Here is a 113,738-nt window from a genome sequence, read left to right as displayed (position 1 = left end):
ACCGAGTACCGAGGCGGCGCCCACCCAAAGCGCCGTCATGATCCGTCACCCGTTTGCCGGCCCCGGGTCGCCGCTCCGGCCCGTCCGCCCAGCCAGAGACCGATGGCCGCCGCGCCGAAGCCGCCCGCCAGCGTCAGCACGAGGTAGCCGATCCATAAATCGTGCCGGCCGGCCGCGAGCGGAACTTCGAGGGAGAGCGCAACGGCCGAAAAAGTGCTGAAGGACCCCAGGAACCCGGGGCCCATTCCCGCCTTCAGCCAGAACGGGACCATCGGACGGGTCACCCACCAGGAGGTGAGGAAACCCAGAGTCAGGCTGGCGCCTGCGTTGATCCCCAGTGTGGTCCAGTCCAGGGCGGCCGGGTCCGGCGGGAAGCGCTGCAACAGCCCGTACCGGGCAAGGCCGCCGGCGAAGGCGCCGGCCGCAACGGCAGCCCACACCGGCCAATCGAGCCGGGGCAGAGGGGCAGGCAGCGTCCCCGGTCGCTCAGCCATGGTCCAGGGGCGGGACGGCGGCGGAGGGCACCACCCGCCACGACAGGGTCAGGTACGGCAGATCCAGCGGCTGCCCGGGCTGGTAGCCCAGATGATCGAAGAGGTACCAGGTGAGGTTCGCCAGGACCTTGGCACGCGTCACCTCGTTGGCGGAAAGATAGTAGGAGCGGGACTTGGCCAGCTCCATCAGGTCTTCCGGGGTCATCTGTTGCGTCCATGAACTTGTGTGGGAGGCCTGGGGGAGGAATTCAGGGCCGACCACGGGCCGGAATCCCGGACGCAGCACGTCGCCGGCATGGATGATGCGGGAATAGCGGTGCACCCAGGGGACGCTGACGTCGAGCTGGTTCCAGACAAGCCCCAGGATGCCTCCGGGCCGCAGGACGCGCGCCAGTTCGGTGCTGGCGGCGATCGGATCGCACCAGTGCCAGGCCTGCGCTACGGTCACGGCGTCCATGGAGGCCGTGGGCAGTCCGGTCGCCTCCGCGGTGCCCACCATGACCGGAACGTCCGGCAGGCCCTGCCGGAGTTGGCCGAGCATGTCGGCGGAGGGGTCGACGGCGGTGGTCCGGTAGCCGGCCGCGACCAGGAGGCGGGTGTACTTTCCGGTGCCAGCGCCGACGTCGGCCACCTGCGCGCCGGCCACCGCAGCCGGTCCGGTTATGCCCTCGAACAACCAGTGCACGGCATCGGCGGGATAGCCGGGCCGGATGCGGTCGTAGTGCTCTCCGCCGTCCTCGTAGCTGCGTGCCAGTTCCTTCCGGCGCAGCGCTTGGAGCCGCGGACCGGCCGATGTAGCTGTCATGCTCAGAGCAGGTCGTCCAGGCCCGGATTCAGCCGGTGGAGCACTTCGCTGTGCAAGGCACCGTTGGTCACCAGGGCGTTGCCGCCGAACGGACCGTCCTCGCCTTCCAGCGAGGTGAACCGGCCGCCGGCTTCGGTGATGATCGGCACGAGGGCAGCCATGTCGTAGAGGTTCAGCTCCGGCTCGCAGGCGATGTCCACGGCCCCTTCGGCGACCATGCAGTAGGACCAGAAATCGCCGAAGGCGCGGGTGCGCCACACCGACTCGGTCAGGCCGATGAACTCGTCAAAGTTTCCGCGTTCCTTCCAGCCGCCCAGACTGGAGTAGGACAGCGAGGCGTCCGCAAGGTTGGAGACGTTGGAGACCCGCAGCCGGGTGGCGGAGGCCAGGGAGCGGCCCATGTAGGCGCCGGTGCCGGTGGCGGCCCACCAGCGCTTGCCCAGGGCCGGTGCGCTGACCACGCCCAGGACGGGGACGCCGTCGTCGACCAGGGAGATCAGGGTGGCCCAGACGGGGACGCCGCGGATGAAGTTCTTGGTGCCGTCAATGGGGTCGATGACCCAGCGGCGCGGGCCGGAGCCGGTGGAGCCGAACTCCTCGCCGAGGACGGCGTCGCGTGGCCGGGCACGGGAAAGCTGCCCGCGGATCGCGTCCTCCGCTGCCTTGTCCGCGTCAGTGACGGGAGTCAGGTCCGGCTTCGTTTCCACCTTGAGGTCCAGGGCCTTGAAGCGGGACATGGTCTGGTCGTCGACGGAATCGGCCATCACGTGGGCGAGGCGCAGGTCATCGTTGTAGTTCTGAGCGAACGGCATACTGTTCAACTTATCCTTATTCGGCGGTCGTTGCCCGGGATGACACCGCGCCGGGCTGGCTGTGGCGCGGTTCCGCCGAAGCGTTGGGATGCCGGAGCCTGTGCAGCGGGCCTCATTGGAGACCCAGTTCCTTGGCTGAGGCACGGTTTTCGGTCCTGGTGCCGGAGCTGAGCAGCCGGCGCAGCGAGGCCAGCCGCGCCGGACCGGCGGCGCCTGCCTGGCCCGAGGCCACCCACGGATCCAGTCCGCAGTCCCGCGCCTGGTCGTCATGGCGGCAGCCGCGTTCACAGGTGTCGGTTCCCGGGGCAAGATCAGGGAACGCCTGCAGGATGCGGTCGGGGTCCACATGGGCGAGGCCGAAGGACCTGATACCGGGGGTATCGATGATCCAGCTGCCGGCGGGTGCGTCCAGGACCTTCAGCGCCAGGGCCGAGGACGAGGTGTGCCGGCCGCGGCCGGTGACGGCGTTGACGCCGCCGGTGGCGCGGTCGGAACCGGTCAGCGCGTTGACCAGGGTGGATTTGCCCACGCCGGAGTGGCCCACCAGGACCGATACCTTGCCCTCCAGATGGCTGTGCAGCTGCTCGACTGCGGAGCCCTGCAGCCTCGCGGACAGCCCGTCGTCCGAGCGCGCATCAATGCCGGAGGCGTCGTCGGACGCGGTGCGGGAAATGATGACGTCCAGATCCAGATGCTCATAGTTCGCCAGCAGGTCGGCCGGATCCTTGATATCTGCCTTGGTGATACAGAGCAGGGGAGAGATCCCGGCGTCGTACGCTGCGACCAGGGCGCGGTCAATGAAACCGGTGCGGGGCTCGGGATTCGCGGCCGCCACCACGATCACAAGCTGGTCGGCGTTGGCGACGACGGCGCGTTCCACCGGATCCGTGTCATCGGCGCTGCGCCGCAGCAGGGTGCGGCGGTTCTGGATCCGGACCAGGCGGGCGAGGGTGTCGGGTCCGCCGGACACATCGCCGACCAGCGAGACGAGGTCGCCTGCGACCACCGGGTTCCGCCGCAGTTCACGGGCCCGGGCTGCGGTGACGATGCGCTCGGTGGGGGTGTCTTCGTCGACGACGGCGGTATACCGGCCGCGGTCAACGGTAATGATGCGTCCGGTGACGGCCTCGTCGTAGGCGGGACGGTCCTTGGTGCGGGGTCGGGAGCCTTTTTTGTTGGGGCGGATCCGGACGTCGGATTCATCCCAGCTTCCGGTGGAGCGGGGCATCAGCGGGTTCCTTCGGTGACCGTAGCGGTGAGTTGCTGCCACAGCTGCGGGAATTCGGGCAGTGTCTTGGCGGTGGTGTCGATGTCCTGGACGAGGACACCGGGGACGGCCAGTCCGATCAGGGCGCCGGCGGTGGCCATGCGGTGGTCCGCGTAGGTTTCAAAGAGGCCGCCGTGCAGCGCTGCCGGGCGGATGGACAGGCCGTCTTCGGTTTCCTGCACGTCGCCGCCCAACCGGTTGATTTCCGTCGCCAGGGCTGCGAGCCGGTCTGTTTCGTGGCCGCGCAGGTGCGCGATGCCGGTCAGCCGCGAGGGAGAGTCTGCCAGGGCGCACAGGGCGGCGACAGTCGGGGCGAGTTCGCTGGTGTCTGCCAGCTCTGCGCCGGTGATGTGTCCGGTACCGGTGACGGTCAGGGTGCCGCCGGAAAGGGCGGCGGTGCCGCCGAGCTGCGGCAGGATCTGCCGCCACCGGTCTCCCACCTGGGAGGTGTGTTCCGGCCAGCCGGCCATGCGGACGGTGCCGCCGGCCACCAGGGCGGCGGCCAGGAACGGCCCGGCGTTGGAGAGGTCCGGTTCGATGGTGATGTCGAAGGCGCGGATGGGCCCGGGGGACACCTTCCACTCGTTGGGAACGGAATCATCGACGACGACGCCGACCCCGCGCAGGGCCTGAACAGTCATGGCGATGTGGTCCCGGCTCGGAACGGCAACCCCGGAATGGACCAGGTGCAGTCCGTCCCGGAACCGCGCGCCCGCCAGCAGCAGCGCTGATACGAATTGGGAGGAGGCACCGGCGTCGATTTCCAACCGCCCGCCGGCCACCTCCCCGGTGCCGCTCACGGTGAACGGCAGGGAACCCGCACCGTCGTCGTGCACGTCCACGCCGAGTCCGCGCAGGGCATCGATCGCCGCTGACATCGGACGGATGCGTGCGTGCGGGTCGCCGTCAAAGGCGGTGCTGCCCTTTTTCAAAGCCGCCAGCGGCGGCACGAAGCGCATCACCGTCCCCGCTAAACCGCAGTCAATCTCAGCCTCGGCCGCGGCTCCCGGCTCCATCGGGCGGACCTCAAGGTCCGGCCCGAAGGCACCGTCGCCGTCGACTTCCGTCACGGTGGCCCCCAACGCCCGCAGGGACCGGACCATCAGCTCGGTGTCGCGTGAGTGCAGGGGCGCCCGCAGGCGGCTGGGGCCATCAGCCAAAGCGGCCAGGACCAGGTACCTGTTGGTCAGTGACTTGGAACCGGGGATCCGGATGTCGGCGTCCAGCGGGGCAGTAACCCGCGGGGCGGGCCAGGGTGAGATGCTCTGGGGTTCAGCGGGGAAGGACATACGGCTAGGAACCCACGATGCCGGATGCGGTGGAACGTACGGTCTTGTTGGCCTTCTTCAGCTGCCTGGCCGCGTCCTTCTTTACGGAACGTGACTTGCGGCCGGCATCCTTGCCCAAGGAGGCAACGCTGCGGCGGGTGTCGTCGGCCAGGTGGCCGGCGCGCCAGGCCAGGCCCGGACGTCCGTTGGTGTCAACGGCTACCAGCAGGACGGCGCCAATGAGGGAGAGGTTCTTCAGCAGGCCCGCGCGGCGCGCCTTGCGCTCATCGGGGGTGTCGATCTCCGCATTCTTGTATTCCACGACCGCGTTCAAGACGGCAGTGCCGGTCAGCAGCAGCCCGGACAGCCGGGGCAGCTTGCCCAGGGCCAGCAGTGCGCCGGCGCCCACCTGGGTTGCACCCAGGACTTTGGCGACGAGCTGGGGGTTTCCGGTGACGGCCGCGGCGGAGGGCACCATGTCGCCCACCCGCTTCAGCGTGGGGCGCAGCTGCTCGGCGGTGTTGTCGGCATCCCGGAGCCGGTCGGCTCCGGCGGCAATGAAGCCGGTGGCAAGCAGGGGACGGGCGAGCAAACGGACAATCGACATATTGACCTCCTGGTGGCTGTCCGGTCTCGGAATAACCGGGCAGAATACTCCTAGTTTTGCACTTTTACGGAGCAGGCACACCTTATGCATCAGGGCGGGCCGCGGGCCCGGAGCGGAATAAGCACTACGGGAGAGGCGTTGTGGGGGTATAAGGCGTTTGTCCCGGATAAGGGAAGCGCAACTTCGGCGCCGAGGCGTCCTTTGAATGCAGGGTAAGGAGAGTGAACGTGCCAGGTGCCTTGGCAACGGCCGCCGGCCCGGCGGCAGCAGGTTCCCCGATCCAGCTACGAGTGGGGGCAGGTCCCCGCACCGTAGACTGGGAGGTAATGAGAACTGATGTGCCGGAAGGCAGCCCCCAGGTGGAAGACTCCGAGTTGGATGTCGCTTCCGAATCGGAAGCGGCCCGTAAGCTGCGCTTTGAGCGCGACGCAATGCAGTATGTGGACCAACTGTATTCCGCAGCAATGCGCATGGCCCGCAACCCCTCCGATGCCGAGGACCTGGTCCAGGAGGCCTATACCAAGGCGTTCTCCGCGTTCCACCAGTACCGTCCGGGAACGAACCTGAAGGCGTGGCTGTACCGGATCCTGACGAACACCTACATCAACCTGTACCGCAAGCGCCAACGCGAGCCGCTGCAGGCAAACTCGGACGGCGTGGAGGACTGGCAGTTGGCCCGGGCCGCGGAGCACAGCTCCACCGGCTTGCGGTCCGCCGAAGCTGTGGCCCTGGACCACCTTCCCGATTCCGATGTCAAGGACGCGCTCCAGGCCATTCCGGAGGAATTCCGGCTGGCCGTGTATTTCTCCGATGTGGAGGGATTTGCATACAAAGAGATTTCCGAAATCATGAACACGCCCATCGGCACCGTAATGTCCCGCCTGCACCGGGGCCGCAAAATGCTCCGTGAACTGCTGGCGGAATATGCACACGAACGCGGAATCCGCGGCAAGGCTGCACCTGCTGCTGCCGGGGCAAGCCAGAACAAGAAACAGGGGAACACGCTATGAGCGATTGCCAAAGCCTGGGCGATTGCGAGGACGCCCGCATCGAACGGCTCTACGAGTACCTCGACGGTGCCCTTTCCCACGATGACATCGTGGAGATCAAGGAACATCTGGACGGGTGTCCCGAATGCGCCGAGGAACACGACCTCGAGTGTGTCATCCGGTCGGTGGTGAAGCGCTCCTGCACGGAGGCTGCCCCGGAGACCCTCAAGGCCAGCATCCTCGCCCGAATCAGCCAGATCCAGACGGCAGACCATTAGCTGCGAGGCGCTTGCACAAAAAAGAACCCCCGGTGGCCGTGAGGCTCCGGGGGTTCTTCCTTTAGTGGCGATGGGCCACACGGGGAGTCCAAGACTTACGTGTTGGGACGCTTACCGTGATTGGCGCCGCCGCGCTTACGGTCACGACGCTTGCGTGCACGCTTGCTCATAGCTGCCTCCTTCGTTTTGCTGAAAGTTCTGCCCTCCAGTCTCCCACACCGTGTGGCCCAGCACCTAAACAGGGCGGGCCACCTGGTGGCGCGGGAGACGGGGGATTACTGGGGGATTACTCCGTCGTGCTGCCGGCCGCCATGAGGGCGTTGCGCTGTTCGCGGCGCAGTGCCTGTTCAGCCGGGTCGGGCACCGGCGCGGCCGCGAGCAGGCGGCGGGTGTACGGATCCTGGGGATACCGCAGCACCTGCTCGGTGGACCCCTGCTCCACCATGCGGCCCTTGTTCAGGACGGCAATGTGGTTTGCCAGGATCTCCACGACGGCCAGGTCATGGCTGACGAACAGGCAGGCGAACCCATACTGCTGCTGCAGGTCCTGGAGCAGGCCCAGGACCCGGGCCTGGACCGAGACATCCAACGCCGACGTCGGCTCGTCCGCCACCAGCAGCGACGGGCGCAGCGACAGGGCGCGGGCGATCCCCACTCGCTGCCGCTGTCCGCCGGAAAGCTCATGCGGATACCGGTTGCGGAAGCTGGTGGGCAGCTGGACATCCTCCAGCAGCAGCTCCACCCTGCGGTCCAGGTCCTTCCGGGAGAGCTTCTCGTGCAGGAACAACGGCTCGCCGATCGACTCGCCGATCGACATGCGCGGATTCAGCGAGGCTGCGGGATCCTGGAACACGATGGCGAACTTCCGCCGCAGCGGCAGCATCTGCTTGGGCGTGAGTCCGGCGATGTCGGTGCCGTTGATGTTGACGCTTCCGGCGCTGACCGGAAGCAGGCCGGTCACGGCGCGGGCAATGGTCGACTTGCCGGAGCCCGATTCGCCCACCAGGCCCATCACTTCGCCGGGGTTGATGACGAAGGAAACATCCGACACCGCCTTGAAGCCAGGCTGCCGGAAGCGGCCCGGGTACTCGATCGAGACGCCGCTCAGCTGCAGCGCCGGAACCACTCCGGCGTCGACGGTGGCGAGGTCTGCGGACTCCCGCAGAACCGCGCGCGGCGCGTCAGTGATCTGGAGGGTCCCGTCGTCTTCCACTTCCACGGCGGAGAGGACCCCGCCCACCTTGGACCCCAGATGGGGGACCGCCGCCAGCAGCTGCCGGGTGTATTCCTCACGCGGATTTCCGAAGAGCTCGGCCACCGGTGCCGCCTCAACGATCCGGCCCTTCTCCATGACCACTACCTTGTCCGCAAGGTCTGCCACAACGCCCATGTCATGGGTAATGAGCATGATGGCGCTGTTCAGCCGGCGGTTCAGGCTGCGCAGGAGTTCAAGCACCTCCGCCTGGACGGTCACGTCCAGGGCGGTGGTGGGCTCGTCGGCCACCAGCAGGATGGGGTCGTTGGCAATTGCGATCGCGATCATGGCCCGTTGCCGCTGACCGCCCGAGAACTGGTGCGGGTAGGAACCGTAGCGCCGTTCCGGCTCGGGAATCTCCACCATGCGCAGCAGCTCGATGGCCCGCTCCTTGGCCTGGGCCGGGGAAGCATCGGAGTGCTGCTCGATCACTTCCTTGATCTGCTCGCCGATGGTCAGCACCGGGTTGAGGGCAGTCATCGGCTCTTGGAAAATCATGGCTATGTCATTGCCGCGGATTTTCCGCAGGGCCGACTGCGGAGCGCCGATCAGCTCCTTGCCCTGGAGCTTCGCGCTGCCTGAGGAACGGCCATTGCCGGGCAGCAGCCCGAGCAGGGCCATGGAGGACATGCTCTTTCCGGAACCGGATTCCCCGACGATGGCCAGGATTTCTCCGGGCCGGATGGTGAAGGACACATCCTCGGCGGCCATCACCCAGGCGTTGTCGACCATGAAGTCGACTCCCAGGCCGGTGACTTCCAGGATCGGGGCGCCGGCTGCCGGTGAAATCTTGTCGCTGTACAGGGGTGCCGTAGTCATCGCTTATTCCTTGTCTGTCGGGGATCAAACGCATCCCTGAGTCCGTCACCGATGAAGTTCACGGTGAGGGCGATAGCCACAATGAAGATGCCGGGCCAGAAGAAGAGCCAAGGGCGTGTGGTCATGGCCGCCCGGTTCTCGTTGATCAGCTTGCCCAGGGAGGTATCCGGGGCCTGGACGCCCAACCCGAGGAAGCTCAGTGCGGTTTCCAGCAGGATGGCACCGGAAATCGCCAGCGTTGCAGACACAATGATGACCCCAACGGTGTTGGGCAGGATGTGCTTGAAAATAATGCGGGCCGAGCTGGCGCCCACTGACTTGGCAGCCTCGACGAATTCCTTCTCACGGAGCGAGAGGAATTCACCGCGGACAATGCGGGCAAGGTTGGTCCACGTCAGCAGGCCCAGGAACACGGCGAAGACCACAATGCCGGCACTGGAAACGATGCTGGCCAGGACGGCCGCGACCACCAGCAGCGGGATGGTGATGATGACGTCCGTGAAGCGCATGAGTACGGCCTCAATGAAGCCGCGGAAGTAGCCGGCAAGGGCGCCGACGACGGTTCCCACGATGGTTCCGACGATGCCCACGATGAACGCGATGATCAGTGAGATCTGGGCACCGCGCATGGTCATGGCAAAGTAGTCGCGGCCCAGGCTGTCCTGGCCGAAGGGATGGTTCCCCAGCCCGGTCCAGGAAAGGGTGGGGGCTCCGCCGTCTTCCATCGGCATCACCGATGAGAAGGTGTGCGGCCACCAACCGGGGATGCGCAGCGGACCGACGGAGATTCCGATCGAGGTGAACGCGAGCAGAACGATGAAAACCAGCCCTGCCAGGCCGGCAATGGCACCCTTGTGCCGGAAGAAACGCTCCCGGACCAGTGTTCCCTGGCTCTTGGCCGCGGTGATCTGCGGATCCGCGGTTAACGCGGTGGTGGCGGGAGAGTCGGCGATGTCCGTCGGCTGGCTCTCCAGGGTCATGCTTGTCAGCTCGGGGCTGCTGCCGGACGATCCGGACGGTATTTTCTCAGTCATGATGTCCGCCTATCAGTTCAGGCTAATGCGCGGGTCGAGGAACGCGTACGCGATATCGGCCAGCATGTTGAAGGTTACGGCGGCCACACCGGTCACCAGGAAGAAGGCCATAATCACGTTCGGGTCGACGTTGTGGAGCCCGTCGGTGAACATCCTGCCCATGCCGCTCCAGCCAAACACCGCCTCAGTGATCACTGCTCCGCCCAGGACTCCGGCGAAGTCGAACGCCATCAGGGTGGTAATGGGAATCATGGCGTTTCGGAAGGCATGCTTGACGACGACGGTCCGCTCGCTCAGGCCTTTGGCCCGTGCCGTGCGCACGTAGTCCTGGTTCATGACGTCGAGCATGGAAGCGCGGGTATAGCGGGTGTATGTCGCGAAAGAGATCAGCATGATCGCGATAGTCGGCAGCACCAGATACAGGACATAGTCCAGATTGATTTCCCAGAACGTGCCCTGCAGGTTCGGGGTGGAGGACCCGGTGGTGGGGATGGGCCGGCCGCCGTTTTTGCGGGCCAGAGACGGGTACGCGGCGAGCAGGGCGTCGATGAAGACAAAGAAGCCGATGGCCAGCCCGATGACCACAGTGAGGTTTCGCGCCTGTTTGGAGTAGGGGCCGCCGACGAAATGCCCGATGGCCAGTGAGACGCCCGCTGTGATCGCGGCCAGGGCGGCGATGATGCCCCAGTTCGGATCCTGCATGAGCGGCTGCGTGACGAGGTAGCCGATGAAGCCCGTGGCAGCGGTGGCAAGGGCTGCATAGAGGATGCGGCGGCGCCGGAAACCGGCAAGCAGGGCCGTCAGCCCCAGTGCCAGGCCAAAGGCTGTGACGAGGAGGCCGACCGGTCCCAGGCCGGGTGTCTTGAACCAGTTGGTCACGAGCAGCAGATAGAACGTGACGGAGGTGCCGACGGCGACGATGCCGAAGACCTTCAGGCGGCGGCGCCGGTCGCCGCCCAGGGCGACGGCTCCGACCACGCCGGCAATCAGCCCTATGGCGGCTATACCCAGATAGGACATCTGCGGATCGGCCAGCCACGTGTTGAGGTCGATGGCCAGGTACTGCTTGAGCAGGGTGGACAGCCAGAACAGCGGCATGGAGAACAGCAGGAAGGATACAAAGGTGATGGAGTAGTCGAAAACGCTGTACTGGCGCAGCGCGGTGACCAGGCCGACGCCGACACCCAGGACGAGGGCGATCAGCGTGGCGACAACAACGAGCCGGAAAGTGGAACCGATGGCTGTCTGCAGCTGTTCGATGACTGGGCTGCCGGCACGGTTCAGGCCAAGGGTGCACTCCGCGCCGCCGGGAATGATGCAGCGGCCCACTTCCTGTAGCCAGAGCAGGTAACGGGCGGCGACCGGCTGGTCCAGATGAAGGGCGGCCGTGCGCTGGGCAATGCGCGATTCGCGCTCGGCGCTCTGCAGTTCAATGAGGTCAGCGAGGGGATCACCCGAGTTGACGGCAAGAATGAACATCAGCACGGTGGCGGTGAGAAGAATGAAGAACGAGGTCACCGCTCTTTTAAGGATGAAGTAGAACACCGAAGGCTCCTAGGGGGATGGTACGAAAGCCGTGAGCGGGCAAAAGTCAGGGATGGGCAGACCTGTGGTCTGCCCATCCCGCTTTTTAACCGTTATGGCGTGATGCCTTGGTTAGGCCTGCTTGGTCCACTTGTAGGCGTTCCACGTGACGCCGTTCTGGGCCGGGTTGTATTCCACGTTCTCCATGGAGGAGTTGTGGGCAATGATGTCCGAGTTGGCGAAGAGGAGGACGTTGTAGACGTCCTTGGCGAGTTCTTCTTCCAGCTGGATCTTCAGTTCCAGCACCTTGTCGGCGTCAGTGGTTGCAGCGATCTCGTCCCACAGTTCGTCGACCTTTTCGCTCTTGTACTTGCCGTAGTTCTGGACACCCTCGGAGTCGTAGATCGACTGGCCGCTCGCGACCAGGCCGGATCCGGCCCAACCGAAGAGCGCAGCGTCCCAGGATCCGAGCTCATCGAGCTTCTTGGTCCATTCGGCATCCGGAGAAGCGATGATGTTGAAGCCGGCCTGGTCGCAGGAGTCCTTGATCAGGGCAGTGATATCGGCACGCTGCTGGCTGGCAGCGGAGAAGAGCACACGGACGTCCACGGGAGCCGTCTTGCCGGCCTCGGCCAGGAGAGCCTTGGCTCCTTCGACGTCAACCTCGTCGTATTCGCTGGCAGCCGGAGCACCTTCGAGGACCTCATCGTATTCAGGCTGTGAGGGCTGGTATTCGCGGAGGTTGACCACGGTGGCTTCGGGATCGACCGGCTTGACGAACTTGTCCACGATGTCCTGGCGGGGAACACACTTGGAGAAGGCCTGGCGGACCTTCAGGTCCTTGAACACGCCGTTCTCGGACTGGTCAAGGTCAATGTGGGAGAAGGTCATGCCGGAACCGGTGAGCATCGTGACGCTCTCGCCGATCGCGGTGATCTGGTCCTTGGTGTCTCCGGTGGGGCCGGACGGCTCAATGATGTCGACATCACCGTTCTGCAGGGCCTGGACTGCCTCGGTGTCTTCAATGGTCTTGAAGACGATGCTGTCGGTGGCGCCCTGGCGCTTTTCGCCCCAGTAGTTCTCGTTCTTGGTCAGCGTCAGGTTTCCGCCTGCGGCGTTGTCCAGCTTGTACGGGCCGGAGGAGGGGATCAGCGCAGCGTCGGGCAGCGAGGGAAGGCCTTCGGCGTAGCCCCAGCCGGTGTTCCAGAACTCCGCGACGGGCTTCAGATCCGCGATGGCGCTGTCCTGGATCGCGGCAACAAGTGCTTCGCCGTTGTTCTCGACGCTCATTCCGCCCTGCTCTGCGGCGATGTGGGCCGGCATGAGGGAACCGATCATGAGGTTTTCCCAGTCGGCGTAGGGAGTTTCGAAGACGTACGTGAACTCCTTGTCGCCTGCCTTGCCCTCGGGCATGGCCAGGTACTCATAGCCGTTGTTGGAGGAGGGCTCGAAGATTTCCGCTTCGCCTTCGAGGACCTTGCCGGAGAAGGCGGCCCAGTTCAGCAGGATGTCGTCGAAGTCGATGGGGGTTCCATCGGACCACTGTGCGTCTTCGCTGATGGTGTACTTGACGGTCAGGGGCTCGTCACTGACCTTCTCGAAGGTACCGAACTCCTCGTTGTGGATCACGCCTTCGGGGCTGTACTCCACGAAGTTGCTGTGTACCAGGTTGTCCACATAGGTGTTGTACACGCTGTTGGACTTGGAGGTACCGCCGTTGTAGAAGTCCGGAGCCTGGCTGATGGCTACGGAAATAGACGAGGCGAGGTTGGCTTCCTCGGTTTCGGCGGTTTCTCCGCCGCCGGCTGAGCCACAGGCGCCCAAGAAGAGGGCCCCCACGGAAAGTGCGGCAAAAGTTGCCGTGCGCTTCGTACGCATTCGTAGTCCTAACTGGTGATGAGTAGTCAGGAACCACCGCTGGCGGCTCCCCCAAGGCGGCCGTGATGACCGCCACATGTCCAGAAGACTAGCCACTAAATGTTTCAGGTGTGAAAACTGTTAGCGGATGTTAACTGATCGTTACCTCGTTTACTCCTGGGATGGGGAATAGATCCCCGGGTTAACGGCATCAGGCCCGGCGAAAAGCCGGGGCCTGATGCCAGGGTGCCTTGTTGAGGCACAGCGAAAAAAGGGTTGGTTCGGTTAGTTCATGTCCGGCAGGTCCAGCCAGCGGTACCAGCCGCGGTGCAGGACCAGCCAGGCCATCAGCCCATAGCCGGCCTGTCCCGGAGTCCCGCCGTTGGAGGCCAGATCGGTGCGCCACTGCTCGTGATTGAGCAACGGGGTGAGGGTATCGACGTAAACATGCTTGCGCCGGGTCGTCACGTCGCCAAAGGCCGCCGAAAGGTCCGAGAGCCGACGATTTCGTTCAGCGTCGAGTCCGGGGGGCGGCCCGACGACAAACACCTTGATGCTCATCTGCGCGGCGCCGTCCAGGATGTTGGCCAGGTTCAGCCGGCTGCGGGCCGTGGACAGGTCCAGGTCCAGGTCGCGGTCGGACAGGCCGATCACGAGGCGGTTCTCGCAGTGGTCGTCAAACCTGCGTCCCGCCTCCTGCAGCCAGCGGTTGGCCAGCGCTTCAGTACCCTCCTGGGGGGCGGCCAGCGTGTAGGCCTGGACGCTGGCGTTCTCGGGCGTGGTGCGGGCCAGCACGCGGCCCAGCCAGCCCAGGGCGCGGGGATCGCCGTGCCCGGCGAGCAGCTCGTCCCCGACGGCGGCAAGCCTGATTCTGCGTTGTTCCACTAGTCACCTTCTCCGGTCACAAAAAAACGGGGTGGGGCACCATTGGCGCCCCACCCCAAACTTAGCCTACTGACGTTCGAAGGCCTTCTTGACGAGAATGTCCTGCTCTACTGCGTGCCGCTTGGCAGAACCGGTGGCGGTGGATGCCGACGCCGGCCGCGAGACCAGGCGCAGCGGCCGGTCCAGTTCAGCCGGCAGGTTCAGGCCGATAAACGGCCACGGGCCCTGGTTGGCAGGTTCATCCTGCGCCCAGACGACGTCCGCATTCGGGTACGTGGCGACGGCGGCCCGGATTTCAGCGGCGGGCAGCGGGTAGAGCTGCTCAACGCGGACGATCGCGGTCTTTTCGTCGCCGGTCTTCTGGCGGTTGGCCAGCAGATCGTAGTACAGGCGGCCCGACACCAGGAGCACCCGCTCGACGGCGTTTGCGTCGAGTTCGGCATGTTCCGGGATGACCGGCTGGAACGAACCCTGCGTGAAGTCCTCCACCGAGGTGGCTGCCGCCTTCAGGCGCAGCAGCTGCTTCGGTGTGAAGACGATCAGCGGCTTCCGCGGACGGCTGTAGGCCTGGCGGCGCAGCAGGTGGAAGTGCGAGGCACCCGTGGTGGGGTTGGCAACAATCATGTTGTCCTCGGCGCACATCTGCAGGAAGCGTTCGATCCGGGCCGAAGAGTGGTCCGGACCCTGTCCCTCGTAACCGTGCGGCAGCATCAGCACCAGCGAGGACCGCTGGCCCCACTTCTGCTCGGCGGAGGAAATGAACTCGTCAATGATGGTCTGGGCGCCGTTGACGAAGTCGCCGAACTGGGCCTCCCAGAGCACGAGTGCATCGGGGCGCTCCACGGAGTAGCCGTATTCGAAGCCCATGGCGGCGAATTCGGACAGCAGGGAATCATAGATCCACAGCTTGGCCTGGTTCGGGTCCAGCTCGGCCAGCGGGGTCCACTCGGCGCCGGTGGCGCGGTCGTGGAACACGGCGTGGCGCTGGGTGAACGTGCCGCGGCGGGAGTCCTGGCCGGCGAGGCGTACGGGGACGCCTTCCATGACGAGGGATCCGAAGGCCGCAATCTCGGCGAAGCCCCAGTCAATGCCGCCTTCGCGCGACATCTGCTCGCGCTTCTCCAGCAGTGCCTTGAGCTTCGGGTGAACGGTGAAGCCTTCGGGGACGGCGATGTGTGCCTTGCCGATGTGGGCCAGGACCTCGGCGGAGATCGCCGTGGACGCCGGCGACACGATGGTGGTGCCCTCCTGCTGGGACGACGGGCGTTCCAGGTCGGAGACCGCTTCGGTGTCCTTGGTGATGACCGGCAGGGGTGAGGTCTGGGCGGCGTGCGTCTCCGCAAAGACCCGCTCCAGGCGGCCCTGGTAGTCGCGCAGTGCCTGTTCGGCCTCTTCCTGGCTGATGTCACCGCGCCCGATCAGGGATTCGGTGTACAGCTTGCGCACGGAGCGCTTGGCTTCGATCAGGCTGTACATCATCGGCTGCGTCATCGAGGGGTCATCGCCCTCGTTGTGTCCGCGGCGGCGGTAGCAAACCATGTCGATGACGACATCCTTGTTGAAGCGCTGACGGTAGTCGTAGGCCAGCTGCGCAATGCGCACTACCTGCTCCGGATCGTCGCCGTTCACATGGAAGATCGGCGCCTGGACCATCTTGGCGACGTCGGTGGAGTACACCGAAGAGCGCGAGGAGGTGGGGGAGGTGGTGAAGCCCACCTGGTTGTTGACCACAACGTGGATGGTTCCACCGGTGCGGTAACCCCGAAGCTGGGACAGGTTCAGGGTTTCAGCGACCACGCCCTGGCCCGCGAACGCGGCATCGCCGTGGATGAGGATCGGCAGGACGGGGAATTCATCGCCCTTGTCCAGCCGGTCCTGCTTGGCCCGCACGATGCCTTCGAGGACGGAATCCCCGGCTTCAAGGTGCGAGGGGTTGGCTGCCAGATAGACCTTTGTCTGGTTGCCGTTGTCGGAGGTGAAGGTGCCTTCGGTGCCGAGGTGGTACTTCACGTCGCCGGAGCCCTGCACGCTGCGCGGGTCCTGGGTGCCTTCGAATTCGCGGAAGACCTGGGCGTAGGTCTTGCCGGCAATGTTGGTCAGGACGTTCAGGCGGCCGCGGTGGGCCATGCCGATGCCGACCTCGGCCATGCCGTCGTCGGCCGCACCGGAAATAACGGTATCCAGCAGCGGAATCAGGGACTCGCCGCCTTCGAGCGAGAAGCGCTTCTGGCCCACGAACTTTGTCTGCAGGAACGTCTCGAAAGCCTCGGCTGCGTTGAGCTTGCTCAGGATGCGCAGCTGCTCTTCACGGGTGGGCTTGCTGTACTTGGTTTCCAGGCGGTCCTGGAACCATTCGCGCTCCGCCGGATCCTGGATGTGCATGTACTCGATCCCGGCAGTACGGCAGTAGGCATCGCGGAGCACGCCGAGGATCTTGCGCAGCTTCAGCATCGGCTTGCCGCCGAAACCACCGGTGGGCCATTCGCGGTCCAGGTCCCACAGGGTCAGGCCGTGGTTCAGGATGTCCAGGTCCGCATGGCGGCGCTGGACGTATTCCAGCGGGTTGGTGTCGGCCATCAGGTGGCCGCGGACGCGGTAGGAGTGGATCAGCTGCTGGATGCGCGCAACCTTGTTGATCTGCTCATCCGGGTTCACCTGGATGTCCGGGCTCCAGCGGACCGGCTCGTAGGGGATCCGCAGCGATTCGAAGATCTCGTCGTAGAAGCCCTGCTCGCCGAGGAGCAGCTGGTGGATGATGCGCAGGAACTCGCCGCTGCCGGCACCCTGGATGACACGGTGGTCATAGGTGGAGGTGAGCGTGATGATCTTGGAGATGGCGTTCTGCGCCAGGATCTTCTCGTTGGACCCCTGGAACTCCGCTGGGTAGTCAAGGGCGCCGGCGCCGATGATGCAGGCCTGGCCCTTGGACAGCCGGGGGACGGAGTGGACCGTTCCGATGCCGCCCGGGTTCGTCAGCGAGATCGTGGTGCCCTTGTAGTCGTCCGCGGTGAGCTTGCCGTTGCGGGCCTTCTTTACGAGCTCTTCATAGGCGTGCCAGAACTCCGAGAAGTTCAGCGTCTCGGCCTTCTTGATGTTCGGCACCACCAGCAGGCGGCTGCCGTCGGGCTTGGGCATGTCGATGGCCAGGCCGAAGTTCACGTGCGCGGGCTGGACGGCAACGGGCTTGCCGTCCACGACGTCGTAGTACACGTTCTGGGACGGGAACATGGCCGCAGCGCGGATGATCGCGTAGCCGAGCAGGTGGGTGAAGGACACCTTTCCGCCGCGGGCGCGTTCCAGGTGGCTGTTGATGACAATCCGGTTGTCAATCAGCAGCTTGGCCGGAACCGCGCGGACCGTGGTGGCCGTGGGAACGCTCAGGCTGAGGTCCATGTTGGTCGCGATGGCCTTGGCCGGACCGCGCAGGACGTTGACCTTGTCTTCCTCAGCTGCGGCGCTGGAAGGCTGGGTCTTGGGCAGCTGGGCGGGAATCGGCGGCGTCTTGCTTTCCGCGGCGTCGGTCTTCGCCTCAGCAGGCTTGGAGTCCTTGGCTGCCGAGTTGGACGAGGCGCTCTCCTTGGCCACCGGGGGCTTGCCGGATTCCTGCGTGGCGGCAGGGGATTCCCCCGAAGCCTTGGGCTTGGCTGCTTCAGCCGTTACCACCGGCAGCTGGCGGGTGGAGGGGGTGGCACTCTGCCCGTTCGCAGCGGATCCGTTCCCATTGGAAGCGGCGGCGCCGGAGACCTGCGCCTCATCTTCCTTGAAGGAGTCGAAGATGCTCCACCACTTCTTGTCAACCGAGTTTTTGTCCTTCAGATACTGCTCGTAAAGTTCATCGACAAGCCACTCATTGCCGCCGAATTCTTCCGGCAGCCGGTGGTTGGATTGGTCTGGCACTGTTAATACGCCTCTTCCATGAGTTGCCTTTTGCCCTGTTTGGCACCATGTCTGAGGGCTTGTAGCCTCAAAAACCACTGGTGCGGCCCGGCCGGTGCGCAGTGACCGAGACTTCATGCCAGTCTAGTGACAATCGCGGACAACTGGCCAATTCAGATTGACTTCATCATGTCAGGCCCTGAATCCCGCCCGCCGTCGCGCTCCGACGGCAGGGCCCGGCACGGACAGGGACGTGGTGGGGAGTGGGGGTGGACGGGGCCTCCGTCCAGGCGGCTGATCGACGAATGCGACAGAGAATCCTGCTGTGGCGCTGAAAAGCCAAACCTGTAAACTGGAGAATCTAATGGACAGTTTCTCTAGGCGCCGGCCTGCGTCCCCGTCCGCAGTAACTGCGGACCGCACGCACAGAGCCGGCCATGCCCGTACCCAGACTCACCGAACCCCTGTAGACGTATCGGAGCCTTCCAGACCGGCTGCAGCCGATCACCCTCCGTCCGTCCCCGGCCGTAATCCACTGCCGGCAGCCTGTTCCCATACAACGCCCCCCACGGTCCGCCGCGGGTTCGCAGCCCCCGCCACCGCGGCGGTGGGAGCCTAAATGGAATGGCTTTATCTCGCTTTCGGCCTGGTGCTGATTCTCGGTACCGGCTTTTTTGTGGCCGTGGAATTCTCCCTGGTCGCCCTTGACCAGCCGACCGTCCGCCGGGCCGTGGAAAACGGAGACAAAGCAGCCGAACCACTGCTGCGCTGCCTGACGTCCCTGTCCACCCAGCTGTCGAGCTGCCAGCTGGGAATCACCCTGACGACGCTGCTGACCGGCTTTGTCATGGAGCCCTCGGTCGGCAGGCTGCTTCAGCCTCCGCTGGCCGGGCTGGGCCTGCCTCCGGTCGCGGTGGACTCCGTCTCCGTGGTGGCCGCGATGATCCTGGCCACCTTCCTCTCCATGCTCCTGGGTGAACTGATCCCCAAGAACATGTCCATTTCCCTGCCGTTCCGGATGGGCCGCGCCCTGGCCCGGCCGCAGCTGGCCTTTACCGTCCTGTTCAAGCCGGCCATCCTGCTGCTGAACGGCTTCTCCAACAAGGTGCTGCACCTCTTCGGGCTGGAAGCCAAGGAAGAGGTCTCCGGAGCACGCACTCCGGCAGAGCTGTCCTCCATGGTGCGCCGCTCCGCCGAGATGGGCACCCTGGACCAGGGCACGGCGAACTTCCTCTCGCGGACCTTTTCCTTTGCGGAGCGCACGGCAGCTGACGTGATGACTCCGCGCATCCGCCTCGAAACCATCGACTCCGAGCAGTCGGTTGCCGATGTCATCGAAGCTGCCCGGCGCACCGGGTTCTCCCGTTTCCCCGTCCTGGGCGACTCGCCGGACGACATCCGGGGCGTGGTCCACGTCAAGAAGGCAGTGGCAGTGCCCCGCAACCGGCGGGCACACCTTCCGGCAGGGGCGATCATGAGCGAGGTCCTGCGCGTGCCGGAAACCGTCCATCTGGACAGCCTGCTCTCCGAGCTGCGCGGAGCGAACCTGCAGCTCGCCGTCGTCCTCGATGAATGGGGCGGAACCGCCGGCGTCGCGACGCTTGAAGACCTGGTGGAGGAGATCGTGGGGGAGGTCTCCGACGAACACGACAAGATCAAGCCCGGCGTGCTGCAAAGCGCAGCCGGGGCCTGGTATTTCCCGGGCATCATGCGCCCGGATGAAGTTTCGGCACTCGTGCCGGAGCTGGAGATCCCGGATGAATCCGGCTATGAGACGGTGGGCGGCTACATCATGGCTGAACTGGGCCGCATTGCCGAGGTCGGCGACCGGGTCAGGGCCCAGGGCGGCCTGCTGGAAGTGGAACGCATGGACGGGCGCCGGGTGGACCGGGTCAGTTTCATTCCGCGCACGGACGACGACGATCCGGCGGCCCAGGACGAGGGGCAGCCGGTTTCGGACCGCTCCACAGTCTCGGACAGCGCTGCCAAGGGGGAGCAGCGATGAGCGGCGACGTGATGGGCATTTTCTGGCTCGTGGTGCTGTTGATTGGCAATGCCTTCTTTGTCGGCAGCGAATTTGCCGTCATGTCGGCACGCCGCAGCCAGATCGAGCCGCTGGCCGAAGCCGGGTCCAAGCGGGCCAAGACCACGCTCTGGGCCATGGAGCACGTCTCCCTGATGCTGGCCTGTGCCCAGCTGGGGATCACGGTATGTTCCCTGCTGATCCTCTCGGTGGCAGAACCGGCGATCCACCACCTGCTGGCGGCACCGCTGGAGGCCCTGGGCCTGCCGGTGGAAATCGCCGACGGCGCCGGGTTCCTGGTTGCCCTCTTGATCGTCACCTTCCTGCACGTGACGTTCGGGGAGATGGTTCCGAAGAACATCTCGGTATCCGTGGCAGACCGGGCGGCGCTGCTGCTGGCTCCGCCGCTGGTGCTCATTTCGAAGGTGGTGCGTCCGGTGATCTTCAGCCTGAACTGGCTGGCGAACCACGCGCTGCGGGCCATGGGGATCACGCCGAAGGACGAAGTGGCCTCGGCGTTCACGCTGGAGGAAATGCAGTCCATCGTGGAGGAGTCCACTAAACACGGACTCGTTGCCGATGACTCCGGAGTGATTTCCGGGGCGCTGGAGTTCTCCGGGCAGTCGGCCGGCACCGTCATGGTGCCGCTGGACGAGCTGGTCACCCTGAGCACCGACACCACTCCGGCGGAGTTTGAAAAAGCGGTGGGCCGCACCGGATTCTCCCGTTTCGTCCTGATCGACGACCTGGGGAACCTGACCGGCTACATGCACCTGAAGGACATCGTGGCCATCGGGGCAGACGCCTATGACCGGCCGCTGACCGAAAACAAGGTACGCACTTTGGCCAACCTGCGGCTGGACACCGGCATCGAAGACGCCCTCGCCACGATGCAACGCACCGGTTCCCATCTGGCCCGCGTGCTGGGGCCGGATAACCAGACCCGGGGAGTGCTCTTCCTGGAGGACATCATCGAACAGCTGGTGGGCGAGATCCGGGACGCCACCCAGGCCCAGGGGTTCCGCCGGTCCGGGGAGCGCTACTCCGAGTAGCAACCCCCGACACGTAGATGCGAATGATTCGCGTTTAGGTTATGCTGATGGGAGTTCCCCCGGGAGCTCCCGTCAGTCGTTTAAACTCCATGCTGGAACAGGGACACCAAAACCTATGCGCCGATTCTCCTTCCGTCTTGCCGGTGTGCTGCTGGCCGGCGGCGCCCTTTCCCTGGCCGGCTGCAGCGCCGACCCCGCCGGAACCGGACCGGACGCCGGGGAGGGGGCCATCGACGTCGTCACCTCCACCAACGTGTACGGCAACATCATGGCCACCGTGGGCGGAGACAACGTCAGCGTGCAGGCCGTCATCGACCGCCCCAGCCAGGACCCGCACTCCTACGAGGCCACGGCCCGGGACAAGCTGGCCGTCTCGGATGCCGACCTGGTGGTGCTTAACGGCGGCGGCTACGACGTCTTCATGGAGCAGCTGGTCCAGGAATCCGGGATCGATCCTGCCGATGTCCTCAATGCGGTGGAGATCTCCGGGCTGGAGACCGAAGGCGATGCCGAAGCCCACGGCGAGGAAACCCACGACGACGAATCCGGCTCCCACGACCACGGCGGCCACTCACACGGTTCCTTCAACGAACACGTCTGGTACAGCCCCGAGGCGATGGGGCTGCTGGCCGAGGCTGCGGCGCAGCGGCTTGCGGCACTGGACCCGGACAACGCGCCGGCGTACCGGGAGAATGCCGCAGCCTTCAACGGCGGCATCGAGGAGCTCAGCGCCGAACTGGCACAGGACAAGGAAGCCGCCGGCGGCCGCGATGTCGCAGCGACCGAGCCGGTGCCGGAATACCTGTTTGAGGCCGCCGGACTGCACAACGCCACCCCCGCGGCCTTCGCCTCAGCGGTCGAAGCCGGCTCCGATGTACCCCCGGCCGTGCTGAACGAGATGCAGGACCTGCTGCGCTCAGGGACCATCGCCTTCCTGGCCTACAACACGCAGACTTCCACCGCGCAGACCGAAGCCGTCCGCACCACCGCCGAGGAGGCCGGCGTCCCGGTCCTGGACTTCGCCGAAACCCTTCCCGAAGGCCAGGACTACCTGTCCTGGATGGGTTCCAACGTGGCCTCGATTGACGACGTGCTGCGGTGACCGGTCCGGTAGTAAGGCTGCGCGGAGCCGGACTCAGCTTCGGCAGCCGCACCCTGTGGGACGGCCTGGACCTGGATATCAACGCCGGGGAATTTCTCGCCGTGCTCGGGCCGAACGGCTCCGGCAAGACCAGTTTCCTGAAGGTCCTGCTCGGGTTGACCCAGCTGAGCCGGGGAACCGTGGAGATCAACGGAAAACCGGCCCGGCGGGGCAGCGCCGACATTGGCTACATTCCGCAGCAAAAAGCCTTCGGCCCCGGAACCCCGCTGCGGGCCCGGGACCTGGTGGGCCTGGGTGTTGACGGCAACAAGTGGGGACTGCGGCTCAAGCGTGCCCCCGTGCGGACCCGGGTTGATGACCTGCTGGAACAGGTCGGTGCCACCCGGTACGCCAACGAGCCGGTGGGGCTGCTCTCGGGCGGTGAGGTGCAGCGGCTGCGCGCGGCGCAGGCCCTGGCCACCGATCCTGACCTGCTGCTCTGCGACGAGCCGCTGCTGTCCCTGGATTTGAACCACCAGCAGGCCATCAGCGCGCTGATCGACCGGCGCTGCCATGAACAGGGCTCGGCCGTGGTCTTCGTGACCCACGAAATCAACCCCGTCATCGAGTATGTGGACCGCGTCCTGTACCTGGCCGGCGGAACGTTCCGCACCGGGACCCCGGACGAGGTGCTGCGCTCGGACGTGCTGTCGGAAATGTACGGCAGCCGGGTGGAAGTACTGCGCAGCCACGGCCGCATTGTTGTCCTGGGCATCCCCGATGCCACCACCCATGTACACGGAGAGGGCGGCGACGACCTTGGACCTGCGTGATTTGCTCTCCGCTGTCTTCAACTTCAGCGACTACGGGCAGCTGTTGCCCCTAGTGGCCAATTCCATTTGGGCAGCAGCGATTCTGGGCCTCGTGGGCGGCCTGATCGGCACCTTCGTGCTGATGCGGGACCTGGCCTTCGCGGTGCACGGCATCGCCGAGCTGTCCTTCGCGGGCGCGGCGTTCGCCCTGCTGATCGGCGCCAACGTGGTCATCGGTTCCCTCGCGGGCTCCGTGGCCGCGGCCCTCCTGCTGGCCGTCATGGGTTTGAAGGCCCGGGACCGGAACTCGGTCACGGGAGTGATCATGCCGTTCGGCCTCGGCCTGGGAATCCTGTTCCTGGGGCTCTACGAAGGCCGGTCCGCCAATAAGTTCGGGCTGCTCACCGGCCAGATCGTTGCCGTGGACACCGTGCAGCTGAACCTGCTGGCCGGAACCGCCGTCGTTGTCATCGCCGGACTGGTGCTGATCTGGCGGCCGCTGACCTTCGCCAGCGCCGACCCCGAGCTGGCCGAAGCCCGCGGCGTACCGGTGCGCATGCTCTCCATCGTGTTCATGATCCTGCTGGGGCTCTCCGTGGCCCTGTCGATCCAGGTGGTGGGGGCCCTGCTGGTGTTGGCCCTGCTGATCACGCCGTCGGCGGCTGCACTGCTGGTGACGTCGTCGCCCCGGCTCGTGGTGGCCCTGAGCGTGCTGTTTGCCGTGACGTCGGCCGTGGGCGGCATTCTGCTGGCCCTGGGCGGGCGGATCTCGATCAGCCCCTACGTCACCACCATCTCGTTCCTGATCTATCTGGTGTGCCGGCTGGTCAAGCGGCAGCGGACCAGGGTCCGGCGCCGGGCGGCTGAAAGGCCCGCGCAGCCGGCCCGCTAAAACACGCTAAACGCGGTTCGCCGCGCCGGGTTCGGGCGCGCTGCATTCCGGGCAGAGCCCAAAGATCTCCACGGTATGGGCCACATCGGTGAAGCCGTACTGCGGGCCCAGGCCGGCTGCCCATGCCTCGACGGCCGGGGCCTCGACCTCCACCGCTTTTCCGCAGTTGCGGCAGACGAGGTGATGGTGGTGGTGCTCGACGGCGCAGCGCCGGTAGAGCGCCTCGCCTTCACCGTTGCGGAGCACATCCACCTGGTTTTCCTCCGCCATGGACTGCAGGATGCGGTAGGTCGTGGCAAGGGAGACGCTGTCCCCCTTCTCATGCAGCAGCCGGTACAGCTCCTGCGTGCTGACGAAGTCATCAAGCTCGTCCAGGGTGCGGCCCACCGCCAGCCGCTGGCGCGTGACCCGCTGCTCCGGAGCCCGCTTGGCGGGCTGGGACGTCTGGGATGCCATGCTCACTCCTGGGGATGACGGAACGGTGGCGCCGGAACCGGTGTGCCGCCTTCGGACGGCGGTCGGAAACCCAACGGCTGCGCCGGATTCACCGGCGCAGCTTCCAGATTATCGCACCGGGCCCGGGGCAGGACCCGCCGCATGCCGCGGCTACGGATCCGGCAGTGCCTTCCCCGGAGTACCCTGACCGTATGAAACTGACCAAGTACACCCATTCCTGCGTGCGCCTGGAGCGCGATGGCGCGGTCCTGGTCCTGGATCCGGGCACGTATTCCGAAGTGGAAGAGGCGCTCGACGGAGCCCACGCCGTCCTGGTGACCCATGAGCATGCCGACCATCTGGACCGGGACCGGGTGCTGGCACAAATGAAAGCCAACCCGGAGCTGGTCGTTTACGCACCTGCGGCGCTGGCCGCGCAGCTGCGCTCGTCCGGCGACGACGGCGCGGACAGGATCATCGACGTCGAGCCCGACACCGCCTTCACCGCAGCCGGCTTTGATATCCGGTCCTTCGGCGGGCAGCACGCCCTGATCCATCCGCTGGTGCCCCTGGTAGCCAATGTCGGCTATCTCATTGACGGCGCGATCTATCATCCGGGGGATTCCTTCGTGGTTCCCAACGGGGTCAGCATGCAGACCCTGCTGCTGCCCATCCACGCACCCTGGTCCAAGGTGGGGGAGGTGCTGGACTTCGTCATAGCTGCCGGAGCCGAGCGTGCCTACCAGATCCACGACGCACTGCTGAATGACAAGGGGCTGGCCACGGTCGAAAAGCACGTCAACCGCATCGGGAAGCTGTACGGAACCGACTACCGGCACCTGGCCGCGGGCGAAGCGGTGCAGCTGTGAACGGGCCCGTGATCGACGTTCCGGGCCTGCAGGAGCTGCTGGCAGCCGGCGGGCCGGTGGTCCTGCTGGACGTGCGCTGGGCATTGGGCAGCACCGACGGCTTTAAGCAGTACCAGCGCGGGCACATTCCCGGTGCCGTGTACGTGGACCTGGAGAAGGAACTGGCTGCGCCTGCAGGCAACGGCACAGCCGGACGCCATCCATTGCCCGACCCCCGGGAATTCGAGCGGACGGCGCGCAGCTGGGGAATTTCGGCGGGGGACACGGTGGTGGTGTACGACGCCGTGTCGGGCACCTCAGCGGCACGCGCGTGGTGGCTGCTGCGCCATGCAGGAATGGAATCGGTCTACCTGCTCGACGGCGGCGTGGTCGCCTGGCACCGGGCCGGACTTGCCCTGGAGGGCGGATCCGTGGTGCCCCGGCCCGGAGACGTGGAGCTCACCTGGGACCGGATGCCGATTCTCGAGATGTGGGATGTCCCGGCCCAGCTCGCCGCAGGGCGGCTGCTCGACGCGCGGGCCAAGGAGCGCTACCGGGGCGACCGGGAACCGGTGGATCCGATCCCCGGGCATATCCCAGGTGCAGTGAATGCTCCGGCGACGGAGAATCTGAGCGCCGAAGGCACCTTCCGCAGCCCCGGAGAGCTGCGGGCGGCGTTTGGAGCCCTTGGCGTGCGCTCCGGCGCGCCGGTTGCCGTGTACTGCGGTTCGGGCATCACCGCCGCCCATGAAGTGGTGGCGCTGGAACTGGCCGGGTACAAGGCGGCACTCTATCCGGGGTCCTGGTCGCAGTGGTCATCGACCAAGGGATCGCCGGTGGCAACCGGCCAGCAGCCGGGGGAATGGCCGGGAACCGGCCAAAGGCGATAGCGTCTAGGAATGATCACCGGCCGACCCGTCCCTCCGCCCCTGCGCCCGAAGATACCTGCCCCCGCGCAGGGGCCCGGGGCGACGGCCGCTGCCCGTGTATCCCCAGCCGCCGGCACGTCTTCCCAAGGAGCCCCCATGCCCACCCTGTTCACCAAGATCATCAATGGCGAGATTCCCGGCCGGTTTGTCTGGAAGGACCAGGACGTGGCGGCGTTCCTGAGCATCGGACCGCTCGCCGACGGGCACACCCTGGTGGTGCCGCGGCAGGAGATCGACAAGTGGACCGACGCGCCGGCGGAACTGCTGCAGAAGCTGACCACCGTGGCGCAGGCCATTGGCCAGGCGCAGGTCTCCGCGTTCGGCTCGGACCGGGCCGGGCTGACCGTTGCCGGCTTCGAGGTGGATCACCTGCACCTGCATGTGTGGCCGGCCAATTCCATGGCGGACTTCGACTTCAGCCGGGCCGAGTCGAATCCGGATCCGGCCCGCATGGATGAGAATGCCGACAAGCTGCGCCAGGCCCTGCGGGCGGCCGGGTACGGAGAGTTCGTGCCCGAACAGTAGGCCGGGGTACCCGGGCCCGCGGGCCCGGCCCCGGCGCTGAACCCTAGGCCGGGGCGAGCGCGGCGTTCAGCGCGGTCCGGATCCGCTTTTCGGACACCGAACGGACCGTGCCCAGCTCCTGGGCGAAGAAACTGATCCGCAGTTCCTCGATCATCCACCGGACCTCGGTCAGCGCCGGAGGAGTTCCGGAGCCGGGCAGCAGCGCCGCCACGGCGTCGTCGTACTCATCCTCCAGGGCCTGGACCACTGCCATCTGCTGCCCGTCCCGCTGCACGTTGGTGGGGAGCTTCTCGAGCCGCCGCTCAATGCCGGCCAGGTAGCGCGGCAGATGGGTGAGCTGGGCGTAACCGGTGCGGGCCACGAAACCGGGGTAGACCAGGGAATCCAGCTGGGCACGGATGTCGTTCAGCGCGCTGATCAGTGCCAGGGACTGCGTTCCCTTGAGCGCCTTGGTGATCCGGCGGGTGCTGGAGAGGATCTTCTCCACCGTCGCCGTGACGGTGAAGACGGTGTCGATCAGCTCGGCCCGGACCTTTTCATACAGCTCGTCAAACTCGGAGCGGGTCCACGGCAGCGCCTCGGGGGTCAGCTTGTCCACTGCCGCCAGGGTGCAGTCCTCGATCAGGGCAGCCACCGACCCGTGCGGATTCTGGCTGAAGGTCAGCTTCTCGGCGTTGCTCAGGTGTTCCAGGACGTATTTGGCGGGGCTGGGAACGCGCAGTACCAGCAGCCGGATGACGCCTCCGCGCATGGCAACGGCTTGTTCACCGGCGTTCTGGAACATGCGAAGTCCGGCAGTGGATCCCTCGTCCACCAGCGCGGGGTAACCGGTGACCATGTGTCCGGCCACCAGGCGCTGCACCTGCTTCTCGACCGTGCCGACGCTCCACTCGGTCAGTCCGGAGGCCTCGGAGAAGGATGAGTCGGCTCCGGCGGGCTGGCCCTGTACAGTGCCCGGAGCGGTCATCTTGCCCTTGCCCTTCCCTGTCCGCTGGCCGGCGGCCTTGGGCGTGACGGTCTTGGGGGTCGCACCGAGCGACTCGGCGATGGCGCGGCGGGTGGCAGGGGCCAACGACTCCTGCAGCGACGCCAGGTCCTTGCCCTCGTCGAGGACCTTGCCGGAGCTGTCCACCACGCAGAAACTCATCCGCAGGTGTTCGGGGACGGCATCCCAGTTCCAGGAACCGGGCGGAATAATGTGCCCCTTGAGCCGGCGCAGGGCCAGTTCCAGGGAGGGCTCCAGCTTGTCGTGTGCCGGATCGAAGTCAGCCGCCAAAGCCGCGGCAGCGGCGCGGGCCACGTCCGGAGCCGGGATGAAGTTCTTCCTGACTGCCTTGGGCAGCGACTTGATCAGTGCCGTCAACAGCTCCGCGCGCAGCCCGGGGATCTGCCACTTGAACGGTTCCGGGTCCAGCTGGTTCAGGAACAACACCGGAACCTCAACGCTCACGCCGTCGCCGGCTCCGGCAACGCCGGGGGAGAACTCGTAGCTCAGCGGCAGCTCAAAGTCCCCGTAGGTGAAGACTTTGGGGAAGTCGTTTTCGTCCAGGCCCGCGGCGTCGTCGGTGCGCAGGGCATCGGGGTCGAAGTCCAGCAGCGCCGGGTCCTCGTGCCGGGCGCTCTTCCACCACTTGTCGAAGTGGCGTTCGGAGACCACTTCCTTGCCGACGCGCTCGTCGTAGAACTCGAACAGCGTTTCGTCGTCCACCCGCAGCCCGCGGCGGCGGACCCGGTTCTCCAGTTCCTCCACTTCGGCCAGCAGCGCCTGGTTGCGGTGGAAGAACTTGTGGTGGGTGCGCCAGTCGCCCTCAACGAGGGCATGGCGGATGAACATTTCGCGGGACAGCTCCGGATCAACCCGGCCGTAATTGATGCTGCGCTGCGGAATGACCGGAACACCGTAGAGCGTGACCTTCTCATAGGCCATCACCGAGCCCCGGCTCTTGGACCAGTGCGGTTCGCTGTAGCTGCGCTTGATCAGGTGCGGGGCCACTTCCTCGACCCAGAGCGGATCGAACTTCGCGGCCACCCGGGCCCACAGCCGGGAGGTCTCCACCAGCTCGGCGGCCATGACCCAGTCCGGCGTCTTCTTGAACAGTGCAGAGCCGGGGAAGACGGCGAACCGGGTGCCGCGTGCTCCGGCATACTCCCGCTTGCGCTGGTCGTACAGGCCGATGTGGCTGAGCAGCCCGGCGAGCAGGCTCATGTGGATCTCTTTGTCGCGGCCCACCGGATCCACCGGGTCGGCGCTGAGGGTGATGCCCAGCGGCTTGGCGATCTGGCGCAGCTGGGCAAACAGGTCCTGCCACTCGCGGATGCGGACGTAGTTCAGGAACTCGTTTTTGCACATCCGGCGGAACGCGGAGGAGGAGAGTTCCTTCTGCTTGTCCTGCAGGTAGCGCCAGAGGTTCAGGTAGCCGGTGAAGTCGGAGTTCTCATCCACGAACCGCTTGTGCAGCTCGGCGGCCTTCTGGGCCCGGGCGGCGTCGTCCTTGTTTGGGCGTTCGCGCGGATCCTGGATGGTCAGGGCGGCGGTGAGCACCATAACTTCCTTGGCACAGCCGCGGGCTCCGGCCTCCACGATCATGCGGCCGAGCCGGGGATCCACCGGCAGCTGGGAGAGCTTGCGCCCCACCGCGGTGATGCCGCCGGCCGGTTCAAGGGCCCCGAGCTCCTTGAGCAGGGTGGCGCCGTCGTTGATGGCTTTGGAGTCCGGCGGCTGCACGAACGGGAAGTCCGCGACGTCCTTGGGGCCCTTGGCTACGCCCATGGCTGCCATCTGCAGGATGACGGCGGCCAGGTTGGTGCGCAGGATCTCCGGATCGGTGAACTCCGGCCGGGACTCGAAGTCCTCCCGGGAATACAGCCGGATCGCGATGCCGTCTGACACGCGGCCGCAGCGGCCCGAACGCTGGTTGGCCGAGGCCTGGGAGATCCGTTCGATGGGCAGCCGCTGGACCTTGGTCCGGTGCGAGTAGCGCGAGATGCGGGCGGTGCCGGTATCGATCACGTATTTGATGCCCGGCACCGTCAGGGAGGTCTCGGCGACGTTGGTGGCCAGGATGATGCGGCGCGCCTTGCCCGGATGGAATACCTTGTGCTGGTCCGCCATGGACAGCCGGGCGAACAGGGGCAGGATTTCGGTGCCCTGCAGCCGGGGGACCCGCTGCACCGAAGCACGCAGGGCATCGGCGGCGTCACGGATCTCGCGCTCGCCGGAGAAGAAGACCAGGATGTCCCCGGGTGCCTCACGGGAGAGTTCCTCGACGGCGTCGCAGACGGCGTCCACCGGGTCGCGGTCCTCCTCGAGTTCGTCGTCGGAGTCCTCGCCCTCGCCGCCGCCGTCGGCCGGCTGGTTCAGCGGCCGGTACCGGACTTCGACCGGGAAGGTCCGGCCGGAAACCTCGATGATCGGAGCAGGCTTGCCGTCCTGCGCGAAGTGCCCGGCGAAGCGCTCGGGGTCAATCGTGGCCGAGGTGATGATGACCTTCAGATCCGGCCGTTCCGGCAGCAGCCGCCGCAGGTAACCCAGGATGAAGTCGATGTTCAGGCTGCGCTCGTGCGCCTCGTCAATGATGATGGTGCTGTATTTTTTCAGCTTGCGGTCATGCTGGATCTCGGCCAGCAGGATGCCGTCGGTCATCAGCTTGACCTTGGTCTGCCGGCTCGTTTCGCCGGTGAACCGCACCTGGTACCCCACCTCGGCTCCGAGGTCGACGTCGAGCTCCTCGGCAATCCGTTCCGCCACAGTGCGCGCGGCAAGACGGCGCGGCTGGGTATGGCCGATCAGGCCGTGCTCGGCGAGCCCGAGTTCCAGGCACATCTTGGGGATCTGGGTGGTCTTGCCGGAGCCGGTTTCGCCCGCAATGATCGTCACTTGGTTGGCTGCAATGGCGGCCATGATGTCTTCGCGGCGCTCCGAAACGGGCAAGAGCGCGGGATAGGAAATAGTCAGTGCCATGATTGCTCCCAGTCTAATGGCTGGGACGCCCGCCCTTCCCGGATTCCGCCGAGGGCGGGGCATCAGCGGCGCGTGCCAGCAGGGCCGCGGCTGATCTGGCCCTTTCGCGCAGCTCCGCCGGAGCCAGGATCTCGAATTCGAGGCCCAGCCTGGCCAGATGCATCAGCGGCAGGTCCAGGGAGTCCCAGCCGCCGCGAAGGATGGTCGACCCCGGACCGTCGTCCTCCAGGGCGGCAACCTCCGGGGGAATCCGGTCCCGCAGTTCGGCCAGCGGCAGCGCCAGCCGAAGGACGACGTCGTACCGGTAAGGGAAACGGGTAATGGAGTCCTGGACATAGGCGGCCATGTCCTTGGCGGGCAGGGGACGGGGGAAGAACCGCTCACGGACCGCCGGGATGCTCTGGCACCGGTCCATGCGGAAGGTGCGCCAGTCCTGCCGTTCCAGGTCCCAGGCCGCCAGATACCAGCGCCGGCCCGTACTGACCAGCTTGTATGGCTCGACCAGGCGCCGGCCGGCCGAAGCGCCGGCAGCGGTGTAGCGGAAGGCGACAACACGTTGTTCGGCAATGGCACCGGACAGCGCGGTAAGCGTCTGCGGGTCCACGCTCGCAGCGTTACCGCCCAGCACGCTGACGGACTGGCGCAGCGCAGAGAACTTGGGCCGCAGCCGGCCGGGCAGGACCTGCTCCAGCTTCGCGAGGGCCCGCACCGACGCCTCGCCGATGCCGGAAACCGGCCCGGTGGCGACCGCCGCCAGCCCCAGGGCGACGGCCAGGGCTTCGTCGTCGTCCAGCAGCAGCGGCGGAAGCTGGGCGCCGGATCCGAGCTGGTATCCGCCGGCGAGGCCGGGGGACGCCGAGATCGGATACCCCAGGGTGCGCAGCTTGCTGATGTCCCGGCGGACCGTGCGTTCGGTAACGGTCATCCGTTCGGCCAGGGCGGCACCGGTCCACTCGCGCCGCAGCTGCAGCAGCGACAGCAGATGCAGCAGTCGGGCTGAGGTTTCCAACATGGACACCAAGATACTCCGGCCTCAGGACAGGAACTGTCCTCGTCTGTAATTACTCCGGGTCAGGGTCGAGAATTGCCCATTGGCGGGATTACGGGCTCTTCCGAAAGGCGGGAACGTGATGGAACAGCACGAGGGACCTCAGCACGCGGCACCTCAGCACGGGGGAACACAGGCGGGCAGTGACGGCGCTGGCTACGCGGGGACATTGGACCTGGGCGGGGAGCTGGCGGACCAGCTGCGCTGGCACTGGGAGAACCAGGCCCGGCCCCGGCTGGAGGGGCTGACGGACGAGGAGTATTTCTGGGAGCCGGTCGCCGATTGCTGGAGCGTGCGGCCCAGGGGCACGGGCTCGGCTCCGGTGCAGGCCGGTCACGGGGACTTCACCATTGACTTCGGGTTCCCGGAACCGGTGCCGCCGCCCGTGACGACCATTGCCTGGCGGATCGGGCACCTCCTGGTGGGGGTGTTGGGCGTCCGAAACGCCGCGCACTTCGGCGGCCCGCCGGTCAACTACGAGGACTTTGCCTATCCTGGAACCGCCGCAGAAGCACTCGGGCTCCTGGATGAGTACTACGCCATCGGAGCCGTGTCCGCGATGGACGAGGCTGCGCTCGCCGCCCGGTGGGAGCAGCAGAGCGGCACTGGGCCGATGCCCCGATGATGACGCTGATCCTGCATATCAACCGGGAAATGATCCATCACCTGGCGGAGGTGGCGCTGCTGCGCGACCTGTATGCCCATCGGCCGCTGTCCGGCTAGGGATGCAGGCAGGTTGGGAGCACAGGCCCGGTCAGGAGTTCAGGAGGGGCGTGCAGGAAGGAGGCAGGTCACCGGATTGGTGGCAGGTAAGCCATCTTCATGTACCCGTCCCGTGCGTCGCGCAGGGTGCCGAAGGATGTTCCGGGGCCGGTCTCGTTCCATTCATGGTGGGAGGGCACTGACGGCAGGTGGCCGGTGCCGTCCCGTGACACGGCACGAACGGTCGCGGCCACCAGCAGGAGAAGCAGGATGGTGCTGGTCAGGAGAAGGAAAGTAGCCATGTGTCCATGGTCGGCGCGGGAGAAGAAACAAATAAGTGGCAGAAACGACCGTTAACATCAAAATGCTGCCAACCTTGTTCCATGCTCAAATCCGTATCCTTGATCGTGCTCGACGGCGTTGCTCCGTTCGAGCTCAGCGTGATCGCCGAAGTCTTCGGAATCGACCGTTCGGAGCGGGGGACCGGCGTCCCCGCGTTCGACTTTCGAATCTGCACCGTTACACCCGGGGTAGTGGAGGCCAAGACCGGCTTCAGCATCAATGTGCCCGCCGGCCTGGAAGCCGCCGCTGACGCCGACCTGGTGGTCATGGCTCCGGTCGGTGACGCCGGTTCTGCCCAGATGGCCGCCCCACCCGAGGTGCACCAGGTTCTTCGCGAAGCTCGGGACCGCGGGGCATGGGTCATGAGTATCTGTTCGGGGGCGTTTGTCCTGGCCGAGGCCGGCCTGCTGGACGGCCGCTGCGCGACCACTCACTGGATGTACTCGGCTGACCTGGCCGCAAGATACCCGGCCATCTGCGTGAATGAGGACGTGCTCTACGTCCAGGACGGAAACATCATCACGAGCGCCGGGACGGCGGCCGGCATCGATGCTGCCCTGCACCTGGTGCGGCTTGAGGTTGGAGCCAAGGCTGCGGCGGCGATTGCCCGCGACATGGTGGTGCCGCCGCACCGGGAGGGCGGGCAGGCCCAGTACATAGACCGGGCCGTGCCGGAAGTGGACTGCGAGACCCTGGGGCCCGTCCTGGAATGGGTGGGCGAGCATCTGGCGGACGAGCACACGGTCAAGGAACTGGCTTCCCGGGCCGCCATGTCTCCGCGGACCTTCGCCCGCCGGTTCCGCGCCCAGACCGGAACGACGCCTGCCGCCTGGATCAACGCGCAGCGGGTCCTCCGGGCACAGGAACTGCTGGAGGACACAGACCTTTCCGTCGAGGATGTGGCCAGGATCAGCGGCTTCGGCCAGCCGGAGCTGCTGCGCCACCACTTCCACCGCGACGTCGGAGCCAGCCCCGCAGCGTACCGCCGCACCTTCCGTGGCGGGGCCGGCCGGCGGGCGGCCGGCGCAGCGCCCTGACGAACCCATTGCGCTGCGTACCGTCCGGTCGGTACGCTCGGCTCATCATCCCAGAGCACGCCTGAAGGAGAGCCATGACCGAGGCACCGACACCACCGGACCAGCGCACCGCCGTCGTCACCGGAGCAGCACGCGGCATCGGTGCCGCCATTGCAGCCCGGCTCGCAGCCGACGGGCACCGCGTGGCCGTCCTGGACCTCCGTGAGGAGGACACAGCCGCCACTGTGGAAGCGATTAACAACTCCGGCGGCAAAGCGGTGGGGGTGGGAGCGGATGTCTCCGATGCCGATGCCGTCGCGGCCGCCGTCGGCCGTATCGCCGCCGAACTCGGTCCGCCCACCATCCTGGTCAACAACGCGGGGATCCTGCGCGACAACCTGCTGTTCAAGATGACCGACACCGACTGGGACGCCGTCATGGGTGTCCACCTGCGCGGGGCGTTCCTCATGAGCCGGGCGGTGCAGGCGCACCAGGTGCAGGCGCAATGGGGCCGCATCGTGAACCTCTCCAGCACTTCGGCACTGGGCAACCGCGGCCAGGCCAACTACGCCGCTGCCAAGGCCGGGCTGCAGGGCTTCACCAAGACCCTGGCGATCGAGCTGGGCCGCTACAACGTGACCGTCAACGCCATTGCCCCGGGCTTCATCGAGACGGACATGACCCGGGCGACGGCGGAACGCGTGGGCGTGCCATATCCGGATTTCGTTGCGCACGCCGTGGCTGAAATTCCGGTGGGACGTGCCGGGGCACCGGCGGACATAGCTGCCGCGGCATCATTTTTCGTCCGGGAGGACGCCTCCTTCGTCTCCGGACAGGTGCTGTACGTCGCCGGCGGACCGAAGGACTGACGATGGCACACTTCACCTCGGTGGACGAGCTGGAAGCAGCCATCGGGCAGCGTGAGGCCAGCGAGTGGATCACCATCGACCAGGAACGCATCAACCGGTTTGCCGACGCCACCGACGACCATCAGTGGATCCACACGGACCCTGTGCGTGCTGCTGCGGGGCCGTTTGGCGGCACGATTGCCCATGGTTACCTGGTGCTCTCGCTGCTGCCGGCGCTGGCCTCGGGACGGATCGGCTTGGAGGGCACCGTGATGGGCATCAACTACGGGCTGGACCGGGTGCGCTTTCCCCACCCGGTGCCCGTGGACAGCCGGGTCCGGGCGGTGTCAGAGCTGGTTAAGGTGGAACGCACCGGGGCCGGGATCCGGGTGACTTCAACCGTCACGATGGAAATTGAGGCAGTGGACAAGCCGGCAGCGGTGGCGGAATCCATCTCGCTGTACGTCCTGGGCTGAGGCCCGGAGGAGCGGACCCCAGGCCACGCGGAAGGGACCCGCCCGTCGGAAGACGGGCAGGTCCCTTTCCTTGTGCTCGCGGCTTGTCCGCTACTGGGGGATGCCGTTTTCCGGCATCGTCGTGCGGTCCTCGGTATAGGGGCTGACGGAGTCCCCGTCCACGGAGTACGGCGTCCCGGTATAGGCCTGCACGCCGCCCGAGACCAGCGTGATCATGCCACCGGTGTAGCCGGCATGGCTGTCCGCGCTGAAGCCGAGCGGAACATGGCCGTTGCCTTTGACATTGCCCGATTCCAGGGCCTCCAGCAGCGACTCCCGCGTCGGGTTCTCTCCGGCTTCCTGCAGTGCCTCGACAAAGAGGTAGCCCAGCGACATTCCGAAGATGGTGTTGCCGTCAAACTCCGCTCCCGGGTTGTACTCCGCGTTGATCTCGGAGAACTTCGCCGTCCACTCGTCGTCCGTGTCGGAGTAGGAGGGCAGGTAGTTCGCGCTGATGAAGCCTTCGAGCAGCTTGTCGGTGTTCTCCCCGAGGTAGCTGGACAGGGTGTTGTAGTCCCCGCCGGCGGAGGAGGCGGCCCACTTCGGGAAGTAGCCCAGCTTCGCTGCCGTGCCGATGGCCTGGGCGCTGAAGCCGTTGATCGAGGCGAGGAAGTTCACCTCGCAGCCGGCCGCCTGCATGGCGCTGATCTGCGCGGCGACGTCGGTGTTGGCGGTCGAGTAGACCTGCGAGCTGGCGAGTCCGTCGCTGCCCAGGGCCGACTCGAGCCCGGTCTTGAAGTCCGCACCGAAATCGTCGTCCTGCCCGAAAAGGCAGTACGTCGCGTCCGGAAACTCCTCCTGCACATAGGTGGCCAGGACCTTGGCCTCGGTGTCGTAGTCCTGCATGAAGCCGTAGGTGTACGGGTACTTTTCGGGCTGGTTCCAGGTGGGGCTGCCCGAGGCCACGAACAGGTCCGGCACCTCGTTGTCGTTCAGGAAATCCAGCACCGAGCTGTGCGGCGGCGTGCCCAGTCCGCCCAGGATCGCGAAGACCTCGTCCTGCAGCACCAGTTCCCGGACCACGCTCTGCGTGTTGGCCGGGTTGTAGCCGTCATCCTTCACGCTGTATTCGATGGTGCGGCCGTGCACACCGCCGTTGGCGTTGACGTAGTCGAAGTAGGCCTTTGTGGCGGGGGAGATGGACGCGTAGCCTGCGGCTGCGGGTCCGGTCAGGGGCTGGTGGGTGCCCACCGTGACCGTGGTGTCGGTGATGCCTGGAACATCTTGTGCTTTCTCGGATTCACCGCCACCGGACCCTCCACAGGCGGCGAGGACGAAACTCGCCGTGACGGCGGCGGCAACGGCGGTGTACTTGGAGAGACCGGGCTGGGAACTAGTCATCGCTGACCTTTCGTGGTGGATAGATTCTCTGGCGGGGCTGGGTTGGGGGCTGATGGTGCGGATTCAGGGTTGGCGTTACCGGGGCCGGTGGACGCGGCGGCACCGGGATCGGCACGGGGATTGACGACGACGGCGGCGGGTGTGGATGGTGCTGCGGCAGCCGCCGCGGCCGGGGAGCGCCGGCCGCGGATCCTGCGGACGGCCGCTGACAGCAGACCCTGGATGCCCCGCGGCGCGAGCAGGATCACCAGCACGAGGACCGTGCCAAACACCGCGATGGCCAGGTTTCCGTCCAGCCGCGACGCGACGTCGGCGGAGACCGGCAGGCCGGCGGTGAGGGAATTGATGCTGTAGGGCAGGAACACCATGATCAGTGCTCCCCAGACCGCACCCGTCAGCGACCCGATGCCTCCGATCACGGCTGCCATGAGCAGATACAGGGACAGCACCAGGGAGTAGGCTCCCGGGCTGGCGCTTTGGGTGGTGTAGGCCAGCAGCCCGCCGCCCAGGCCTGCCGCCGCGGCGCTGACGGTGAAGGAGAGGATCTTGGTCCTGGCGACGTTGATGCCGGAGAGTGAGGCGGCGGCGTCGTTGTCCCGCACCGCCCGCAGCTGCCGGCCGAACCGCCCGCGCAGCAGGTTGTTCAAAAGCACCATGACGGTGACGGCGCACAGGATCGCCAGCCAGGCCTGCCACTGCTCGTTGCTGACCATGCCGCGCAGGGAAGCCGGGCGCTTCTCCACCGTGATCCATAGTCCCTGGTCACCGCCGAGCACCGTCGAAAAGGTGCTCGTGACCGCAGGGATGGCCACCACCAGGGCCAGCGTGAAGCCGGCCAGGTACGGTCCGTGGAGGCGTCCGGCCGCCAGACCGATCACCAGCCCCAGTACCGCCGAGCCCAGCACGGCGGCGGCCAGGGGGCCCAGCAGCAGGAGCGGACCCTCGATTCCGGTCCCGGCCAGCGCATTGGCACTGAGCGCATAGCAATACGCCCCGCAGGCCATCAGGGCCGCCTGTCCCAGCGAGAGCTGCCCGCCGGTTCCGGTGAGAACCGTCAGTCCCGCGACGGCGCACAGATAGGCGCAAACAGTTGCCAGCTGATAGGAGGTAAAGGGTTCAACCGCAAAGGTGGCACCGATCAGCAGTGCAGCTGCGGCGGCTGCGGCCAGCAGTGTTTTCAGGGGGCTCATACCGTGCGCTCCTTGGTCATCGAGAACAGTCCGGCCGGGCGCAGGAGCAGTACCGCGAGCAGGAGCACCAGGACGGCGATGGGTGCCAGCGTGGCCCCGAGGTAGCCGCTGACCCAGCTGAGCACCACGCCCACGGCCAGGCCGCCGGCCACGGCTCCGCCGGAGGAATCCAGTCCGCCCACCACCGCGACGGTGAACGCATAGACAAAGACGGTGTCCACGGCGTGCGGGTTCAGACCGAGTTCGGTGGGAATGATCAGCAGGGCGGCCAGGGCTCCGACGGCGGAGGACAGCGCCCAGCCCAGGGTCAGCATGCGGGAGGACCGCACCCCGAGCAGCCGCGCCAGGTCCGGTGCGAAGGCAGCGGCGCGCAGCCGCAGTCCGAGGGAGGTCTTGGTGAAGAGCAGGGCCAGCCCCGCCACGATCACGGCGATGCAGGCGAAGATGAACAGGTCATAGGGGGAGACAGCGCTGATCCCGCCGATCGTCAGCGGGGTGGTGCTGAAGGGGGTGCCCAGAGACTGGTAGCCGTTGCCGAAGACCATGCCCAGCACCGCCTGGATGACCAGCAGCAGCCCCAGCCCGGCAATGACGGAGTTTAGCGGGGAGGTGTTGCCCACGAAGCGCATCACGGTCCGTTCCACCAGGGCGCCGAGCACCAGCCCGGAGATAATCGCCGAGGCAAGCCCCAGCCAGTAGCTGCCGGTGGCGGCCGTGACGGTGAAGGCGACATAGGTGGTGGCGACGGCCATGGCACCCTGGGCGAAGTTCACGATCCGGGCGGCACGCCAGATGATGACGAGTGAGAGGGCGAAGGCAGCCAGCACTGCACCGCGGGCCAGCCCGTCGACGGTAAGGAAAAGAAATCTGTCCATCAGAACCCCAGGTAGGTGTGGCGGAGATCGGTATCCGCGGCCAGGTCGGCGGCGGGTCGGGAGGCGACGACGGATCCCAGGCTGAGGACGACGCCGTCGTCGGCAACAGCGAGGGCGCTGCGGACGTTCTGCTCGATCAGCAGCACGGTCAGGCCGGTGTCGTCGCGGAGGCCGCGCAGCATTCCCAGGATCTGGGCGGTCACCCGTGGCGCCAGGCCCAGCGACGGTTCATCCAGCAGCAGCAGCCGGGGACCGGCCATCAGGGCCCGGCCCAGGGCGAGCATCTGCCGTTCCCCGCCGGAGAGCTGGTGTCCGGGGGCCTTGCGGCGCCGGGCCAGGGGCTCGAAGAGCTCGTACATGCGGGCGAGCAGGGCCTGGGCGGCGGCGCGGTCGCGGCGCCACAGCCCGCCCAGGCGGAGATTCTCGTCCACGGTGAGTTCGGTGATGACCCCGCGGCCTTCGGGCACCAGGGAGATGCCGCGGCGTACCATGTCCTCCACTTTGGTGCCGGCCAGATCCATGCCGTCAAAACGGATGCTGCCGCCGGTGGGCCGCAGCTGCCCGATGATGGTGCGCAGCAGGGTGGTCTTGCCTGCGCCGTTGGCTCCGACGACGGCGGTAATGCTGCCCGCTGCCACGTCCAGGCTCACGCCGTGCAGGACGGGGACGGGACCGTAGCCGGCGCTGACCGAGTCCAGGGACAGAAGGGCGCTCATACCGGTTCCACCCCCAGATAGGCGTCGGTGACAGCCTGGTTGGCGCTGACCGCAGCCGGGGTCCCCTCGGCGATCAGCTTGCCGAAGTCCAGCACCGCGATGCGCTCGCAGACGCTCATCACCAGGTCCACGTGGTGTTCCACCAGTACTACGGAGCAGCCGGTGGCAGGGACCCTGCGGATGATCTCCGCCAGTTCGTCGATATCGTCCTGCGCCAGGCCGCCGGCCGGTTCATCCAGCAGCAGCAGGCGCGGGCTGCCCGCCAGTGCCCGGGCCAGGGCTGCTTTTTTGCGGATCCCGTACGGCAGGGTGTCCGGCAGGGCGGCGGCATAGGTCACGATGCCCAGCTCATCCATGGCCTGCAGTGCGCCCTCCCGCAGCCGTACCTCGCCCCGCCGGGAGCGGGGGAGCAGCAGTGCATCCTCGGCCATGGTGTGTGTGGCGGTGCCTTCCAGGCCGAGCATGACGTTGTCCAGCACGGTCAGGCCCGGAAACAGGCCCAGTCCCTGCAGCGTCCGGGCCACCCCATGGCGGGTCAGGAGGCGGGGCAGGGGGCGGAACGGCTTGCCATCCAGCTCCAGGGCTCCGGCGGCGGGTGCGGTGAAGCCGCAGACCACGTTGAACAGGGTGGTTTTTCCGGCTCCGTTGGGGCCGATGATGCCGACGACGGCGCCAGGCGGGACAGCGAAGGACACCGCGTCCAGGGCGGTGAGGCCGCCGAAGCGCACGCTGATGTCGGTAAAGCGCAGCCGGGGTAAAACCGACTGGTCGGTATGTAACTCTTCCAATGAGGACTCCGTTGTCTCGGCAAGAAGGGATACTGCAGGAAGGGTGGCGAGGGTAGGGGTGTGCGCGGAGGCTACAGGGTCAACACCACCCGCCCTGCGGTGGTGCCGTCACCCAGGCGCTGGATGGCGTCGGGTGCGTCTTCGAACGGGACGGTCTCGGTGACCACCGGGCGGATCAGTCCCTTGTCCGCCAGGAGGGTGAGCTGCTCATGGGCCTCGGACACCAGTTCCGGCGCCTTTTTGGCGTACAGGGCCCAGTGCAGGCCAAGCAGGGCGTAGTTCTTGACCAGCGCATGGTTCATCCGGGCGGTCTGCAGCGTGCCCCCGGCAAAACCAACCACCACAATCCGGCCTTCAAAGGCGATGCAGCGGGTGGAGCGGTCAAAGGTGCTCCCGCCGACGGGATCGTAGATGACGTCGGCGCCCCGGCCGCCGGTCGCCGTGTTGACCACCTCGACGAAATCCCCGGTGGTGCGGTTGATGACCAGATCGGCACCGGCTTCTTCGGCAACCAGGCGTTTGGCCTCGTTGCCCACGACACCGATTACGGTGGCGCCGGCCGCCTTGCCCAGCTGGACCGCTGCGGTTCCGACACCGCCGGCTGCGGCATGCACCAGCAGAGTCTCGCCCGGGGCGATCCGTGCGCGGCGGTGCAGCCCAAAGTATCCGGTCTGGTAGCCGATGCACAGGGCTGCCGCCTCGGCGTCCGAAAGGGACTCCGGCGCGGGAAAGGCCGACGCCGCGGGCACTGCAACCTCCTGCGCCATCACCCCGAGGTGCGAGGCGACAACGCGGTCGCCCACGTGGAAGCCGGTGACGCCCTCGCCGATTCCGATGACTGTGCCGCACAGTTCAATGCCCGGCACGAAGGGCAGCGGGGGTTTTTCCTGGTACTCGCCGCGGCAGAGCAGTACATCGGGGAAATTGAGCGCGACGGCGCGGGTGGCCAGTACCAGCATGCCCGGCCCGGCGGCGGGGGAGGGGGCCTCGACCAGCCGCAGTGCGTCCCGGGGTTCTGCGTTGGTGACGACGTTCCAGGCTTTCATAGTGCTGCTCCTTCGGAGTGGGCAGGCCGCAGCCCGGTGAGGTAGAGGTCGGTGATCTGCTTGGCCACCTGCTCCCTGGTCAGGGGTCCGGATGGCTGGTACCAGAAGGAGAGGTAGTGCGGGTTGGCAAAAAAGTTGGCTACGAGCACGGCGGTGGGAATGTCGTCGCGGAAGACTCCCTCTGTCTTTCCGCGGGTAATCAAGGCTCCGAAGACCTCGTTGTACTGGCGCCGCCGGACTTTGACGTCCTCCATCCGGTCGGGGCTGAGCATGTGCTGGGAGCGGAAGAACACCGCACCTTCACGGATCCATTCGATGGAGGTGACGATGACGTCCTCGCAGACCAGGCGGACTGTCTCGCCGACGGGCAACCCGCGGTCCGTTATTTCATGCAGGTTCCGCAGCTGGAGGGTGAGGATCCGGTCGTAGATGTCGAAGAGCAGGTCATCCTTGGAATTGAAGTAGTGGTAGAGCGCGCCCTTGGTGACGCCGGCCGCGTCAACGATCTGCTGCACGCTTGTCTTCGCGTAGCCCTGGCTGGCGAAGAGCTCCACGGAAACCCGGGTGAGCTCTTCTTTGATGTTCATGGTTTTCATGGGGCGCTGATCCGTGTTTCTCGTGTCTAACAGGTGGAAAGTGGCGGGCCCAAGCGGAACCGACCGGTTGGTATGTGATAGACCATACCGCCAGAATCGCCGTGCGCAAGGGGATTCGCAGAATAATCCCACGGACCTTTTGCGACGGGTCAGGAGCGGGGTATGTTCCGCAGGTTGCTCCGGGCCATGCTGACGGCCTCTCCGGCACCCCGGTTCAGGACAACCCTTGACATGGCGGTGGCGAAGCCGAGGACCTGCCCGGGGGTGATCTTGGGCGGGATGGACAACGCATTCGGATCGGTGACCAGTTCCACCAGTGCCGGGCCCGGGTTATCCAGCGCGTCCCGGTAGGCCTGCATGATGTCGCCGGGATCGGTGACCCTGACGGAGTGGAAGCCCATGGCCGCGGCAATGTCCGCGTAGTTCACGTCCAACACGTCCACTGCGAAGTCGGGCAGGCCGTCCACAAGCATCTCCAGCTTCACCATGCCCAGGGTCGAGTTGTTGAACAGCACCACCGTCAACGGCAGGTCATACATCCGCGCGGTCAGGAGTTCGCCCAGCAGCATGCCCAGACCACCGTCGCCGCTGACAGCGATCACCTGGCGGCCCGGGTAGGCGAACTGGGCGCCGACGGCGTGGGGAAGGGCGTTGGCCATGGACCCGTGCAGGTAGGAGCCGATGAGCCGCCGGGTCCCCAGCGGATTGATGTACCGGGCGGTCCAGACATTGCACATCCCGGTGTCCGCAGTGAAGACCGCGTCTTCAGCGGCTGCCTGATCCAGCAGGGAGGCGGCATATTCGGGATGGATGGGCCGCATGCGCTCAACGTCCCGCGTATAGGCACCAACCGCCTTGTTCATCAACCGGTCGTGTTTCCTGAGCATCTCCGTGAGGAATGCATCGTCCTGTTTCTGCTCCACCAGCGGCAGAAGCGCCTGCAGTGTGGCGGATACATCCCCGTGGACTGCAATATCGACGTCGGTGCGGCGCCCGAGCCGCTCGGCGGCCCGGTCCACCTGCGCGGGGGTGGTCCCGGGCAGGAACTGGTTGTAGGGGAAGTCCGTGCCCAGGAGGATCAACAAGTCAGCGTCTTCGATCCCCTCAGCCGCGGCGCCGTAGCCCAGGAGTCCGGTCATCCCCACGTCGGACGGGTTCTCGTACTGGATGAAGTCCTTTCCCCGCAGGGAGTGTCCAATCGGGGCATGGACCTTCGCGGCGAATTCGGTCACGGCGTCATGCGCCCCCTGGACTCCGATTCCTACAAACAGGGCGACCTTCCGGGCCCGGTTCACCGCGTCCGCCAGTGCCCGCACGCTCTGCGCTGCGGGCACCACGGTGGCCGGCATGAAGTGCGCCGGCGCCGGGGTCGGTGCGGAGGCATCCTGTCCGGCGATGTCGCCGGGGAGCGTGATCACTGAAACTCCGCTCTTCGCGAGCGCATGCTGGATGGCGCTCTGCATCACCCGGGGCGCCTGATCGGTGCTGCTGATCAGCTCGGAATACACCGAGCACTCATTGAAGATGCGGTCCGGATGCGTTTCCTGGAAGAAGCCGCTGCCGATCTGCACCGTCGGTATGTGTGAGGCGATGGCCAGCACGGGCGCACCGGAACGGTTGGCGTCATACAGACCGTTGATGAGGTGCAGGTTGCCGGGGCCGCAGGAGCCGGCGCAGACCGCCAGCCGGCCGGTTAGCTGGGCCTCTGCGGAGGCGGCAAAGCTCGCCGTTTCCTCGTTCCGGACATGAATCCAGTCGATGCCGCCTTTTTTGGCTCCTCCCGTCCGGCGGACGGCGTCCACTATCGGATTGAGGCTGTCCCCGACTATCCCGTAGATGCGTTGGACCCCTGCGGAGCGAAGCTGGTCGACGAGCTGGGTGGCGAGCGTTTTGGCCATGACGACTCCCGGTGTGCCGAAGGTGGCTCCAATGCTAGGCCGGGGATGGTCCCGAAGGGAGGCCCGGCAGCCTGACGGGCAGATCCGCACCGGAAACGGGCCGGGTCCCTGGAGAGTCCGGCCGGCGGGCACCCAGGCAAAAGAAAACACCCCGATCCGAAGATCGGGGTGTTGCTCATCCTTTTTGGTGCCCTCGATAGTGTCTGGATTCACGACATAGTTCACACATGAGTCGGGACATCGTTTACAGATGCCACTTCACCGGTGAGTCGCGACATGCTTCACACCCGGCCCCGGTCCAGAATCGGCCATGTCAAAGCAGAAGGTCATCGTCCTGTCCGTCACAGAGCAGGGCCTCAGCATCTCCGAGGCCGCCCGCCGCTACGGCGTGAGCCGCCGCTGGGTCCACGTCCTGATCCGCCGCTACCGGGACGGCGGCACAGCAGCCCTGACACCGCGCTCCCGCCGCCCGCACAACAACGCACACCGCATCCCGCCCCCGACAGCTGACCGGATTAGGTCCCTGCGCCGGGACCTAACCGCAGCGGGCCTGGACGCCGGTCCCGTCACCATCGCCTGGCACCTCGCCAGGGAAGGCATCACCGCGCCCTCCACCTCAACGATCCGCCGGATCCTGCACGCCGCCGGTCTGATCACCCCAGCACCCAGAAAACGGCCCAAATCCTCACTTCACCGCTTCGAAGCCGCCCAACCGAACGAGACCTGGCAATCCGATTTCACCCACTGGCCGCTGGCCGACGGCACCGATACCGAGATCCTGAACTTCCTCGATGACCACTCCCGCTACCTGCTCGCCTGCACCGCATACCGGCCCGTCACCGGAACCGCCGTCAGCGAGACCTTCCTCAAAACCGCCAACCAGTACGGGCTGCCGGCCTCCACCCTGACCGATAACGGCCTGGTCTATACCTCCCGCTTCGCCGGCGGCAAAGGCGGCCGCAACAGCTTCGAGAACCTCCTGCACGCCCTGAAGATCACCCAGAAGAACGGATCCCCGGGCCACCCGCAAACCCAGGGAAAGATTGAACGCTTCCATCAAACCCTGAAGAAATGGCTCAGCGGCCAGCCGCGGGCAGAGACCCTGCAGGACCTCAACGCCCAGCTCGAAAAGTTCCGCCATATCTATAACCATGAACGTCCGCACCGCGCGCTGGACCGGAAAACACCCGTCCAGGCCTACAACGCCACCGTCAAAGCGGTACCGCTGACAGCCCGGCAGGGAGGTCATTGGCGGGTCCGCGTGGACCGGATCGACACGACCGGGAAGGTCTCACTGCGCTACGCAGGCAGACTGCGACATATCGGGCTGGGACGGGCCTACGCCGGCAAACACATCCTCATGCTCATCCACGAACAGGACATCGTCATCACCGAAACAGCCACCGGAGAGATCCTGCGCGAACTGACACTGGACCCCTCACGCGACTACCAACCCAGACAAAAGAAAACACCCCGGTCCGAAGACCGGGGTGTTACCTATGTCGCGACTCATCCGTGAACGATGTCTCGACTCATCACATTGGTGCCCTCGATAGGATTCGAACCTACGGCCTGTTGCTCCGGAGGCAACCGCTCTATCCCCTGAGCTACGAGGGCAAGGAGGCCGGTAAACCGGCAGCTCCTGTGGGACTCAAGAAGCTTAGCAGGTCAGGCGCGCCGTGGGAAAACGCCCCGGAAACCGAGTTGAAAACACTCCCAAACCGGCCCGGTCAACTCAGTATCCGAGGAACGCGTCCGTCCGCACCGAACGCCCGCCGGCCCCCCGGACCGCGGCCCGGGCTGCGGCCACTGCGGCAGGAGAGCCTGACACGTAGGCCGCGCGCGAAGCCACGTCCGGCACCTCACGGGCAAGGGTCTGGGCATCGGGCAGGCCGGGGCCCAGCCAGGTCCACCCGCTGATCTGCGGATCCTCCGGGGTGCAGACCAGGACGCGCAGTCCCATGCCGAGCAGTTCGGCGGCGTACGCCAGTTCGTCAGTGGAGGAGGCCGCATACACGAGGACGACGTCGCGCGGGACGGTGCCGTCCGGCCCGCCGCCTGCAGCGAGGGACCGCAGCTGGCTCATAAACGGGGTGATGCCGATGCCGGAGGCGACCAGCAGCAGCGGCACGCCCCGGTCCCGGGGCAGCAGGAAGTCTCCCGCCACGGCCGTCGCGGAAACCACCGCTCCGGGCTTCAGCTTCAGCAGGGCGGTCTTGAACGAGCTGACCGGTTCGGCGGCGCGCAGCCCCACGGCCACGGTGCCGGGGTCTTCCGGGGCAGTGGTCAGGCTGAAGATCCGCCGGGTGCCACGGGCATCGGCGGTGCCGTGCGGAAGGCTCAGCTCCACGTACTGGCCCGGCTGGAACCGCAGCGGACGCACGGGTTCGAACACCAGCTCCCGGGCGGTGGGGGTGAGCGCCCGGTTCTCCCGCAGGCGCAGCCGGATACCGGTGCGCGGGGCCAGGGCAAAGGCCAGCAGGTTTCCGGCAAGCAGGGCCAGCTCGGGGGACATAAAGACCGGCCCGAAACTTAGCGGCACGGCAAACAGCACGCCGACGACGGCGGCCTCGGCCAGCCGCTGGAGGCGCCGCGGCGGCAGGGTCAGCGGCTCGGACAGCATGAAGCCGGCGAAGAACACCACCGGATAGGACGCCAGCAGTGTCCACAGCGCAGCGGGGAGGGTTTCACCGGCGGCAATCATCCGCACCGTGATAATGACTCCGGCGGCCAGCAGGAACACCCCGGCCATTGGCAGCAGCCGGTTCCGGTACAGGATCAGTGCTGCAGCCGGGAGCACGGCCACCAGCATCAGCGGTGCCGCCACCCACCAGGCCGCAGCGCCCAGCCCGGTCAGGGCCAGGACCGCGGCCCCCAGGGCAGCTGGGTTGAAGATGTGCCGCCCACGCCAGACCAGCAGGTATTTGGAGGCGGTGGCGGCGCCGGCGGCCAGCGCCACGGTGAGCAGGGCACTGCCCTCGGTGCTTGGCCACAGCAGGAAGTAGAGCAGCAGCCCGGTGATCAGCGAGGAATCCGTCTGCGGCCGGGTCCGGAAAAGAAGCCCCATGACGCGGCTGGCGACCAGGGCGGAGACGACGGCGGTGACGGCGGTCGCAGCCAGCGCTGCCGGGGTGTAGAAGAGTGCCCCGGCGAAGGACAGCACAAAAGACCAGGCAGTAATGCCCAGCAGCAGGAACACCGTCAGCCGGTACATTGTCCAGCGGCCGGTGAAGGCGTCCAGCCGTCGGGTTACCGGCGTGGGCAGGGAAAGGCTCATGAAAACAGGACTCCAGCCATGGCATCTGAGAAGGTGGCCCGGCCGTCCGAGAACATCCGCACATAATCAAAGGCGAATTCCTCGGCGAGCCGGGCGGGGTCGGTGAAAAACAGGGCGGTCGCCAGCCCGTCGGCGCTCATGGCGTCGGCGGCGAGCACCCAGGTTGCGGCCACAGCCTGCACGGGGCGGCCGGTTGAGGCATCGAGAATATGGTGCAGGCCATCGCCCCAGGCCCGCCGGTTCGCTGCGGATCCGCACAACGCCCGGTCCCGCAGCGGGACAACGCCGATGGCGCGGGTGCTGTCGTAGGGGTGTTCCAAGGCCACCTGCAGTGCCCGCTGACCGGCATGCCGGAGATCCGATCCCGCGTCCACGGTTACGTCCGAGTGCCCGGCGGCCTGCAGCAGGTCAAAGACCAGATCCACGAGCTGGCCCTTGCCGGCGGCGCCGATGTCCAGGGTGGCCGGTTCCGTGGTGTGCAGCTGCACCTGCCGGCCCGCGGTTTCCCAGGAGGCGGCGGCCCGCCAGCCCGGCGCCGGTGACGGGGCGGAGGCGGCAAAGGAATAGGCGGCGTCGTACCCGAGCTTTTCCAGCGAATGTCCCACCAGGGGATTGACTGCCCCATCGGTGAGCCGGTGCAGGGTATCGAACAGCGACAGCAGCGGTGCGGCCGAGGGCGGCAGCGCCACGGTTCCGGCGGTCCGGGCCAGCGGCGCGATCACCGAATCGGAGCGGAACCGCGAATAGGTGCGGTCATATTCTTCGACCAGCCCGGCCACTGCCGCGCGGACCGGTGCCGCCAGCGGGGCTGCCGTAGTGATGGTCCATGCGGTGCCGATGGCATCGAAGCTCAGGTCCGCCATGGGGGCCGGCGGGTCAGTTCGCGGCTTCGGCCCGGATTGTCTCCAGGGCCTTGTTGAAGCCCTGGCTGGTGAGGGAGGAACCCGCTACCTTGTCGACGTCGAGCTCGTCGAGGCTCTTGCCGATGACCTGCTCCTGCACGCCCGAGGTGAACTCGCGCTGGTACGCCTTGGAAGTGGGGTGGTTTCCCGAGGTGGTGACCTCAAGCGCCGTGACGGTGTTGCCTTCGAGGGTCATGGTCACGTCCACCTCCTCGGTCTGGTTCGACGGCGGCGTGTAGCTGCCCGAGGCCGTGTACTCGCCGTCGGCGTAGCTGCCGGCCGCGGCGCCCCCCTGGGGAGCAGCGCTCTGCGGTGCGGCAGAGGCGGACGTAGCGGGCTCCTGCGCGGCGGGGGCTTCCTCCGCGGCCTGTCCCGCGCACGCGGTGGAGACCAGGGTCAGGGAGGCAGCGGTGAACAGCAGGGTTTTGCGTGAGGGGGTCAAGATCTCTCCTGGTGCAGGGGGTTCTGGGGCAGGGCGTCCGTATCCATTACAACGTATCCAAGCACCGGCTGCCTGTGCACGTGCTGTTGCCTTGGCCACCACCGCTGCGGCGGCCGCGCACCGCAGCGTCACAGTTCGCGGAACGCCCTGCGCCCGGCGGCTATGCTTAACCGGTGACTCCTGAAGAACTTTCCTCCGCCGTAACTGCCTGCCTCCAAGACGCCATCGATGCCGGTGACTTCAGCATCGACGCGCCCCGGGAGGTGCGTGTGGAGCGCCCCAAGAACCGCGACCACGGCGACTGGGCCACCAACATCGCGCTGCAGCTGTCCAAGCAGGCCGGCATGAACCCGCGCCAGTTCGCGGAAATCCTCAAGGGACGCCTTGAGAAGATCGACGGCGTGGCCAAGGTGGATATCGCAGGGCCCGGCTTCCTGAACATCACCCTCGCCGCCGGTGCAGCCGGCGAGCTGGTCAAGACCATCGTCGACGCCGGAGAGTCCTACGGCACGTCCGAGGTGCTTAAGGGCACCCGGATCAACCTCGAGTTCGTCTCCGCCAACCCCACCGGCCCCATCCACCTGGGCGGCACCCGCTGGGCCGCCGTCGGCGACGCCCTGGCCCGCGTGTTCCAGTCGCAGGGGGCCGAGGTCACCCGCGAGTACTACTTCAACGACCACGGCGCGCAGATCGACCGCTTTGCCCGCTCGCTCCTGGCCTCCGCCAAGGGTGAGGCCGCACCGGAAGACGGTTACGCCGGCGCCTACATCGAAGACATCGCCAACCGCGTGCTCGCGACGGAGCCCGGGATCACCGACCTGCCCGACGCCGAGGCACAGGAACGCTTCCGGGCCATCGGCGTGGACCTGATGTTCTCCGACATCAAGGAATCCCTGCACAACTTCGGCGTGGACTTCGACGTCTTCTTCCACGAGGACTCGCTGCATGAAAACGGCCAGGTGGACAAGCTCCTGGAGCAGCTCAAGGGCTCGGAGAACCTGTACGAAAAGGACGGCGCCTGGTGGCTGAACTCCAGCCAGTTCGGCGATGACAAGGACCGCGTGGTCATCAAGTCCGACGGCAACGCCGCGTACATCGCCGGTGACATCGCCTATATCCAGAACAAGCGCGACCGCGGTTTCGACCTGAACTTCTACATGCTCGGCGCCGACCACCACGGCTACGTTGCCCGCCTCAAGGCCGCGGCCGCCGCCCTGGGCCACGACCCGGCCTGCGTGGAGGTGCTGATCGGCCAGATGGTGAACCTGGTCAAGGACGGCAAGCCCGTGCGCATGTCCAAGCGCGCCGGTACCGTGGTGACGCTGGAAGACCTGGTCGATGCCGTGGGCGTTGATGCCGCACGCTACACGCTGGCGCGTTTCTCCGCGGACTCCAACATCGACGTCGACCTGGACCTGCTGACCAAGCGCAGCAACGAGAACCCGGTGTTCTACGTCCAGTACGCCCACGCCCGCACGCACGCCCTGGCCGCCAATGCCGCCGCCGCCGGCGTCGACGATTCAGCCTTTGACGCGTCCCTGCTGACACACCCGACCGAAGGCGCGCTGCTCGCAGCGCTGGGACAGTATCCCGGCGTCGTCGCGCAGGCCAGTGCCTTCCGCGAACCGCACCGCGTCGCCCGGCACCTGGAAGTCATCGCCGGCACCTACCACCGCTGGTACGACGCCTGCCGCATCGCCCCGCAGGGCGACGAAGAGATCACCGACGTCAACCGCACCCGGCTGTGGCTGAACCTCGCTGCCCGCCAGGTCCTGGCCAACGGCCTGGGCCTGCTGGGAGTCTCCGCTCCGGAACGGATGTAGTCCATGACGCTTTCCCCGCTGGCCCCCGAATGGCTCAGCCATCCGGCGGATGCCAATGCACTGCGCCCGCTGATGTGGGCCCGCGACGTAACCCGGAACGACGCCGGTGAAATCGAGGTTGCCGGCGTCAGCGCCGGCGCGCTGGCGAAACAGTTCGGCACGCCCTTGTTCGTGGTCTCCGAGGCCGATTTCCGGGCCCGCGCCAGGGACTTCAAGGACTCCTTCGACGCCGCCTTCGCCGACCTCTGCGGGGGAGCGGACGTCTACTACGCCGGCAAGGCCTTCCTCTGCACGGAGGTGGCCCGCTGGGTCGCCTCCGAGGGCCTGCGCCTGGACACCTGCTCCGGCGGGGAACTGGCAGTGGCGCGGCGTGCCGGAATCCCCGGCGCCAACCTCGGCCTGCACGGCAACAACAAATCCGACGCCGAGCTGACCCGTGCCCTGGACATGGGCCTGGGCCGGATTGTGGTGGACAGCCTGCCCGAGCTGGAGCGCCTGGGCGCGCTGGCCGCCTCCCGCGGGGAACGGGCCAACGTCATGCTGCGCCTGACCCCCGGCGTGCACGCCCATACCCACGACTTCATCGCCACCGCGCACGAAGACCAGAAGTTCGGGCTCTCCATGGCACCGGACCCCGAGACCGGGGTGTCCCCGGCCGCCGCAGCGGTGGCAGCGGCCCTGGGCCACGGGGGCATCACCCTGCTGGGCCTGCACTGCCACATCGGCTCCCAGATTTTCGAGCCAGAGGGCTTTGAGCTGGCAGCCAAGCGGCTGCTCGGCTTCCTGTCCGGGGTCAAGGCTGAACACGGCATCGAACTTCCCGAACTGGATCTGGGCGGCGGCTACGGCATCGCCTACACCGAGGCCGACACACCGCGTCCGCCGGCCGAAATCGCCAAGGCGATGGCCGCCGTCGTCGGCGCGACCTGCAAAGAGCTGGGCCTGGCCGTTCCCCGGATTTCGATCGAGCCCGGCCGTGCCATTGCGGGCCCGTCTACCTTCACCCTGTACCGCACCGGCACCATCAAGACGGTGCGCGTGGACACCGCCGGCGGCGGAACGGCCGAACGCCGCTATGTGTCGGTGGACGGCGGGATGAGCGACAACGCCCGTCCCGTGCTCTACGACGCCGACTACTCCGCAGTGCTGGCCTCGCGTGCCTCCGAAGATGACGCGGTTATGTCACGAGTGGTTGGCAAACACTGCGAAAGCGGGGACATAGTGGTTCGGGACGTCTATCTGCCGGCAGACACCGCAGACGGGGACCTGCTGGCCGTTCCCGGAACGGGCGCCTACTGCTGGGCCCTGTCCAGCAACTACAACTACATTGCCCGGCCGCCCGTCGTTGCCGTGGCCAATGGTGCCGCCCGGCTGATTATCCGCGGCGAAACCGAAGAAGACCTATTGTCCCGGGATGTTTCCTAGGCGGAGATTTCCCCCGCCACCGAGCGTCCCACGAGGCGCAGAACCGCCGAATTGCTAGAGGAGTTGGCACGCACAATGAAGACCCTGAAAGTTGCACTGCTGGGATGCGGAAATGTCGGTTCCCAGGTGGCCCGGATCCTCATTGACGACGCCGATGCCCTGGCCTCGCGCACCGGTGCCCGGCTTGAACTGACCGGAATTGCGGTCCGCAACCCGGACGCCCCGCGGGACACGGACCTGCCGAAGGACCTGTTCACCACGGATGCCGAGAAGCTGGTCGAAGATGCCGACATCGTCATTGAACTGATGGGCGGCCTGGAGCCGGCCCGGTCCCTGATGCTGCACGCGATCGGCCACGGCGCCTCGGTGGTGACCGGCAACAAAGCCTTGTTGGCCGCAGACGGCGCCGCTTTGTTCGAAAAGGCCGACGCCGCCGGTGTCCGGCTCGCCTATGAGGCAGCGGTGGCCGGAGCGATTCCGATCCTGCGCCCCATCCGCGACAGCCTCTCCGGTGACCGCATCACCCGCGTGCTCGGCATCGTCAACGGCACCACCAACTACATCCTGGACGCCATGGACAGCACCGGCGCCCAGTTCGCCGATGCCCTCGCCGAGGCACAGCGCCTGGGCTACGCGGAAGCCGATCCCACCGCCGATGTGGAGGGCCACGACGCCGCCTCCAAGGGTGCCATCCTCGCGTCGCTGGCGTTCCACACCCACTTCGACCTGGCGAATGTATCCTGCGAGGGCATCTCGGCGGTCACCGCCGAGGACATCGCTGCCGCGAAGGAGGCAGGCTTCGTCATCAAGCTGCTGGCCATCGCCGAAAAGCTCCAGGACGACGACGGCGCCGAGGGCGTGAGCGTCCGCGTGCACCCCACGCTGCTGCCGCGCACGCATCCGCTGGCCGCCGTGCACGGCGCGTTTAATGCGGTGTTCGTGGAGGCGGAAAACGCCGGCGAGCTGATGTTCTACGGCCAGGGCGCCGGTGGAGCGCCCACTGCCTCCGCCGTGATGGGCGATGTGGTCTCCACCGCCCGCCGCCTGGTCCTGGGCGGCCCGCTGGGCGCCGAAACCCCCACCGGTCACGTGCCGGCACTGCCGTTCGAAAAGGTCACCACCAGCTACAGCATCGGGCTGCAGGTCACCGACCAGCCCGGCGTGCTGGCCGCCGTGGCCCGGGTCTTCGCCGAACACGGCGTCTCCATCGAAACCATGCGCCAGACCATCCACGGCGAGGGCGGGCAGGCGGCCGCAGAACTGCGCTTCGTCACCCACCGCGCCACCGAGGCTGCCCTAGCAGCCACCGTCGAGGCCATCAGGGGCCTGGACGTCATCAATTCAGTCACATCCGTCCTGCGGGTAGAAGGGGTCTAATACCGTGGCTCATCAATGGCGCGGCGTCATCCGCGAATACGCCGATCGTCTGCCCGTAACCGACAGCACCGAAATCATCACCCTGGGGGAGGGCGGCACGCCGCTGGTCCGGGCGAAGGCGCTGTCCGAGCTCACCGGCAACGAGGTTTACCTCAAGGTCGAGGGCATGAACCCCACCGGTTCCTTCAAGGACCGCGGCATGACCATGGCCATGACCGCTGCCGTGGAGGCCGGGGCGAAGGCCGTCGTATGTGCCTCCACCGGCAACACCTCCGCCTCCGCGGCCGCCTACGCAACGCAGGCGGGCATCACCTGCGCCGTGCTCGTACCGGACGGCAAGATCTCCATGGGCAAGCTCAGCCAGGCCATCGCGCACGGCGCGCAACTGCTGCAGGTCAACGGAAACTTCGACAACTGCCTGGACGTGGCCCGCAAGCTGGCCGAGGCGTACCCGGTGTTCCTGGTGAACTCCGTGAACCCGGCCCGCATCGAAGGCCAGAAGACCGCCGCCTTTGAAGTGGTGGATGCCCTGGGCGACGCTCCGGACTTCCACCTGCTGCCCGTCGGCAACGCCGGAAACATCACCGCGTACTGGAAGGGGTACTCCGAGTACGCCGCGCCCTACACGAACCTTGCCGGGGACGAGCTGGCACCGGTTGCCACGAAGACCCCGGCCATGTGGGGTTTCCAGGCCGAAGGCGCCTCGCCCCTGGTCAAGGGCCACCCGGTCAGCGACCCGGACACCATCGCCACGGCCATCCGGATCGGCAATCCCGCGTCCTGGGACCAGGCGATCGCTGCCCGCGACGAGTCCGGCGGCCTGATCGAAGCCGTCACCGATACGGAGATCCTGGACGCGCACCGCTGGTTGTCCTCCCGCGAGGGTGTCTTCGTGGAGCCCGCCTCGGCTGCCGGTGTGGCCGGCCTGCTGAAGAAGCATGCCGCCGGCGAGGCGCCCACCGGCAAGACCATTGTCATCACGGTCACCGGCCATGGGCTGAAGGATCCGCAGTGGGCGCTGCGCACGGCAGATGGTTCGGATGTGGAGCCCACCAAGGTGGAGTTCGACGTCGTATCCGTCGCCGCTGCGCTGGGCCTGGAAGCACAGGCTGCGGGCTAAGCAGACATGCACGTGAGTAACTCCGCGGAACTCTCCCGCGCCGCCGCCGCCGTCGCCCCCGGGCAGGACGTCACCGTGCGGGTGCCGGCCACCAGCGCCAACCTGGGCCCGGGCTTTGACAGCCTGGGCCTGGCCGTGGGCCTGTACGACACGGTGCGGGTGCGCACCTCGGGCGAGCCCGGAACCCTGGTCCGCATCACCGGCGAGGGTGCTGGAACGCTGCCCACCGATGAGACCCACTTGGTGGTCCGCACGATCCGCCTCACGGTGGAATCGGCCGGCTATGCGCTGCAGGGGCTGGAACTGGACGCGGAAAACATCATTCCGCACGGCCGCGGCCTGGGTTCCTCGGCCTCGGCCATCGTGTCCGGTGTCCTGGCCGGCAACGCCCTGCTCCCGGCCGGGCACCGCCTCGACGCTGCAGCCCTGCTGGATCTGTGCTCGCGGCTGGAAGGTCATCCGGACAACGTGGCTCCGGCGCTGGCCGGAGGGTTGGCCATCTCCTGGGAAGAAGAGGGAGCGTTCCGCTCCGTCACCGCCCCGGTGCACCCGGACATCATTCCGGTGGCCGCGGTGCCGTCCAACGAGCTGTCCACCGAAAGTGCACGCGGACTGCTCCCAGACACTGTTCCGCACGCCGACGCGGCTGCCAACTCCGGCCGTTCTGCCCTGCTGATCCACGCCCTTGCCGCGCAGCCGGCGATGCTGCTGCCGGGCACGGTCGATTTCCTGCACCAGGACTACCGGGCGGCCGCGATGGAACCCAGTGCCGCGCTGGTGCGCCACCTGCGGGAAAACGGGGTGGCCGCGGTGATCTCCGGGGCCGGGCCAACCGTCATGGCGCTGGCTGCGGGCCAGGTGCAGGCTCAGGAAGCGCAGTCCCTGATCAACGGGCATCTTGAGGCGGCGGGAACTACGCAATCCTGGCGCGTTTTACGGCTGAGCGTTGACCGAGATGGTGCTAGAGTGGAAGAGCACCTACGGTAGTAACCGTCTTCGGTAGAACCGTTTTTGTGCTCCCGTATCAGGCCGTCCGCTTCTGGGCCGCCCTGAAAATTTGTTGAAAATCCGTTGTGCAGGGCATATTTTGTCCAAACACCGTGTTGAAGACACTTGTTCACGTGCGGAAGTGCAATTCTCGGTGCAGCCTTCCGGGTACTGCCAAGACACGGCCAGTGCCCTTGAATGCCGCATAGTTCGGCAGCGAAGCTGACCAGACTCCTGTGGATTCTTTTCCAAGAGGCACCTTTGTAGATTCGCCGATGTCCGGGCTTTCACCGGTACCGGCGAACCCTGACCCCCATGTCTGACCATAGGGGGACCAGGGCCAAATCATCCGCGGCCGGCACTGCGCCGGACCGCCCGACGAGGGGGAAGGATCCTTCGTGACAGACACCACTGACCTGACAACAGGTGTGGATTCAGCAATCGCCGGAAACAACGGCGAAGCGACTTCAAAAAGCTCCGGTCTCGCAGGCCTGAAGCTTGCACAGCTCCAGGCACTTGCCGGCCAGCTCGGCATCACCGGCGGATCCCGCATGCGCAAGGGAGATCTCGTAACGGCCATCTCCAACCACCAGCGGGGCGGCGCAGTTGCCGACCGCCCGGTGCGCGGTGCCAAGACCGACAGTGCACAGGCCGAGGGCGCCAAGGCCGGTTCGGACCGCGCAGCGGCTCCGGCAGTCGAAGCACCCGCCGCCGAGCAGGCCGCTCCTGAGCGTCCCACCCGGACCCGCAACCGCAACCGCCGCGCCGCCAGTGACGGAGTAGTCACTGCTCCGGCCGCTGAAGCACCGGTGGAAGCCGCGCCCGCAGCACAGGCCCCGGCCGCCGAGGCACCGCGCGAGGACAATTCCCGCGAGGATGCTCCGCGTGAGCGCAGCAACCGCCGCTCACGCAGCCGCCGCGCCGACAGCGAGGGAACCTCCGAGAACAGCCGCGAAAACAACCGCGAGAACAACCGCGAGAACAGCCGCGCCGAGAACGGCCGTGCCGAGGCCAAGCCGGAGCAGGCTGCAGAGTCCGCCCCGAACGCCTCGGAGGCACCTTCCGAGGACCGTCGCGAGAACAACCGCAATGAGCGCGAGAACAACCGCGGCGAGCGGGAGAACAAGCGCGGCGAGCGGGAAAACAACCGCGGCGAGCGGGAAAACAACCGCAACGAGCGGGAAAACAACCGCAACGAGCGGGAAAACAACCGCGGTGAGCGGGAAAACAACCGCGGCGAGCGGGATTCCCGTGAGGACTCGGACGAGAACGGCCGCGGACGCAACCGCCGCAACCGCAACCGCAACGACCGCAACGACCGCGGCGACCGGAATGACCGCAGCGATCGTAACGACCGGAACGACCGCAGCGACCGGAACGACCGTTTCCGTGACCGCAACGAGCGCCGCCGCAACCGGAACCAGAACCCGGATGTCGACGATGTCGAGGTAACAGAGGACGACGTCCTGCTGCCCGTTGCCGGCATCCTGGACGTCCTGGAGAACTATGCGTTCGTCCGCACCTCCGGCTACCTGCCGGGCCCGAACGATGTCTACGTCTCCCTGGCCCAGGTCAAGAAGTACAACCTGCGCAAGGGCGACGCCGTCGTTGGCGCCATCCGCGCCCCCCGCGAAGGCGAGAGCCAGGGCGGCAACCAGCGCCAGAAGTTCAACGCGCTGGTCCGTCTGACCACCGTCAACGGCAAGCCCGCCGAAGACAACAAGGACCGCGTGGAGTTCTCCAAGCTGGTTCCGCTGTACCCCTCCGAGCGCCTGCGCCTGGAGACGTCCGCCAAGGTGATCGGCCCCCGCGTCATTGACCTGGTGGCTCCGATCGGCAAGGGCCAGCGCGGCCTGATCGTTTCCCCGCCGAAGGCCGGCAAGACCCTGATTCTGCAGGCGATTGCCAACGCAATCACGATCAACAATCCTGAGGTCCACCTCATGATGGTCCTCGTGGACGAGCGCCCTGAAGAAGTCACCGACATGCAGCGCACGGTCAAGGGTGAGGTCATTGCCTCCACCTTCGACCGTCCCGCAGATGACCACACCACGGTTGCCGAACTGGCCATCGAGCGTGCCAAGCGCCTCGTGGAGATGGGGAACGACGTCGTCGTCCTCCTGGACTCCATGACCCGCCTGGGCCGCGCCTACAACCTGGCCGCTCCGGCGTCGGGCCGTATCCTCTCCGGTGGCGTGGACTCGTCCGCGCTGTACCCGCCCAAGCGTTTCTTCGGTGCTGCCCGCAACATCGAAAACGGCGGCTCGCTCACCATCCTGGCCACGGCCCTGGTGGAGACCGGATCCAAGATGGACGAGGTCATCTTCGAGGAATTCAAGGGAACCGGCAACATGGAACTGCGCCTGTCCCGCAACCTTGCGGACAAGCGCATCTTCCCGGCCGTGGACGTCAACGCGTCCGGTACCCGCCGCGAAGAGAACCTGCTTTCCCCTGATGAAGTCAAGATCATGTGGAAGCTGCGCCGGGTCCTGTCCGGCCTGGACACCCAGTCGGCGCTGGAACTGCTCACCGGAAAGATCCGCGAGACGCAGTCCAACGTGGAATTCCTGATGCAGATCCAGAAGACCACCCTGGGCACCAAGGACGACTAGCTGCCTTACCGAGCCGCTCATGCCCCACGTTTCCGCACTGCGGAAGCGCGGGAGCCTGGGCGGCTTGGCAGTTAACGCGCGTTTGTGTCAGCGCCGCGGCCGTTAAACTGCTGGTGGGCAGGTAAGAACGTGTGCCACAGGCACCAGTGCAACAAGGATCCGTCCACCCCTGGACCGGGTCCACAGTCGAAAGAGGAACGTAAAAGATGTTTGAGTCCATACAGGGCCTGTTGGATGAGCACGCTGAACTGCAGCTGCGGCTCTCCGATCCGGCAGTACACGCGGACCAGGGCCTGGCCCGCAGGCTCGGACGGCGCTACGCCGAACTCAGCCGCATCGTGGACGCATACAACAAGTGGCACGCCCTCGAAGACGACCTGGCCGCCGCATCGGAAATGGCAGCGGAAGACCCCGAATTCGCCGCCGAGGTTCCGGTCCTGAAGGAGCAGCTCGACGATGCGCAGGAGAAGCTGCGCCGCCTGCTGATTCCCCGCGACCCCAATGACGGCCGCGACGTCATCATCGAGGTCAAGGGCGGCGAAGGCGGCGACGAGGCGGCCCTGTTCGCCGGCGACCTGCTGCGCATGTACACCCGCTACGCCGAGACCCGCGGCTGGAAGACCGAGATCATCAGCTCCACGGAGTCGGATCTGGGTGGCTTCAAGGACGTGTCCATGGCGATCAAGGGCAACTCCAACGACCCCGCCGAAGGCGTCTATGCCCGCCTGAAGTACGAGGGCGGCGTGCACCGCGTGCAGCGCGTGCCCGTGACGGAATCCCAGGGACGCATCCACACCTCGGCCGCCGGCGTGCTGGTCCTGCCTGAAGTGGACGAGCCCGAAGAAGTTGAAATCAGCCAGAACGACCTGAAGATCGACGTCTACCGGTCCTCCGGTCCCGGCGGGCAGTCTGTGAACACCACCGACTCCGCCGTGCGCATCACCCACCTCCCCACGGGCATCGTGGTGGCCATGCAGAACGAAAAGTCGCAGCTGCAGAACCGCGAGGCCGGCATGCGCGTGCTGCGCTCCCGCATCCTGGCGCACCGGCAGGCGGAGATCGACGCCACGAACTCCGATATCCGCAAGTCCCAGATCCGCACCATGGACCGCTCTGAGCGGATCCGTACCTACAACTACCCGGAAAACCGGATCGTGGACCACCGCACCGGTTACAAGGCGTACAACCTGGACACCGTGATGAACGGCGACCTGGAAGCCGTGGTCCAGGCCGCCATCGAAATGGATGAGCAGGCCCGCCTGGACGCCATTGGTGACGAGAACTAACAAAGCCGATGGAATCCACCACCCTGGCGGCGGCCCTGCGGGAAGCCGCCGCCATTTTGGCCGGCGCCGGCGTCCCCACTCCGGCTGTTGACGCGGAGCTGCTGGCCGCCCACCTGCTGGGGGAGTCCCGCGGACGGGTGAAGGCCCTGGCCTTCACCGACGCGCCCGTTCCGCCGGGCTATCCGGAGCTGGTCGCCGAACGGGCCGCCCGCGTGCCGCTGCAACACCTGACCGGCACGGCGTCGTTCCGCTATCTGGACCTGCTGGTGGGGCCCGGGGTGTTTGTGCCCCGGCCTGAGACCGAGACGGTGGCCCAGCTGGCCATCGATGCCGCCCGCTCTGCTGCAGTCTCAGGGGTTACGCCCAAGGTGGTGGACCTGGGCACCGGATCCGGCGCGATTGCAGCCTCCCTAGCCACGGAGGTGCGCGGCGCGGAAGTACACGCCGTCGAACTTTCCCCGCTCGCCCTGGCCTGGGCGAAGCGGAACCTGGATCCCCTCGGGGTTCACCTGCTGCACGGAGACCTGCGCACGGCGCTGCCTGAGCACGACGGTACTTTCGACGTGGTGGTGTCCAACCCGCCGTACGTTCCCGAGGACGCCATTCCCAACGAACCCGAGGCGGCCGAGCACGATCCGGCGATGGCGCTCTACGGCGGGGGCAAGGACGGGCTGGAACTGCCGCTTGCCGCTGCCCGGACCGCCGCCCGCCTGCTGAAACCGGCGGGGTACTTTGTGATGGAACACGCGGAAGTCCAGGCCGGGCGAATCGCTGCCCTGCTGTCGGCTCAGCCCTGCTGGCGGGACGTCGCCACCCACACCGACCTCAACGGCCGCCCCCGCGCCACCTCCGCGGTGCGGACGGCCGCCCACACCTAAACCGCCCGAGACGAAGACGAAGGACACCCAGCCCGTGACTACCACCTACGACTGCACCGACCCTCAGGCCCTCAGCGAGGGACTGGCCAAGGCACAGCAGGCCATCGCCGCCAAGGCATGCGTGGTGCTGCCGACCGACACCGTGTACGGCATCGGCGCCGACGCGTTCTCCCCGCAGGCCGTGGCCACCCTGCTCGCAGCGAAGGGCCGGGGCCGGTCCATGCCGCCGCCCGTGCTGATTCCCCGGATGCAGACCATGGACGGGCTGGCCGTCGACGTGTCCGACGACGCCCGCGCCCTCGCCGAGGCGTTCTGGCCGGGCGGGCTGACCCTGATTTTCCATTCCCAGCCGTCCCTGACCTGGGACCTGGGCGACACCATGGGCACGGTGGCGCTGCGGATGCCTGATGACCGCATCGCGCTGGACCTGCTGGCGCTGACCGGTCCGATGGCCGTGTCGTCTGCCAACCGCACCGGCCAGCCCGCAGCACAGGACGCCGCGCAGGCCCGTGAACAACTGGCTGAATCGGTGGAGGTCTATCTCGAGGCCGGCCCGCGGCCGACAGACGGCGCATCCGGTGTCCCCTCCACCATTGTGGACGCCACGTCAGACGTGCTGCGCGTGGTCCGGCTGGGCGCCATCAGCCTGGAGAAGCTGCAGGAAGTCGTCCCCGGCGTGGTGGGCCCGGACGCCTAGCGCCGCGCTTTGGCTTTGAGTGTGGCGAACCTGCTGTTTCGGTCCGCCGAGTGTCGGGTCCGCGCTGCTTCGCCGCCGCCCAAGCGGCATGGTCCCGACAATCGACCGGGGGGAGCGGCATCGTCCCGCCACTCGACCAGAGGGCCGCGGCCCTAACGGTTGGCAGGTTCCCGGACCGAGCGCAGGACTTCCTGCACCTGCGGTTCGGGGACATTGCCGGTTTCCTCGGCCCAGCCTGGAACCTGCCGCTGCCCAAACCACATCATCTCCACCCGGCGCAGCGCTCCGTGGAGCCGCTCACCGGCCAGGGCGGAGAGCCGGTAGCCGGCCCAGAGGGTGCTCCGGCAGAGCCAGGCCGGCAGCCGCAGGGGCTTGCGCCCGCCGGCAGCTTCCAGCACTCCGGCCACCGTGGCCTGCTCCCAGGGTTGGAGGACGACGGCGGGAACATGGCCCTGGTGCAGCCCTACGGCACGGACAAACCGCACCAGCGAGTCCACCGAACTGACCGGGGACGGAGCCGTGCCCTTGCCCGCCACCGAAGCCAGCGGCGAGGCTGCCAGGCGGGCCAGCTTGGCGGTGGTCGGCCGCTGCGGACCTTGCACCGAGGTGGCGCGGATGGTCACGATGCTGCAGGATCCGGCCGCCCGGTCCGCCAGGGCACGTTCGCCCAGGGCCTTTGACCGGGAATAGGCCGAAAACGGCTGGACACGGCTGCTCTCGTCCAGGAACGGACGGTGGCCCTGGACGGCAGCGCTGCTCAGGTGCACAAAACGCTGCACGCCGGCTGCATCGGCTGCGTCGGCCACTACCAGCGGCAGCAGTGAGTTGGCGCCGCGCAGGGCGGGGGAGTCGGTGCCGCCCGGGGTAGCCAGGCCGGCAGCGTTGACCACCACCTGGACACCGGTGAAAGCGGCAGCGAGCCCGGCTCGAACCTGCTCCAGTTCCACTGCCTCAGCCAGCAGGGCCGGTGCATCCGCGGCCGCCGAGGACAGGCGCGGTGCCGGGACCGGACGCACCGTAATCCCGGCAGCCGCCAGGTCGGCGCAGACGGCATTGCCAATGAAGCCGGTGGATCCGAGCACTGCCCAGACCGGAGCGTCCGGATCGGCGGGCTGCTGTGCTGGTGCTGGTACGGGAGAAGGTGAGGACTGCGTCAAACTGCGTCATTCCGATCAGTGGGGGAGGGTGCCTCAGCGGCGGACGGGGCCTGCAGGGCGGGCATGGGCTGCCAGGAAGTGTCGCGGCGGATTATCCGGCTCTCGCGCCAGCCCCGCCAGAGGCTTCCCGCTCCGGAAATCCGGTGCTCCACGGCCAGCAGCCGCAGCATTTCCTTGGCCGCGGTGAGCAGCGTGCCGAGCGCAAAGCCGGCGCGGTGGTACCGGCCGTGTGCCTGCAGGTACTGGGCTGTGTAGCCGCGGTTCCGCATGGAATAAAAGCGGCTGAGGTCGCTGGAATCGTTCAGGTGCCGGATGCCCAGGTCGATCTGCTTCTGCGGACGGACCTTCTGCAGCACAAAGTCATTCACGTACACCACGTCGGTGATCCGGGAGGCAAGCCAGCCGTACATCTCGTCGTCGCCGTTGATGAAAAAGCGGGCGTCGGGCAGCCCGATCCGCCGTGCGACATCCGCGGAGATGAGCATGCCCTCGAAGCAGCCCACGTTGGTTTCGAACACGGGTGAATCCTGGAAAACGTTGCCGCGGACGGGGACATGGATGCCCAGGAACGGCAGGAAGCGGTGCTGCCAGAAAAAGGGCCTTCCGGCGTCGTCCAGCCGCCGGCCGTGGATGCACTGGTAGGTGCCGGTCCATTTGGCCAGGGCGGCCACGGCGCCGGGGAGGACAACGACGTCGTCGTCCATCAGCCACAGCCACGCAGCACCTTCGGCCAGGGCCCGTTCCACACCCGCGGCGAACCCGCCCGCGCCGCCGGCGTTGACCGGCAGGCGCAGGTTCACCAGGGGCACGGAAAGCCGGGCGGCGGCAGCGGTGAGCACGTCCTGGGTGTCATCGGTGCTGGCGTTGTCCACCACCACGATCCGCTCCGGTGCAGGCTCCAGGGCCGCCACGGAGTCCAGCAGCCCGCGCAGGTACCCGGACCGGTTGAAGGTGGTGATAACCAGCGTCAGCGCGGCGGGCGCAGCGCTCCCGGAGCCGGCCGCGCCGGAATCCGCCGGGGTCCCAAACCCTCCGCCCATCTCAGAACCCAAAGTCCGACGGCGGGCCGAACCGGCCGCGCATTCCGGAGGTGTAGGCGCGCAGCCAGGCTGCGAAGCCGCGGGGATCGCGGGTTTTGATGAAGTGGACCGGGTAGCCCACGGCGTCTGCGGCGAAGGAGCGCAGCCGCTTGTACTTCCAGGTCAGGTGGCCGCGGTTGCGGTAGAAGTAGAACTGCTTGAAGGCGTTTTCGGGGACCAAGACGTGGAGCCGGTCACCGGCCAGCGGCTGGACCTCGGCCCAGGCCGCCGGGTGCGTCAGAGCCACGGAGGTCACCGTGCCGAAACGGACACCGGCGCGGCGCAGCCGGATCATGAAGTCGGTTTCGTCACCGCGGATGAACAGCCGCAGATCGGGCAGGCCGACGCGGAAGAACACATCGGCACGGATCAGCGCGCCGTTGAAAAAATGCCCGACGTCGGGGATGAAGCCCAGTTTTTCCACTGCGGCGCGCTCATGGGTGAGCTTGCCGTCCAGCCGAAAGTGGAAGGAGAGGGTGTCCGGGTGTCCGGGGGCAACCACCAGCGGCAGCACCACGTCCACGTTGTGTTCCCGTGCGGCGTCCAGCAGGGCAGAGAGGCACCCGGGATCCTCCGGATGGGCGTCATCGTCCATGATCCAGATCCAGTCCGCACCAGAGGCCATGGCCGAGAGAATAGCGAGCGAGAAACCGCCCGCACCGCCCAGGTTCGTCTTGGACCGGATGTACGTAACGGGCGCATCGGAGGACTCAGCGATATCCTGAACCGGAGTCTTCCCTGAATCCACCAAGGCAACTGACGTAATGTTGCCGGTTTGGGCTGCCAGGGAACCAAGCAGCGTGGCGACATCGTCTGGACGGTCGAAGGTTACTGCTGCTACGGCCACGGAGTCCGGCAAAATGATCCTTTCGGGGCAACCCGGATGAGCGGCACAAGCCGAACGGAGAAGGGTGTGCAGTTAGAATGCTGATGAGATTCCAGTCTATTACACCGGATTCTTCCGAACTGTGTTGCAACCACCGAGAAGAGAACCGGGGAACTACCCGTTGAGGATTATGAGGCAGACAAGCACGGACGAGCGCGGTCCCATCCGCGACGAAAAACCTGCGCTGTGGCTGTGGTCCCAGTACATCCTGGATTCCCTGGCCTGGATCGTGGCCATAGTCCTGGCCCTGGTGCTGCGCTACGAGCTCACGGTTGACCAGATCAACCCTGCGGGTGTGGCTGTCTTCTGCGCCGCCGCCGTGCTGGTGCAGCTGGTCGTCGGGTATTCCTTCGCCCTCTACCGGGGCAGGTACAGCTTCGGCAGCTTCCACGAGATGCGCCTGCTCGCCATAGTCACCCTGGTCGTCGCAGCCATCCTGGTCCTGGTCAGTGCCATCTTCGGCCTGGCCATCGACATTCCGCGAAGCACCGGAATGATCGCGTTCCCGTTTGCCTGCCTCTTTATGGCCGCCATCCGCTATCTCAAGCGCATGTATGTCGAGGGCAAGGCCCGCCCGGGCGATGAAGCCTCCCGGACCCTGGTCTACGGCGCCGGCTTCCTGGGCAGCTCGCTGGTCACCCGGATGATGAAGGACCCGGAGTCCCCGTACTACCCGGTGGGCCTGATTGATGACGATCCCGCCAAGAAACACCTGCGCCTGTCCACGGTGCCGGTGCTGGGCCGGCTCGAGGACCTGCGCGAAATGGTGCAGCGCACCCGGGCCACCGTCCTGATCATCGCGATCGCCGACGTCGAGGCCAGCCAGGTGCGCCAGGTGACAGACAAGGCCGAAGGGCTGGACCTTCGGGTGCTGGTGCTTCCGCCGCTGAAGGACATGCTCAGCAAGGGGGCAGGTGCCGGGCTGACCGACTTCCGCGAAGTCGCCGTCGAAGACCTGATCGGACGCCGCCCCGTGGACATCCATGTGGAGGAGGTGGCCGGTTATCTCACCGGCCGCAAGGTCCTGGTTACCGGAGCAGGCGGCTCCATCGGTTCGGAACTGTGCCGGCAGATCACTGCCTTCGACCCTGCCGAGCTGATCATGGTGGACCGTGACGAAACCGGCCTCCAGCTCACCCAGCTTTCCATCACCGGACACGGTCTGCTCAACGGCAGGGACACCGTCCTTGCCGATATCCGTGACTCCGACGCGCTGGACCAGATCTTCACCGACAGGCGGCCCGACGTCGTCTTCCACGCCGCCGCGCTCAAGCACGTCTCGCTTTTGGAGCAGTACCCGCAGGAGGCCTGGAAGACCAACGTCCTGGGAACCGCGAATGTGCTGCGTGCCGCCAAAAAGGCCAAGGTCCGTTACTTCGTGAACATCTCCACCGACAAGGCAGCGAACCCCACCACGGTGCTCGGACACTCCAAGCGGGTTGCCGAGAAACTCACCGCGTGGATGGCCGGAAACACGGGGGACCGGTTTGTGTCGGTGCGCTTCGGCAACGTGATCGGCAGCCGCGGCTCCATGCTTCCGCTGTTCACCGAGCAGATCCGCCAGGGCGGGCCGGTCACCGTGACGGACGCTGACGTCACCCGTTTCTTCATGACCATCCCCGAGGCCTGCCAGCTCGTCATCCAGGCCGGTGCCATCGGCCGCGGCGGCGAGGTCCTGATCCTGGACATGGGCGAGCCCGTGAAGATCCTCGACGTCGCCAACCGGATGATCGCCATGTCCGGCAAGGACATCGAGATCGTGTTCACCGGCCTGCGCCAGGGGGAGAAGCTGCACGAGATCCTCGTGGGCACCGGCGAGGACGATTCCCGTCCGCTCCATCCGAAGATCTCCCATACGGCAGTGGACGAGCTCGACCCCAGCGACCTGCGGTTTGAGGACTGGCTGAAAAAGTGCGGCGTCGACGCCCACGGCGAGGTCCTCCCGCCGGTGACCGGGATCGGCGGAGCAGCCTCGGTGGAACGGACCGGCCGCCGGCCGTTCAACGGCGGCACGGCTGAACGGCGGACCGGCTGATGCTGCTGGCCCTGTGCATCGCTGCGGCTTTCCTGGCCAGCCTGCTGCTGCCTTTCCTCTTTATCCCGTTCCTGCGGCGCCTCGGTGTCCTGGACATCCCCAATGAGCGGTCCTCGCACACCAAGGTGATCATCCGCGGGGTGGGCGTCACCATCGCCGCCGGCGTCCTGCTCGGGCTCTCCCTGTCCGTGCTCACCGGGCTGGTGCCCGTGGACCGTTCCGTCGTGCTGATCCTGGTGGCCGTCATCGGCTGCGCGTCGCTGCTGGGCTGGATTGAGGATTTCCGCGGCCTGTCCGTGCGCGTGCGCGCCGGGCTGCAGCTGGCCATCGGCCTGCTGGGCACGGCCGCGCTGGTCTGGACCATGGAGCAGAGCTACTGGTGGGTGCCGGTGGGTGGCCTGTTCATCGCGGCGTACATCAACGTGGCCAACTTCATGGACGGCGTCAACGGAATTTCCGGCCTGCACGGCGTGGCGGTGGGCGGCTTGTACGCCATCGCGGGCATGCTCAGTGACCACATCTGGCTCACCGTGGCCGGGGCGGTGACAGCGGCTGCATTTGCCGCTTTCCTGCCCTGGAACCTGGGCCGCGGTTCGGTATTCATGGGCGACGTCGGCAGCTACCTGCTGGGTGCGTCGGTCGCCGGCATTGCCGTGGCGGCCTTCCTCGCCGGGGTCGACGTCGAATACCTGCTCTTCCCGATCGTGATCTATCTGGCCGATACGTTCTCCACCCTCCTGCTGCGCGTCAGCCGGGGCGAGCGCTGGTACGCGGCACACCGCCAGCATGTCTACCAGCGGCTGACCGATGTCGGGCTCAGCCACCTTCAGTCGGCAGGCGTGGTGACCGCGTGTACCGTGCTGACCGGCACTGCCGGACTGCTGATTGCCGGCGCCGGCGACGGCGTTAAGCTCACGGGCAGTCTTTTCACTGTTGCCGTTGTGGTGTTCTACCTGTTGTCGCCACGTATTCTCCGCACCCGGCAGGCCAGGATCAGGACCGTCGGGAGCACCGGAAGGTAGCCTGGGGCAACCAAGCGGCCGGTGCCGACTTCTATGTGTTGTAGAATTTCATCAGTCGTGGATTCCCGCGCCGCCCCACCCGCTCCCGTGCCGAAGGATGTCCTAGCGTTATGAGCCCCGTAGACGGTGCCCAGGCTGGACGTCCCCTCGTCGCTTCCGGACCCACTTCCAATCCCTGGCTCGGCATTTTTGCCGCCGCGATGAAGTGGACCGGGATCCTGGCGGCTCTCCTCGCGGTGGCTGCCCTGGCCGTCGCCGGGTCTCCGGGGCTGGGCAGCGCACTGTTCGGTTGGGCGCTGGTCATCGCGTTCAGCGGCGTGAGCCTCCTGATTGTCCATGTGGTGGGACGCGACAATCCACACGGTGCCATGGCAATGTTTGCTTTGATCTACATCGTCAAAGTAGTGCTCTTTGCCGCGGTGCTTTTCCTGATTGGCAGGCCGGCGTGGCTGGACGGAACATGGTTCTTTGCCTCCGCGCTGGGAACCGTTGTGGTGTGGCAGATAGCGGAAATCCGTGCCTTTTCCCGGATTCGTTTCCAGCTGTACGACGACGAGCCCCGGGATACTCCAGCAACGCCAACACCAGTAAAAGGGGAAAAGGATGCCTGAAAAACCCGCCTATGACCCCGAGGGCACTTACGACTCCGGCATGCGCGTCTTCAGCTACATCATTGGCGGGATCGTAGCCTGGGGTTTGATAGGGTGGTTTTTGGACAATCTGTTCGAGACTCAATGGTTGGTGCTCGTCGGTATTCTCTTCGGAGCTGCCGCCGGATTCTACCTGACCAAAGTGCACGGCCTGACCGGAAGCAAACCTGCGAAAGCCAGCGTCGGCCATCCAGCCCACGACCGTGAAGAAGCCGAACAGTAATGCCACAGATTTTAGACCGGGCAACTAGCTTTGCCCCGATTCACACGCCCGATGAAGGACACAGCAGAGAGGAAACGCGTTGATCGCGCTTGCACTCCCGGCCACTAATGAAGGTGGATTCGTTCCGCCGGCCATTTCAGATATGCACCTCCCTGAGATTTTCCCGTGGGGCGCCGAGTACGGTACCGGTGTTGGCAAGCAGATGCTGCTGGTCATCATCTCGGTTGTCATCATCGCTGTGTTCTTTATCCTTGCCTCCCGCAAGGGAAAGCTCGTGCCGGGACGCCTCCAGTTCCTGGGCGAGTGGGGATACGGATTCGTCCGCAACAGCATCGCCAAGGACGTGATCGGCGAGCGTGACTTCCTGAAGTTCGTTCCCTTCCTCTTCGCGCTGTTCTTCTTCATTGTTGTCAACAACATTTACGGTGCCATTCCGTTTATCCAGCTCCCCAGCTTCTCCCATCCGGGCGGGGCCTACCTGCTGGCAGCGATCGTCTACTTCACGTGGATCGGCGTTGGCATCAAGAAGCACGGCATGAAGTACTTCGTGAAGGCCACAGTGCCCTCAGGCGTGCCGTGGTACATCCTCCCCGTACTGGTCCCCATCGAGATCATCTCCAACTTCCTGGTCCGGCCGATCACGCACAGCCTGCGTCTGTTCGCCACCATGATGTCCGGTCACTTGATCATCATGCTGGCCGGTGCCGGCATCGAATACCTCCTGGTCCTCCAGGACAACATCCTGCTCCAGGCATCCTCCCTGCTGGTTCTAGGCGGCGGTATCGCCATGTACATGCTTGAAGCGCTGATCATGGTGCTCCAGGCCTACGTTTTCACGCTGCTGACCGCCATTTACATCCAGGGCGCACTGGCAGACGACCACTAAGCTTTCCCTCCGGGAAAACCCAAGCTTCCCCTCGGGGAAACCCCAAGCAACCTGCCCATCAGGGCATCTTGAAAGGAAAAAACACATGGAAATCGAAGGTAGCCTCAACGCAATCGGCTATGGCCTCTCCGCAATCGGTGGCGCCATCGGCGTGGGCCTCGTGTTCTTCGCCTACATCAGCGGCGTTGCTCGCCAGCCGGAGGCACAGCGCGTCCTCCAGCCGATCGCTTTCCTGGGTCTGGCACTGACCGAAGCCCTCGCTATCCTTGGTCTGGTTCTCGCGTTCATTGTCTAGTCCGAACCGACTGACCCACCAAGCAGATAGGACGGGTGCATTATGGATCAGGTAGTCATATTGGCAGCCACTGAAGGCGCCAGCCCCCTGATGCCCAACATCTGGGAAATCCTGGTGACGGGAATCAGTTTCGCCATACTGATGTTCATCGTCGTCAAGTTTGTGGTGCCCGCCTTCGAGAAGACGTTCGCTGAGCGTACCGAAGCCATCGAAGGCAACATTGCCAAGGCTGAAAAGGCCCAGGCAGAGGCCAGTGCAGCGCTGGACGAATACAAGGCGCAGCTCTCCGATGCCCGTGCCGAAGCCAACACGATCCGTGAAGAGGCACGCGCCGAAGGCGCCCAGATCCTCGCGGAACTGAAGGCAAAGGCCGCTTCGGAATCCGCACGGATCACCGAGCAGGCCCAGGTGCAGATCGCTGCAGAGCGGCAGGCGGCTGTAACGTCGCTCCGCGCTGAGGTCGGCACGCTGGCAACCGAGCTGGCTGGACGCATCATCGGCGAAACGCTTGAAGATGACGCCCGCGCCGCCCGCGTGGTTGACCGTTTCCTTGTGGAACTGGAAAACGAGAACGCAGGTGCAGCTAGGTAATGGCAGGAGTATCGAGCGAATCACTGGCCATTGCCCACGAGCAGCTGGAAGCCAAGCTTCCCTTTGCTTCGGTGTCACTGGCCGAGGAACTCTTTGGAATCCTGGGCGTCCTCGACAGCAACGCCGGTATCCGGCGTGCGCTGACCGACCCCGCGCGTCCAAGCGATGCCAAGGCGGCGCTGGTTTCACAGCTGGTCGGCGGCAAGGTTTCGGCAGACGCCGAAGCCATTGTTTCCGATCTGGTCTCCTTGCGTTGGCGGTCTCCGCGTGACTTGGGTGATGCGCTCGAGGAACTGGCTGCCACCGTTGTTTCGGCAACGGCAGAAAACAGGGGAGCGGGCCTCGCCGGCCTGGACGCGCTGGAAGACGACCTGATCCGGTTCCGCCGGGCAGTAGCTTCCAGCCACGAAGTCCAGCGGGCCTTGTCCGAGCCGCAGGCATCGCCTGAGGCCAAGATGGTCCTGGCGGAAAAGCTCGTGCCCGGGGCCAGCCCCGAAGCACTGGCGCTGATCCGGCAGGCAGTCACGCATCCGCGTGGCCTGAAGCCCAGCGCCTTGGTGGCACGCTTCCTGGAGCTCGTTGCCGGGCGCCAGAAGCGGTGGATCGCCGAGGTTCGGGCCGCCCGTCCGTTGACCCAGGAACAGCTTTCGCGTCTGCAGTCCTCTCTAAACGGACTCTACGGCCGTGAGTTGAAGATCAACGCCGACGTTGACCCGTCACTTATCGGCGGCGTGCGGATCGCAGTGGGAGACGAGATACTGGATTCATCAGTAGTCTCCCGTCTGTCCGACCTCCGTCGGAAGCTCGCGGTCTAGCCGTCCCTTCGGGGCGGTTGAGACCAGTTCACGAACATTTGAGAATTAATCCCGGTCATCGGCACCAAGCGATGATCACAACACAGGAGAGCAGGGACTGCAGATGGCCGAATTGACCATCAACGCCGACGACGTCCGTAATGCGTTGAACGAATTTGCGGCGTCCTACGAACCCGGAAACGCAGAGCGCGTTGAAGTTGGCCGCGTAACAACCGCCAGCGACGGCATTGCCCGTGTGGAGGGCCTGCCCTCCGTGATGGCGAATGAGCTGCTTCGGTTCGAGGACGGCACACTGGGCCTGGCCCAGAACCTTGACACCCGTGAAATCGGTGTCGTTGTACTCGGCGATTTCGCCGGGATCGAAGAAGGACAGGAAGTCCACCGCACCGGTGAAGTCCTGTCCGTACCCGTGGGCGACGCCTTTCTGGGACGCGTCGTCGACCCGCTGGGCGAGCCGATGGATGACATGGGCCCGATCCAGGCTGAGGGTCGCCGTGCACTGGAACTCCAGGCACCGGGCGTAACCCAGCGCAAGTCGGTCCACGAACCGCTCCAGACCGGTCTCAAGGCTATCGACGCCATGATTCCGATCGGCCGCGGCCAGCGACAGCTGATCATTGGCGACCGCAAGACGGGTAAGACCGCCATTGCCGTGGACGCCATCCTTAACCAGAAGGCCAACTGGGAATCCGGCGATGTCACGAAGCAGGTGCGCTGCATTTACGTAGCCATCGGCCAGAAGGCATCGACGGTTGCTGAAATCAAGCGCACCCTCGAAGACAAGGGCGCGATGGAGTACACCACCATCGTTGCTTCCCCGGCTTCGGACCCCGCCGGTTTCAAGTACCTGGCTCCCTACGCCGGTTCGGCCATTGGCCAGCACTGGATGTACGGCGGCAAGCATGTACTGATCATCTTTGATGACCTGTCCAAGCAGGCCGAAGCCTACCGCGCCGTATCCCTGCTGCTCCGGCGCCCGCCGGGACGCGAGGCCTACCCGGGCGATGTGTTCTACTTGCACTCCCGCCTGCTGGAGCGTTGCGCCAAGCTCTCCGATGAGCTCGGTGCCGGATCGATGACGGGCCTGCCCATCATCGAAACCAAGGCAAACGACGTCTCGGCCTACATCCCGACCAACGTCATCTCCATCACCGACGGACAGATCTTCCTCCAGTCGGACCTCTTCAACGCCAACCAGCGCCCCGCCGTCGACGTCGGTATTTCCGTCTCGCGCGTCGGTGGTGCCGCACAGCAGAAGGCCATGAAGAAGGTCTCCGGTACGTTGAAGCTGGAACTGGCCCAGTACCGCGACATGCAGGCATTCTCCATGTTCGCGTCGGACCTGGATGCAGCCACCCGCCAGCAGCTCACCCGCGGTGCGCGGCTGATGGAACTCCTCAAGCAGGGTCAGTACGCTCCGTACCCGGTTGAAGAGCAGGTTGTCTCGATCTGGGCCGGCACCAACGGCTACCTGGACGATGTTCCCGTGGAAGACGTGCTCCGCTTTGAGGGCGAGTTCATCGACCACCTGAAGCACAGCACGTCCGTGCTGACCACCCTGGCCCAGACGGGCAAGCTTGAGGACTCCACTGTGGACGAACTCAAGAAGCGCGTTGTCGCGTTCAAGGAAGGATTCTTCGGCGAAGGAGACAACCACATGGTTGCCGCCGGCCACGAAGAGTACTCCGCCCTGGGCGAAGACGCTGTTGACCAGGAAAAGATCGTCAAGCAGAAGCGCTAGCGGCTTTTAGTTCCGCGTCCGGATCCTTGATCCGGACGCGGAACTCTTGGCCTATGCCTTAGCCCCTAGTAAAACGCTAGGAACTGAAAGGAAAAGTATGGGAGCCCAAATTCGGGTCTACCGTCAGAAGATCGCCTCGACGACGTCGATGCAGAAGATCTTCAAGGCGATGGAGCTGATTGCTGCCTCTCGCATTGGAAAGGCGCGCAACCGTGTGGCTGCGTCATTGCCGTACTCCAATGCGATCACCCGTGCCGTTTCTGCTGTGGCGTCCCAGTCGGAAATCGACCACCCCCTGACTACCGAGCCGGACCAGATCCGCCGGGCAGCCATGGTGGTCCTTACCTCCGACCGTGGTCTTGCTGGTTCGTACTCCGCCAGTGTGCTTAAGCAAAGCGAATCCTTGGCCGAATTGCTCCGTGAAGAGGGCAAAGAGGTCAAGACGTACCTGGTGGGCCGCAAGGCGCAGGCGTTCTACGACTTCCGGGACCGCGAATCTGCGCGGGTCTGGACCGGAAATACCGACGCACCTGATTTCGAGACCGCCCGCGAAATCGGTCAGGTACTTCTTGATGACTTCAACACAGACTACGAAGACGGCGGCGTGGATGAAATCCACATTGTCTACACGCGCTTCAAGTCGATGGTTGTTCAGGAACCCACGGTGATCCGCCTGCTGCCGCTGGAGGTAGTGGAGGAAGAAGCCCAGTCCGAGACTGAGCTGCTCCCTCTCTACGAATACGAGCCCGAGCCCGAAAAGGTTCTTGACGCACTGCTGCCGCGCTACATCGAGTCGCGCATCTTCGCAGCCATGCTTCAGGCAGCCGCTTCCGAGCTTGCCGCCCGCCAGCGCGCTATGAAGTCCGCAGGGGACAACGCCTCCGACCTTATTAAGAAGTACACGCGACTTCGCAATAACGCCCGTCAGGCCGAGATCACCCAGGAACTGTCCGAAATTGTGGCCGGTGCCGACGCGCTCAGCGCGTCCTAGCCCGTTCCCAAGACGCACAGCTCCACCAGAAGCAAACTTAGTCCACACGCCATCTAACTGAGTGAAGTGAGAGAGATGACTGCCCAAACTGTCGAGCACGGATCTGAATCCGTAGCCTCGGGTGCCACCGGCCGTATCGCCCGTGTCATCGGCCCGGTTGTCGACGTCGAATTCCCGGCTGACGCAATCCCCACCATCTACAACGCGCTGACCACCGAGCTGACGCTCAACGGTGAGACCCGCACCATTACGTTCGAAACGTCCCAGCACCTCGGCGACAACCTCGTGCGCGCCATCTCCATGCAGGCCACCGACGGCCTGGTCCGCGGCGCAGCCGTCAAGGATACCGGCGCACCGATCCATGTCCCCGTGGGCGACGGCGTCAAGGGCCACATCTTCAACGTCCTGGGCAAGCCCCTAGACGTCACCGAAGACGAGCTCGAGATCACCGAGCGCTGGCCCATCCACCGCAAGGCTCCGAACTTCGCGGACCTTGAAGGTTCCACGGAGATGCTGGAAACCGGCATCAAGGTCATCGACCTTCTCACCCCGTACATCAAGGGTGGAAAGATCGGCCTGTTCGGCGGCGCCGGCGTTGGCAAGACCGTGCTGATCCAGGAAATGATCACCCGTGTTGCCCGCAACTTCGGTGGTACTTCGGTATTCGCCGGTGTCGGCGAGCGTACCCGTGAAGGCAACGACCTCTGGGTTGAAATGGAAGAGGCAGGCGTCCTGAAGGACACCGCCCTTGTATTCGGCCAGATGGATGAGCCGCCGGGAACGCGTCTGCGCGTGGCCCTGTCCGGCCTGACCATGGCGGAGTACTTCCGCGATGTGCAGAACCAGGACGTGCTGCTCTTCATCGACAACATCTTCCGCTTCACGCAGGCAGGTTCGGAAGTTTCAACGCTTCTGGGCCGCATGCCTTCCGCCGTGGGCTACCAGCCGAACCTGGCTGACGAGATGGGTCTCCTGCAGGAGCGCATCACGTCCACCAAGGGTCACTCGATCACGTCGATGCAGGCCATCTATGTGCCTGCTGATGACTACACCGACCCGGCTCCGGCCACCACGTTCGCGCACCTGGACGCCACCACGGAACTTTCCCGTGAAATCGCCTCGCGCGGCCTGTACCCGGCCGTTGACCCGCTGACCTCCACGTCGCGCATCCTTGACCCGCAGTATGTGGGCCAGGAGCACTACGACACGGCTGTCCGCGTCAAGCAGATCCTCCAGAAGAACAAGGAACTGCAGGACATCATCGCCATCCTCGGCATCGACGAGCTCGGCGAAGAGGACAAGATCGTTGTGGCACGTGCACGCCGCATCCAGCAGTTCCTGTCGCAGAACACCTACACCGCCAAGCAGTTCACCGGCGTCGAGGGCTCCACGGTTACCATCAAGGAAACCATTGAGGGCTTCAAGGCCATCTGCGACGGCGACGTCGACCACATTGCCGAGCAGGCCTTCTTCAACGTCGGCAGCATGGACGATGTCATGGCCAACTGGGCGAAGATCCAAGAGCAGACCGGGAAGTAAGCCCCATGGCGAACACTGCTGAACTCGAAGTTGAGATTGTCGCAGCGGACCACTTTGTGTGGTCCGGCGCGGCAAAGATGGTCAAGGCACGCACCAGCGAGGGCGACGTCGGGATCCTTCCCGGCCACACCCCGCTGCTGGCCATCCTGGCTGAGGGCGAAATGGCCATCGAGCCGGTCTCCGGTGCCCGCTTCACGGTGAACGTTGACGGTGGTTTCTTCTCCGTCGACAGCAACCGCGTGGTGATTGTCGCTGACAACGCTCAGATGAACGACGCAGCCAACGCTGGGACTCGCTGACCCTTCCCAATGGACAGCTCCTATGTGTTCATTGCGCTGGCAGGCCTTCTGGGCCTGCTGGTACTGGCAGTAGTTCTTTTCGGGGTACGCCGCAGCCAGCTGCGGCGTACCCTGGGTACTTTCGACGCCTCCATTTGCCTCCCGCCCGGCGGGTGGCGGATGGGGGTTTGTCGTTATACGGACACCCACCTGGAGTGGCTGCGCCTCATTTCCCTCAGCCCGATTCCGCCTTACCGGTTCCTGCGCAGCTCGCTGGAAATCGGCGGCTGGAGGGAACCAACCGAAACCGAACGTGCCCGCATCCAGCCGGGCGCAATCGTGGTCACCCTCGACTACGAGGGCATGGAATTCCTGGTTGCCATGAACTACGACGTCTACACCGGACTCTCGTCCTGGATCGAGGCCGGTCCGGTCATCGGCATCGGCACCTGGCGCTGACGCGCACCGCGCGGCCGTTCACTGCCCCACTTTCATCCACCCTAGTATTGAGGGATGGAAGACGTCATTGTTGTTACCGGTCCGTCCACGCTCAACGGAGCGGTAAGCGTCCCGGGGGCCAAGAACAGCGTCCTGAAACTCATGGCAGCCACGCTGCTGGCACAGGGCCGCTCCACCATCACCAACGTTCCCAATATCCAGGATGTCTGGATCATGGCCGAGCTGCTGCGGCGCCTGGGATGCGCCGTCGACTACGACGTCGAAGCAGCGTCCGTCCACATCGATGTCCCCGAAATGCCGGGGCACCAGGCCGACTACGACCTGGTCCGCGCCATGCGCGCCTCCATCTCCGTGCTGGGGCCCCTGGTGGCCCGCTGCCGGCAGGCCGAGGTGGCCCTGCCCGGAGGCGATGCCATCGGCTCGCGCGGGTTGGACATGCACCGCGCCGGGCTGGAACTGATGGGTACCACCATCACCATCGACCACGGCTACCTCATGGCGTCCGTGCCGCAGGGACTGAGCGGCGCCCGCCACCTCCTGGACTTCCCCTCGGTCGGTGCCACCGAGAACCTCATGATGGCTGCCACCCTGGCCGACGGCACCACCGTCATCGACAACGCCGCGCGGGAACCGGAAATCACCGATATCGCCCTGATGCTCAACGAGATGGGTGCCCGGATCTCGGGGGTGGGAACCAATACCCTGGTGATCGAAGGTGTGGAGCGGCTGGAGCCCGTGGTCCACAAGGTGGTCCCGGACCGGATCGTGGCAGGCACCTGGGCCTTTGCCGCGGCCATCACCGGCGGCACCATCGAGGTGCGCGACGCCGATGCCTCGGCCCTGGCCGTGGTGCTGGACAAGCTGACACAGGCCGGCTGCACCGTCACGGTGGGGGAAGACAGCTTTACCGTCAAGGGGCCGGAGCGGCCGGAGCCCATCAACGTCTCCACGCTCCCGTATCCGGGCTTCCCCACTGATCTGCAGCCCTTTGTGGTCGCCCTGAACGCGGTTTCCCGCGGATCGGGGATGGTCACCGAGAATGTCTTCGAAGCCCGCTGGGGGTTTACCTCCGAGCTGTCCAGGCTGGGCGCTGGAATCCGGCTGGATGGACACCACGCCCTGATCCAGGGCGTACCCCGGCTCTCCGGGGCCCCCGTGGAGGCGAACGACATCCGTGCCGGTGCCGCGCTGGTGATCGCGGGACTGGCGGCCGAGGGCACCACCGAGGTGCGGGGCGTGGACCATATCGACCGCGGCTACGAGCGGTTCATGGAGAACCTGCGCGGACTTGGCGCCCCGGTCGTCCGCCGGCGGAGCTAGGCCGTCACCGCCCCTGTGCCAAACAGACCCTGTGCAAAACAACCGGCTTAACCACGAAGTCCCCGGCGGGAATCGCCGGGGACTTCGTTTCTATCCGGGGGGTGGACCCGGACTATGGTGCGGTGATGCTTAGAGGGCGGTTACGCCGGTGGCCTGGGGGCCCTTGGCACCCTGCCCGATTTCGAACTCAACACGCTGGTTCTCATCGAGGGTCTTGAAACCGCCGGTCTGAATCTCGGAATAGTGAACAAAGACGTCGCCGTCTGAATCGTCCGGAGTGATGAAGCCGAAGCCCTTTTCGGCGTTAAACCATTTGACGGTACCCTGTGCCATTTTGTTTCTCCTCATAAGTGGAACTTCGGGCTGCCACACTTCGCGGCCGCCTATTGTTACTGAAACGGGAAGGCTCAAGATCCTTGCCATTCAGCAGTTCCTTGAGGAGCTTCACGCTCGCAACGGTCTTGCGAGCATGAATAACACCTACACAAAGACTGGTTACAGGATTACATACGCGCCAAGGTTGGTCAACGAATCCTTCGAAAAAGTTTCCAAGTATTTCCGGGCGGCGGAACAGGGGCTCGATTCACGCCCGAAACTGCATCAAAACTGCATTCTGCCGAACGTCTGAACCGGTACCGGGAATGCAGCTAGAACAGACGCGAGGCCGAATCGTCCACGCCGCGCATCGCGTCGTAATCCAGGGTCAGGCACTCGATCCCGCGGTCATGGGCCAGGACCCTCGCCTGCGGCTTGATCTGCTGGGCGGCAAACACTCCCTTGACCGGAGCCAGCAGCGGGTCGCGGTTGAGCAGCTCGAGGTAGCGGGTCAGCTGCTCCACGCCGTCGATGTCGCCGCGCCGTTTCAGTTCCACGGCAACCGTGGCGCCGGCGGCGTCCCTGGCCAGGATGTCCACCGGACCGATCGCCGTCATGTATTCACGCCGGATCAGGGTGTAGCCCTCGCCAAGCTTGGTGATCTGCTCGGCCAGGAGCCGCTGCAGGTCCGCTTCGACACCGTCCTTGATCAGCCCCGGGTCCACGCCCAGGTCGTGGGAGGTCTCGGAGAAACGCTCATGGATGCTGATGACGAGTTTGTCGTCGGTCTTGGCGCTTTGCACGGTCCAGGTTTCGATGATGCCTGCTTCGGCATCATCCTCGCCCGGTTCGGCGACGCGCAGCGTGGCCGGCGGGCTCATCCAGTTCAGGGGTTTGTAGGAGCCGCCGTCTGAGTGGATCAGGACGGAACCGTCGGCTTTCACCATCAGCAGACGGACGGCAAGCGGAAGATGGGCACGGAGGCGGCCGATGTAGTCAACAGAGCAGCGGGCAATTACTAAACGCACAGTTGCACTTTACCGGCTCCGCTGCGGCAAAATGACTTACATGCCCCGTTCGAACCGTCCCCGCCGTCCGCCCGGCGCAGCCAACGCCAATTTGGGCCGCAGCGCCCGCAGCAAGTGGGCAACGCCCGCCGCAGAGCTGGATCTGGAACGGACCCGCGCCGGCATTCCCACCCGTGAAAGCGGGCCCGACGGCGATTGGTCGGTGCGGCAGATCACGGCACGGAACGCGGCCAAGGACTATAAATGCCCGGGATGCGGCATGGTGATCCCGCCCGGTCTTCCGCATCTGGTGGTGTGGCAGGAGGATTCCCTGTTCGGGCGGGACACCGCCGTCGCGGACCGCAGGCACTGGCATGAGCGGTGCTGGCGCACCCGCAGGTCGGGCGGCGGGCGGCTGGGCCGGCGCTGACCGGCAGAGCGCGCCGGACACGCCAGCCAGCCGGAGACGGCTGCCTAGCGCTGGTCCTGGCGGGAAATGAAGACATCCTTGAGTAGGAGCAGGACCGCCGCGGCCGTCGGAATGGCGATCAGGGCCCCCAGAACGCCCAGCAGGGTGCCGCCGGCGATAACGGCAATCACGGCTACCGCGCCGGGGACGGCCACGGCGCGCTGCATGATGCGGGGCGAGACGAAGTAGGCCTCGAACTGCAGGTAGGCGATGTAGAAGAGCGCGAACACGACGGCCGTCTGCCAGCTGACCGTGAGCGCCACCAGGGAGACCAGGACCAGGGCGATCGGCGGCCCGACCAGCGGAATGAACGCCAGCAGGGCGACGACAAACGCCAGCAGCACGGAGAACGGCACCCCGGCGATGGACATCACAATGAAGGCATAGGTCGCGTCGAGGACGGCGACCACCCCCTGTCCGATCACGTAGTTGCCGACGCTGGAAGTGATCTCCTCGGACAAGGCCTCCACACGGCGGCGACGGCTGCGCGGTGCCAGCCGGTAGGCCCACATCTTCATCGAGGGCAGGGAGGCCAGGAAGTACAGCGTCAGCACCAGGATGATCAGCGCACCGAAGAGACCGTTGGCAATGACGGTGCCCACCGACAGCACCCCGCCAAAAACCCCGCCGAGGGCGTCGGCGTTGGTGAAGAACTTGTTGACTTCCTCTTCGATGCGCTCCCGCACATGGAACTGTTCATCGATATTGACGAAGAAATCGGATTCCAGGAACGTGTTCACGTACCCCGGCGCGTTGTTGATGATCTCAGTGGTCTGGCTGACGATCGTGGGAATCAGCGTGGCGAAGAAGGCAGCCACGATTCCGGCAAGGCCTACGACGGTGAGCAGGATCCCGGCCGGGCGGGGAATGCCCCGGGCCGCCAGCCAGCGCACCACGGGATCAAGGCCCAGGGCAATGAACAGCGCAGCACCGATCCAGACCAGCAGTTCGCCGACATTGGTAAGGATGAAATAGCCCAGCAGGGCAAAGCCCACACCGACTGTCGCCATGAACCCAAAGTGGATCGGGTGGGCGTTCATGCTGCGGATCGGATTGTCGTCGGTGGCGCCGGGCGTGGACCGGACTGCTTCGGATGCCTCTTCCGCGGAGGCCGGGAGGACTGCCTCGGGAGGGAACTCGAACTTTCTCCGCGGGCGGGCGCCCGGGACGCGGGGGAGGACCGTGTGCCGCAGCCGGTTCGAGGCGGCGGCAAGGAATCCCGTCCTCGGTGCGGCGGAGCCCGGGGCAGTGTTCCCGGCCTGCCGGGGAGGCACCGGCATCTGCGCCGGCTGGCCTTGGTTGTCACCCATTTTGTGTTGGTCTCCTCATAAGTTGCTTTCGCCCCCGCGCATGAAGCGCCAGATTATCAGCCGGCTGTGCTCCTGCCGCCGGATCGGCGCCGCGGCGGGGCGCCGAATGTGCCCCGACTGGGGATTTCGTTACCATTGGGTTATAAACCCCGTGCGGACCGATAGCCACGGGGATCCACGTCCCGTTCCTGCCTGCCTACAGGTGAGGCGAATGCACCGAGACTGAAGATAGGTACGTTGTGCGAAACAAAATTGCAGTTCCGCTGATCGTGATCGGAGTGCTGCTGATGCTTGTGGGCATCGGGCAGCGCACGTTGTGGGCTCCGCCCGAGACCGTTACCGCGTCAGCTCCGTCCACGGACGCGCAGGCGCCGCTGACCGTCATCGGCTCTGATGTCCTGACCGCACACCCCGAGGGCGTGGATCTCACGGTATCGGCGGATGGCCCCTTCACCATGGCTGTGGGCCGGGCCGACGACGTCGATGCCTGGGTGGCGGACGCTTCGGCGCTGCGGATCGGCAGCGACGGCGACGCCCTGACCGCTGAGGTCAGCGAGGGAACACCGACCGTGCCCAGTCCTGCCGGATCCGACCTCTGGGTCTCCGAACAGGAAGTGGACGGGGAATTGCTGTACACCTGGGAAGCTCCGGCTGACGGCGAGTGGAAGATCCTGCTGGCCACCGACGGCACGGCCGCGGCGCCGGCCGACGTTGCCGTCACCTACGCCAACGATGCCGCTACTCCCTTTGCCGTACCGCTGATCGTCCTGGGTGCGCTTGCCGCCGTGCTGGGGCTGGCGTTGGCCTTTGTCTCAGGCCGCGGCAACAGCGGCCGCAGGTCCGGCGGCCGCGGCCCCTCGGCCGGCGGCCCGGCCGATCTGCCCGCCACCCGGGCAACCGAAGCGCCCACCGGCGCAACCACCACGTTGCCGGCGCCGATCCCTGCCGGATCCGAGCCGGCTGCCGGCCCCACGGACCGCGGCCCCCGCGGCGCCGGGACCACCCGCGCGCAGCGCACCCTCCCCGCATCCGGCCGGGGACCGGCCGCAGCGTTGGGCACGGTGCTGACCGCAGCCCTGGTGTTCGGCGCAGCTCCCGGTCCCGCCCTGGCCGGCGTCCCGCTGACCGCCGCACCGTCGGCTGAATCCGCCGAAGCCGCACCGCCCGTGGTCCTGGAACCACAGCTGGAGCGCATCCTGAATTCCGTCTCCGCGTCAGTGGCTGCGGCCGATGCCGCGAAGGACCCGTCGCTGCTGGCTGCCCGAACCGGCGGCATGACGGCGAGCCTGCGCGAGGCCAGCTACGCGACGGCCGCCAAGGTCCCCGACCACACCATGCCGGCACCCGTCGCCGCGGAGCCCCTCATGACCGACCTGATCATGGGCGGCACCGAGTTCCCGCGCAGCGTCGTCGCAGTCACTCAGGGTGCAGACAACCCGGTGCCCCAGGCACTGCTGCTGGTCCAGAATTCCGCCCGCGAGAACTACAAGCTCGTCTCCGCAGTCCAGATGCTGCCCGGCACTTCCTTCCCGAAGCGTCCGGCCGGAAGCGAGGGCGTTACCCCGGCACCGGCGGATTCCGCCGAAGGCCTGGCCGCTGCACCGCAGGCCGCGGTGGACAACCTCGCCGATGCGCTGACCAACCCCACCGGCGCCAACAAGGACACCTTCTCGGCCAACACCTTTGCCGAGGCAGTCACCAAGTTCCAGTCCGACGTCGTCGCCAATCCGGAAAACGAGTTCGCCAACATCACCTTCTCGCACTCGAGCGTGCCGGAGGACACCCGTGCCCTGCGCACTGCTGACGGCGGCGCGATTGTGTTCGGCTACATGCGGCACACCTACTCGAGCGCGCCCCGTGAAGCCGGCGATTCCATCAACCTGGAAGGCACCGTCTACCAGACGCTGACCGGGGAAACGAGCACCGAGGCCGGCATCGACGTCAACTACGGCGAAGGCGTGATGATGTACGTTCCCCCGGCCGGAAGCACCGACCAGATCCAGGTCATCGGCGCGGTCCAGGAACTGCTGTCCGCCACCCTGAAATAGCCCCAACCCTCCACCAGGGGAAACCGGGGTAGCCGGTGACCCGAGACCGCGTAATAAGGTGAAGCCATGAGCACTCCGAACCACCGCCCCGCCCCTGCCCCCTCGATGAACCTGCGCGGCGCCGTCGACCTTTCCGCGCTGAAGGCCAGGGCCACCGCGCCGGCAGCCCCGGCCGGGGCGGCTCCGGATGCTCCGGCCGCCGGTTCCAGCCCGTTCATCGTGGAAGTCTCGGAGACGACCTTCCCGCAGGTGGTCCAGCTGTCCGCGCAGGTTCCGGTCATCATCGACCTGTACTCCGCGCGCAGCCCGGAATCGGTCCAGGTCAGCGCGGTGCTGCGGAGCATCGTCATCGAGGCTGCCGGCAAGCTGCTGCTCGGCCGGGTGGACGCCGACGCGCATCCGGACATTGCCCAGGCCTTCCAGGCCGTTGCGGTGCCCACCGTGGCAGCTGTCCTCAAGGGCCAGCCCGTGCCGCTCTTTGAGCGGGCCATGCCGGAAGAGCAGATCCGTGCCCTGGTCGCCGAGCTGCTGCAGGTCGCTGCCGCGAACGGCGTGACCGGTTCCCTCGATGAGGGTGCTGCCGCGGAACCGGCCGAGGAAGCGCCGTTGCCTCCGTTGCATCAGGAGGCCTTCGACGCCATTAACGCCGGGGACTACGACGGCGCTGCGGCCGCCTACCGCAAGGCACTGGCCGAACAGCCCGCCGACGCCGAAGCCAAGGCAGGGCTGGCGCAGGTGGAGCTGATGTCCCGCCTCCAGGGCGTTGACGCGGAGCAGCTGCGCAGCAGCGCGGCGGAAAATCCCAACGACGTCGAGGCGCAGCTTGCGGTCGCTGACCTGGACATCTCCGGCGGGCACGTCGAAGACGCCTTCACCCGGGTTGTCCGGCTGATTTCCCGGGTCTTCGGCGAGGAGCGCGAGCAGGCCCGGCTGCGCCTGCTTGACCTGTTCGAGGTGGTGGGCACGTCCGACCCGCGGGTCACCAAGGCCCGGTCCGCGCTTGCCCGCGCACTCTTCTAAGCGGGAGCCGAGATGAGCGGACACGCTGCTGCCCCCGGACTGTTTGATCCGATGGTCCTGCGGGGGCTTGAGCTGAGCCACCGGGGCTGGGTTGCTGCCATGTGCCAGTACTCCGCCGACGCCGTGAACGCGCCGGGGGTGCCGAACGACTGGCATCTGATGCACCTGGGCTCCTTCGCCGCAGGGGGAGCGGCCCTGATCATTACCGAGGCCACCGCGGTCAGCCCCGAGGGGCGGATCAGCCCTCAGGACACCGGGCTCTACACTCCGGAGCAGGTTGGCGCCTGGCGCCGGATCACTGACTTTGTCCACAGGCACAGCGCGGTGGACACCAAGATCGGCGTGCAGCTGGCCCACGCCGGACGCAAGGCCTCCACCTATCCGCCGTTCGCAGCCGGCCGCGGCAGTGTGCCGGTGGACGACGGCGGCTGGCAGACCGTAGGCCCCACGGCAGAGGCGTTTGGCCGCTATGCCGCGCCTGCCGCTCTGGACGACGCGGGGATCCTTCAGGTAATTGCCGACTTCGCGCAGGCGGCCGAACGGGCAGTCGAGGCGGGGTTTGACACGATTGAAATCCACGCAGCCCACGGCTACCTGCTGCACCAGTTCCTGACCCCGCTGGTCAACACCCGCACCGACGGCTGGGGCGGGTCCGAAGAGGCCCGGAACCGCCTGACCCTGGAAGTCATCGACGCCGTCCGTGCGGTGATCCCCGACTCCATGCCGCTGCTGCTGCGCATCTCCGCCACCGACTGGATGCCCGGGGGATTGGATGAACACTCCTCTGCCCGGCTCGCTGCCGAGGCCGGACGGCGCGGGGTGGACCTGGTTGACGTGTCGACCGGCGGAGCCGTCCCGGCAGCCGCCATTCCGGTGGCGCCCGGCTACCAGACCGGATTCGCCGAGTCGATCCGCGCCGACGCCGGAATTCCCACCGCCGCGGTTGGGCTGATCCGCAGTGCCGCCGAGGCCGAGGAGACCCTCCGCGGCGGCCGCGCCGATGCCGTGCTCATTGGCCGGGCGGCGCTGAGCGACCCGCACTGGTGGCTGCACGCGGCTGAAGAGCTCGACGTGAAGCTGCCCTGGGCCCCGCAGTACGAGCGGGCCCGGCCGGCCTAGCCTAGTCCGCGCGGCGGGTAACTGGTCCGGCAGGCTCCGCTGGTTTTGGTCCTTACGACCGATCCGGCGCCGGCCGGCGCCGGGTATGTTGGGGCCATGATGAAAGTGGCGCTGACATGACCGACTCCATGCTTCCGGAAAACCCGGCCGTTCCCACGGCTCCCGTTCCCTCGGCTCCGGCCCTGGCCATCCGCGGTCTTGGCAAGCGGTTCGGGGAGAAGATTGCCGTCAACGGCATCAGCCTCGACGTTCCGGCCGGCTCGTTCTACGGGCTGGTGGGCCCCAACGGCGCCGGCAAGACCACGCTGCTCTCCATGGCCACCGGGCTGCTGCGCCCCGACCACGGGCAGGCTTGGGTGCACGGCACCGATGTCTGGGCGGAACCGCTCAAGGCCAAACGCCTGATGGGGGTGCTGCCGGACGGTGTCCGGCTCTTCGACCGGCTCACCGGCGAGCAGCTGGTCACCTACGCCGGGCTGCTGCGCGGCATGGACCGGGACACGGTCGCCGAGCGCGTGGGGGACCTGCTCGAGGCCATGGACCTGACCGATGACGCGGGCACCCTCGTGGTGGACTATTCAGCCGGCATGACCAAAAAAATCGCCCTCGCCTCGGCGCTGATCCACGCCCCGCGGCTGCTGGTCCTGGACGAGCCCTTCGAAGCCGTCGACCCGGTATCGGCGGCCAATATCCGCGACATCCTTGCCGGCTATGTGGCGTCCGGCGGCACCGTTATTGTCTCCAGCCACGTCATGGACCTGGTGCAGCGCATGTGCGACCACGTGGCGGTGGTCTCCGGCGGCAATCTGCTGGCCGCCGGCACCGTGGACGAGGTCCGCGGCGGCGAAAGCCTGGAAGAGCGCTTCGTGCAGCTGGTCGGCGGACGCACCCACTCGGAGGGCCTGCCATGGTTGCGCACCTCCTAAGGCTCAAACTCACCCTGCTGCGCAACTCGCTGCGGCGCAGCCCGTGGCAGATTGTCGGGCTGGTCCTGGGTGCCCTCTACGGAATCGGCATGCTGGGGCTGCTGCTGGCCGGCCTCTTCTTCCTGAGCCTGAACGACCCGGAACTAGCCCGGACCGCCACCGTCCTCGCCGGGACCCTCGTCGTCCTGGGCTGGGCCCTGATACCGGTGCTGGCCACCGGTGTGGACCTGACCCTGGACCCGGCACGTTTTGTCACCTTCGCCGTCCCGCTGCCCAAGATGCTCACCGGGCTAGCGCTGGGCGGGCTGATTGGAATTCCCGGTGCAGTGACCCTGCTGGCAGGACTGGCTTCCGCAGCAATCTGGTGGCGGAACCCCGCAGCGCTGGCGGCGGGCGTGGTGGCCGCCCTGATCGCCGTGTTCACCTGCCTGATCGCGGCCCGGGTCACGGTGGCCGCGAGCACCTCCCTGTCCAACTCGCGCCGGTTCAAGGACGTCGCCGGTCTGGTGGCCATCATTCCGCTGATGCTCCTGGGTCCGATCATCGCCGGTGTGAGCTCGGGGATCGGTGCCACCCAGGGCTACCTTCCCTCCCTGGCCAACACCCTGTCCTGGACTCCGCTGGGCGCGGCCTGGTCCGTTCCCGGGGACGTGGCCCTGGGCCAGACGGGGCAGGCGGCCGCCAAAATGGCCATCGCCGCCGGTTTCCTGGCCCTGCTGGTCTGGGTCTGGAAAGTTCTGCTGCTGCGGGCGCTCCATACCCCGCCGCACAATGCCGGGCCCCGGCGGAAGGCCGGGAAGCTGGGGTTCTTCAGCCTCTTTCCGCCCACCCCCGCCGGGGCCGTCGCTGCACGTGCCCTGACCTACTGGATCCGGGACCCCCGCTACGGGGCGTCGCTGCTGATCATTCCGCTGCTGGTGGTCCTGCTGGTCTTCGCGGGGACGAACCAGAGCGGCGGGGGAGGCCCGCAGCTGCTGCTGGTCATGGGCCCGCTGGTGGCCTTCCTCCTCGCCTTCGGCATCTCGGCGGACGTGGCCTACGACAACACGGCGTTCGCCCTGCACATCAGCACCGGTGTCTCCGGCACCGCAGACCGGGCCGGGCGCGTTATCGCCTGCGCCGTCTTTGCCCTCCCGGCGACCGTCCTGGCCGTCCTTGTGCCGTGCCTGATGCTGGGGGAAGGCGACCTGATCCCCGTGCTGCTCGGGGTTTCCCTGGCTATCCTGCTCGGCGGCTTCGGACTCTCCAGCGTCGTCTCGGCCCGCTACACCTACAACGTTCCCCTGCCGGGGGAGAACGCGTTCAAGACCCCGCCCGGTTCCGGCGGACGCACCATGCTGGTCCAGGGCCTGGGCATGCTCGCCCAAATCGTGATCGTGTTTCCCGTCCTGGCGCTGGCAGTCACGGCGCTGCTGTCGGATAACCCTGTCTGGGACTGGGCGACACTGGCCGGCGGCATCCTGCTTGGCGCCGGACTGCTGGTGGCGGGAATCAGGATCGGCGGAAAGTGGCTGGACCGCAGGGCGCCGGAACTGTTGGCAGCGGTCTCCGTGCACAAATAGGCCGTCCGTGCCCGGCCCCGCCCCGGCCGACCCCCTCCCTGTCATCCTGGAGCCGGAGCCGGAGCCGGAGCCGGAGCCGGTGGCGCGGCCCGTCATCCGGCAGGCCGGGGGTGCCGGGGTACTAAGATGGGAACCATGAGTCTGCCTCCCGATCCTTTCGAAAATGACCCCGCCCGCCGCCTGGACGACGGCGGCGGCTCCACCGCCGTCATCGAGCGTGAAGAGCAGCGCGAGTACACCGAGCCCGGTGACAGCGAACGGTTTGCCCACTACGTCCGCAAGGAAAAGATTATGGAGTCGGCACTGTCCGGCGAACCTGTGATCGCACTGTGCGGCAAGGTCTGGACGCCGGGCCGGGACCCGAAGAAGTTCCCGGTCTGCCCCACCTGCAAGGAAATCTATGAGGGGCTGAGCGCGCCGAAGGACGGCGGCAAGTAACTCCGGGGCACCCGTGAGCCGTTCGGCGGCGGGGCCGCGTCCCGCCGGCGCATTATCCGGAGCCTACCGGGCCCTGACCCTGGGCATCCTGGCGATCATCACCTGTTCCGCCTTTGAGGCCATGGCCGTCACGACGGCGATGCCGGTCGTGGCGCAGGAGCTCTCCTCCGGGGCGGGCTACGGCCTGGCGTTCTCGATGTACCTCACTGCCTCGCTGCTGGGCACCGTTGTTGCCGGCAGCAGGTGCGATGTGCAGGGCCCGCGGCCCTCGCTGGCGGCGGGCATGGTCCTGATGACGGCCGGCCTGGTGATGTCCGCACTGGCCGGTGAGTTCTGGCTGGTTACTGCCGGCAGGGCTGTCTCGGGACTCGGCGGCGGGGCCATGATTGTGGCTGTCTATGTGATCATCGGGGAAATCTATCCGCCAGCGCTGCAGCCGGTGGTCTTTGGCTGGCTGGCCACGGCCTGGATCCTGCCGTCCATGATCGGACCGCTGGCGGCCGGGCTGCTTGCGCAGTATGTGAGCTGGCGGTGGGTCTTTGCCGCCGTCATTCCCGTGGTCCTGGCGGCGTACCTGATGATCTGGCCGAGGATCCGCTCCCTGGGCCCGCCACAGGACCCGGTTCTGGACCCCACCTTGGGCCGGCGCCGGGCGCTGTGGGGCTCCCTTCTGGCGGCGGCGGTTTTTGTGGCCCAATGGGCTGGAAACGAAGCCGCTGTAGCCTCCGGATCCTCACGCGTGCTCCTGGGCGCCGCGGCGGTTGCCGGTGCCCTCACGGCTGGCGCGGCCCTGTCGCGGCTGCTGCCCGCCGGCACCCTGCGGCTGGCTCGGGGGCTGCCCTCGGTAATCGCCACGCGCGGGCTGCTCAGCGCCGGATTCGTCGCTGCGGAGGCGTTCCTGCCGCTGATGCTGCTGGAGACCAGGGGTGTGGATCCGGCCACTGCGGGACTGGCACTGACCGCCGGAGCGGTAGGCTGGGCTGTGGGTTCCTTCCTGCAGGCACGTGCCCGCGGACATCGTCACCGCATGCTGGTGACCGGTGCATCCGTACTGGCCGCGGCAGTGGGAGGAACCGGTCTGCTCACAGCGCCGTCGGTACCTTTCTGGGTCATCGTGGTGGTGTGGTCCTTCGCAGGAGCGGCCATGGGCCTGGCCCTCTCCAGCACCTCAGTGATGGTGCTGGCACTGTCCACTTCCGCTGACCGGGGACGCAACTCCGCGTCACTGCAGATTTCGGACCAGCTGGGAGCGGTAGCGGGAACCGCGGCGGCAGGGATTCTGTTTGCCCTGCTCCACAACCCGTCAGCTTCCGGACAAACCGGCGTGTACAGCGTCATATGGCTTGTCCTGGCCCTCTTTGCGTGCCTGGGGATCCTCTCCGGCGCCCGCAGCGCAATAGTTACCCCGAACACAGGAAAGGTGCCTTTCACAGCGTGAGCCCCGAGACACTCTTCGGCGGACCGGCCCTGCCGCCCGCCTATCCGGAACGAGCCGCGTGGGGCACCGCCCCGAAGCTGCGCCAGTGGCAGGCCGAAGCCCTGGAAAAGTTCTTCGCCTCCGACTCGGACGACTTCCTCGCCGTCGCCACCCCCGGCGCAGGCAAGACGACCTTCGCCCTCCGGGTTGCCACCGAGCTGGTGGACCGGGGGATCGTCAAGCGGATCACCGTGGTGGCTCCCACGGACCACCTGAAGCGCCAGTGGGCTGACGCCGCCGCGAAGGTGGGGCTGGCCCTGGACCCGAACTTCAAGAACGCAGACGGCCGCCACGGCGCCGGTTTCATCGGCGTCGCCGTGACCTACGCCCAGGTGGCATCCAAGCCGATGCTGCACCGGGCCAAGACCGAAGCCGCCCGGACCCTGGTGATCCTGGACGAGATCCACCACGGCGGCGACGCACTCTCCTGGGGTGACGGCATCCGCGAGGCCTTTGAACCGGCCGTGAAGCGGCTCTCCCTCACCGGTACACCCTTCCGGTCGGATACCGCGGCGATTCCGTTCGTTGAATACGAGAAGGACCGGGACGGCATCCGCCGCTCCAAGGCCGACTACACCTACGGCTACGGCGAGGCCCTGCGGGACCATGTGGTCCGCCCGGTCATGTTCATGGCCTATTCCGGGCAGATGCGCTGGCGCACCAGCGCCGGTGATGAAATGGCCGCATCCCTGGGGGAGGCGGCGGTCACCAAGGACATCACAGCGCAGGCCTGGCGTACCGCTTTGAACCCCACGGGTGAATGGATTCCGGCCGTGCTGGCCGCCGCCGACCGGCGGCTCTCCGAGGTGCGGCGCGCGGTGCCCGACGCCGGCGGCCTGGTCATTGCCACCGACCACGACGACGCCCGGGCCTACGCCGGGACGCTGAAGAAGATCACCGGGCAATCCCCGACAGTGATCCTCTCCGATGACGCCAAGGCCTCGGACAAGATCGATGAATTCTCCGCCGGGGACCAGCGCTGGATGGTGGCGGTGCGGATGGTCTCCGAAGGCGTGGACGTGCCCCGCCTGGCAGTGGGGGTCTACGCGACCTCCACCGCCACACCGCTCTTCTTCGCGCAGGCAGTGGGCCGGTTTGTGCGCGCCCGAAAGCGCGGGGAGACGGCGTCGGTCTTCCTGCCCTCGGTGCCTAACCTGATGGCCCTGGCCAACCAGCTGGAAATGGAGCGCGACCACGCGCTGGACCGGCCGGAAAACCACCTCGAAGAGGAGGGGTTCGGGCTGGAGGACAGCCTCATGGAGGCCGCAAACCGGGAGGAGAAGGCCTCGGACTCGCTGACCAAGCAGAAGTTCGAGGCGCTGGAGTCCCAGGCGTCCTTCGACCGCGTACTGTTCGACGGCGGCGAGTTCGGTACCGGCGGCGAGCTCGGCAGCGAAGAGGAACAGGACTTCCTGGGTATTCCCGGGCTGCTGGACGCGGACCAGATGGGTGTGCTGCTGCGCCAGCGCCAGCACGATCAGCTCTCCCGCCGCGGCAAGAAGGCGCCCGCTGCTGTTCCGGAACCGGAACCCTCGGTCATGGACCACCGCCGGCTCACCGAGCTGCGCGGCCAGCTGGCCAAGAACGTGTCCGCCTGGTCGGCGCGTTCGGGCATGCCGCACGGCATGGTGCACAGCGAGCTGCGGCGTATCTGCGGCGGCCCGCCCGTGGCCCAGGCCAATGAGGAACAGCTGAACCAGCGGCTCAAGAAGCTGCAGGACTGGTTCATCGGCCGCAAATAGGCCGCAAAACGAGAAGGGCTGCCGGAGCATGACGCTCCGGCAGCCCTTTGGCGTGGGGTTCCCCTAGAGGTCCAGCAGCTCCACGCCGGCGTCTTCGAGCTCGGTCAGGGCGGCTCGGGTCTCGGCCCGGTCAATCCCGCGGCACAGATCCGGAATAACGTACGTGTCGTAGCCGGCGGCAATGGCATCCAGGGCAGTGGCCCGGACACAGTAGTCGGCGGCCAGGCCCACCACCACGACCTCTTCGACGTCGTTATCCCGCAGCCAGTCGTCCAGGCTCACCGTATCGGCCGGGTCTGCCGGAACCGCGGCGGCATCGAGATCGCCGGTGGGAACCTCGTCCTCGGGAGCGAGCACGCCCTCGAAGCCGGAGTACGCCGCCTCGTACTGGCCCTTGCGGAAGTAGGCGTCAATGTGTTCGGTGTCCAGGTCCGGGTGCAGGTTCGCTCCGGGCGTGCCGGCAACGCAGTGCACCGGCCAGGACGTCTTGTAGTCCGGGGTGTCGGAGAAATGGGTTCCCGGTTCAATGTGCCAGTCCTGCGTCGCGGCCACTACGTCGTAGCGGCCCAGCGTGGTCTCGAGGTAGTCAGTGATTTCCGACGCCGTGTCGGTACCGCCGGGAACCGCCAGCGACCCTCCCTCGCAGAAGTCGTTCTGGACGTCAACAATAATCAGGGCGCGCGTCATGCTTACTCCTCGTAGTCGGTGGGGATGGCCGGTTCACCGCGCTGCAGGCGGTTTACCGAGGCCGGAAGTTCGGCCAGGGAATCGGTGTGTCTCTTGGCTGCACGCACAACGGCCTCGGCGCCGGTCCAGCCGGGCAGGACTTCGCCGTCGGCGACGAACTGGTGCACCAGCGGACGGTCGTTGCCGTCGTCGAGCGGGCGGTGGCCGATGCCGATGACCTCGGCGCTGGCCGTGCCCTGCTCGTTGAGCCGGCGCAGCGCGTACTTGCGCCCGCCCCGGGAGGCCTTGTTCTTGGCGGCTTTGGCCACCGACACAAATTCGTGGTTGTCGTCTTCGCGGCTCACGAGCTTGTAGACCATGCCGGCGGTGGGCGCACCGGAACCGGTGACCAGGGAGGTTCCCACCCCGTAGGCGTCCACCGGTGCGGAGGCGAGTGCGGCAATGGCGTACTCGTCCAGGTCAGAGGTCACCATGATGCGGGTTTCGGTGTTGCCCAGCTCATCCAGGAGCTTGCGCACCCACCGGGCCTGGGCCACGAGGTCACCGGAATCCAGCCGGACCCCGCCAAGCCGGCGGCCCGCGGCGGCGACGGCGTTGCGCACCCCTTGTTCGACGTCGTACGTGTCCACCAGCAGCGAAGTGTCCGCACCGAGCGAGCCGATCTGGGCTTCGAACGCGTCCTTTTCAGTGTCGTGCAGCAAGGTGAAGGAGTGGGCGGCGGTGCCGACCGTCTTCAGGCCGTAACGGCGGCCCGCTTCCAGGTTGGAGGTGCTGTCGAATCCGGCGATGATCGCTGCGCGCCCCGCTGCCACGGCTGCTTCCTCGTGGGTGCGGCGCGACCCCATTTCAATGCAGGGCCGGCCGTCGGCGGAGGTGACCATGCGGGAGGCGGCCGAGGCGATGGCGCTGTCGTGGTTCAGCACGGACAGCAGGAAGGTCTCGAGGATGCAGGCCTCGGCGAAGCTGGCTTCAACCGTCAGGATCGGTGAGTTCGGGAAGTAGGCCTCGCCCTCTGCGTAGCCGAAGATGTTCCCCGAGAACCGGAAATCCGCCAGCCATTCCAGGGTGGGAGCGTCCACCACGGACGTGCTCTCCAGGAATTCCAGCTGCGGCGTATCGAACCGGAACGCGGCCAGGGCCTCGAGGATGCGCCCGGTTCCGGCCACCACGCCGTAGCGGCGCCCGTCGGGCAGGCGGCGGCCGAACACTTCAAAGACCGACCGGCGGGAGGCGGTGCCGGAGTGCAGGGCAGCCTGCAGCATGGTCAGTTCATAGTGGTCTGTATACAGGGCGGCATTGGGCTGGCGCCAAGCGGTAGGGCTGTTCACAGTCAAAACTCTAACCCCCGTTCGCTTATTGGGCAGAAGGGGCCCGCTGTCGGTCCGGGAACATGCGCCAACCTACAATTGGAGTCATGACTGTGAGCACTGCGCCAGGCGCCGATACCCTTGAACGCGCCGAAACGCATTCCCTGACCGGCGCCGACGTGCCGTGGGTGGTGATCGTCTGGAACGATCCGGTGAACCTGATGAGCTATGTCAGCTATGTCTTCCGCAGCTATTTCGGGTATTCGGAGGCCAAGGCGAACAAGTTGATGATGGAAGTGCATGAGCTGGGCAAATCCGTGGTGGCCACGGGCTCCAGGGAATCCGCCGAGCGGGACACCGTGGCGATGCACTCCTTCGGACTGTGGGCCACCTTCCAAAAAACCGACCAGCCCTGAGATTCAGGCGCCAGCACGGCAGCACAGCACACCAAGCGGTACGGTCCGGCCCCGGGCCGGCGGATAGGACAGACGTGGCAAGCGGATTCAAAACCACCCGCAAGGGAATCTCGGCATCGCTGGAGGCGGGGGAGCGCGAGCTGCTGCGCAGCCTGTTCGCCGACGTGCTTCAAATGCTGGAACCGGACACCCCCGCCGACGCCGATCCGCTGGCCGCGATGGTGGGCCTGGATGCGCAGGCCTTTGTGCCCTCGGACCCGGCATTGCACCGGCTGCTGCCGGACGGGGTGCACGGCGACGACGACGAATCGCTGGAGTTCCGCCGGCTCACCGAGCGCTCGCTGCGGGAGACCAAGATCGGTGCGCTGCGGGCGGCTGCGCTGCTGCTCGAATCAAAGCCGCTGCTGCTGAACCAGGAGCAGGCACAGTACTTTGCCCGGGCCCTGAATGATGTGAGGTTGGTCCTTGCCGACCGGCTGGGACTGGAAACCGATGAGGACGCCGAGGCGCTGCACGACATCACCGATCCCTCGCAGGCACAGGACGTCGACGGCTACCTGGCGCTGGTTTACAACTTCGTGACGTGGCTCCAGGAGACCCTGATGCAGGCCATGCTCCGGTCGCTGATGTGACCAAGGGCACGCCGGGATGAGTACGCCCCGGGGTGTGGGGGGACTATTCTCGATACATTATGAGCTCAGACCCCGATAGGCCGCTGAAGGCCAATCACGACGCCCCGATTGGCATTTTCGACTCCGGGGTTGGCGGGTTGACGGTGGCCCGGGCAGTGATCGACCAGCTGCCCAATGAATCCATCCTGTACGTGGGCGATACTGCGCGCGGACCGTACGGGCCCCTGCCCATTGCCGAAGTCCGTGCCAATGCCCTCGGCGTGATGGATGAGCTGGTGGATGCCGGCGTCAAGCTGCTGGTCATCGCCTGCAACACCGCTTCAGCGGCAGTGCTCCGCGATGCCCGCGAACGCTACACCCGCCGTTACGGCATCCCGGTGATCGAGGTCATCCAGCCGGCCGTGCGCCGGGCCGTGGCCGCCACCCGCTCCGGACGGGTCGGAGTAATCGGCACCGAGGCAACCGTCGGCTCGCGCGCCTACAACGACACCTTCGCCGCAGCACCCCACCTGCAGATCGCCTCCGTGGCCTGCCCTGCCTTTGTGGAATATGTCGAGGCCGGAGTCACCGCCGGAGCCGAGCTGCTGGCCACCGCCGAGGAGTACCTGGCCCCGCTGAAGGCCAAGGAGGTGGACACCCTCGTCTTGGGGTGCACCCACTACCCGCTGCTCACCGGCGTCATCTCCTATGTGATGGGCGACGGCGTGACGCTCGTGTCCAGCGCCGAAGAGACCGCCAAGGACGTGTACCGGGCCCTGATCTCGCATGACCTGCAGCGCACGGACGCCACCGCTCCCGAACACCGCTTTGTGGCCACGGGGGATTCGACGTCGTTTGAACTCCTCGCCCGCCGCTTCCTGGGACCCGAGGTCCTCAGCGTCGAACACGTGTCCAACGTGGCGGCGCACTATCCCACCGGCAGCCTGGCCCGGATCACTCCGGACATGGTTGCCGCGGCCCGCTCCACCCACCACGAGCACGGAAGGCCGCCAGGCGCCCTTCGGAACGGCAGCTAAATGAAATTGACCATTGTGGGCTGCAGCGGATCCTTTCCTGGCCCGGCATCGCCCGCATCCTGCTACCTCGTGACCGCCAACGACGGCGTCCGCGACTGGCGGATCCTGCTGGACCTGGGCAACGGCTCCATGGGCGCACTGCAGCGCTACATGGACCTGCGCGACATCGACGCCGTCCTGCTCACCCACCTGCATCCGGACCACTGCATGGATCTGTGCGGCCTGCATGTGGCCGTGCACTGGGACCCGGCTGGCTGGAACCGGGACCGGATCGCCGTCTGGGGACCCAAGGACACGGCGGACCGGATGGCCACCGCCTACGGCCTGCCCACCGAACCGGGCATGCACGAGGACTTCGACTTCCAACACTGGAACAGCCGCGAGGCCATCACCATCGGGCCGTTCACCGTCACGCCCTATCCGGTGCGGCATCCGGCGGATGAAGCGTATGCGCTGCGGGTGGAAGCCGCCGGCACCGATGCGCAGGGCAACCCCGTCACCCGCACCCTTGCCTACTCCGGTGATACAGATTCCTGCCCCGGCCTTGAGGAAGCGGCCCGCGACGCCGATGTGTTCCTGTGCGAGGCGGCCTTCCATGAGGGGCGCGACGACGCGATCGACGGCGTCCACCTGACCGGCAAGCGCGCCGGTGCGGCGGCCTCCGCAGCCAACGCCCGCCGCCTGCTGCTGACCCACCTGCCGGTCTGGAACGACGCGAACACCTCGGTGGCAGAGGCCAGGGAAACCTACTCCGGTGACCTGGCGGTCGCCGTCGCGGGTGTCTCCTACGACGTTGGCAGTCCCTTTGCCGCGCCACTGGCCGTGCAGCGCGGAGTGCAGCCGGCGGGATAGGAGTCCGCGCTAGCTGCCCTTCCCATGACCATGGCCCTTCCCCTGGCCCTTCCCGTGGCCGTGACCATGACCGTGACCGTCCCCGTCCCCGTCCTCATCGCCCGGAATCTGCGGGTATTCACGATCGTTGACGAACTCCGCGGGACGATACCTGATGAAGTCCGCTTCACCCAGTCCCAATGACTCCGCCGAGCGGTCAAGCTGCCGGGGTTCAGCCAGGTTCGCCCAGCGTCCGGTCTCCAGGCGTTCGTCCATGGCCAGCACCGCGGCGACCCGTTCTGCATCGGTGAACGTGCAGTGACCGGTCCGCTCGATGTAGGCCTGGCGCAGCAGCCGGCCTGCGCCAGCGTCCGCGACAGTCTCCTCGTATTCCTCCATGTACTCCACCGGGGCCAGGATGTCGGCCAGCGTATGCATCGTCAGCACCGGCATCAGGAGCTCCCCATGCGGGGTCGAGGTACGGTCCATCCACTCGAGGGCCTGCGGATCCGGCGGTATGTCCGCTGCGGCGGTGAGGGTGCCAAGATCACCCTGCAGATCCAGTCCGGCGCTGCGGTACAGCGCCTTGACCTGCCCCCGCTGCTCCGAGTCCCACAGCAGGGAGCCGTAGTCCACGCCCTGGTTCCAGCCGCTGTCGCCGTCGGCGGCTTGGACAATCGAGACACGTGAGCCGACCACAAACGGGATGGTCTGCAGCAGCCAGTTGTACTGTGCCTCCTGCTGGGCGGCATAATCCTTCCTGCCCGGCGCCGTGTCCCCGCTGAACCAGGTCGGCGTGTTCATCAGGGCCGCCGCCAGCGCCAGCCGGGCCCGGCCCCCCGGTGTCGCCTGTGCCTGCTGTACCGCCCCCATCAGGGCGTTGATGGTGACGCCGGCTTCCTCGGCGGTGCGGAACCCGGTCAGCTGCAGCGCAGTACCCGGCAGGAGCAGCTCGGCGAGCGCATGAATGCCGTCCAACTGGTAATTGTTCAGGTTGATCCCGCCGCCCAGCAGGCCGCAGGTGCTCACCGCTCCGTCCACTCCGCTGTCCGGGGTTTCCGCGATCAGGCTGCTGACCAGGCCTCCCATCGAGGTGCCGAAGGCGATGGTCCGGGCGGGCTCGCCCGCCGCCGAGGAGAAGGCAGCCAGGGTGCCCAGCTGGTCCGCCACCGCGGTTCCCAGCGCCCAGCCGGGGGCCGCGTAGGACGAGGATGCCACCGCGAACCCCCTGTCGGTCAGTGCCTGGGCAGTGGAGTCAAAGCCCGGGTCCCAGGCCGGGTTGTCGGGTCCGGGCCGGAAGCCGTGACTGTAGAGCACCAGCGTGCCGTTCCAGTCCTGCGGCAGTTCCGCTGCCCACGTAGCTCCGCCGGGAAGCGTTCCGCCGAGCTCCGTGACGGCGGCTTCCGTGACCGCGGGTTCAACCGCTGTGGCCATTGCCGGTGCCGCCGCCAGGGCCAGCGAAACGGCAACCCCCAAAGATGTCAGTCTGCGCATGTGCGGCCGTTCCTTTCTGCGTCATTGCAGGAGGTGCTGCCCGGCTCCGGCCCGGTCCAGGACGGATTGGGGGCTCTGGATGGTACGGCGACACCCTAGGGGCCCAGGCTCCGGGCTGGGAAGGGTAGGGGCGGGTTATGGCCAAACCCGCCCGCCCGGCGCAGACCGTCCGGCCGATAGACTGGGGCCATGACAACCGCCTCAAACAGCCCTGTTTCCGCTACGCCCGCCGCCGTCGTCCGCTCGGACGGCCGCACCCCCGACCAGCTGCGCAGCGTTACCATCACCCGCGGCTGGTCCAAGCAGGCGGAAGGCTCCGCGCTGATCGAATTCGGCAACACCAAGGTGCTGTGCACCGCCTCCCTGACCCCCGGCGTGCCGCGCTGGCTCAAGGGCGAAGGCACCGGCTGGGTCACTGCCGAATACGCCATGCTGCCCCGGGCCACGAACACCCGCAACGCCCGCGAATCGGTCAAGGGCAAGCTTGGCGGCCGCACCCATGAGATTTCCCGGCTGATCGGCCGCTCGCTGCGCTCCATCATCGACACCAAGGCCCTGGGCGAGAACACCATCGTCCTGGACTGTGACGTCCTGCAGGCAGACGGCGGCACCCGCACCGCCGCGATCACCGGCGCCTATGTCGCGCTGGCAGACGCACTGGCCTGGGCCAAGGAGAACAAGCTCATCGCCCGCAACGCGCAGCCGCTGCTGGACACCGTCTCCGCGATCAGCGTGGGCATCATCGACGGCGTGCCGATGCTGGACCTGCCGTACGTGGAGGATGTCCGCGCCGAGACCGACATGAACGTGGTGGTGACCGGTTCCGGGAAGTTCGTCGAGGTCCAGGGCACCGCCGAAGGCGCCCCGTTTGACCGCGACGAACTGAACGCCCTGCTGGACCTGGCGCTGCTGGGCACCACCGAACTGGCCGGGATCCAGCGCCGCACCCTGGCGGAAACCGCATGAGCGGCGTTCCCGCCAGCGCCCGGCTGGTCCTGGCCACGCGCAACCCCGGCAAGCTCCGGGAACTGCGCGAGCTGCTGCGCGGACGGATTGAAGGGCTCGACGTCGACACCCAAGTGATCGATGCGGCGACCGCCGGAGTGCCGGACGTGCCCGAAACGGGAGTCACCTTCGAAGAGAATTCCCTGCTGAAGGCCCGTGCGGTGGCAGCTGCCACCGGCCTGGCCGCCATTGCCGACGACTCGGGGCTGGCCGTGGACGTGCTCGGCGGCGCGCCCGGCATCTTCTCGGCCCGCTGGTCCGGCCGGCACGGCGACGACGCTGCAAACCTGGACCTGCTGCTGGCCCAGCTGGCGGACATCCCGGCGGCGAACCGCGGGGCGGCATTTGTCTGCGCCGCAGCCCTGGCCATGCCCGACGGCGCCGCCGTGGTGGAGCGCGCAGAGCTCCGTGGGACGCTTCTCACAGAACCGCGGGGAACCGGGGGATTCGGGTACGACCCAATACTGCAGCCGGCGGGGATGAACCGCAGTGCCGCTGAACTGGCGCCCGAGGAGAAAAACGCCATCAGCCACCGCGGACAAGCCTTCCGGGCCCTGCTGCCGGCCATCGTGGATGCCCTGGCCTGAGCCGTGAGGGGGCGGCCGGTAACCAACCGGTCTGCCCGGGCCCGCAGGCGGGTCAGCGGCTCCGGAAAGCTCCCGGGCTGCCCCGCCGGCGGGTCCGGGTTTCCGCCCTGGACGGTTCTTAGGGCAGAATTGGGGGCAATATGACTACACAGATCCTTACCTCAGTTGCCACCGCCAGTACCGACGGATCGGCGCTGGGAGGGGTCGCGGAGTGGGCCGTCAACATCATGGAGGCCATCGGCGCCCCGGGCGCCGGCCTGGCCATCGCCCTTGAAAACCTCTTCCCGCCGCTGCCCAGCGAAGTAATCCTGCCGCTGGCCGGGTTCGCTGCCAGCCAGGGAAACTTTTCCCTCCCCGCGGCACTTATCTGGACCACCCTGGGCTCCGTGATCGGCGCCCTGGCCCTGTATCTCCTGGGCGCCTGGCTGGGACGGGACCGCATGCGTCGCCTCGTCTCCAAGGTGCCGCTGGTCGATCTCGAGGACGTGGACAAGGTCGAGGCGTGGTTCAACCGCCACGGCTACAAGGCCGTGTTCTTCGGCCGCATGATCCCGATCTTCCGCAGCCTTATTTCCATTCCCGCGGGCATCGAACGCATGCCGGTGTGGAAATTCCTGGGCCTGACCACGGCCGGAAGCCTCATCTGGAACTCAATCTTCGTTTTCTCCGGGTTTTACCTCGGGGAAAGCTGGCACATCGTCGAGGAATACGCGGGTGTCTTCCAGAAGATCGTGATCGTCGCCTGCATCCTGGTGGCCGTCTGGTTCGTGGTGAGCAAGGTCCGTTCCTATCGGCGCAAAAAGTCCGTCCGGCCGCCGGAGCCGGTCGAGGGGGAGTAGCCTCCGCCCGGCATTCCCGCCTGAGCTGGTCTGCCTTTTCATCCGCTTCATCCGATTAATCCGCACTGCCGCATAAGGAACCGAACACCGCGTGGGAATTGAATTCACGGCCATTGACTTCGAAACGGCCAACGGGTTCCGCGGATCCCCGTGTTCGGTGGGGCTGGTCAAGGTGCGCGACGGCGCGATCGTCGACGAGGCCTCCTGGCTGATGCGCCCGCCCGAGGGGCACGACTTCTTTGACCGCCGCAACGTGCGGATCCACGGTATTGAAGCAGACATGGTGGCCGGCGCCCCGCGCTTCGGCGAGCTGTTTCCGGAAATCGGAGCCTTCATCGGGTCGGATCTGCTGGTGGCGCACAACGCCGCGTTCGACATGGGAGTGATCCGCTCGGCCCTTGAAGTCTCGAACCTGCCCGGTCCCGCCTACGACTACACCTGTTCCGTGGTGCACTCCCGGCGCACCTACAGTCTGGTCTCGCACTCGCTGCCCTTCGCGGCGGAGGCCGCCGGAGTCCCGCTGCGCAACCACCACGACGCCGTCGAGGACTCCCGCGCCTGTGCCGGGATCATGCTGGACATCGTCCGCCGCAGCGGAGCCGCGGACATGGCCGGTTTCTTCGCGCTCCAGGGGATGGTGCCGTCGCGGCTGGAAGCCTACGTTCCCGGCGTCGATACCCTGTCCAAGGCGACCCGCGCAGCGCTGGAACGCGGCACCGGTTCGGAGGCCAAGGCCGTTGCCACCGGATGGGCCGGCTGGCCCTCGGAGGGGGAGAACCCGCCGCCGAATCCGCTGGCCGATCCCGGGCACCCGCTCTTTGGCCACACCGTGGTCTTCAGCGGCAACCTCGGGATGTCCCGGCAGTCCGCCAAGAACTCCGCTGCCGATCTGGGCGCACGGCCCGCCTCCAACGTCACCCGTGCCACCACCATGCTGGTGATGGGTGACGGCTTCGAGGCCGGAGACCTGCGCAACGGCGTCCTGACGGGCAAGGCCCGCCGGGTCCTTGACCTGCATGGCAAGGGCCAGCGCATCGAAGTCCTCTCCGAGGCGGAGTTCCTGCAGATGATCGGCGGCACCTGGCCCGCCTCCAGCCAGTAGCCGTCGAGCCGGCAGCCGTCGAGCGGCAGCCGTCCAGCTGCTGGCGGCTTAGCCGGTGGTGGCCTTGAGGAACTGCCGGGCGAGTTCCTCGATAACCTCCCGGCCCTCCAATGCCTCCAGCCAATCAGTGGGCAGTGCGGCCGCTCCGTGGAGGGTGCCCACGATGTTGCCGGTGATGGAACCGGTCGAGTCGCTGTCTCCGTCGTGGTTCACTGCCAGGGCCACCGCGGCGCGGAAGTGCTCCTGCGGCGTACCCGCGCCCGAGGTGGCCAGCGCGGCATACACGCCGATGGCCAGCGCCTCTTCCGCCACCCAGCCTGCCCCCAGGGCGGCGGTGAGTTCCGCGGGAGAGACCGGACCGCTGCCGGCCAGCGCGACGGCGTCGGCCAGCCGCGCGGCAAGCTCGGGAACACCGCTCTCACCCGCCCGGCGCACGGCGGACTCGGCGGCATCCTGCAGCGAGGCCTCCGGGGCCAGGAGATCGTGGATCAGGACACTGAACACCGCGGCGCTGTGCAGGGCCGAGGGGTGCCCGTGCGTCAGCGCAGCGGCGTCCTGACTCAGGCGGTACACCATTTCCGGCTCCACATAGGGGAGCAGCCCGAAGGGCGCGGAGCGCATCACGGTGCCGCAGCCCTTCGAATCGGGGTTGACGGGGCGGAAAGTGGTTCCCATGTCCGGCCCGGACAACCCGGACAGGCAGGCGTTGCCGGGAGCCCGGCGGTGGTGCAGCACAGCCTGCGTGTCGATCCACCGCAGCGGAGGCGACGGAGCGGCCGGGTCCAGCGCCACGCCCTGGGTCTTCAGCCAGCGCAGGTAGGCCAGCCAGATGCACGCGGTTTCGTCGGCGCCCACGCCCTGATTGGCCCATTCAAGGGCTTCGAGCAACCCGTCGAGCGTATAGAGAGTCATCTGGGTGTCGTCGGAAAAGGGAACGGGGGCCGGCAGGGCCGCAAAGTCCCGCAGCCCGTCCGGGCCAAAGGCCGCGCTGATCTCCGCAGCCGGGGAGAATTCGACGGCGTATCCCAGGGCATCGCCCAAGGCGCCGCCCAACAAGGCGCCGAACACTTTTCCTGCTTGTCCCTCGAGGGGAAGATGGAAGGAGGACTCGCCGCTGTCCAGGGCCGAAGGTTCGGTCCGGGGCGGGTTTTCGGGGTTCAGGCTCACGCTTCCAAGCATATCCAGCCCCGCCGTCACAGCGAGCCTTCAGCATCTTCACAGCAGCCAATGGAAAGCTGGGTGAGTTTGCCCGTCTCATGGTTTCCATGCGGCGGGCCCGGCGGCGGCTGCCCCTCCCGGGGAGACCGCCGTGCCACACCATCTAGAAGAGGACACTTTTTGCGAATGAACGCTGAGCCCAACTCCGCAGGCGGCGCACGAGTTGCGCACCCTGCCACCGCACCCCTTAAGCGTCTGGACAACTACGGCCTGCTGGGCAGGAGCGCCGCCGAGGCAGTAGGTTCCTTCGTCCTGGTCTTCGCGGTCTCCGTGGGAGTCCTCGGCGGCACCGGCGGTATATCGATGCCGCTGGCCGTGGGACTCGCAGTAGCTGCGGCCATGGTGGGCTTCGGCTATGTTTCCGGCGGCCACTTCAACCCGGCCATCAGCCTGGCCAGCGCCGCAGCGGGACGCACCTCGTGGAAGGCCCTGCCCGTTTACGTCCTGGCGCAGCTGGTCGGCGCCCTGCTGGCCGTCGCCATCCTGTGGGTCGTGTTCCAGGGCCACCCCGAGCTCTCCGAAACCCGGCAGATCTTCACGGCCCTGGCCAACGGCTACGGCAGTGAATACGGCCTCGGCTTCCCGCTCGCCAGCGCCCTGCTGGCCGAGGTTGTTGCCACCGGACTGCTGGCCGCGGTATTCCTGGGCGCAACCTCAGGCCGCCGCGCGGCCTCCACCGCAGCGTTTGCCGTGGGTGTCACCTACGTGGTGCTCCTGACCGTCCTGACGCCCCTCACCGGCGGTTCCCTGAACCCCGCCCGTTCCACGGCTTTCGCGCTCTTCTCCGAGACCACTGCCCTGGAACAGCTCTGGCTGTTCTGGGCGGCTCCCGTCCTGGGCGCCCTGATCGCCGGGCTGATCTACCGCAGCATCGACCTCACCGTTGCCGGCAGTGTCAAAACCGGCGGGGCCGATGAGATTGACCATGACGACGAGGACTACGACGGCGACATCGACGAGACCACCGCCGAGGACGCCCACGCCGCACAGAAGCCGGCCAAGATGAAGGTGGACAAGCCTGCTCAGTCCACTGCCGGTGCGACCACGGCGTCCGCCGATTCCGCTGCAACTGCAGGCTCCGCCGGTGCGGGAAACCGCCGCGACCCCGACGCGGAGGCGCGTGGCTTCTTTGACGCCGACGGCGACGAATCGGGCCGCCCCGGCACGCCGAAGGCCTGACCTTCGGCCCTTTCCGGGCAATACCGGCGCCCACCCCCGGCCGCGGCACACCGCCGCGGAAGGGGGTGGGCGTTCTCATGCCCGGCGCGTCCCGGGAGTGTCAGCGCCGGGAGGTAGTTTTATTGGTATGCGATTACTGCACACCTCCGACTGGCATTTGGGCCGCTCCTTCCACGGCGTGGGGATGCTTGGCGCCCAGCAGCAGTTCATCGACGCCCTCGTGGACACCGTCCGGGAGCGGCAGGTGGACGCGGTCCTGATTGCCGGCGACGTTTACGACCGCGCACTGCCCGGCGTCGACGTCGTGCGCCTGCTTGACTCGGCCCTGGAGAAGATCACCGCTGCGGGAGCCAAGGTCATCCTCTCCAGCGGCAACCATGACTCCGCCGCCCGCCTGGGCTTTGGCAGCCGTATCTTCGAACGCGGCGGCGTGTACCTGCGGACCCGGATCAGCGAGATCGCCGAGCCGGTCCTGCTGGAAACCGGCGGGGTTCCCGTTGCCGTCTACGGGATTCCGTACCTGGAACCGCGGCTTGCCGCCCCGGAACTCGGCGTGGAGAACCCGCACCATGCCACCGTGGTGGCCGAAGCGCTCCGGCGGATCAGCGCCGATGTGCAGCGCCGCACCGACGACGGGCTGCCGGTGCAGCCGGTGGCCATGGCCCACGTCTTCGCCAGCGGCGGCATCACCTCGGACAGCGAACGCGACCTCACAGTTGGTGGAGTGGGGGCAGTGCCGCTGGATCTCTTCGACAGCTTTTCCTATACCGCGCTGGGCCATCTGCACGGGCGCCAGGAACTGAGCCCGTCGGTCCGCTACAGCGGGTCTCCGCTGCCCTATTCCTTCTCGGAAGCGAGGCAGGAGAAGGGCGGACTGCTGGTGGAGTTTGACGGTGAAGCCCTGGTCTCGGTGGAGCCGGTCCTGTGGCCGGCCCCGCGCCGGCTCGCGGTGCTGCGGGGGACACTCGCGCAGCTGCTCGCGGACCCGGAGCTTGCCTGGGCCGAAGAAGCGTACTGCCAGGTCACCCTGACCGACGACGAGCGCCCGGCGAAAGCCATGGACTCCCTGCGTGCCAGGTTCCCCGACACCCTGGTGCTGGCCTTCGAGCCCGCCTCCGGCCCCCGGGCAGCGAACCAGACCTACAGCCAGCGGCTGGCCAAGGCCACCGACGACCTCGAGATCTGCTGCGGTTTCCTGGACCACGTGCGCTCCCGGAAGGCCGATCAGCAGGAGAAGGCCCTCTTCGCGGAGATCCTCACGAAGGTCTCCTCAACGGAGGCAGCGCAATGAGGATCCACCGGCTCGAAATCCAGGCCTTCGGCCCCTTCGCCGACCGCCAGGTCATCGACTTCGACGAGCTCGGCGCCCACGGCCTGTTCCTGCTGAACGGGCCCACCGGAGCAGGTAAGACCAGCATCCTCGATGCGATCTGCTACGCCCTGTACGGCGGGGTTCCCGGTGCCCGGCAAACGGCTAAACGGCTCCGCAGCGACCACGCCGCGCCGGAGACCGCCCCTGAGGTGCTGCTGGAGTTCAGCTCCGGGGAGCGCCGCCTGGAAGTGGTCCGCAACCCTGCGTGGGACCGGCCGGCCAAACGCGGCACCGGAAAGACCGTGCCGGAGCAGGCCCACACCACCCTGCGCGAACTCATCAACGGGGAATGGGTGGCAAAATCCGCCCGCAACGATGAAGCCGGGGCCGAGATCCTGGCGCTGATGGGGATGAACAAGGAGCAGTTCACCCGGGTGGTGATGCTGCCCCAGGGGGACTTTGCCGCCTTCCTGCGGGCCGACGCCGGCACCCGCGCGGACCTGCTGCAGAAGCTTTTTGGCACCACCCGCTTCGAAGACATCGAACGGCAGCTCAAGGACGACCTCGCCGCCGCCTCCGAGGAACTCAAGGACGCGCGTACCGAGTCCGAGCACGTGCTGCGGCGGGCCCGCGACGAAATGGTGCGCTGGGCAGAAGCCGACGCCGATGCCGATGTTGGTGAAGCAAAAGGCGACGACGACGGCGGCGCCGCCGCTGCGGACGCGGAGGCCGGTGACACCGCGGCGGTGGAGGAATTCCGCCGCACCCTGGCGGCCCGGGCCGCCCGGACCCGGCAGGAACATGCCGCTCTTGCCGTGGCCCTGCAGGAGGCGGAGGCTGCGCAGCAGGATGTTGAGCAACGGCGTGCCCGGGGCATTGCCCGTGTGCAGCTCGAGCGCGACGAGGCCGAACACCTGGGTCAGCGTGAAATGGTCCAGCCCCTGCGGGCGGCCCTGGCACAGCACGCCCAGGCCGACGCACTGAACGGCTACCTGCGGGCAGCGGACAGCGCGGACCTTCGGCTCAAGGCCCGGGAAGAGGCCGCGGCCCAGGCGCTGGACGCACTCGCCGCCCATCCGCAGGGACCCGGCTACGGGTTCTTGGCGGAGGCAGCGGAAGAGGACCAGGCCGCAGCCCTTGCAGCAGCGGATGCCCGCCTGACTACGGAGCTGGGGGCGGCGGAAGCGGCCCTTTCAGAGGAACAGCGGATCAGTGCACTGGAAGCGGAACTCGCGGACGCCGTCGGCCGCGGTGAAACCCGCCGCGCTGAAGCCGCCGCCGCCGCCCAGGCAGCTGGCCAGCTGCAGACCGAAGAGAAGGAGCTGGCCCGGGAGCTGGAGGCCCTGCGGGAGAGAGCATCCCGAGGCGAGTCCGCCCGCGCCGAACTGGAGCAGGCACGGGCCGTGATGCTCGCGGTCCGGGAGTATGCCCAGGCCGCAGCCGACGCCGCGGCAGCCGACACGGTTGCAGCACAGCGCCGCGGGGCGTACCAGGACAGGCGCCAGGAATGGCAGGACAAACTGCAGCGCAGGCTGGAGCAGGCAGCGGCAGAACTTGCCGGCACGCTCCAGGACGGCTGCGGCTGCCCGGTCTGCGGCAGTACCGAACATCCGGCGCCGGCCTCCCTGCCGGACGGCGAGAACGCTGTCAGCAAGCAGGACGAGGAGCAGGCACGCCTGCTCACCGAGGCCGCCGAACAGGACTTTGAAACGGCCAGGCTGCAGGCAGACGACCTCAACCGCCGGGTTGCCGAACTGCGGATCCAGGGCGGCGACGGCGATCCGGAGCAGGCCCAGGCGCGGGAACAGGCTGCTGCCGCCGGCGTGGAAAGCACTGTGGAGGCGGCCGGTGAACTCGCCGCCGCACTGGAACGCGCAGCGGAACTGGCCGCCGAGCTGGACCGGCTGGCAGAGGCCGAATCAGCGGCCCGGCTTGCTGCAGCCCAGGCCGAAGAGCAGTGTGTATCAGCCCGGCGGCAGATCGCCGATCTGCGCGGCAGGGTGGACGGTGCCCGCGACGGGTTCACGAGCCTTGCCCAGAGGGTGGCTTCCCTTACCGGCCTGCGCACCCTCGCGGAAGCTGCCCGCCGCGCCCTCGCAGACCGGGACACGGCCCGGGAGAATGCGGCCTCCGCCCGGCAGGAACTGGCCGCGGCGCTGGAGGGTTCGATTTTCGATTCCGCCCAGGCCGTGCGCGATGCACTCCTCGACGGCCCCACGGCCGCCTCCTACCGGGAGTCCGTTTCCGCCTGCGACCAGGAGGAACAGCGGCTGGCGCTGCGCCGTGAAGGCGTGGACTCCGCCGCGGCCCTGGACGGTGAAGGCGAGCCGCTGCCGGTTCCCGACGAGGAAGACCTGGTGCTGGCCGCCGATGAAGCCGAAGCAGCGCGGGGCCGGCTCACCCGGTGCGCCGTGCAGCTGGGCCTGTTGGAAGCCTCCACCACCGCGCTCCGGGCCTACGGCCGGGAACTCTCCGAGGCGGCCGAACGCATCCGCCCCTTGGAGCAGCGGTACGACCTGCTGCGGTCAGTGGCAGACACAGCCAGGGGGCTGGGCGAAAACGGCTACAAGATGACCCTGAGTACCTACGTCCTGGCTGCCCGGCTGGAACAGGTGGCGGCAGCGGCAACCGAGCGGCTGTCGGCCATGACCGGCGGCCGGTACGCGCTGGTGCACAGCGATTCCACCTCCGGCAACAAGAAGGCCGGGCTGGGCCTGCACGTGACCGATGCCTGGACCGGGCAGCACCGCGACACCTCCACGCTTTCCGGCGGGGAGAGCTTTATGGCGTCGCTGGCCCTGGCCCTGGGACTGGCCGACGTCGTGCAGCAGGAAGCAGGCGGTGTCAGTATCGAGACCCTCTTCGTGGACGAGGGATTCGGCAGCCTGGATGACAGCTCGCTGGAACAGGTGATGGACGCGTTGGAGGGGCTGCGGGACGGCGGCCGCGTGGTGGGACTCGTCAGCCACGTCGCCGAAATGAAGCAGCGGATCGGGGCACAGCTGCAGATCACCAAGGGCAGGCATGGTTCCTCCGTGCGGTTCTCGGCGGGAGATCCGGTGGGCGTCTAAGCACACGATAGGAGGTAAAGTTGTGGGGTAGCCGGGTTGGGCGCATCGGGAGGGGGGACGGTGCGCGCTGAAACGTGTTTGGAATCAAATGAGCAACCTTTCCCCGGCAACCCCGGCGGCGCCTCTGTCCGCGTCCGCTGCATCCCCGCTTCCTGCCACCCCGCCACCGGCGCCGCAGGAGCCATCCCCTGAACCGACGTCCGGCCGTTACGCACGGATCTTTGCGCTCGCCGGCCGGGGGTTCATTCCCGTAGCCTTCCTGGCCCGCCTGCCATTGGCCATGCTGACCGTCGGAGCCCTCACCCTGGTCACCAGCGTCACAGGTTCCTATGCCACCGGAGGCCTGGCCGCCGGCGCCGTCGGCATCGGCTCGGCCATCGGAGCTCCGGTGCTGGGCTTCGTGGCGGACCGCATCGGCCAGCGGCCGGTATTGCTGGCCGCCGCCGTCGTCAATCCGCTGGCAACAGCCCTGGTCCTCTTTATGGCCTATCTGCTGCCGGACGCCGATTCTGCGCTGGGTGTCCTCGTTGCCGCCTTCGTCATGGGAGCCACCTGTCCCCAGGTGGGTCCGCTGGCGCGTGTGCGGTGGATGGCCATGACTTCCCGCCGGGCGGAATCCAAGACGGTCGGAGCCCGGGATTTGGATACCGCGATGTCCTACGAAAGCACCGCCGATGAACTGAGCTTTGTGCTCGGTCCGGCACTGGTCGGGCTGTTGGCGGCCGTCGTCGCCCCGTGGCTGCCGCTTGCCATTGCCGCAGCGCTGACGCTCAGCATGGTCGCCGCCTTCGCCGTGCATCCCACCGTCCGGGCTGTCGTCCCGGCGCGCCGTACCCAGGCGCCCACACCGGCCGGACAGGAAACCTCCGATACCGCACCGAAGGAAAAGGCGCCGCGCGCCGATTGGCTGCTGATCGCGCTGCCCGTGCTGGGCATGGTGTCCATGGGTACGTTCTTCGGTGGCACCCAGACCAGCCTGACCGCGTTCGGTGGGGTCTTCAATGTTTCCACCGCAGCCGGCCTGCTGTATGCGGTCATGGGCATCAGCTCGGCGGCTGCGGCCCTGTCCGTAGCCTTCTGGCCCGAGCGCTTCGGCCCGGCCACCCGCTGGGTGGCGTCCGCAGCGGCGATGACGGCGTTCTCGCTGCTGCTGCTGTTGCCGGCGGATATTCCGACCATGCTGGTCGCGCTCTTTGTCCTCGGCATCCCCGTGGGGCCGACAATGGTGAGCATCTTTGGTATCGGCGCCGTCGTTGCGCCGCGGCAGCTGATGAGTACGGTGATGACCATGCTGGCCTCGGGGCTGGTGGCCGGAACCGCACTGGGCGCATCCCTTGCCGGCGGGCTGGCAGACAGCCATGGCCACCAGGCCGCCTTCCTGGTCAGCGTCGGTGCCGCGGCCACGCTGCTGCTGCTGAGCCTGTGCACGCAGTGGGCCGTCAAGGCCCGCCGCCGGGTATAGCGGGCGCCGACGTTCATGCCGCCGCTGTCGAGGCAGTGCTCAGGTGGCTTAGTATCGAAGGAAGCGCCGGAAATTCGGCGGAGCCGCAGCGGACGAGGAGACCCACCATGGGCAGCGAAAACAAGGCCAACGACCACGCCAAGGACAGCGGGGAGACCACCGGCCCGGAGGGGACCATCCCTGACACCGAGGACGGCGTGGCGGCTGCAAGCACCGACGTACCCTCGAACTTTGAGCCTGAGGAAGACCAGGAATCCGCCGAGGGCGGATCCAAGTAACAGCAGCGCCAGACGCGGCAAAGCCCGGACGGGATCAACTTCCCGGTCCGGGCTTTGTTTTGCCTGCCTGCTGCCTGGCTCCGTGCTGGCGGCTGGTGCTTGTGCCGCAGCCGGCTCAGCCGAGGCTGGGAGCATGCGCCGGCGGCAGCGGAATGAACACATTGCCGGTGGTGACGCCCCCGGTGATGGCGTCGTCGGGACCGGCTTCGGCCTGCTCAACAAACTGCTGCAGGACTTCCGGTTCGACGGCCAGCGCACGCAGGGCGGCAGCGGCGTCGTGCGCTTCCGGGCGGGCTTCAACCGTCCTGGCGGTCATGGCGCGAAGCAGCTCCACCCAGTCGGTGCCCAGTTCCGCCGGAATCTCCGGATCGCGGACCAGGCGTGCGACGGCGGATTCCACGATCGGGCCGGGGAAGGCCTTCACTCCGGTGATGCACTCCAGCAGTACCAGGCCGAGTGAATAGATGTCGGTGCGCGGTTCGACGGCGCCACCCAGCGCCTGTTCCGGGCTCAGGTAGTTCGCAGTGCCAATTGTGGCACCATGGGCCGTTGCCTGGGTTGCCTCAGTCATCCGGGCAATCCCGAAGTCGGTCAGCTTTGGATAAAGCCGGGTGTCGTTCTCTGCCTGCGGATAGAGCAGGATGTTCGCCGGCTTGACGTCGCGGTGGATCACGCCGTTGGAGTGCACATAGTTCAGGGCATCTGCCAGGTCTGCACCGAGCGAGGCGGTGCCGGCCGGAGTCAGCGGGCCGGACTCCAGTGTGCGGCGCAGATCAGGGCCGTCCACCAGTTCCATCACCAGGAACGAAGCCGTCCGCCCGTCCTCTTCCTCATGGCTGCCGGCATCCAGCAGGGTCACCAGCCCGGGATGGTTCAGGGTGGCCAGCAGGAGGGTCTCGGTTTGCTGGCGGCGGTTCTCGTCATCCTCGTTCACACTGGGGCGGAACATCTTGACGGCCACCTCGCGGCCAAGGTTCTCATCCACCGCACGGTAGACCGATGCCGCGCCGCCGGAGCCGATGAGTTCAACGGTCCGGTATCGCCGCCCCAGGAGTACATCCACTGAGTCCTCCTAGAGGGAATTATCGAAGAAGCAAGAAAGCGGGCAGGAGGCTACGGTTGGCCTTGCCTGCCACCCGGGAAGCACTTTCATCAGCAGGCTGATTAAAGTGATAGGACTCTGCTTGCCCATCCATCTTATCCGCGACGGGTGCAGGCCCGGCGCAAACGGCGCCCGGCTTTACCAAGACGTGATGTGGACCTGCTCACCAGCCCGGGTACTTCGGGTGGCCAGGGTACTTCGGACGCGCCCGGGGGACTCTGGGCGCGCCCGGGGGGACTCTGGGCGCGCCCGGGAACTCTAGGCCAGGAACCGGATGGCCGCGTCCTTGAAGGCCCGGGAGGTCACGGCATTGGCGTGGGTGCGCCCCGGGAGCAGCAGCAGCTCGGCCTGACCGGACAAGCCGGCAAGCTCCGGCGCGGTTGCCGCCAGCCGGTCCTGGTCTCCGGCCACCAGGAGCAGGGGCATCGACGGAACCGCATCGGCGGGAACAAAAGGTTCGCCCTTGACGGCCTCGACCATGCTCAGCAGGGCTGCCAGGTCGTTGCCCGGCGCCAGCCGTGCCATCCGCAGCAGCTCGGCGGTGGTCCCGTCGGCAATTTCAGCGCCGTCGGCCAGGCTGGCCCGCGCCGCAGGCAGGTCGAAGTCCGCCAGCGGGTCTCCGCTGCCGGGGCCGCCGAGCACCATGCGGTGCACCAGCTCCGGCTGCGTGGCGCCGAACTCCCACGCCAGCCTGGAACCCAGCGAGTAGCCAACAATGTCCACTCCGGCAGTCGGGTCGGCGTCGGCCAGCGGACGGACGGCCGCATCCATCAGCAGCTGCAGCAGGTCCGCCCGGATCCAGCTCGGCCGGTAAGCGTCGAGGTCAGCGGGGGCAGCGCTGCGACCGTGCCCGGGAAGATCGACGGTAAGCACGGTACGGCCGGCGGCAGTCAAGGCGTCGACCCAGCCCGAATCGCGCCAGTTCAGCTGCGAGGATGATGCAAAGCCGTGCAGGAGGAGGACCGGCCGTAAGTTGGCTGAGCCGCCCTCGGGTGTGAAGACCTCGGCAAACAGGCGCGGGTCGGTGCCCTCGACGGTGTGGGTGTGCAGTTCCATGTTCTCGTCCTCGTCCAGATCGGCAGTGGATCGGTAACTGACCCGCGCCGGTACTCAAGTGCTCGTTGGATCCCGGGCGGGATCCGGCCGACGATGCCATCCGCAAAGCCGCCCGAGCGCTACGGTACGTCGAATCGCCCGGCCCGCTCAACCCGGGTCCGCGGCGTGACGGCTCGGTGCCTCTGGCGGCACCCGGTCGGCGCTTTCGGGCCATCGAGTGTGGGGCTCATGCCCCACCCCTTCGTCGAGTGTTGGGCTCATGCCCCACCCCTTCGTCGAGTGTTGGGCTCATGCCCCACCCACTCGTCCACTGTGGAGTTCATGCCTAAAACAGGTAGCGGAAACGGCATCTGCTCCACAATCGGCGGAGCTTACCGGCACGATCTCCACACTCGGCGTCCTGCCCTCCGATGCAGCCGTGCGTGGGGACTCCGCTAGAACCCTGGCATCAGCTCCGCCCCGCTACCAGGCCGGACTTTTTATCCCTGCTGTTTTTTAGGGCTGGCTTTTATTTTTATACGGGGTATGGTCTTGGACTATCAACAACGCATAGTTCACACGAGGAGCTGAAATTGTCAGGTAAATCCCCTCAGGGTTCAAACGATAAAAAACCGGGCAAGTCCATCAAGGACAAGCGGGCGGAAAAAAGGGCCAAGAACTCCACCGACGCAGAACTGATCCCGAAGAAGCGCAAGGGCCAGTAGCTGGCAAGCCACAAGGGCGGCATCGATAACAAGTTCGGTGCCAGTCGCAGCAGGGGTCAGCAGTAAAGAACCAGTAACTCAGGGGCATTAGGCCAAGGGCCAGTACCCCGGCGGCCAGGCAGCGGCAGCCAGATAATCCCGGTGTGGGATTTCTGGCTGCCCCTCTGGCCTGCCGGCTCACTCCGGCCACCGCCCCCGAACTGCAAATCCCAACGCCGGCACCCGGCGGGCAGTCCAGGAAATAAACCGAAACAGAACATATCCGCAGGTCAGCGGACAATCGGCGGGTCGGGCGCAATTCCAGCCGGAGTTTATGACTCCGAAACTACGGTGTGGATTAGCGCCGCAAAAAAGCGTGATTCCCAGGAATCCCGATAAAACCCGTAATTCCTCCGGGCTTATCCGCGGATCCGGGTTTCCTTACGGTCCAGGAGCCAGGCAGCGAAGCCCAAGATGCAGGTCAGGGCCAAGGTCGCCAGCAACTGGATGCGGACCGTGGGGTCCAGGAAACCGAGCACCACGATGCCGGCCAGCAGGGCAAGGGCGAAGTAGGACAGCCACGGGAAAGCCCACATCTTGAAGCTGAGCTCCACACCGGCGGCCTCGGCCCGGCGGCGCAGGATGATCTGCGAAACGATCGAAACGCCCCAGACAACCAGGCAGCTGGAGCCGACCACGTTCAGCAGGATCATCAGAACGGTCTCCGGATACAGGTAGTTCAGGACTACTGCGGCAAATCCAAACGCCACGGAGGCCAGCACCGCGGCCCGCGGCACGCCGCTGGCACCCTTCCGGGCCAGGGCCTTCGGGGCGCGGCCGCGCTCGGCCAGCGAGAACACCATCCGCGAGGCGCCGTACAGGTTGGCGTTCAGGGCTGACAGCAGCGCCACCACGATCACCACCGCCATGACGACGTCGGCGCCGGGGACGCGTGCCGCGGCCAGGGCGGCGACAAAGGGGCCGGTGCTGAGGGCTTCACTGTCCCACGGCAGGATGGTGATGATCACCAGGACCGAACCGATGTAGAAAATGATGATCCGCCAGACCACCGAGGTGATGGCCTTGGCGATATTGGTGCCGGGGTTTTCGGTATCGGCTGCTGCCACCGCCACGATTTCGGTGCCGCCGAAGGCAAAGACCACCAGCAGCAGCCCGGCTCCCACGCCGCTCCAGCCGTGGGGCATGAAACCGCCGTTGCCGGTGAGGTTGCTCAGCCCGGGGGCTGGAACATTCGGCAGCCAGCCGGCGATGAACGCAACGCCGATCGCGAGGAAGACGATGATGGCAAGGATTTTCAGCAGGGCAAACCAGTACTCGAATTCTCCGAAGCTGGCGACGCCGCCCAGGTTGATCGCCGTGAAGAGGCTGATGAAGACCAGGGCCAGCACCCACTGCTGGGAACCCGGCCACATGGAGGCCACGATGGCCGCCGCCGCCGTCGCCTCCGCAGCGATGACAATCACCAGCTGCAGCCACCACAACCAGCCGATGGTGGTCCCGACGGGGCGGCCCAGAGCCTTCTCGGCGTACACGGAGAACGCCCCGCTGGTGGGATTGGCTGCCGCCATCTCGCCCATCATCCGCATGACGAGGATGACCATGGTGCCTGCAATAAGGAAGGACAGCAGGACGGCGGGACCGGCTGCCTGGATGCCGGCGCCCGAACCGACAAAGAGACCGGTGCCGATGGCACTTCCCAGGCTCATGAAGACCAGATGGCGCGCGCGCATCTTCCGCACGGGGGTGGATCCTGCCGGAACCGCGGTATCTGGTCCGGTGGAACCGGGTGCGGACGTTCGGGTGGTCATGGGGGAGGCGCCTTTTGGGTTGGGGATTGCCACATGCGGCCGCAGCCGTGGCCTATCCATCTTATGCCTCGGGCCCCCACCCTCAGGAATGTAAGGAATTCGTGCCAGAATGCTTACAGTTTGCACAGCCCTTCGCGGTGCAGGAGAGGGAAACATGCCCACAGACGCCTTGGACGCGCGCATCATCACGCTGTTCAGCAACGAACCCCGGATGTCCGTCCTGGAAGCCTCCCGCACCCTGAAGGTGGCCAGGGCAACCGTGCAGGCAAGGCTGGACCGGATGCAGCGGCAGGGGGTCATCTCGGGCTGGGGGCCTCGTGTGGACCCGGCCGCACTGGGCTACGCGGTGGTGGCGTACTGCTCGCTGACCATCAGCCAGGACACCGGACACGCCGCCGTCGTCCAGGCGCTGGAGCAGATTCCGGAAATCCAGGAAGTCCACACGGTCTCGGGCGAGAGTGACCTGCTCGCCCGCGTTGCGGCGCGGTCCAACTCGGACCTCCAACGGGTCATCGATTCGATCGTGGCCACCAGGACCATCGTGCGGAGCTCCTCCGTGATCGTCCTGAACACCCACTTCGAGGGCCGCACCCTGCCCCTGCTGCAGTCCGCCTCCGGCTCGGAGCCGGCCGGCACAGAGCCAAAAGTTACTTCTCAGTAACTTCATCTGGCCGGATGGGCATAACCGGCTGTGACCGCCGTTACACTCGGGGGCATGCCTACAATTTCCGCCCCGGCCGGGGCTGCCGCCGCGCTGCAGACGGGGGCAGCAGCTGCCCCGAAACTCGCCCGCCTCATCACCTGCCGCACCGTGTCCTTCAGTGATCCGGACCAGGTCGAGGCCGGGGAGTTCGACGCCTTCGTCCAGGCGCTGCCGGAACTATTCCCCCTCGTCCACGCCCGGCTGGGCCTGGAGCGCGTGAACGGTTACGGATTGCTGTACCGGTGGCAGGGCAGCGGAACGGACGACGACGGCGGCCCGCTGGTGCTGATGGCGCACTATGACGTGGTTCCGGTTCAAGACCCGGCCTCCTGGGACCATCCGCCGTTTTCCGGTGAGATCACCGACGGCCGGATCTGGGGCCGGGGCACGCTGGATGACAAGGGGTCCCTGGCCGCCATCCTGGAGGCCGTTGAACTGTTGCTGGCCGAGGGGT

Annotated in this window: 104 protein-coding genes, 1 tRNA gene and 1 pseudogene (2 of these 106 running past the window's edge); 63 read left to right on the top strand and 43 right to left on the bottom strand. The window is 66.7% G+C overall.

The annotated features are described in order from the left end of the window. The 7 genes from KKR91_RS12225 to KKR91_RS12195 all read right to left on the bottom strand — a co-directional run. Window positions 1-39, bottom strand: partial view of a fluoride efflux transporter FluC gene (locus KKR91_RS12225; protein ID WP_210231274.1) — the start only. Its footprint begins 333 nt before the window's first position; 39 of the gene's 372 nt are visible here — the first part of the coding sequence; it begins with the start codon at window positions 37-39; its stop codon lies off the left edge, out of view. After that, window positions 36-494 carry a fluoride efflux transporter FluC gene (locus tag KKR91_RS12220; RefSeq protein ID WP_210231275.1) on the bottom strand — a complete coding sequence of 153 codons (459 nt, stop codon included), beginning with the start codon at window positions 492-494 and terminating at the stop codon, window positions 36-38. Before KKR91_RS12220 ends, KKR91_RS12225 begins: the two co-directional genes overlap by 4 nt. Beyond that, a complete protein-coding gene (locus tag KKR91_RS12215; protein WP_210231276.1) occupies window positions 487-1,299 on the bottom strand; it encodes a class I SAM-dependent methyltransferase in 813 nt (270 codons plus the stop codon). Before KKR91_RS12215 ends, KKR91_RS12220 begins: the two co-directional genes overlap by 8 nt. Before the next feature lie 2 nt (window positions 1,300-1,301). Continuing rightward, window positions 1,302-2,111, bottom strand: coding sequence for a histidinol-phosphatase (hisN, locus tag KKR91_RS12210; RefSeq protein WP_210231277.1), 810 nt, complete (start codon window positions 2,109-2,111; stop codon window positions 1,302-1,304). A 112-nt stretch (window positions 2,112-2,223) separates the two neighbouring features. After that, on the bottom strand, window positions 2,224-3,339 hold the full coding sequence (gene rsgA, locus KKR91_RS12205) for a ribosome small subunit-dependent GTPase A (RefSeq protein WP_210231278.1): 1,116 nt from the start codon (window positions 3,337-3,339) through the stop codon (window positions 2,224-2,226). After that, window positions 3,339-4,667: a 3-phosphoshikimate 1-carboxyvinyltransferase gene (gene aroA, locus KKR91_RS12200; RefSeq protein WP_210231279.1), complete on the bottom strand. Its 1,329-nt coding sequence runs from the start codon at window positions 4,665-4,667 to the stop codon at window positions 3,339-3,341. Before aroA ends, rsgA begins: the two co-directional genes overlap by 1 nt. Window positions 4,668-4,671: 4 nt before the next feature. Further along, window positions 4,672-5,253, bottom strand: coding sequence for a DoxX family protein (locus KKR91_RS12195; RefSeq protein WP_210231280.1), 582 nt, complete (start codon window positions 5,251-5,253; stop codon window positions 4,672-4,674). A 326-nt stretch (window positions 5,254-5,579) separates the two neighbouring features. On the opposite strand from KKR91_RS12195, the gene KKR91_RS12190 reads away from it, so the two are divergent. Together KKR91_RS12190 and rsrA are read left to right on the top strand one after the other, a co-directional pair. Next, window positions 5,580-6,263 carry a sigma-70 family RNA polymerase sigma factor gene (locus KKR91_RS12190; protein WP_210231281.1) on the top strand — a complete coding sequence of 228 codons (684 nt, stop codon included), beginning with the start codon at window positions 5,580-5,582 and terminating at the stop codon, window positions 6,261-6,263. Then, window positions 6,260-6,520, top strand: coding sequence for a mycothiol system anti-sigma-R factor (rsrA, locus tag KKR91_RS12185; protein WP_210231282.1), 261 nt, complete (start codon window positions 6,260-6,262; stop codon window positions 6,518-6,520). The genes KKR91_RS12190 and rsrA overlap by 4 nt, the downstream gene beginning before the upstream one ends. A gap of 95 nt (window positions 6,521-6,615) precedes the next feature. Here rsrA and KKR91_RS17215 read toward each other — a convergent pair whose 3' ends face one another. The 7 genes from KKR91_RS17215 to KKR91_RS12155 form a co-directional block, all read right to left on the bottom strand. Beyond that, complete coding sequence (locus tag KKR91_RS17215; protein WP_369299106.1) at window positions 6,616-6,690, bottom strand: 50S ribosomal protein bL37; 75 nt, start codon at window positions 6,688-6,690, stop codon at window positions 6,616-6,618. Window positions 6,691-6,806: 116 nt separating this feature from the next. Further along, complete coding sequence (locus KKR91_RS12180) at window positions 6,807-8,594, bottom strand: dipeptide ABC transporter ATP-binding protein (RefSeq protein WP_210231283.1); 1,788 nt, start codon at window positions 8,592-8,594, stop codon at window positions 6,807-6,809. Continuing rightward, window positions 8,591-9,628: an ABC transporter permease gene (locus KKR91_RS12175; RefSeq protein ID WP_237686065.1), complete on the bottom strand. Its 1,038-nt coding sequence runs from the start codon at window positions 9,626-9,628 to the stop codon at window positions 8,591-8,593. Before KKR91_RS12175 ends, KKR91_RS12180 begins: the two co-directional genes overlap by 4 nt. A 12-nt stretch (window positions 9,629-9,640) precedes the next feature. Then, entirely contained in the window at window positions 9,641-11,173 is a 1,533-nt protein-coding gene (locus KKR91_RS12170; protein ID WP_210231284.1) for an ABC transporter permease, read from the bottom strand. A gap of 111 nt (window positions 11,174-11,284) precedes the next feature. Beyond that, window positions 11,285-13,030, bottom strand: coding sequence for an ABC transporter family substrate-binding protein (locus tag KKR91_RS12165; protein WP_210231285.1), 1,746 nt, complete (start codon window positions 13,028-13,030; stop codon window positions 11,285-11,287). Between the two features lie 264 nt (window positions 13,031-13,294). Then, window positions 13,295-13,894 (bottom strand): GDSL-type esterase/lipase family protein, encoded by a 600-nt coding sequence (locus tag KKR91_RS12160; protein WP_210231286.1) that lies wholly within the window; start codon window positions 13,892-13,894, stop codon window positions 13,295-13,297. A gap of 66 nt (window positions 13,895-13,960) precedes the next feature. After that, window positions 13,961-17,791, bottom strand: a complete 3,831-nt coding sequence (locus KKR91_RS12155; RefSeq protein ID WP_210231287.1) for a multifunctional oxoglutarate decarboxylase/oxoglutarate dehydrogenase thiamine pyrophosphate-binding subunit/dihydrolipoyllysine-residue succinyltransferase subunit — start codon at window positions 17,789-17,791, stop codon at window positions 13,961-13,963. 598 nt (window positions 17,792-18,389) lie between these two features. On the opposite strand from KKR91_RS12155, the gene KKR91_RS12150 reads away from it, so the two are divergent. The 5 genes from KKR91_RS12150 (at window position 18,390) to KKR91_RS12130 (ending at window position 23,630) form a co-directional block, all read left to right on the top strand. Further along, entirely contained in the window at window positions 18,390-19,775 is a 1,386-nt protein-coding gene (locus KKR91_RS12150; RefSeq protein WP_210231288.1) for a hemolysin family protein, read from the top strand. Next, a complete protein-coding gene (locus KKR91_RS12145) occupies window positions 19,772-20,845 on the top strand; it encodes a hemolysin family protein (protein ID WP_237686064.1) in 1,074 nt (357 codons plus the stop codon). The genes KKR91_RS12150 and KKR91_RS12145 overlap by 4 nt, the downstream gene beginning before the upstream one ends. Window positions 20,846-20,960: 115 nt before the next feature. Continuing rightward, entirely contained in the window at window positions 20,961-21,947 is a 987-nt protein-coding gene (locus tag KKR91_RS12140) for a metal ABC transporter solute-binding protein, Zn/Mn family (RefSeq protein ID WP_210231289.1), read from the top strand. After that, a complete protein-coding gene (locus KKR91_RS12135) occupies window positions 21,944-22,759 on the top strand; it encodes a metal ABC transporter ATP-binding protein (RefSeq protein ID WP_210231290.1) in 816 nt (271 codons plus the stop codon). Before KKR91_RS12140 ends, KKR91_RS12135 begins: the two co-directional genes overlap by 4 nt. Continuing rightward, a complete protein-coding gene (locus tag KKR91_RS12130; protein WP_210231329.1) occupies window positions 22,746-23,630 on the top strand; it encodes a metal ABC transporter permease in 885 nt (294 codons plus the stop codon). Before KKR91_RS12135 ends, KKR91_RS12130 begins: the two co-directional genes overlap by 14 nt. 6 nt (window positions 23,631-23,636) lie before the next feature. Here the strand turns inward: KKR91_RS12130 and KKR91_RS12125 are convergent, their stop codons facing one another. After that, window positions 23,637-24,086 carry a Fur family transcriptional regulator gene (locus KKR91_RS12125; protein ID WP_210231291.1) on the bottom strand — a complete coding sequence of 150 codons (450 nt, stop codon included), beginning with the start codon at window positions 24,084-24,086 and terminating at the stop codon, window positions 23,637-23,639. Between the two features lie 191 nt (window positions 24,087-24,277). Between KKR91_RS12125 and KKR91_RS12120 the strand changes: the two genes are divergently transcribed. The 3 genes from KKR91_RS12120 (at window position 24,278) to KKR91_RS12110 (ending at window position 26,367) form a co-directional block, all read left to right on the top strand. Then, window positions 24,278-24,934 carry an MBL fold metallo-hydrolase gene (locus tag KKR91_RS12120; protein WP_210231292.1) on the top strand — a complete coding sequence of 219 codons (657 nt, stop codon included), beginning with the start codon at window positions 24,278-24,280 and terminating at the stop codon, window positions 24,932-24,934. Continuing rightward, window positions 24,931-25,803, top strand: coding sequence for a sulfurtransferase (locus tag KKR91_RS12115; RefSeq protein ID WP_210231293.1), 873 nt, complete (start codon window positions 24,931-24,933; stop codon window positions 25,801-25,803). Before KKR91_RS12120 ends, KKR91_RS12115 begins: the two co-directional genes overlap by 4 nt. Window positions 25,804-25,938: 135 nt before the next feature. Continuing rightward, window positions 25,939-26,367, top strand: coding sequence for an HIT family protein (locus KKR91_RS12110; protein WP_210231294.1), 429 nt, complete (start codon window positions 25,939-25,941; stop codon window positions 26,365-26,367). Between the two features lie 43 nt (window positions 26,368-26,410). Here the strand turns inward: KKR91_RS12110 and hrpA are convergent, their stop codons facing one another. Then, window positions 26,411-30,328, bottom strand: coding sequence for an ATP-dependent RNA helicase HrpA (hrpA, locus tag KKR91_RS12105; RefSeq protein WP_210231295.1), 3,918 nt, complete (start codon window positions 30,326-30,328; stop codon window positions 26,411-26,413). A gap of 13 nt (window positions 30,329-30,341) precedes the next feature. After that, on the bottom strand, window positions 30,342-31,340 hold the full coding sequence (locus KKR91_RS12100; RefSeq protein ID WP_210231296.1) for a helix-turn-helix transcriptional regulator: 999 nt from the start codon (window positions 31,338-31,340) through the stop codon (window positions 30,342-30,344). Between the two features lie 118 nt (window positions 31,341-31,458). On the opposite strand from KKR91_RS12100, the gene KKR91_RS12095 reads away from it, so the two are divergent. Then, window positions 31,459-32,001, top strand: a complete 543-nt coding sequence (locus tag KKR91_RS12095; protein ID WP_337925337.1) for a DinB family protein — start codon at window positions 31,459-31,461, stop codon at window positions 31,999-32,001. A gap of 166 nt (window positions 32,002-32,167) precedes the next feature. On the opposite strand, the gene KKR91_RS12090 is transcribed toward KKR91_RS12095, so the two are convergent. Further along, entirely contained in the window at window positions 32,168-32,380 is a 213-nt protein-coding gene (locus KKR91_RS12090; RefSeq protein WP_210231297.1) for a hypothetical protein, read from the bottom strand. Window positions 32,381-32,461: 81 nt separating this feature from the next. Between KKR91_RS12090 and KKR91_RS12085 the strand changes: the two genes are divergently transcribed. The 3 genes from KKR91_RS12085 (at window position 32,462) to KKR91_RS12075 (ending at window position 34,760) form a co-directional block, all read left to right on the top strand. Beyond that, window positions 32,462-33,457 carry a helix-turn-helix domain-containing protein gene (locus KKR91_RS12085; RefSeq protein ID WP_210231298.1) on the top strand — a complete coding sequence of 332 codons (996 nt, stop codon included), beginning with the start codon at window positions 32,462-32,464 and terminating at the stop codon, window positions 33,455-33,457. Window positions 33,458-33,531: 74 nt separating this feature from the next. Then, window positions 33,532-34,305 carry a 3-oxoacyl-ACP reductase FabG gene (fabG, locus tag KKR91_RS12080; RefSeq protein WP_210231299.1) on the top strand — a complete coding sequence of 258 codons (774 nt, stop codon included), beginning with the start codon at window positions 33,532-33,534 and terminating at the stop codon, window positions 34,303-34,305. A gap of 2 nt (window positions 34,306-34,307) precedes the next feature. Further along, complete coding sequence (locus tag KKR91_RS12075; RefSeq protein WP_210231300.1) at window positions 34,308-34,760, top strand: MaoC family dehydratase; 453 nt, start codon at window positions 34,308-34,310, stop codon at window positions 34,758-34,760. Window positions 34,761-34,850: 90 nt separating this feature from the next. Here the strand turns inward: KKR91_RS12075 and KKR91_RS12070 are convergent, their stop codons facing one another. The 8 genes from KKR91_RS12070 to KKR91_RS12035 all read right to left on the bottom strand — a co-directional run bounded on the left by KKR91_RS12070 (window position 34,851) and on the right by KKR91_RS12035 (window position 43,249). After that, window positions 34,851-36,140, bottom strand: coding sequence for an ABC transporter substrate-binding protein (locus KKR91_RS12070; RefSeq protein WP_210231301.1), 1,290 nt, complete (start codon window positions 36,138-36,140; stop codon window positions 34,851-34,853). Then, the gene (locus tag KKR91_RS12065; RefSeq protein ID WP_210231302.1) at window positions 36,137-37,330 is read right to left on the bottom strand and encodes a branched-chain amino acid ABC transporter permease; all 1,194 of its coding nucleotides are present in this window, start codon (window positions 37,328-37,330) and stop codon (window positions 36,137-36,139) included. The genes KKR91_RS12070 and KKR91_RS12065 overlap by 4 nt, the downstream gene beginning before the upstream one ends. Next, window positions 37,327-38,205 (bottom strand): branched-chain amino acid ABC transporter permease, encoded by an 879-nt coding sequence (locus tag KKR91_RS12060; protein WP_210231303.1) that lies wholly within the window; start codon window positions 38,203-38,205, stop codon window positions 37,327-37,329. The genes KKR91_RS12065 and KKR91_RS12060 overlap by 4 nt, the downstream gene beginning before the upstream one ends. Beyond that, the gene (locus KKR91_RS12055) at window positions 38,205-38,921 is read right to left on the bottom strand and encodes an ABC transporter ATP-binding protein (RefSeq protein ID WP_210231304.1); all 717 of its coding nucleotides are present in this window, start codon (window positions 38,919-38,921) and stop codon (window positions 38,205-38,207) included. Before KKR91_RS12055 ends, KKR91_RS12060 begins: the two co-directional genes overlap by 1 nt. Continuing rightward, window positions 38,918-39,709 (bottom strand): ABC transporter ATP-binding protein, encoded by a 792-nt coding sequence (locus KKR91_RS12050; RefSeq protein ID WP_210231305.1) that lies wholly within the window; start codon window positions 39,707-39,709, stop codon window positions 38,918-38,920. Before KKR91_RS12050 ends, KKR91_RS12055 begins: the two co-directional genes overlap by 4 nt. A gap of 71 nt (window positions 39,710-39,780) precedes the next feature. Continuing rightward, on the bottom strand, window positions 39,781-40,755 hold the full coding sequence (locus tag KKR91_RS12045) for an NADPH:quinone oxidoreductase family protein (RefSeq protein WP_210231306.1): 975 nt from the start codon (window positions 40,753-40,755) through the stop codon (window positions 39,781-39,783). Beyond that, window positions 40,752-41,342 carry a TetR/AcrR family transcriptional regulator gene (locus KKR91_RS12040; RefSeq protein ID WP_237687365.1) on the bottom strand — a complete coding sequence of 197 codons (591 nt, stop codon included), beginning with the start codon at window positions 41,340-41,342 and terminating at the stop codon, window positions 40,752-40,754. Before KKR91_RS12040 ends, KKR91_RS12045 begins: the two co-directional genes overlap by 4 nt. Window positions 41,343-41,500: 158 nt before the next feature. Continuing rightward, on the bottom strand, window positions 41,501-43,249 hold the full coding sequence (locus KKR91_RS12035; RefSeq protein ID WP_210231308.1) for a pyruvate dehydrogenase: 1,749 nt from the start codon (window positions 43,247-43,249) through the stop codon (window positions 41,501-41,503). Between the two features lie 310 nt (window positions 43,250-43,559). On the opposite strand from KKR91_RS12035, the gene KKR91_RS12030 reads away from it, so the two are divergent. Continuing rightward, window positions 43,560-44,768 carry an IS481 family transposase gene (locus tag KKR91_RS12030; protein ID WP_215057232.1) on the top strand — a complete coding sequence of 403 codons (1,209 nt, stop codon included), beginning with the start codon at window positions 43,560-43,562 and terminating at the stop codon, window positions 44,766-44,768. Between the two features lie 22 nt (window positions 44,769-44,790). On the opposite strand, the gene KKR91_RS12025 is transcribed toward KKR91_RS12030, so the two are convergent. The 4 genes from KKR91_RS12025 to KKR91_RS12010 all read right to left on the bottom strand — a co-directional run bounded on the left by KKR91_RS12025 (window position 44,791) and on the right by KKR91_RS12010 (window position 47,870). Next, window positions 44,791-44,866 (bottom strand) — tRNA-Arg (locus KKR91_RS12025). Window positions 44,867-44,984: 118 nt separating this feature from the next. After that, window positions 44,985-46,526: a ferredoxin--NADP reductase gene (locus KKR91_RS12020; RefSeq protein WP_210231547.1), complete on the bottom strand. Its 1,542-nt coding sequence runs from the start codon at window positions 46,524-46,526 to the stop codon at window positions 44,985-44,987. After that, on the bottom strand, window positions 46,523-47,389 hold the full coding sequence (locus tag KKR91_RS12015; RefSeq protein ID WP_210231548.1) for an FAD:protein FMN transferase: 867 nt from the start codon (window positions 47,387-47,389) through the stop codon (window positions 46,523-46,525). Before KKR91_RS12015 ends, KKR91_RS12020 begins: the two co-directional genes overlap by 4 nt. Window positions 47,390-47,402: 13 nt before the next feature. After that, entirely contained in the window at window positions 47,403-47,870 is a 468-nt protein-coding gene (locus tag KKR91_RS12010; protein ID WP_210231549.1) for an FMN-binding protein, read from the bottom strand. A 173-nt stretch (window positions 47,871-48,043) separates the two neighbouring features. Between KKR91_RS12010 and argS the strand changes: the two genes are divergently transcribed. From argS to KKR91_RS11965, 9 genes and pseudogenes are all read left to right on the top strand, one after another. After that, complete coding sequence (gene argS, locus KKR91_RS12005) at window positions 48,044-49,693, top strand: arginine--tRNA ligase (RefSeq protein ID WP_210231550.1); 1,650 nt, start codon at window positions 48,044-48,046, stop codon at window positions 49,691-49,693. Between the two features lie 3 nt (window positions 49,694-49,696). Beyond that, entirely contained in the window at window positions 49,697-51,118 is a 1,422-nt protein-coding gene (gene lysA, locus KKR91_RS12000) for a diaminopimelate decarboxylase (RefSeq protein WP_210231551.1), read from the top strand. A gap of 75 nt (window positions 51,119-51,193) precedes the next feature. Next, window positions 51,194-52,495 (top strand): homoserine dehydrogenase, encoded by a 1,302-nt coding sequence (locus tag KKR91_RS11995; protein ID WP_210231552.1) that lies wholly within the window; start codon window positions 51,194-51,196, stop codon window positions 52,493-52,495. A 4-nt stretch (window positions 52,496-52,499) separates the two neighbouring features. Then, window positions 52,500-53,615 (top strand): threonine synthase, encoded by a 1,116-nt coding sequence (gene thrC / locus KKR91_RS11990; protein ID WP_210231553.1) that lies wholly within the window; start codon window positions 52,500-52,502, stop codon window positions 53,613-53,615. 6 nt (window positions 53,616-53,621) lie between these two features. Beyond that, the gene (gene thrB, locus KKR91_RS11985; protein WP_210231554.1) at window positions 53,622-54,602 is read left to right on the top strand and encodes a homoserine kinase; all 981 of its coding nucleotides are present in this window, start codon (window positions 53,622-53,624) and stop codon (window positions 54,600-54,602) included. A 398-nt stretch (window positions 54,603-55,000) separates the two neighbouring features. Beyond that, window positions 55,001-57,214 carry a transcription termination factor Rho gene (rho, locus tag KKR91_RS11980; RefSeq protein WP_210231555.1) on the top strand — a complete coding sequence of 738 codons (2,214 nt, stop codon included), beginning with the start codon at window positions 55,001-55,003 and terminating at the stop codon, window positions 57,212-57,214. 206 nt (window positions 57,215-57,420) lie between these two features. Next, on the top strand, window positions 57,421-58,500 hold the full coding sequence (gene prfA / locus KKR91_RS11975) for a peptide chain release factor 1 (protein ID WP_210231556.1): 1,080 nt from the start codon (window positions 57,421-57,423) through the stop codon (window positions 58,498-58,500). An 8-nt stretch (window positions 58,501-58,508) separates the two neighbouring features. Continuing rightward, on the top strand, window positions 58,509-59,378 hold the full coding sequence (prmC, locus tag KKR91_RS11970) for a peptide chain release factor N(5)-glutamine methyltransferase (RefSeq protein ID WP_210231557.1): 870 nt from the start codon (window positions 58,509-58,511) through the stop codon (window positions 59,376-59,378). A 34-nt stretch (window positions 59,379-59,412) separates the two neighbouring features. After that, window positions 59,413-60,063, top strand: a pseudogene (locus KKR91_RS11965) (L-threonylcarbamoyladenylate synthase); the annotation flags it as partial. Between the two features lie 164 nt (window positions 60,064-60,227). On the opposite strand, the gene KKR91_RS11960 reads toward KKR91_RS11965, so the two are convergent. The 3 genes from KKR91_RS11960 to KKR91_RS11950 all read right to left on the bottom strand — a co-directional run bounded on the left by KKR91_RS11960 (window position 60,228) and on the right by KKR91_RS11950 (window position 63,170). Continuing rightward, window positions 60,228-61,157, bottom strand: a complete 930-nt coding sequence (locus tag KKR91_RS11960; protein WP_237687363.1) for an NAD-dependent epimerase/dehydratase family protein — start codon at window positions 61,155-61,157, stop codon at window positions 60,228-60,230. A gap of 71 nt (window positions 61,158-61,228) precedes the next feature. After that, on the bottom strand, window positions 61,229-62,272 hold the full coding sequence (locus tag KKR91_RS11955; protein WP_210231560.1) for a glycosyltransferase: 1,044 nt from the start codon (window positions 62,270-62,272) through the stop codon (window positions 61,229-61,231). A gap of 1 nt (window position 62,273) precedes the next feature. Beyond that, the gene (locus KKR91_RS11950; RefSeq protein WP_210231561.1) at window positions 62,274-63,170 is read right to left on the bottom strand and encodes a glycosyltransferase; all 897 of its coding nucleotides are present in this window, start codon (window positions 63,168-63,170) and stop codon (window positions 62,274-62,276) included. Window positions 63,171-63,327: 157 nt separating this feature from the next. On the opposite strand from KKR91_RS11950, the gene KKR91_RS11945 reads away from it, so the two are divergent. From KKR91_RS11945 to murA, 14 genes are all read left to right on the top strand, one after another. Further along, entirely contained in the window at window positions 63,328-65,232 is a 1,905-nt protein-coding gene (locus KKR91_RS11945; RefSeq protein ID WP_210231562.1) for a polysaccharide biosynthesis protein, read from the top strand. Further along, the gene (locus KKR91_RS11940; RefSeq protein WP_210231563.1) at window positions 65,232-66,254 is read left to right on the top strand and encodes an MraY family glycosyltransferase; all 1,023 of its coding nucleotides are present in this window, start codon (window positions 65,232-65,234) and stop codon (window positions 66,252-66,254) included. Before KKR91_RS11945 ends, KKR91_RS11940 begins: the two co-directional genes overlap by 1 nt. 110 nt (window positions 66,255-66,364) lie before the next feature. Then, window positions 66,365-66,865, top strand: coding sequence for a Cg1360 family ATP-synthase-associated protein (locus tag KKR91_RS11935; protein ID WP_210231564.1), 501 nt, complete (start codon window positions 66,365-66,367; stop codon window positions 66,863-66,865). Next, window positions 66,858-67,127 carry an AtpZ/AtpI family protein gene (locus KKR91_RS11930; protein WP_210231565.1) on the top strand — a complete coding sequence of 90 codons (270 nt, stop codon included), beginning with the start codon at window positions 66,858-66,860 and terminating at the stop codon, window positions 67,125-67,127. The genes KKR91_RS11935 and KKR91_RS11930 overlap by 8 nt, the downstream gene beginning before the upstream one ends. A gap of 79 nt (window positions 67,128-67,206) precedes the next feature. Continuing rightward, a complete protein-coding gene (atpB, locus tag KKR91_RS11925) occupies window positions 67,207-68,013 on the top strand; it encodes a F0F1 ATP synthase subunit A (protein WP_210231566.1) in 807 nt (268 codons plus the stop codon). 85 nt (window positions 68,014-68,098) lie between these two features. Further along, window positions 68,099-68,308, top strand: a complete 210-nt coding sequence (locus tag KKR91_RS11920) for an ATP synthase subunit c family protein (RefSeq protein WP_152219239.1) — start codon at window positions 68,099-68,101, stop codon at window positions 68,306-68,308. A gap of 42 nt (window positions 68,309-68,350) precedes the next feature. Beyond that, complete coding sequence (locus KKR91_RS11915; RefSeq protein WP_210231567.1) at window positions 68,351-68,899, top strand: F0F1 ATP synthase subunit B; 549 nt, start codon at window positions 68,351-68,353, stop codon at window positions 68,897-68,899. Then, window positions 68,899-69,714 (top strand): F0F1 ATP synthase subunit delta, encoded by an 816-nt coding sequence (locus tag KKR91_RS11910; protein ID WP_210231568.1) that lies wholly within the window; start codon window positions 68,899-68,901, stop codon window positions 69,712-69,714. The genes KKR91_RS11915 and KKR91_RS11910 overlap by 1 nt, the downstream gene beginning before the upstream one ends. A 103-nt stretch (window positions 69,715-69,817) precedes the next feature. Then, complete coding sequence (gene atpA / locus KKR91_RS11905) at window positions 69,818-71,455, top strand: F0F1 ATP synthase subunit alpha (RefSeq protein ID WP_210231569.1); 1,638 nt, start codon at window positions 69,818-69,820, stop codon at window positions 71,453-71,455. Between the two features lie 97 nt (window positions 71,456-71,552). Next, window positions 71,553-72,446, top strand: coding sequence for a F0F1 ATP synthase subunit gamma (locus tag KKR91_RS11900; RefSeq protein ID WP_210231570.1), 894 nt, complete (start codon window positions 71,553-71,555; stop codon window positions 72,444-72,446). A 75-nt stretch (window positions 72,447-72,521) separates the two neighbouring features. Beyond that, on the top strand, window positions 72,522-73,985 hold the full coding sequence (gene atpD / locus KKR91_RS11895) for a F0F1 ATP synthase subunit beta (protein ID WP_210231571.1): 1,464 nt from the start codon (window positions 72,522-72,524) through the stop codon (window positions 73,983-73,985). A 5-nt stretch (window positions 73,986-73,990) separates the two neighbouring features. Next, a complete protein-coding gene (locus KKR91_RS11890; protein ID WP_104052449.1) occupies window positions 73,991-74,284 on the top strand; it encodes a F0F1 ATP synthase subunit epsilon in 294 nt (97 codons plus the stop codon). A gap of 9 nt (window positions 74,285-74,293) precedes the next feature. Then, window positions 74,294-74,722: a DUF2550 domain-containing protein gene (locus tag KKR91_RS11885; protein WP_210231572.1), complete on the top strand. Its 429-nt coding sequence runs from the start codon at window positions 74,294-74,296 to the stop codon at window positions 74,720-74,722. Window positions 74,723-74,776: 54 nt separating this feature from the next. Then, complete coding sequence (gene murA / locus KKR91_RS11880) at window positions 74,777-76,042, top strand: UDP-N-acetylglucosamine 1-carboxyvinyltransferase (protein ID WP_210231573.1); 1,266 nt, start codon at window positions 74,777-74,779, stop codon at window positions 76,040-76,042. A 129-nt stretch (window positions 76,043-76,171) separates the two neighbouring features. Here the strand turns inward: murA and KKR91_RS11875 are convergent, their stop codons facing one another. Both KKR91_RS11875 and nucS read right to left on the bottom strand, forming a co-directional pair. Continuing rightward, a complete protein-coding gene (locus tag KKR91_RS11875) occupies window positions 76,172-76,375 on the bottom strand; it encodes a cold-shock protein (protein ID WP_104101230.1) in 204 nt (67 codons plus the stop codon). Window positions 76,376-76,689: 314 nt separating this feature from the next. After that, the gene (gene nucS / locus KKR91_RS11870) at window positions 76,690-77,385 is read right to left on the bottom strand and encodes an endonuclease NucS (protein WP_210231574.1); all 696 of its coding nucleotides are present in this window, start codon (window positions 77,383-77,385) and stop codon (window positions 76,690-76,692) included. A 40-nt stretch (window positions 77,386-77,425) separates the two neighbouring features. On the opposite strand from nucS, the gene KKR91_RS11865 reads away from it, so the two are divergent. Next, window positions 77,426-77,794, top strand: coding sequence for a hypothetical protein (locus KKR91_RS11865; protein ID WP_210231575.1), 369 nt, complete (start codon window positions 77,426-77,428; stop codon window positions 77,792-77,794). Between the two features lie 44 nt (window positions 77,795-77,838). On the opposite strand, the gene KKR91_RS11860 is transcribed toward KKR91_RS11865, so the two are convergent. Next, window positions 77,839-79,143 (bottom strand): AI-2E family transporter, encoded by a 1,305-nt coding sequence (locus KKR91_RS11860; RefSeq protein ID WP_210231576.1) that lies wholly within the window; start codon window positions 79,141-79,143, stop codon window positions 77,839-77,841. Window positions 79,144-79,382: 239 nt separating this feature from the next. Here KKR91_RS11860 and KKR91_RS11855 point away from each other — a divergent pair, with 239 nt between their 5' ends. The 8 genes from KKR91_RS11855 (at window position 79,383) to KKR91_RS11820 (ending at window position 89,475) form a co-directional block, all read left to right on the top strand. Beyond that, entirely contained in the window at window positions 79,383-81,191 is a 1,809-nt protein-coding gene (locus KKR91_RS11855; RefSeq protein ID WP_210231577.1) for a DUF8094 domain-containing protein, read from the top strand. A 66-nt stretch (window positions 81,192-81,257) separates the two neighbouring features. Beyond that, window positions 81,258-82,211 (top strand): tetratricopeptide repeat protein, encoded by a 954-nt coding sequence (locus KKR91_RS11850; protein ID WP_210231578.1) that lies wholly within the window; start codon window positions 81,258-81,260, stop codon window positions 82,209-82,211. Between the two features lie 12 nt (window positions 82,212-82,223). Further along, on the top strand, window positions 82,224-83,330 hold the full coding sequence (locus KKR91_RS11845) for an NADH:flavin oxidoreductase/NADH oxidase (RefSeq protein ID WP_210231579.1): 1,107 nt from the start codon (window positions 82,224-82,226) through the stop codon (window positions 83,328-83,330). 116 nt (window positions 83,331-83,446) lie between these two features. Beyond that, window positions 83,447-84,256 carry an ABC transporter ATP-binding protein gene (locus tag KKR91_RS11840; protein ID WP_420481397.1) on the top strand — a complete coding sequence of 270 codons (810 nt, stop codon included), beginning with the start codon at window positions 83,447-83,449 and terminating at the stop codon, window positions 84,254-84,256. Then, window positions 84,238-85,818, top strand: coding sequence for a transporter (locus KKR91_RS11835; protein WP_210231580.1), 1,581 nt, complete (start codon window positions 84,238-84,240; stop codon window positions 85,816-85,818). The genes KKR91_RS11840 and KKR91_RS11835 overlap by 19 nt, the downstream gene beginning before the upstream one ends. 135 nt (window positions 85,819-85,953) lie before the next feature. Next, window positions 85,954-86,256, top strand: a complete 303-nt coding sequence (locus tag KKR91_RS11830; RefSeq protein ID WP_420481396.1) for a DUF3039 domain-containing protein — start codon at window positions 85,954-85,956, stop codon at window positions 86,254-86,256. A gap of 13 nt (window positions 86,257-86,269) precedes the next feature. Further along, window positions 86,270-87,694 carry an MFS transporter gene (locus KKR91_RS11825; RefSeq protein ID WP_210231582.1) on the top strand — a complete coding sequence of 475 codons (1,425 nt, stop codon included), beginning with the start codon at window positions 86,270-86,272 and terminating at the stop codon, window positions 87,692-87,694. Continuing rightward, window positions 87,691-89,475 carry a DEAD/DEAH box helicase gene (locus tag KKR91_RS11820; RefSeq protein ID WP_237687362.1) on the top strand — a complete coding sequence of 595 codons (1,785 nt, stop codon included), beginning with the start codon at window positions 87,691-87,693 and terminating at the stop codon, window positions 89,473-89,475. Before KKR91_RS11825 ends, KKR91_RS11820 begins: the two co-directional genes overlap by 4 nt. A gap of 63 nt (window positions 89,476-89,538) precedes the next feature. Here KKR91_RS11820 and KKR91_RS11815 read toward each other — a convergent pair whose 3' ends face one another. Continuing rightward, a complete protein-coding gene (locus KKR91_RS11815; protein WP_210231584.1) occupies window positions 89,539-90,162 on the bottom strand; it encodes an isochorismatase family protein in 624 nt (207 codons plus the stop codon). Between the two features lie 2 nt (window positions 90,163-90,164). Continuing rightward, entirely contained in the window at window positions 90,165-91,490 is a 1,326-nt protein-coding gene (locus KKR91_RS11810; protein WP_210231585.1) for a nicotinate phosphoribosyltransferase, read from the bottom strand. 86 nt (window positions 91,491-91,576) lie between these two features. On the opposite strand from KKR91_RS11810, the gene clpS reads away from it, so the two are divergent. The 4 genes from clpS to KKR91_RS11790 all read left to right on the top strand — a co-directional run bounded on the left by clpS (window position 91,577) and on the right by KKR91_RS11790 (window position 94,385). Further along, window positions 91,577-91,885 (top strand): ATP-dependent Clp protease adapter ClpS, encoded by a 309-nt coding sequence (gene clpS, locus KKR91_RS11805; protein ID WP_210231586.1) that lies wholly within the window; start codon window positions 91,577-91,579, stop codon window positions 91,883-91,885. A gap of 74 nt (window positions 91,886-91,959) precedes the next feature. Continuing rightward, the gene (locus KKR91_RS11800; RefSeq protein ID WP_210231587.1) at window positions 91,960-92,517 is read left to right on the top strand and encodes a DUF2017 domain-containing protein; all 558 of its coding nucleotides are present in this window, start codon (window positions 91,960-91,962) and stop codon (window positions 92,515-92,517) included. 59 nt (window positions 92,518-92,576) lie between these two features. Further along, complete coding sequence (murI, locus tag KKR91_RS11795) at window positions 92,577-93,533, top strand: glutamate racemase (RefSeq protein ID WP_210231588.1); 957 nt, start codon at window positions 92,577-92,579, stop codon at window positions 93,531-93,533. Continuing rightward, on the top strand, window positions 93,534-94,385 hold the full coding sequence (locus tag KKR91_RS11790; protein WP_210231589.1) for an MBL fold metallo-hydrolase: 852 nt from the start codon (window positions 93,534-93,536) through the stop codon (window positions 94,383-94,385). It abuts the gene before it with no gap. A 9-nt stretch (window positions 94,386-94,394) separates the two neighbouring features. Here KKR91_RS11790 and KKR91_RS11785 read toward each other — a convergent pair whose 3' ends face one another. Continuing rightward, the gene (locus tag KKR91_RS11785) at window positions 94,395-95,858 is read right to left on the bottom strand and encodes an alpha/beta hydrolase family protein (protein ID WP_210231590.1); all 1,464 of its coding nucleotides are present in this window, start codon (window positions 95,856-95,858) and stop codon (window positions 94,395-94,397) included. Between the two features lie 189 nt (window positions 95,859-96,047). On the opposite strand from KKR91_RS11785, the gene rph reads away from it, so the two are divergent. The 4 genes from rph to KKR91_RS11765 all read left to right on the top strand — a co-directional run bounded on the left by rph (window position 96,048) and on the right by KKR91_RS11765 (window position 99,391). Continuing rightward, complete coding sequence (gene rph / locus KKR91_RS11780) at window positions 96,048-96,824, top strand: ribonuclease PH (RefSeq protein WP_210231591.1); 777 nt, start codon at window positions 96,048-96,050, stop codon at window positions 96,822-96,824. Continuing rightward, complete coding sequence (rdgB, locus tag KKR91_RS11775; RefSeq protein WP_210231592.1) at window positions 96,821-97,450, top strand: RdgB/HAM1 family non-canonical purine NTP pyrophosphatase; 630 nt, start codon at window positions 96,821-96,823, stop codon at window positions 97,448-97,450. The genes rph and rdgB overlap by 4 nt, the downstream gene beginning before the upstream one ends. Window positions 97,451-97,590: 140 nt before the next feature. Further along, window positions 97,591-98,289: a DedA family protein gene (locus KKR91_RS11770; protein WP_210231593.1), complete on the top strand. Its 699-nt coding sequence runs from the start codon at window positions 97,591-97,593 to the stop codon at window positions 98,287-98,289. Between the two features lie 91 nt (window positions 98,290-98,380). Continuing rightward, window positions 98,381-99,391 (top strand): 3'-5' exonuclease, encoded by a 1,011-nt coding sequence (locus KKR91_RS11765; RefSeq protein ID WP_210231594.1) that lies wholly within the window; start codon window positions 98,381-98,383, stop codon window positions 99,389-99,391. Window positions 99,392-99,439: 48 nt separating this feature from the next. On the opposite strand, the gene KKR91_RS11760 is transcribed toward KKR91_RS11765, so the two are convergent. Then, a complete protein-coding gene (locus KKR91_RS11760) occupies window positions 99,440-100,558 on the bottom strand; it encodes an ADP-ribosylglycohydrolase family protein (protein WP_420481395.1) in 1,119 nt (372 codons plus the stop codon). A gap of 177 nt (window positions 100,559-100,735) precedes the next feature. On the opposite strand from KKR91_RS11760, the gene KKR91_RS11755 reads away from it, so the two are divergent. The 5 genes from KKR91_RS11755 to KKR91_RS11735 all read left to right on the top strand — a co-directional run bounded on the left by KKR91_RS11755 (window position 100,736) and on the right by KKR91_RS11735 (window position 107,911). Next, window positions 100,736-101,788 carry an MIP/aquaporin family protein gene (locus KKR91_RS11755; RefSeq protein ID WP_210231596.1) on the top strand — a complete coding sequence of 351 codons (1,053 nt, stop codon included), beginning with the start codon at window positions 100,736-100,738 and terminating at the stop codon, window positions 101,786-101,788. Window positions 101,789-101,915: 127 nt separating this feature from the next. Further along, on the top strand, window positions 101,916-103,079 hold the full coding sequence (locus tag KKR91_RS11750; protein WP_210231597.1) for an exonuclease SbcCD subunit D: 1,164 nt from the start codon (window positions 101,916-101,918) through the stop codon (window positions 103,077-103,079). Next, window positions 103,076-106,171, top strand: a complete 3,096-nt coding sequence (locus KKR91_RS11745) for an AAA family ATPase (RefSeq protein ID WP_210231598.1) — start codon at window positions 103,076-103,078, stop codon at window positions 106,169-106,171. The genes KKR91_RS11750 and KKR91_RS11745 overlap by 4 nt, the downstream gene beginning before the upstream one ends. Before the next feature lie 88 nt (window positions 106,172-106,259). Next, window positions 106,260-107,633 carry an MFS transporter gene (locus KKR91_RS11740; protein ID WP_210231599.1) on the top strand — a complete coding sequence of 458 codons (1,374 nt, stop codon included), beginning with the start codon at window positions 106,260-106,262 and terminating at the stop codon, window positions 107,631-107,633. A gap of 107 nt (window positions 107,634-107,740) precedes the next feature. Then, window positions 107,741-107,911, top strand: coding sequence for a hypothetical protein (locus tag KKR91_RS11735; RefSeq protein WP_210231600.1), 171 nt, complete (start codon window positions 107,741-107,743; stop codon window positions 107,909-107,911). A 115-nt stretch (window positions 107,912-108,026) separates the two neighbouring features. Here the strand turns inward: KKR91_RS11735 and KKR91_RS11730 are convergent, their stop codons facing one another. Then, the gene (locus KKR91_RS11730) at window positions 108,027-108,974 is read right to left on the bottom strand and encodes a serine/threonine-protein kinase (RefSeq protein WP_210231601.1); all 948 of its coding nucleotides are present in this window, start codon (window positions 108,972-108,974) and stop codon (window positions 108,027-108,029) included. Between the two features lie 297 nt (window positions 108,975-109,271). After that, window positions 109,272-110,069 (bottom strand): alpha/beta fold hydrolase, encoded by a 798-nt coding sequence (locus KKR91_RS11725; protein ID WP_210231602.1) that lies wholly within the window; start codon window positions 110,067-110,069, stop codon window positions 109,272-109,274. Between the two features lie 572 nt (window positions 110,070-110,641). Between KKR91_RS11725 and KKR91_RS17125 the strand changes: the two genes are divergently transcribed. Next, window positions 110,642-110,773, top strand: coding sequence for a hypothetical protein (locus KKR91_RS17125; protein WP_273544753.1), 132 nt, complete (start codon window positions 110,642-110,644; stop codon window positions 110,771-110,773). Between the two features lie 398 nt (window positions 110,774-111,171). Here the strand turns inward: KKR91_RS17125 and KKR91_RS11720 are convergent, their stop codons facing one another. Beyond that, window positions 111,172-112,581 carry an amino acid permease gene (locus KKR91_RS11720; protein WP_420481394.1) on the bottom strand — a complete coding sequence of 470 codons (1,410 nt, stop codon included), beginning with the start codon at window positions 112,579-112,581 and terminating at the stop codon, window positions 111,172-111,174. A gap of 154 nt (window positions 112,582-112,735) precedes the next feature. Here KKR91_RS11720 and KKR91_RS11715 point away from each other — a divergent pair, with 154 nt between their 5' ends. Both KKR91_RS11715 and KKR91_RS11710 read left to right on the top strand, forming a co-directional pair. Next, complete coding sequence (locus KKR91_RS11715) at window positions 112,736-113,242, top strand: Lrp/AsnC family transcriptional regulator (RefSeq protein ID WP_210231603.1); 507 nt, start codon at window positions 112,736-112,738, stop codon at window positions 113,240-113,242. A gap of 54 nt (window positions 113,243-113,296) precedes the next feature. Next, window positions 113,297-113,738, top strand: the 5' portion of a protein-coding gene (locus tag KKR91_RS11710) for a M20/M25/M40 family metallo-hydrolase (RefSeq protein WP_210231604.1). The gene runs 944 nt beyond the window's last position; 442 of the gene's 1,386 nt are visible here — the first part of the coding sequence; the start codon lies at window positions 113,297-113,299; its stop codon lies beyond the right edge, outside the window.

The sequence above is a fragment of the Arthrobacter jiangjiafuii genome, assembly GCF_018622995.1.
Taxonomy (GTDB): Bacteria; Actinomycetota; Actinomycetes; order Actinomycetales; family Micrococcaceae; genus Arthrobacter_B; species Arthrobacter_B jiangjiafuii.
Note: the sequence above shows the minus strand (reverse complement) of the source record. Positions and strands in the feature narration are given on the sequence as shown.

Excerpts from the sequence above, each read along its gene's own strand:
- KKR91_RS12220 (WP_210231275.1), bottom strand. The coding sequence starts at position 494 with ATGGCTGAGCGACCGGGGACGCTGCCTGCCCCTCTGCCCCGGCTCGAT.
- KKR91_RS12215 (WP_210231276.1), bottom strand. The coding sequence starts at position 1,299 with ATGACAGCTACATCGGCCGGTCCGCGGCTCCAAGCGCTGCGCCGGAAG.
- hisN (WP_210231277.1), bottom strand. The coding sequence starts at position 2,111 with ATGCCGTTCGCTCAGAACTACAACGATGACCTGCGCCTCGCCCACGTG.
- rsgA (WP_210231278.1), bottom strand. The coding sequence starts at position 3,339 with ATGCCCCGCTCCACCGGAAGCTGGGATGAATCCGACGTCCGGATCCGC.
- aroA (WP_210231279.1), bottom strand. The coding sequence starts at position 4,667 with ATGTCCTTCCCCGCTGAACCCCAGAGCATCTCACCCTGGCCCGCCCCG.
- KKR91_RS12195 (WP_210231280.1), bottom strand. The coding sequence starts at position 5,253 with ATGTCGATTGTCCGTTTGCTCGCCCGTCCCCTGCTTGCCACCGGCTTC.
- KKR91_RS12190 (WP_210231281.1), top strand. The coding sequence starts at position 5,580 with ATGAGAACTGATGTGCCGGAAGGCAGCCCCCAGGTGGAAGACTCCGAG.
- rsrA (WP_210231282.1), top strand. The coding sequence starts at position 6,260 with ATGAGCGATTGCCAAAGCCTGGGCGATTGCGAGGACGCCCGCATCGAA.
- KKR91_RS12180 (WP_210231283.1), bottom strand. The coding sequence starts at position 8,594 with ATGACTACGGCACCCCTGTACAGCGACAAGATTTCACCGGCAGCCGGC.
- KKR91_RS12175 (WP_237686065.1), bottom strand. The coding sequence starts at position 9,628 with ATGACTGAGAAAATACCGTCCGGATCGTCCGGCAGCAGCCCCGAGCTG.
- KKR91_RS12165 (WP_210231285.1), bottom strand. The coding sequence starts at position 13,030 with ATGCGTACGAAGCGCACGGCAACTTTTGCCGCACTTTCCGTGGGGGCC.
- KKR91_RS12150 (WP_210231288.1), top strand. The coding sequence starts at position 18,390 with ATGGAATGGCTTTATCTCGCTTTCGGCCTGGTGCTGATTCTCGGTACC.
- KKR91_RS12145 (WP_237686064.1), top strand. The coding sequence starts at position 19,772 with ATGAGCGGCGACGTGATGGGCATTTTCTGGCTCGTGGTGCTGTTGATT.
- KKR91_RS12140 (WP_210231289.1), top strand. The coding sequence starts at position 20,961 with ATGCGCCGATTCTCCTTCCGTCTTGCCGGTGTGCTGCTGGCCGGCGGC.
- KKR91_RS12125 (WP_210231291.1), bottom strand. The coding sequence starts at position 24,086 with ATGGCATCCCAGACGTCCCAGCCCGCCAAGCGGGCTCCGGAGCAGCGG.
- KKR91_RS12120 (WP_210231292.1), top strand. The coding sequence starts at position 24,278 with ATGAAACTGACCAAGTACACCCATTCCTGCGTGCGCCTGGAGCGCGAT.
- KKR91_RS12110 (WP_210231294.1), top strand. The coding sequence starts at position 25,939 with ATGCCCACCCTGTTCACCAAGATCATCAATGGCGAGATTCCCGGCCGG.
- hrpA (WP_210231295.1), bottom strand. The coding sequence starts at position 30,328 with ATGGCACTGACTATTTCCTATCCCGCGCTCTTGCCCGTTTCGGAGCGC.
- KKR91_RS12100 (WP_210231296.1), bottom strand. The coding sequence starts at position 31,340 with ATGTTGGAAACCTCAGCCCGACTGCTGCATCTGCTGTCGCTGCTGCAG.
- KKR91_RS12095 (WP_337925337.1), top strand. The coding sequence starts at position 31,459 with ATGGAACAGCACGAGGGACCTCAGCACGCGGCACCTCAGCACGGGGGA.
- KKR91_RS12090 (WP_210231297.1), bottom strand. The coding sequence starts at position 32,380 with ATGGCTACTTTCCTTCTCCTGACCAGCACCATCCTGCTTCTCCTGCTG.
- KKR91_RS12085 (WP_210231298.1), top strand. The coding sequence starts at position 32,462 with ATGCTCAAATCCGTATCCTTGATCGTGCTCGACGGCGTTGCTCCGTTC.
- fabG (WP_210231299.1), top strand. The coding sequence starts at position 33,532 with ATGACCGAGGCACCGACACCACCGGACCAGCGCACCGCCGTCGTCACC.
- KKR91_RS12075 (WP_210231300.1), top strand. The coding sequence starts at position 34,308 with ATGGCACACTTCACCTCGGTGGACGAGCTGGAAGCAGCCATCGGGCAG.
- KKR91_RS12070 (WP_210231301.1), bottom strand. The coding sequence starts at position 36,140 with ATGACTAGTTCCCAGCCCGGTCTCTCCAAGTACACCGCCGTTGCCGCC.
- KKR91_RS12065 (WP_210231302.1), bottom strand. The coding sequence starts at position 37,330 with ATGAGCCCCCTGAAAACACTGCTGGCCGCAGCCGCCGCAGCTGCACTG.
- KKR91_RS12060 (WP_210231303.1), bottom strand. The coding sequence starts at position 38,205 with ATGGACAGATTTCTTTTCCTTACCGTCGACGGGCTGGCCCGCGGTGCA.
- KKR91_RS12055 (WP_210231304.1), bottom strand. The coding sequence starts at position 38,921 with ATGAGCGCCCTTCTGTCCCTGGACTCGGTCAGCGCCGGCTACGGTCCC.
- KKR91_RS12045 (WP_210231306.1), bottom strand. The coding sequence starts at position 40,755 with ATGAAAGCCTGGAACGTCGTCACCAACGCAGAACCCCGGGACGCACTG.
- KKR91_RS12040 (WP_237687365.1), bottom strand. The coding sequence starts at position 41,342 with ATGAACATCAAAGAAGAGCTCACCCGGGTTTCCGTGGAGCTCTTCGCC.
- KKR91_RS12035 (WP_210231308.1), bottom strand. The coding sequence starts at position 43,249 with ATGGCCAAAACGCTCGCCACCCAGCTCGTCGACCAGCTTCGCTCCGCA.
- KKR91_RS12030 (WP_215057232.1), top strand. The coding sequence starts at position 43,560 with ATGTCAAAGCAGAAGGTCATCGTCCTGTCCGTCACAGAGCAGGGCCTC.
- KKR91_RS12020 (WP_210231547.1), bottom strand. The coding sequence starts at position 46,526 with ATGAGCCTTTCCCTGCCCACGCCGGTAACCCGACGGCTGGACGCCTTC.
- KKR91_RS12015 (WP_210231548.1), bottom strand. The coding sequence starts at position 47,389 with ATGGCGGACCTGAGCTTCGATGCCATCGGCACCGCATGGACCATCACT.
- lysA (WP_210231551.1), top strand. The coding sequence starts at position 49,697 with ATGACGCTTTCCCCGCTGGCCCCCGAATGGCTCAGCCATCCGGCGGAT.
- KKR91_RS11995 (WP_210231552.1), top strand. The coding sequence starts at position 51,194 with ATGAAGACCCTGAAAGTTGCACTGCTGGGATGCGGAAATGTCGGTTCC.
- thrB (WP_210231554.1), top strand. The coding sequence starts at position 53,622 with ATGCACGTGAGTAACTCCGCGGAACTCTCCCGCGCCGCCGCCGCCGTC.
- prfA (WP_210231556.1), top strand. The coding sequence starts at position 57,421 with ATGTTTGAGTCCATACAGGGCCTGTTGGATGAGCACGCTGAACTGCAG.
- prmC (WP_210231557.1), top strand. The coding sequence starts at position 58,509 with ATGGAATCCACCACCCTGGCGGCGGCCCTGCGGGAAGCCGCCGCCATT.
- KKR91_RS11955 (WP_210231560.1), bottom strand. The coding sequence starts at position 62,272 with ATGGGCGGAGGGTTTGGGACCCCGGCGGATTCCGGCGCGGCCGGCTCC.
- KKR91_RS11945 (WP_210231562.1), top strand. The coding sequence starts at position 63,328 with ATGAGGCAGACAAGCACGGACGAGCGCGGTCCCATCCGCGACGAAAAA.
- KKR91_RS11940 (WP_210231563.1), top strand. The coding sequence starts at position 65,232 with ATGCTGCTGGCCCTGTGCATCGCTGCGGCTTTCCTGGCCAGCCTGCTG.
- KKR91_RS11935 (WP_210231564.1), top strand. The coding sequence starts at position 66,365 with ATGAGCCCCGTAGACGGTGCCCAGGCTGGACGTCCCCTCGTCGCTTCC.
- KKR91_RS11930 (WP_210231565.1), top strand. The coding sequence starts at position 66,858 with ATGCCTGAAAAACCCGCCTATGACCCCGAGGGCACTTACGACTCCGGC.
- KKR91_RS11920 (WP_152219239.1), top strand. The coding sequence starts at position 68,099 with ATGGAAATCGAAGGTAGCCTCAACGCAATCGGCTATGGCCTCTCCGCA.
- KKR91_RS11915 (WP_210231567.1), top strand. The coding sequence starts at position 68,351 with ATGGATCAGGTAGTCATATTGGCAGCCACTGAAGGCGCCAGCCCCCTG.
- KKR91_RS11910 (WP_210231568.1), top strand. The coding sequence starts at position 68,899 with ATGGCAGGAGTATCGAGCGAATCACTGGCCATTGCCCACGAGCAGCTG.
- atpA (WP_210231569.1), top strand. The coding sequence starts at position 69,818 with ATGGCCGAATTGACCATCAACGCCGACGACGTCCGTAATGCGTTGAAC.
- KKR91_RS11900 (WP_210231570.1), top strand. The coding sequence starts at position 71,553 with ATGGGAGCCCAAATTCGGGTCTACCGTCAGAAGATCGCCTCGACGACG.
- atpD (WP_210231571.1), top strand. The coding sequence starts at position 72,522 with ATGACTGCCCAAACTGTCGAGCACGGATCTGAATCCGTAGCCTCGGGT.
- KKR91_RS11890 (WP_104052449.1), top strand. The coding sequence starts at position 73,991 with ATGGCGAACACTGCTGAACTCGAAGTTGAGATTGTCGCAGCGGACCAC.
- KKR91_RS11885 (WP_210231572.1), top strand. The coding sequence starts at position 74,294 with ATGGACAGCTCCTATGTGTTCATTGCGCTGGCAGGCCTTCTGGGCCTG.
- murA (WP_210231573.1), top strand. The coding sequence starts at position 74,777 with ATGGAAGACGTCATTGTTGTTACCGGTCCGTCCACGCTCAACGGAGCG.
- KKR91_RS11875 (WP_104101230.1), bottom strand. The coding sequence starts at position 76,375 with ATGGCACAGGGTACCGTCAAATGGTTTAACGCCGAAAAGGGCTTCGGC.
- KKR91_RS11865 (WP_210231575.1), top strand. The coding sequence starts at position 77,426 with ATGCCCCGTTCGAACCGTCCCCGCCGTCCGCCCGGCGCAGCCAACGCC.
- KKR91_RS11860 (WP_210231576.1), bottom strand. The coding sequence starts at position 79,143 with ATGGGTGACAACCAAGGCCAGCCGGCGCAGATGCCGGTGCCTCCCCGG.
- KKR91_RS11850 (WP_210231578.1), top strand. The coding sequence starts at position 81,258 with ATGAGCACTCCGAACCACCGCCCCGCCCCTGCCCCCTCGATGAACCTG.
- KKR91_RS11845 (WP_210231579.1), top strand. The coding sequence starts at position 82,224 with ATGAGCGGACACGCTGCTGCCCCCGGACTGTTTGATCCGATGGTCCTG.
- KKR91_RS11840 (WP_420481397.1), top strand. The coding sequence starts at position 83,447 with ATGACCGACTCCATGCTTCCGGAAAACCCGGCCGTTCCCACGGCTCCC.
- KKR91_RS11835 (WP_210231580.1), top strand. The coding sequence starts at position 84,238 with ATGGTTGCGCACCTCCTAAGGCTCAAACTCACCCTGCTGCGCAACTCG.
- KKR91_RS11830 (WP_420481396.1), top strand. The coding sequence starts at position 85,954 with ATGAGTCTGCCTCCCGATCCTTTCGAAAATGACCCCGCCCGCCGCCTG.
- KKR91_RS11815 (WP_210231584.1), bottom strand. The coding sequence starts at position 90,162 with ATGACGCGCGCCCTGATTATTGTTGACGTCCAGAACGACTTCTGCGAG.
- clpS (WP_210231586.1), top strand. The coding sequence starts at position 91,577 with ATGACTGTGAGCACTGCGCCAGGCGCCGATACCCTTGAACGCGCCGAA.
- murI (WP_210231588.1), top strand. The coding sequence starts at position 92,577 with ATGAGCTCAGACCCCGATAGGCCGCTGAAGGCCAATCACGACGCCCCG.
- KKR91_RS11790 (WP_210231589.1), top strand. The coding sequence starts at position 93,534 with ATGAAATTGACCATTGTGGGCTGCAGCGGATCCTTTCCTGGCCCGGCA.
- KKR91_RS11785 (WP_210231590.1), bottom strand. The coding sequence starts at position 95,858 with ATGCGCAGACTGACATCTTTGGGGGTTGCCGTTTCGCTGGCCCTGGCG.
- rph (WP_210231591.1), top strand. The coding sequence starts at position 96,048 with ATGACAACCGCCTCAAACAGCCCTGTTTCCGCTACGCCCGCCGCCGTC.
- rdgB (WP_210231592.1), top strand. The coding sequence starts at position 96,821 with ATGAGCGGCGTTCCCGCCAGCGCCCGGCTGGTCCTGGCCACGCGCAAC.
- KKR91_RS11770 (WP_210231593.1), top strand. The coding sequence starts at position 97,591 with ATGACTACACAGATCCTTACCTCAGTTGCCACCGCCAGTACCGACGGA.
- KKR91_RS11755 (WP_210231596.1), top strand. The coding sequence starts at position 100,736 with ATGAACGCTGAGCCCAACTCCGCAGGCGGCGCACGAGTTGCGCACCCT.
- KKR91_RS11750 (WP_210231597.1), top strand. The coding sequence starts at position 101,916 with ATGCGATTACTGCACACCTCCGACTGGCATTTGGGCCGCTCCTTCCAC.
- KKR91_RS11745 (WP_210231598.1), top strand. The coding sequence starts at position 103,076 with ATGAGGATCCACCGGCTCGAAATCCAGGCCTTCGGCCCCTTCGCCGAC.
- KKR91_RS11740 (WP_210231599.1), top strand. The coding sequence starts at position 106,260 with ATGAGCAACCTTTCCCCGGCAACCCCGGCGGCGCCTCTGTCCGCGTCC.
- KKR91_RS11735 (WP_210231600.1), top strand. The coding sequence starts at position 107,741 with ATGGGCAGCGAAAACAAGGCCAACGACCACGCCAAGGACAGCGGGGAG.
- KKR91_RS11725 (WP_210231602.1), bottom strand. The coding sequence starts at position 110,069 with ATGGAACTGCACACCCACACCGTCGAGGGCACCGACCCGCGCCTGTTT.
- KKR91_RS11720 (WP_420481394.1), bottom strand. The coding sequence starts at position 112,581 with ATGACCACCCGAACGTCCGCACCCGGTTCCACCGGACCAGATACCGCG.
- KKR91_RS11715 (WP_210231603.1), top strand. The coding sequence starts at position 112,736 with ATGCCCACAGACGCCTTGGACGCGCGCATCATCACGCTGTTCAGCAAC.